We start from the raw sequence: 115,343 nt of genomic DNA, 5'->3' as shown, positions 1-115,343 counted from the left end.
CTGTGAGCAAAATGCCTTAGAGATCGATACGGCGCTGGTGGATAAATTTGTTACTCAAGTACGCAGTGAAATTGATGATCTGGTTGAAGGCCAGGGCAGCGAATCTGCATTTGATATTAAGCTTGAGATGCAACGAATTATGATGGACTACGTGGGGATTTTCCGTAACGGCCCCGAGCTTAATAAGGCCGTTGAAGCGCTGCAAGCACTGCTGCTTCGTTCTCGAAATATCGGTTTAACTTGTAAGAAGCGCCATGCAAACCCAGAGCTGGTGGAAGCGCTGAGAGTTAAGCGGATGCTTAAAGTTGCGCTTACAGTTGCGTGTGGCGCTGAGGCCCGTACAGAAAGCCGCGGCGCACATGCCCGAGAAGATTTCCCTCAGCGGAATGATAAAGATTGGCTTAACCGCACATTATCGAGCTGGCCGAGTCATGATGCCACGCTGCCAGCGCTTGATTACGAACAGCTTGATGTAATGACGATGGAGTTGCCTCCGGGGTATCGTGGTTATGGGATTAATAATGCCATTGCGCACCCAGACACGGAAAAACGTGAGCAGCAGATCATCGATATATTGAGTAAGTTGCCTGATGAAGCAGACAGGCATGCACGACAACATGCGTTAATGCCCTTTGAAGTCCCCCCTTCTCTGCAAGAGAAAAATGAGCGCCTACATGAAAAATCGCTGAGCAATCGCGCGCAGCTTGGAGATGAAACGAAATGAGCCAAGGCAGAACCTTAACCTTCAATATTTTCCGCTATGATCCGCAGGAACCGGGTGATAAGCCTAAAATGGTTAAATACCAGATTGAAGAAGCGCCTGGGATGACAGTGTTTATTGCACTTAATATGCTGAGAGAGAAACAAGATCCTTCACTGCAGTTCGATTTTGTTTGCCGAGCAGGGATCTGTGGCAGTTGTGCCATGGTGATTAATGGGTTTCCCACCCTCGCGTGTCGTACCTTAACCAGTAAATATCCTAAAGCTGAGATCACCTTAATGCCACTGCCTGGTTTTGAGTTGATTGGTGATCTGTCAGTCAATACGGGTAAGTTTATGCGGGAGCTCGCTGAGCGTTTAAAGTTATGGTTGCATCCAAAAGCTGATGAAGTCGATATTCATCGCATTGAAGCCCCTATGGCACCAGAAGAAGCGGCAAAGCTGTATGAGCTGGAACGTTGTGTTGAGTGCGGTGTGTGCGTCTCGGCCTGCGCCACCAAACAGATGCGCGATACGTTTGTTGGTGCGGTGGGCATGATGAAGATTGCTCGGTTTGAGCTAGATAGCCGTGATACCCGCAGTGTTGAAGACTTCTATCATGTGATTGGCAATCAAGATGGGGTATTTGGGTGTATGACCTTGCTTGGTTGCCAGGATAACTGCCCCAAAGATCTACCGCATATGCAGCAAATCGCTTATTTGAGACGTAAAATGGCGACCGCTTTGGTTTAGTCCACTTCTTTACTATCCAGTAAAAAGCCTGCTAAATGCAGGCTTTCTTTTTAGGTCGATAAAATTTAGCATGAACAAACCGTTACCACTCGAGCGCTTTATTGATGCAATTAGCTGACTTAATCTTGTTTGTTCGTGTTGCCGATTGTGGCAGTTTGACCGCAGCAGCGCAGGAGTTGGAGATATCGACGGCGGTAGCGAGTGCAGGCCTGAAACGTTTGGAGAAAGCGCTCGATACCGTGTTGTTTATTCGTAGTACTCGCAGTTTACGCTTAACTGAAGCGGGGGAGCGTTACCTTAGTTACTGCCGCTCGGCCCTAGAAGATCTTCGTTTAGGAGAGCAGGCGCTTGCCAGTATTAAAGATAAAATTTCAGGTACATTAAGTATCGCGTTACCTTCTGATGCCGGGCGCAACTTTATTTTGCCTTGGTTAGATCTATTGATGGATGAACATCCGCAGTTGCAGCTAAGGCTTCATCTAGCCGATAGCTTGACCGACTTTTATCATGACAAAATTGATGTGGCGCTGCGTTCAGGCAATCCTAAAGATTCTAATTTAGTCGCCTTTAAAATTTGCTCTGCCCAGCGTGTGTTGTGCGCCTCGCCTGACTATATAAACCGCTATGGCAAGGTCGCAACACTTACCGATCTAGAAAAACATAACTGTTTGTTTTTTATGTTAGATGATCGGAGACATGATCAGTGGTGTTTCTATCAAGATGGACTGGCGCACAAGGTACGGGTATCGGGAAATCGAACATGTAATGATGCTGAAGTTGCGCGCAAGTGGGCGATTGCAGGAAAGGGGGTGGTATATAAATCATCGTTAGATTTAGCCGATGATCTTGCGAGCGGTCGGCTGGTACCATTGCTTGAGCAGTATACTGGTGAAAGTGCGGATCTCTATCTTGTCTGCCCTGGTCGGCAGCATGTCACGCCGCTGGTGTTATTGTTGCGGGATCATCTGCGTTTACTGTGTCAGCAAAGAATGAATCACTTTTTCAATAAACAGTGAATGGTCACGCTATAAAAAATGCCGCTGAACTCAGTTGAGTTAGCGGCATTTTTCGTGAAGCTTTTTGATTAGCTCTTAGCGCGTTTCATTGCAGTAAAGAACTCATCATTGGTCTTGGTCATTGCCAGCTTATCGATAAGGAATTCCATACCGCTAACCTCATCCATTGGATTAAGGATTTTACGTAGGATCCACATCTTCTGTAGCTCATCAGGTGTGGTCAATTTCTCTTCACGACGAGTACCAGAGCGATTAAAGTCAATTGCTGGGAAAACACGTTTTTCAGCAGCTTTACGAGAAAGGTGTAACTCTTGGTTACCAGTACCTTTAAATTCTTCGTAAATAACTTCATCCATTTTGGAGCCAGTATCAACCAATGCTGTCGCAATAATGGTTAAGCTACCGCCATGTTCAATGTTACGTGCAGCACCGAAGAAGCGCTTTGGACGATGTAGTGCGTTAGCATCAACACCACCAGTAAGTACCTTACCTGATGATGGGATAACCGTATTGTACGCACGAGCAAGACGGGTGATTGAATCAAGTAAGATAACAACATCTTTCTTGTGTTCAACCAAACGCTTGGCTTTCTCAATAACCATTTCCGCTACTTGTACGTGACGGCTGGCTGGTTCATCGAAGGTCGAAGCAATAACTTCACCTTTTACCATGCGTTGCATTTCTGTGACTTCTTCAGGACGTTCGTCAATTAGCAGTACCATCAACACCACTTCAGGGTTGTTGTAGGTGATACTTTGCGCCATGTTTTGCAGTAATAGTGTCTTACCTGCTTTTGGCGGCGCAACAATCAAGCCACGTTGACCTTTACCTATAGGTGAACACAGATCAAGAATACGCGACGTGATATCTTCTGTTGAACCATTACCACGCTCCATACGCATACGCTCTTCAGCATGCAGAGGGGTAAGGTTTTCAAATAGGATCTTATTACGAGAGTTTTCAGGCTTATCGAAGTTAACTTCGGTTACTTTAAGTAGGGCGAAATAACGTTCCCCCTCTTTTGGTGGACGAATCTTACCGAAGATACTGTCACCCGTGCGCATATTAAAGCGACGGATTTGGCTCGGAGATACATAGATGTCGTCTGGACCCGCTAGATAAGAACCGTCAGAGCTACGTAGGAAACCAAAACCATCTTGAAGAATCTCTAAAACCCCACCACCGAAAATATCTTCGCCGCTTTTTGCGTGGGCTTTAAGGATTGAGAAAATAATGTCCTGCTTGCGAGCGCGGGCCATATTTTCGAGCTTCATGTCTTGGGCGAGTTGTACTAAATCTGAAATCGACGTGTTTTTTAATTCTGATAAATTCATCTTGGTGGGTCTTGTTTTTTACGTGACAATGCCATCTTTGATCTATGGTAGTGCTGATTTAAAGAATATTGATCGGATAGCAAGGAAGTGGGTTAGTTAGAATGAGTCTGGTTATTAAAGTAGCACTAACGAGGCAAGGCGTCTAGAAATTTAGCGACTCCCGACACAATTACTTGATGAAGCTGTGTCGAGAATCACTTTCTATGAGCAAAATGTCATAGGGATCGGAGCATTAGCTGTTTGCTTCGATAAACTCTTTAAGCTGAGTTTTTGATAACGCGCCGACTTTAGTGTCAGCAAGCTCACCATTTTTGAACATAAGCAGCGTAGGGATACCACGTACGCCGTACTTAGCTGGTGAAGCGTTGTTTTGATCAACATTTAGCTTAGCGATAGTAACCTTACCAGCGTATTCATCAGCTACGTCGTCTAGGATTGGGGCGATCATCTTACACGGACCACACCATTCAGCCCAAAAATCAACCAGTACAGGGATCTCTGAGTTGATTACGTCGTTTTCGAAGCTGTCGTCAGTTAAGGTAATAATTTTATCGCTCATGATGTTCTCCAGTTAGGGTGCCATTGCTGGTTTGTTAATGGCTTAACCTGTATATTGGGACTGAAATTTGCTTTTCAAGATATTTTAGCGGCTTTCAGAGGTCTTTTTTTATTAGCCGCTATTTCAAACGATTGAGTTTCTTATTGCAACCCTAACTGGTATGCTGGCGCTATGAGCGAAACACATTTATCAAATCAAAAGTTTGCCGACTTTTCTCTTCATCCAGAGATACAAAAGGCACTAATCGAAAGCGGCTTTGAATATTGCACGCCAATTCAAGCATTATCATTACCGATTTTACTTCAGCACAAAGATATTGCGGGTCAAGCGCAAACAGGTACAGGAAAAACCTTAGCGTTTTTAGTTGCGACCTTTAACCACTTACTTACTACCCCAATTCCTGAAGGTCGTGAAACCAATCAGCCACGCGCTATCGTGATGGCACCGACCCGTGAACTTGCTATTCAAATTGCCAAAGATGCCAACTTACTTGCCAAACACACAGGCTTAAAAGTTGGTATTGTCTATGGCGGCGAAAGCTATGAGGTGCAGCGCAAAGTACTCGACAAAGGTGTCGATATTTTGATTGGTACCACGGGCCGCATTATCGATTATGTGCGTCAAGGCATTATCAATGTTAGTGCGATTCAGGCTGTTGTGCTTGATGAAGCTGATCGTATGTTCGACTTGGGCTTTATCAAAGATATCCGCTTCCTGTTTAGACGTATGCCTGATGCTAAGTCACGTTTAAATATGCTGTTTTCTGCGACATTGTCAATGAAGGTACAGGAGCTGGCTTATGATCATATGAATGAGCCTGAAAAAGTCGAGATTGCACCAAGCGAAAAGACATCGAAAAATATTACAGAAGAGATCTTCTATCCTTCACAGGAAGAGAAGATGCGCTTGCTGCTGACCTTGATTGAAGAGGATTGGCCTGAAAAAGCGATCGTATTCTCAAATACCAAGCACAGCTGTGAAAACCTTTGGGCATGGCTTGAAGGTGACGGACATCGTGTCGGTTTGCTCACTGGTGATGTGCCGCAAAAGAAACGTATTCGTATTCTTGAGCAGTTTACCAGCGGTCAACTAGATATCTTGGTGGCAACTGATGTGGCGGCTCGAGGCCTACATATTTCTGATGTATCACACGTCTATAACTATGATCTTCCTGATGATTGTGAAGACTATGTACACCGCATTGGTCGTACTGGTCGTGCTGGTCAAAAAGGGGCTTCAATCAGTTTTGCCTGTGAAGAATACGCGCTTAACCTACCTGCAATTGAAGGCTACATTCAGCATTCGATTCCTGTGACCAATTACGATAGCGAAGCACTGTTGGAAGATATTCCGACACCTGTACGCATTCATCGTAAGCATACGCCTCGTCCAGGTGGTCGTTCAGGAAGTGGCAAGCCACAAGGTGGTCGTCCTGGTGCTCGTCCAAGACGTCATGATAGGACACGTAGACATAGCTAAATGATCAGCTCTCCCTCGTTGCCGCGTTATGCGGCCATTACCTTAGGTTCAAATAGTTTTAATATGCTGGTGGCGCAGACCGTCGCCGGCAAACCTAAAGTCGTGGCCAAATATAAGCGTAAAGTGCGCTTGGCCGAGGGAATTTGTGCTGATGGTATGTTGAATGAAACCGTGTTTGCTCGCGGACTCGATTGCCTCGAGATGTTTGCCAATATGCTCGATAAAGAGGGAGTCAGTCGCGACAATATCGCAGTTATTGCTACTGCAACGCTTCGAAGTGTGACTAATGCCGATGACTTTTGTGCAGCGGCGTTGCCGATACTCGGTCACCCGATTGAGATCATTACTGGACTGCGTGAGGCTGAGCTTATCTATCAGGGTATGGCTGCCACTACTCATGGTGAAGGGCGACGTCTAGTTATCGATATCGGTGGCGCCAGTACCGAGTTTATTATCGGTGATGGTACGCAATTATTGCTTAAAACCAGCTTGCCGATGGGCTGTGTGACCTTTAACCATCAATTCTTTAGTAGTTTTCCCTTTCAACAATTGGATTTCGATGCTGCTCAACGCCAAGTTGAATTAGCATTAGGAACCTATCGTGGCGAACTGATTAAGTATGGTTGGCACGGCGTGGTTGGCGCATCTGGCACGGTTCAATCTGTGGTGGAATTGCTTAACGCACGAGGCTTGTCTGAGACCATTACTCCTGCAGTACTTAAACAATTGCAACAAGAGGTGTTTGCTCAAAGTGATATCAGCATGAGGGATATCATTGGTTTGCATCCTGAGCGCGCCCCGACTTTTGCATCTGGTATCGCTATTCTACTCGCACTCTTTAACCTGCTTAACATCGAATCATTGCATCTATCTGGTGGTGCCTTACGTGAAGGTGTATTACAGCAGCTTGCAGACCGTATTGTAAGCTAGTCACGACTAGCGTTTAAGCTCAGCTCCCCTCTTTTAATCTACTGATCTATCAATCTCATCTGGGTTAATTACTCAGTTAATTGCTGCTGTGGATAGTGTTCCAATCTTCGCTTTTGCTTACGTCTTGTTCTAAAGCCTGTCAAAAACTCATCTAGTTAACACTTACCTATTGTATATTGAAGATTGTATAAAATATGTATCATGTGTTATGGTTTTGTTGCATCCGAAAATCTGTACTTACGATCAATCAAAAATAATTCTACGCGGATGCATTACAACAAATTAGGTAAGGGAGAGGTTTTTATGTCTGGAAGTAATGCCCGCGGGCGCTTTACGCCACGGAAAACATTGGCGGCTATTGCTGTCGGTTCGGTGCTGCTAATGTCTGCCCCTGCAGCAATGGCTGTGGATGGAAGTAGTATCGTCAAGGGGCAGGTTGCCTCTAGCACAGGAAGCAATATTGCGAATGCGACGATAACGCTTAAACATAAAACGAAAGGTCTAGTCTACACGGTTCAAACCAATGACAAGGGTGAGTACATTCTGCGTAATGTTCCCGTTGGCAAGTACGACATTACGATTAGTAAAGATGGGTTTATTCAGTCTGAGCAGAATGATGTTGAAGTGACAATCGGCCAATCGATTATTCTTGATGGCCAACTCGCCACGCAAGGCGAGGACAATATTGAGCGCATTGCTGTTACCGGCAGTATGATTCGTCGCGTGGACATGGCTTCATCTACATCTGGAGTGACCTTTACTCAAAGTGATTTACAGTCGATGCCAGTTAATACTGGTTTCGAAAGTATCGCATTACTTGCCCCTGGTACTTCTGCACCTGGTGGCTCAAATTTCAAAGGTGCTTCGAGTTTTGGTGGGGCTTCAGCGGCTGAAAATGGTTATTATTTTAACGGTATGAATGTAACGAGTATTCGTACTGGTCTTGGCTCTATACGCTTACCTTGGGAAGCTATTTCTCAAACACAAGTTCAGACTGGTGGGGTGAGCCCTGAGTTTGGTGGAGCGCTTGGTGGTATCGTTAACGCGGTTTCTAAATCTGGTGAGAATGAATTTAGTTTTGGTACTGAAGTTCGTTGGGATCCATCATCAACGCGTTCAAGCCATGATTCGCTCTTCAACAGCGAAGGCGTTATTCAAACCAATACCGCTCAAGATAGTTACGATTTTAAAGAACTTCAATTATGGGCTAGCGGTGCGATTGTAGAAGACAAGCTGTTTTTTTACGGTTTATTTGCCCCTCGCCGTGAAGATCAAGACTGGGCTGGCTCAACCGTAAAGACCAATAGAGAAAGAGAGGAAGACCGTTGGTTTGCCAAGGTCGATTGGTTTATTAATTCAGATCATTCATTTGGTTTGTCAGCGATGAACAACAAACGTACTTGGACCAACACTAACTATGCTTACGACTGGGAGACGAACATTGTCGGTGAGCAAGAAGGGGTTGCGGCGCCTGGCGAAGATGGCGGGCAAATGTATAGCTTGAACTATAACGGCTATTTTTCTGATGATTTCTCGGTCTCTGCGGTTGTTGGTAGAACATCTGAAAACGTTGAGAATGTGGTCGCGTCGACCAATCCAAGTGTTTATGACTACCGCAATGGTTCATATCTTAGTACTCATACCAACTCTTCGGTATCAGAAGAAGAATACATTCGCGACCAAGCCCGTATCGATTTTAACTGGGATTTAGAGTCTCATTCTATTCAGTTTGGTGTTGACTACACTAAGGTGACAGTAGATTTCAGCTCTGGTCAGAATGGTGTTGGCGATGCGGAAGGTTGGTGGTCAGTTAAAACTGCGGGCGTAGATGATCGTTCTGGAGCGCCAGTGGGTACTGACTTTATCGAGCGTCGTATTCGAACCCGTTACACCGATTCAGAAGTAACATCACTTGCTTTTTATGCGAATGACTCATGGCAGGTAACGGACCAGCTCGTGCTTAATTTAGGCCTACGTTATAGTGGTTTTGATAATACCGTATCCGATGGACGCGAATATGTGTCTATAGACAATCAAATTGCCCCACGTTTACAGGCTATTTATGACGTGTTTGGTGACGGTAGCGCTAAGGTGTTTGCGACTTACGGACGTTATTTCCAACCTGTCTCCGCCAACATGAACATTACTCAAGGCTCATCATCTATTGAATGGTTTGAGTATTCAGAGCTAGATCAAGTTGACGCCAATGGCCAGCCAATATTGGAAGCTGATGGTTCGCCAAGTCGCGGTGCAATGTTACGCGATAGATATTGGCGCCAACGTGGTATCACAGAGCCTGGACTAATTGCGTCAGCGAATTTAAAACCAATGTATTCAGATGAGTTTACAGTTGGTTACCAGCAAGAGTTGTTTGATACCATGAGTGGTGGTGTACGTTTTGTATATCGCGATTTAGGTCGTAGCGTAGAAGATACTGATGTGGGCCCTGTGTTAGCGAAGAAGTTACAAGAGTTAGGCATTGACGATAACGTGGGTCAAGGTTCTTATTATGTGCTGAATAACCCGGGTGAAGCGATTCAAATGTCTTATGACTTTGACGGTGATGGACAAGTTGACGATGTTACCTTGTCTGCCGAAGAGCTGATGTTGCCAAAGGCTGAGCGTAAGTACCTTGCTATGGAGTTCACATTAGATGGCAACGTGACTGATGATTTAACGATTAATAGTTCATACACTTGGTCACACAGCTACGGTAACACTGAGGGATTGGTTAAGACTGATAACAATCAGGCAGATCCAGGCTGGACAACTTCTTATGACTATGGTGATCTGATGGATCATTCTAATGGTGACCTCCCTAACGACCATCGTCATTCGATTAAGATCAGTGGTGCCTACAAGATTACTGATGATCTTATTTTCGGTCTAGTAGCCAGAACTACCTCGGGACGTCCGCAGAGTATGTTCTCTCAACACCCTGATAGCGTAGATAGCTGTGCACCAGGTAATCCATGGGAAGATTGTATCAGTCGTTATTACGATCAAGCCTCGCACTATGATGAGAACGGAAATCCCGCTCCTCGTGGTACCGCGGGTAATTTACCTTGGGTGACCAATGTAGATATGTCTTTGATGTATAAGACTGAGTTACTTGGTGGTGGGTTTAGTGTCAAAGGTACTGTTTACAATGTACTTAATTCTGATACTGCAACTAATATTAACGAAGAGCGCGCCAGATACGCTGATACCGCCAATGGTTTAGAGTTGAATCCCGATTACGGTATGACAACCGATCGTCAAACTGAGCGATATTTCTCGCTAGTTGCTCGCTACGAGTTTTAAACATTATGACATGAGATAAAGGGGCCTTTTGGCCCCTTTTTTATTTAGAATTTAAACGCTTAATGATTGATGTAAATGGCGCAATAGCAAAACCTAATGCTTGCGAGTATTCTTATTAAGTCTTTAAAGCCAAGGTGCAGTCTGGATTTTTATGTATACATACGGTTAGTGTTTTATATTGTACATAGCAGGCTTCATTGCTGGTCTAACGATTAAGAAGAGAAGAGCTAGCACCTTACTTATTGCGATACGCCATCCCTCTTTTTACGCCTAACTACCACCTTCTTTTACATTTACTCACTAAATTTACATTTTGACGTAAAACTTATCAAAATGACTTTTTATTCACCAGCCTTAGTCGCATGAAAGTATTTTCTATAATAATTAGCTGTTTAAATTATATTCATTTTAAAACCTCTTGATCACTGACTTATTAATCGTTTTTTGTGGTTTTACATTCTTCTATCCATCCTGAGTATATTGCATACAAAATACAATATGTGATACAAGTGTTGCCGCCTCGTAATGTCGCTGTAAATAATTGCCGCGCCACTGAAGCAATAAACCTATAAAAAAAGATTTGGGAGAACGGAAGCATGAAGTTTAATAAGATAGCTAAACTAGTGAGTTTGGCTTGTGGTGGTGTCGCTGCATTGTCTATGCCTGCGCATTCGGTTGAAGCTGATACAGACAAAAATGTTGAACGTATTGAAGTGACTGGCTCACGCCTAAAACGTGTCGATATGGAAGGTGCAAACCCTGTCACGACCATTACTGCAGACGATATGGCTACCGCTGGTTTTTCTACAGTAGGTGACGCACTACGCGCATCGACATTGAACTCGTTTGGCTCTTACGGCGGCACATCGAACAACAGCTGGTCGTCTCAAGCGACGATTCAGCTAAAAGGCGCCGATGCTAGCCACACTCTCACCTTACTTAACGGTAAGCGTATGGCTAAGTCACCTGTTTTAGGTGGTGGTGCCACCAACATTAATACCATCCCTACAGCGGCTGTTGAACGCATCGAGATTCTATCCGATGGGGCATCAGCGATTTACGGTACCGATGCGATAGCCGGTGTGATCAACATTATCTTAAAGAAAGACTTTGAAGGTGTTGAAGTTAAATTGCGTGCAGAGGAGCCAGATGCTGACGGTGGCGGAGATAATCATTCTGCTTCATTTACTGGTGGGTTGAGCTCTGATAAGGGCAACTTAATGTTCACGATTGAGCATTTTAAAAAGTCAGGCATATTGTTTGCTGATCGCCCCTATACAGCAGCGCATGTCAAAGATGGTGAAGATCCGAGTGATTTCAGAAGCTGGATTGGCTTAAGTCAAACTGGCCGTACTATCGATATGGGGCCCAATGGTGGTTGGGAGTACCAAACGCCATTTACCAATACAGGTTTAGACTGTAAAGATGTCTATGGTGACAATTTTACTGGCCCACTCAATGACAGTAACTATGCTGGTGAAACATCTTGTGCGTACGACTATACAAAGGCTGCTTACAATGATGTTGATCAGGAGCGCACCTCAACCCTTATTAACTACAGTTATGAATTAAGTGATGATATCCAGTTAACAGCTCGCGCTTACTGGGCATCAAACAAGACTACTGATGTGTCAGCGCCTATCCCTGGCTACATAGTGTTTCCACAAGCTATGCCTGCCTATACCACTGCAGAGGGGTTAGATTTGCGTGCCGTACCAGAAGGTGGTGCTATGTTGTACCGTTTCGACACGGCGGGTAATCGTGTGCGCGAAAGTACAGACAACATTTATGACTTTCTCGTCGGGCTTGACGGCACGACCGACAGTTTCGATTGGAACGCCTCTGTGTCATATAACAAATATGACGTATTCAAATGGGGAACGGGTTACCAGTTGATCGGTGCAACAACCGATCTCGTTGGCGCATGGAATGATGATACTAATGCGTTCGAGGGTTGGGACCCACGTGATCCTAATTCTGAAATGCCTGGTGGTGCAACGGCTAACTCTGATGCGCGGTTAACCAGCAGTGCTTTAGAGATTGATGGTGGTTTGAGCTTTGAACTATTTGAACTCGCTGGTGGCTCAACAGGTTTATATGTGGGCGCCTCTTACCGTGAAGAGGAGTTAGACTCTCAAGTTGATGCGCTAGATGAAGCTGGTCTGATTGCAGGCGGCAGTGGCGGTGCTGGTGGTAGTGGTGATCGTGATGTGAAAGCTGTGTTTATGGAAATGGCTTTCCCAATTCTTGACAACCTAGAGGTTAACCTTGCTGCACGTTACGATGATTACTCTGACTTTGGTGGTACTTTTAATCCGCAAGTCTCGGTACGATACAATGTGTTAGAGCCCTTGTTATTAAGAGCTTCGTGGGGAACAGGTTTTAGAGCACCGACTTTAGAAGATCTTAATCAGTCGACCAGTGTTGGCTATAACAATGTCACCAACTATCTTAAGTGCTATGAAGACGGTTTAGGTATTGATGGTTGTAGCATCGTTGATAACGTGCCTGTTTCTATTGAACGCAACGAGAACTTAGGCCCGGAAGAGTCTGAAAGCTATAACTTCGGCATGGTGTGGGATATTACTGACAACTTCAATATGACCATGGATTATTGGTCACTTGAAACAACGGGATTAATTGGGTCGTTGAATAACAGCGAGATAACCCGAACTCAAGCCGAGTTGTGGAAGGCTGCTGATGATGCCGGTCAACCGCGTCCAGATGTGAGTGCCATTTATCCTGGGACATCAATATCGCAAAATGGTGCAGGTAAGTTAACTGCGATGACCAATGTATTACAAAACATTGGTTTGAGTGAGCGCCAAGGTATCGATACTAAGTTTGCAGCAACGTTTGATTCAGAAGTGGGAGAGTTTAAGTTAGGTCTTGCTTGGTCTCATTACCTAAAATATACCGACTCTAGTCCAGAAGCTGGTGTGCAGACGATTTCACGTAACTGGAGCGGTACTCAAGATTATCCAGATGACCGTGTTAACTTCACTGCAAACTACTTGCTAGGTGATCATAGTGTGTACTATCAAGCAGATTATGTGGATCATCAGTCAACTACCGATACTAATGATGACGGTTCTCGCTACGAGATTGATTCAGTCATCTATCATACCCTAAGCTATTCTTATGCGACGCCATGGCGTAGCACTGTTTCTGCAGGTATCAACAACCTTACTGATGAAGATCCAAGGTTTGATGCGTACGGTGGATACAACGGAAGCATTTATGACATTATCGGTCGTTCATACTGGGTGTCATACACACAAACTTTCTAAGATTATTTAGCTGATTAGAAAACTAAAAAGGCCGCAGAAGCGGCCTTTTTTATGTGATAAATCTTGATACTGATTAGTTTAAGATTTTAGCTAAGTCGATTTCTAGTGAAGTTTCCGGACGCTCAATAATACGGCCAACCTCTTCACCTTTTTGCATCACGATAAATGTTGGGATACGGGTGAATTCATATTGTGCGGCAAGCCCTTCAGGGTCTTGTTTCTTACGATCCACACCGATATAGGTCACCTTGATATTAGGATTGTTGACCTCTTCCATAATGCGAATAAAGCGCGGGGTTTCACGGTGGCAATCAGGGCACCAGGTACCGATGATCACGACAATCTCAGTAGGCTCTTTAATCCCTTTTAATGGGGTGATGGCTGCTGTATCGACTTGATACTCTTTATAGCCATGAGTGAACTCTTCAAGTTCAGTTACCAACGTTTGTGACGCGACTTGACCTGTTAAAATCACTTCCTGTTTCTCCTCACTACAAGTGGCGATGAAGCCTTCTTGTTTTTCGTCAAAAGCACAACCGCTATTGGCAAGTGCCTGCGTGCTAAAAAAAAGCGCGGTGGTGGCAAGCAACGCTTTGATGTTGTTGGTCATGATAGTACCTCAGAGCAATAGAAAATGACTAGAGCAGTAATCTGCTTTATTACTCACTCCATTCAACCATCTTAAGTTAATGGATAATAGAGGGGCTTTGAAGAGCTGTTAACTGGATCACTACCTAGGCAAGTAATCCCTTGGATTGATCACAGATGTCTGCAAGTTTGCAGCGTATATGGCGATATAGCTTACAAATTAACAGCAAATTAATAACTTCGCGATAGTACTCAAGCGCTTGTCGATAAAAAAAAGCACCTGAAAAGGTGCTTATTACTAACCATTATTCGGTTGGCTACTTAAGCTTTAACTAACTTGTCTATATTGGCTGGTCGATAATATACCGATTTTAGTACTTTACCTTGGCGTACCACTTTACCTGCCATCTCAACATCTTTGGCGCATTTGGCAATAATGAAATCACCTTTTTGGCTACCCACAATCTCAACGCCTTGCTTAGCATAATGAGCGATGGTTTCTTCTAGTTCTTGTTCGTTGCGGCACACTTTGCTCATATTGCTCGAGTGAACCTCATCCCAGCAGCTAACAAAGTCGATATCACGGTTTTTTGCCACATGTAATAGCAGGTCGATAACATAGCTGATTTCTATGCGGTCGTTGACTCCTGTAGCGCCTAGGTGAACTAGGCGCCCCATCAATACATAAACAGAGTCCACAATGGCATCGGCTTGCTCAACACGGCTATCGGCTTCAGCCAATTCAGTAAGCTCTTCGATAGCGAGTGATGTGTGCAGCGTATCAGCTTTTTCATCCAGCGTAGTTTCGTCTTCAATTGGCAGGTCAAAGGTGGAGCGGAACTGGTGAATGTCACGATATAAATGGTCGTAAAGTGGCTGGTCGAGTGCGGTGAGTTTCATCTATTGTGGCCTTGGCAGCTAAAATAATAATAACCCGCAATTCTAATTTACTGGCCACGTAATTGAAAGGCGCAGCCCGTTAACACCGCTATTCTTCTAGCTTTGATGAATTATTTGATTTAATTTTTGTTTAGCGATTATTAAAAATTGCTGCATAAGTAGTTAGATTAAATCGGATTGAGTGCATTTTTAGTCCGATTGCAATGAGGAGGTCGTCCGCTTAGTCGCTATGGTTGTAGTCGATACCTAGACGGGGTTGTTAATTTTGTGTAAAGATGTCCGGCCGCAATGTGCCTGCGAGCGGGCGAGGAGTGATTGAACGAAGATTCAACAACTCGACCAGCATAGGAATAATAAAAATTATAAAAAGGATGATCACATGACCTCTCATCAGCAGCCACCAAATAGTGATGGCGCAGACACTAAACCGAGCTCGGCAGCGACCCACAAAACCCCAACGCTATTAGATGCGCTGATCCCCATCATAGCCTTAGTCTGTATGTTGACGACGTCGGTGTACCTGTTTTCATCTGACAGCTCCTACGGCGCAAACCAAATTGCGCTCATCATGGCCGCCTGTATTGCATTAATGGTTGGGGTTAAAAACGGCTACAGCTGGAAGGAGATGGAGGCGGGTATTGTTAAGAGTGTATCACTCTCAACTGGTGCCTTGTTGATTCTATTTTCTGTGGGCTCATTAATCGGCACCTGGATATTAGCAGGTACTGTGCCGACGATGATTTTTTACGGCATGAAAATTTTAAACCCAGACTACTTCTATGCTGCAAGCTGTCTGCTTTGTGCGGTCGTGGCCTTGAGTATTGGTAGTTCTTGGACTGTCGCCGGGACATTAGGTATTGCCTTAATTGGTGTCGCCGCCGCGATGGGGCTGAGCACAGAGATCACAGCTGGAGCCATCATTAGTGGGGCTTATTTTGGTGACAAAATGTCTCCTATGTCTGACACCACTAACTTAGCTCCCGCTGTTGCGGGCAGTGAACTATTTGCTCATATACGCCATATGGTATGGACCACTACGCCGAGCATTATTATCGCCCTCATTGGCTTTTTAATTCTCGGGTTTAGTACCGAGTCCGGTGAAGGTGTGAGTAATTTGGCCACTACAATGGCGTTGATTGAACAGACCTATAATCCTGGGTTGCACCTGTTGTTGCCGCTATTGGTCGTACTGGTACTTGCCTACAAAAAGCTGCCCGCTTTTCCTACGGTAATTTTAGGCACATTAGCGGGGGCTATTTGTGCAGTATTATTTCAATTTGATGGTGTCATTAAGTTCGTCAATGATGACAGTTTGCCAACGCTCGTTGCCCTAATTAAAGGGGTGTGGGTGGCGATGTTTGATGGTTACACTGCCAACACGGGTGACGAAGTGCTCGACAGCCTACTGAGCCGAGGCGGCATGAGCAGTATGGTCAATACTGTATGGTTAATTTTATGCGCCATGGCATTTGGTGGTGTGATGGAGAAAACCGGATTACTCAAACGTCTGCTGCAAGGTGTGCTAAAGCTCGTCACGTCAAGTGGCAGCCTTATCATGACCACCTTGGTCAGTTGTATTGGTGCAAACTTGATCACTGGCGATCAGTTTATCGCGATTTTGTTACCTGGCCGAATGCTCAAAGTTGAGTATGAGAAACATGGGTTAGCACCTGTTAACCTCAGTCGCGCGCTTGAAGATTCGGCAACCATTACTAGCCCATTGGTACCATGGAATACCTGTGGCGCATATATGGCCAGTACACTGGGGGTAGCGACCATTGCTTACCTACCTTATGCCTTCTTCAATTTAGTGTGCCCATTGATCAGCGCGGCGTATGCGCGTTTTGATTTTAAGATTGAGCGCTTAGCACCAGCCCCTACCGAGGAAGCGTTGGCGTAAAACTTAAGCGGAGTGAGATTAGCGCAACTGTTGTAACGTCAGTTGCGTTTCAATTTCGCCAATCAGTTGCATCAAGCTTGCTTGCTGTTTTAGGGGAGCAAATATTGGATGTTGCTCAATCAGGGTGCTGGCCAGCCAACCCTGATTAATCGCTTGGATCAGATATCGATAAGCTTGCTCCTCTTTCCCCATCTTGCTGTAAATTAACGCCAGCGTGTAGCTATCACTCGGTCTATCTGAGCCCTTTGACAGGCGTTGTTGATAGAGCTGAATCAGCTGGCGGCTGTTGCTTAACTGGCTCTTGTTTAATTGAGAGGGATTCAAGCTGTTGTCGCTCGCGAGGTACTGCAATAACAGCCCTTGCTCCTGCATGTTGCTATCATCGCTCGCGATTAACTGTGCGGCGATAGAGAGGGTTTGCGATCTCTTATCAAGGTATAACGCGCTTTGAGCTAAACGCTCTAGAAACATCAGTTGCTCTGGATATTGGTTATTAAGGGCCTGATAGTATTGCCACGCTTGGGTAAATTCCCCCTGATGCAGATACCAGTGGCCAAGAGCCTCTTTGGCGAGGAGTGAATCGGGCTGAAGTAATAGGGCTCTATCTAAGGTATTTCTGGCTTGTGAGTATTGACCTAATGCCGTTAAGGTTTGTGCTTTATGTACCATACTAACGCTGTTTTTTGGGTTGGCTTTTAATGCTTTATTGGCCCAATTTATCGACTGTTTTAGCTGGCCAAGCTCACGATAAATAAAGCTAAGGTTTGACATGGCCTCACTGTAATTGGGCGTCTTTTGCAGTGCTTTTAGATTGGCGTTTACTGCTTTTGTAAGCCAACCGCGGTTGTAATAGGCTAAACCTAATGACTTATACCCTTGGGCGAGGTTTGGCGCTAATGCGATCGACTTATATGCCGCGTCAATAGCCAGCTGTTGCCAGTGGCTCGGGGCATTAAATTGAAATACCCCTTGGCTATAGGCGTCTGACAGCCCGGCATAGGCGCGCGCCATATTGGGGTCGCGTTCAATCGCGGCCAAAAATAGATCGATGGCAAGGCGATTATCCTCTTGTCGATATCGGTGATAATACTCAAGTCCTTTCTGATAAAGCTCATTATCTAAACTATTAGCCATCACATCGACTAAAGAATCTTGATTTGGCTGAGAGAGGTGGTGATTAGATGACACCAAGATGGCTATGCAGCTAAAAAGCAGTAGGCAGGTAAATAAAACCAGCGAAGTAAGCTTCCAATAGGTGGGGTAGTTTTCTCCTTGTCTTAAAGGCAAATGGCCATCGGTTGCCAGATTAAGTGCTACTGATGGGTTACTGCTATGCAATGGTGTGACGTCTACTGAGGGCAGAATTCGATAGCCGCGGCCTCGTATCGCTTCGATATAAGTCGGGGCACTAGCATTATCGTTGAGCGATTTTCTCAATAACTTGATACGCTGTTTTAAGGTTTCGTCGCCCACTACATTATTGGGCCACACTTTTTCAATAAGACTTTGCTGACTGACAATCGCGGGTGCCGCCTCACACAAGGTGCATAGTAGTTGGTAACTCAAGTGGGGCAGCAGTACCTCTTCTCCTTGAGTATTGATCACAGTGCCGAGTTGGGTGTTTAGGGTTAAGTTGGCAAACTGATATTGGTAATTGATGCTGTCATCCCTAAGCATTGTCACTTATCGCTATTGTTGTAATACCCAAAGGTATCCGTTGTGTCCATAGGGTTTCACTTTACTGCTCTTTCACCGTTTCGCAACAGCTTTCACCAAGCTTCACCAACTATTCCGTCAGCCTTCACTCAGTGTGTCGTCGGCAGGGGTACCGTTAAATAGTTAACGCATTATTGAAAAAGTCCGTCCGGCTAAAGAGGTGGCGCGCTGCCGGACGGGAGCAATAAAAAGGGTAATGGTCATCGCTAGCCTTGGCTAATGAGGACGGGTTTGCAGGGTATTGCTTAAATTTGTTATTAAAGATGCTGTGGTGTCGCGTATTTTTGAGTGAGTCCTTCTAGGTAGGCTTGGATCGCTATGTCGCCCCAATCTAAGTAGCCGCGAAGAAAGCCGACCAAGTTGCCCTCGCCGTCAAATACGTATGTGGCAGGTACCACATCGGCAGGTAGCATCTTCTCCACCTGTTGTTGTGGGTCGATAAGCGTTGGATAATTTGGCTGTTGATGACGCGCTAAAAATGCGGCGACTTTGTCATACTCTGCATCGATAGACAGCGGCAGCACCACCAGGTTTTTGTCTTGGTTGTCACGACGTATCTTATCCATCATAGGGATCTCTTTAATACAGGGCGCGCACCAAGTGGCCCACAAGTTAATGAGTACTAACTTTCCTCTGTAGTCACTAAGTTTTACTGTATCGCCTTGGAGGTTTTGAAAGGGGACCTCGGTGACTTTGCGGGCGTAACTCATCTCTACAAACCTAGACATGATCATTGGCTTGGCCAGGCTATCGCCTGTGGCGTAGACCTTCTCATTTGGCATTGAGGCGAAGCTTTGCGCACTTAAAAGTAACAGTGATAGGCCAAAGAGCCTTGCAAAAGGTTTAATCATGATGTGTATCCAATGAAAGCGGTTGTTGGGTTTGCGTGTTGCTGCGCCGGAGCCATAAAGCCCACGCAGCAATCAACGCGACTAAGAATAAAGGAAACAAGAATAGCACCATTGTGCCGGGCGCTAAGTTGGGCATATAACGTATCTTTTCACCGTAACGTTGCACCATAAAGTCGATGATCTGTGCTTCGCTGCGTCCCTGTTCAAGCTGAAGAAATATCTCAGCTTTTAGTTCGTTAGCGATGGGGGCTTGGGAGTCGAGTAAATTTTGATTGGTCGACATAGGGCAGCGTAACGTTTTAGCTATCGATAAGCCTATGGTTTTAATCTCTGTCTGGGTGTAATGCATGACAGAGGACTCTGCCGCCCAAATTGACGTTGAAATCAGTGTGGCGCTAAGCAAGAGCAGCGCAAGGCGTAATGTTATTATCTTCATGATTGGCCTCCCGTTGCACTGATAAATGAGTACGGCTGCCAATACTTGCCTGAGTGAACAACTAACCTGCGTTGCCATAACACCATCAATCCCGCAAACATCATGAGTAGTGCGCCAATCCAGATCCAGCTCACCATAGGTTTGTCGCTAATGCGAACCAGATACTCCTGTTCACTGAGCTGGGTTCCCATAGAGATATAGATATCGCCAAATAGGCTGCGATGGATCCCAGCTGCAGAGATCTCCATGGCGTTAGTGTTGAAAGTTTGGCGTTGAGGGTAAATGTAGGTGATCAGTCTATCTCGACTGTCTTTAACCGCTATTTTTGCCTGCAGTGCGCTATAGCTTGGATATTCAACCGTTTCGGTTGCTTCATAAATAAAGGTATAACCCGCTAAGGTTTTGCCTTGGCCTGGTCCCATTCGCAGCAGCTCCTCCTGTTCTAAATAGGAGACAGTCGTGGCGCCGAAAATGGATAGGGCAACGCCCATGTGGGCGATAAACATACCAACAAAGCGAGTCTGATCATGATGCGCTGACTTAGCGCGACGTTTTTGCCGCTCAGTGACACTTTTTATTAGGCATAGCGGCAGCCAAATGATGCAGAAAACCCCACTAATAAGGTACAAGTCTAGCTGTTGATAAAGTCCGATAGTGGTGACAATAGCCACAGCCAATACTCCTAAGGCGTAAATGGCCAACTTTTTTATCGCCTTGTGGGAACTGGTGTGCCAGCTAAGCAGCGGAGCTGCACCCATTAGTAATACAATAAGTAACAGTAGCGGAATAAAGATACTATTGAAGTAAGGGGCACCAACAGAGATGGTTGCGCCAGTAAGCACCTCATAAAGTAAGGGATAGCAGGTACCGAGTAAAATAGATAACGCTGTGGCTAATAGTAAGAAATTGCCCAGCTGCAATACGACGGTTTTACCCCCTAGCGTCACCTTGGCGGAACTTATTAATCCGGGTGCTCGATAAGCAAATAGCGCCAAACCACAACCGACAAATACCATCAACAGGATTAAAATCGACGTGCCACGGGTTGGGTCAGCCGCAAAGGCATGCACTGACTGGACCACCCCTGAGCGCACCAAAAATGTTCCTAAAAGGCAGAGTGCAAAGCCCAGCAGACAGATAAATAGGCTGGATGCATGAAAAGCGTTGCGTTTCTCGCTCAAAATTAACGCATGCACCATAGCGGTTGCAACGAGCCAGGGAATAAATGAGGCGTTCTCAACAGGATCCCAAAACCACCACCCGCCCCAGCCTAATTCGTTATACGCCCACCATGAGCCGAAGGCATTACCACCTGTCAGTGCGATCCAAGCGATAATCGCCCAGGGTCTTAACTGCTTGCAGTGTTGTTGTATTTTGTCTCGACTATCGAGCAAAGCAGCCATTGCTCCAGCAAAACAGACGCTTAGACCAACATAGCCGATGAATAGCGCTGGAGGATGCAGAATCAAACCAATGTCCTGCAATATAGGATTGAGGTCGCGCCCTTCAATAGGGATTTCTGGTAGCAAACGCGCAAAAGGGTTAGAGGTAAACAGCAAAAACAGTAAAAACCCCAATATCAGCATGGCGAGTATGGCGCAGAGGTATTGATGAAAATTGTCACTCTTGCAGGTGTTTAATGTGATGCAGCTATTCCAAATAGCGATAGCGACAATCCAAAACAACATTGAGCCTTCATGGCCACCCCACACTGCGGCGATTTTGTAGAGTGTCGCTAGTTGGGTGTTGGAGTTGTTGGCCACGTATGCGACAGAGAAATCATTACCAACAAATAACACACCAAGAGTAATTATCGCCGCCAATAATGCAGTGGTATTAAGGTGAACAAATAACGAAGTGTAACTTTTTAAATAACTGCTATTTTTTCTAACGGCAATAAAAGGTGTTATTGCAAGTAATAGAGATATTACGCTGGCAATAATAAGTAGTATTAATCCAATCTCTGCAGCCATGGTTTCATTACCTAATATTATGTCTACTTTAACACTCGAATATTATGATGACCTTTTCAGTCAAGTTAGCACCTGAGTATCTGTCTTGTTACGTGACAGTAAGCTATTGGTCAGCGCTATTCTGTGAGCGACATCAGGTAAAAAATATCGATAGTTTTCTTTGTCAATTTTTAAAAAGTAAAACCATTCCATTAGCTTTTTTTAGATCTAAAAAATGCCAATTTAATTATTAAAACTTAAACCTGTAAGTTTGTAAGTTCATGTAATTATTGGCGCTTTTAATTTTTACCTTTGTTGAGATCTAATCCCTTTAGTGGTGTGCGCTAGGTCATGTTTTTGCTTGGTTTTATATGGAGAATACTGAACTTGCTCAGTTGTATCAGTCGTTCGGTTAACGATTAGGTTTACTAAATCCAATAGGTGGCTGCGTAATGGATGAGCAGTTATTCATTGGTCAATAAATATAAAACCAAAATAATATTTAGGAGTGAATGATGAGACGATGGAAACACAAGGTAGCTCTAAGCGTGCTATTTTGTTTCGGTGCCATTGCTAATGTTAACGCTGCTGGTGGTAAATATAACAGCGTACCAGAAATGGGCAAAACCGCTAAAGAAGCGATAGCCAACTACCAAGGAACAGAAAAAGTTAGTGGTGTAAAAACACTGCAAGATTATATTGTTCAAGAGGCTGAGTTATTCGATTTCTTATTCGAAAACCATCCAATGTTTAAGTATCAAGAAGCGGGAAACTTAGTGGGTGATTACCACATCAGTGACCGTGGTGAAGAGTATTTAGATACTGGCCATAGCCCCGAGTACAGTAAAAATGCTGGCGCTCCAAGAGCGGTTCAGTATCGTTTAGGTGCTAAATCTATTCTTGATTACCCCAATAATTTTGTTGGACCAGAAAAGTGTGCTGAGTGTCATGCGACGCAATATGAGAAGTGGAAACGCTCACGTCATGCAAAAACGATTCGCTTCCCTGGCGAACATCCAGAGGTCGATAACGACCTAGAAAAAACCATGTATAGCACTGAAGGTACCTCTATTTTACCAGATGGTATTACCCCTGATGCTATCTATGCAACGGTGGGGACACCCCGTACCAAGTATGGCTTTATCGATGCGTGGTTAGTGCGCGGCAGCTACCACATTGAAGGTGGTTTGCTCAAAGATGGCACTGGTAAAATGGTCGCAGGTGCAAACCAGTTCTCCCGTGGTTGGGCCGAATGGTTAACCCCTGAAGTATCGAAAAAAATTAATGCCGTTATTCCTGAGTTTCCACTGACGTTAGAAGACTTTGGCGCGTCTGGTTCTCACCAACGCGGAATGAGTTCTTATGGTGCTAAGTATCGTAAAGAGATGTTGTTCCAACCTGCCAGCTCTTACTGTGAAGTGTGCCATACATTCAAGTTTGATTTTAAGAACAAGCAAGAGTTTTTTGATGCGCTAGGTGATCCCAAGAAACTGCAAGAGCACACCATCAGCCGTGGTATCGCGTGTGAAGAGTGTCATGGCGCTGGTGGCCATTTAGATGGCGGTACAGGTGGCATGCAGTCAAATTGCGAACGTTGTCACCAACGTTTCCAATACGATCCTGTTATGGCTGAAACCGATGCAGCGAAAGAGAAACCTGAGCTTGCCTTTGGTGTGAAGATGAAGTCGTTATGCCCATCTTGTGGTACCGAGGGCTCGCAAATGTATGGCTCTGCGCACTATGAAAAAGGGATGCGTTGTACCACTTGTCATGATCCTCATGAGGTGACTGATGGTTCATGGATGACAGAGTTTACTAAGCCAAAGCTGAAGAAACAGTGTACTGACTGTCATGAAGCGCAAACCTTGATTGCGAGTAATACCGATACTCATAGCAACCAAACTTGCCAAAGCTGTCACATGCCTAACATGGGTAGCTGTGAAAACTTCAAGGCGATGCAGTTCCCTGATCAAGCCGGTTTCGACGCTGTGCGTAAGTCGCACATGTGGAAAATTGATGTTGATCCGACCCGTAAAACCCTTAACCCACCAGAAGGTGAGCCGCGTACACAAGGGCCTAAGGCGGGTAAAGGTTGGACGGTTGCTAAGAACGAAGAGGGTCGCACTTACCTTGATTTAATGTGGTCTTGTGCCCGTACCGCCATCTCGGATCACGATGTGGTTGACAATAAAGGTTGTCATAGCCAGTTCCAATCCGAGCTAGAAACCGGTCTTCACTACAAGGATCAGATGGAGATCTACGGTGAAGTGATGAAGTGGCAAAAGCCGATCAAACAGGTGTTTACTGAAGTTGAGCAAGCACTAGAGCGTATCGACCAGCTATTGGAAGTCACTAAGCTATCTACTGAAGACAAGACTCAAGTACTGATGCTTGCCGAGAAGGCACAGGAAACGGTGGATCTGATCAAGGCTGATGGTTCTTGGGGGGTTCATGGCTTCCGTTACAGCCAGAAACGTCTTGATGCCGCACTGACTTATGTCACGCAGGCGCAAAAAATCTTAGATGGTAGCGGCTATACAGCTAAAGCGAACTAAGTGGCGTAACCAATCTACCTCGGCACTTTTGTGTAACGAATAAAGGTGTCGGGGTATTCAGGAGAAATCCAATGAAACAACTTGCTGCAATAACCTTGGCTGGCATGTTGGGCATCACTAGCTTCACTTGCCAAGCTGGTGGCGGCTCTGAAATGGCACCTGCCCACCAGTATGAGCATACGCTACAAACCATCAGCCTAACCCAAGGCGAGGCGTTGTTAGCGCAGCCCGGAGTGCTTTTTTTTGATGTGAATACCCTAGAACTATGGGCGGAGGGCTTTATACCCGGTGCAATTTTTTTCAACGTCAGTAACTGGAAAGAGCTACTTCCCGAGGCCAAAGACACCGTCATGGTGTTCTATTGTGCTAATCGGCTTTGTAATGCCAGTGAAATTGCCGCCCATGAGGTGATGAAACTGGGATACACCAATGTCATGCAGATGCACGACGGTATCTATGGTTGGCGATTATCGGGCCGACCCACAGAAAAACCATAATAACAATATTGAGTGATTTATCTGTCATTTGAGCAATTAAATTTAGAGAGAAACTTTATGAAAATGTTCGCTAAAACAGCATTGTCGACAACAACTTTCGCGGTGTTATGTGGCCTATCTTTTGTGGTATCAGCCAGTGAAACACGTCAACAAGTGGATGATGCATCCTATGCCTTGGGCGCATCTGTGGGTCACTACATTTCTGGAAAAATTTACAGCCAGGTTGAGCTAGGCGCCGAGGTCAACGTGGATATTGTGGTTGAGGGCGTTATCGATGCACTAAAAGGCAAAGGCAAGATGTCTGACGAAGAGATTTTAACTCACCTGAATGCACGTGTAGAGCTGCTTAATGCAGCCAAAGATGCGCGAATTGAGGCGATCTCGGTTAAGAACCTAGCTGAAGGTGCTGCTTACTTGGCAAACAATAAAACCAATTCGGCGGTAACGGTAACCAGCACGGGATTGCAATATGAGGTGCTTGAGCTGGGAGAAGGGGTCAAGCCGCTTGAATCCAACGTGGTTACGGTTCATTACAAAGGTCAACTCGTCGACGGCACTGTGTTTGATGACTCTTATGAGCGAAATGAACCTAACCGTTTCGCCCTTATGTCGGTGATTGACGGTTGGAAAGAGGGGATCGCACTGATGCCTGAAGGGTCAAAGTTTCGCTTAACTATCCCTGCTGAACTGGCTTACGGCAAAGAGCAGGTTGGCATTATTCCGCCAAGTTCCACCCTTATTTTTGATGTAGAGCTGCTTAAAGTTGAAGAGCCTGGCGCTAATTCTCATGGTATGGGACTGAGCGGTATGGGGATGGGCGGCATGATGGGAATGGGTCACTAAGTTTGGTCACCAGCAGTAGAGTATTGTTATGAATAGTCTTGTCATTGCCATAGTCGTCATCCTATTGAGTTTCATCGCTCCTTTATGGTTACTTCATCTCCGTGCCGTAAACCCCAATGACACTAGTGTTGCAACACCATCACTGACCCCTGCTAAGTTGATGTGGTTAATACCAACGATGATAACGCTTACTCTGCTGCTGGTAACCCTTACTGTTTATGTTCAAATTGGTCGTTTCGCCGATTGGGATAAAGGTTATGTCGATGAAAACATCGACTACCTTATCGCCGCCGATATTAACAAAAATGCCAAGGCAGTCAGCGAAACACCCCATGACAAGATAGCGCTGCTTAAGCTTGCGCATGCCTACGCCGAAGGGGGCTTATATGCCCAATCGGTTGAAACCTTAGATAAATTATTGGCGATAGAGTCCGACGCTGAAGTGCTTGGCATGAAGGCTAATGCACTCTATTACCGTGATGGTCGAGACATGAGCTTAGAGGTGTCAATCATCCTATCTCAAGCCCTTGCGATCGACCCAAATGAAATTCAATCTCTGTTGTTAATGGCGACCCATGCTTATCTGAATAAGGAATTTCAGCAAGCAATCGCTTATTGGCAGCAGTTGTTGGATAGCAACAACCCAAACGTAAACCGAGCATCAATAAACCGTGCGATTTTAAAAGCTGAGCAGAGCCAAGCTAACCGTACCGTGACTGCATCTGAGTAAAAGAGTCACCAAAAATCGAAAAGCTTAAATAGGTCAGCCCTGTGCTGACAGATGGAGGATGCTGTGAGTGAAAATATAGAGAGACGGAGGTTCCTTAAATGTTTGGGAGCCGGCTCTTTGATACTAGCGCCCTTAGGGTGCACTTCGGTCAAAGAGGAGACCACCGATAGCAATAAACCGCGCTATGGGATGGTGTTTGATCAAAATAAATGTGTGGGTTGTGGTGAATGTAAAGAGGCCTGTAATAAGGCCAATAACCTACCCGAAGGTAAGTCTCGTATGCTACTTGAGCAGCAATCGGGTGGCGTTGAGGGGCAGGTTTGTCCGCATTGTGGCAAGAGCAGTTGTGATTGTCAGCGTAAGTATGTGCGTGTTTCTTGTCAGCAGTGTCAGAACGCACCATGTGTCACGGTTTGTCCAACGGGGGCGGCTCACCGCGACCCAGAGACAGGTATTGTGACCATGGATGCTAGCAAGTGCGCAGGGTGTAAATACTGCATAGCAGCTTGTCCTTATGATGCACGCTATATCAATAAGGAAACAGACGTTGCCGACAATTGCGACTTTTGCCTGCACAGTAAATTGGCAAAAGGCGAACTACCAGCCTGTGTCCAGCAGTGTCGTTATGATGCGCTGATCTTTGGTGATCTGAATGATCCCAATTCCTACGTGAGCCGTCTGCTGGCGGTTAAAGACGCCGTTCGCATAAAGGCTCATTTCGGCACCGAGCCAAGTTTACGCTACATTCCTGTAGTGAAGTTGGGGGTATAAGAGATGGATGGAACACTTGAATTCTCCATGGGCCTGTCGGATGGCATCGCATGGCCTTGGCCGATTGCCGTTTATCTATTTTTTGCTGGGATCTCTGGTGGCGCGTTGTCGGTGGCACTGTTTATCCGTTTTTACAAAAAACAGACGGTTAATACGCCATTTCTTAAAGCTTCGGCATTGGTCTCATTTATCACTATTGCACTAGGGATGTTGTGCTTGGTGCTGGATTTAACCAACCCGCTATTTTTCTGGCGAATATTGGTTTACTACAACCTTAACTCAGTGATGTCGGTTGGGGTAATAGCACTGTCGGCTTACATTCCTCTGGTGGCGTTAATTGCACTATTTGCATTGGAAGATGAGATTAAGCGAATACCTCTGTTACATCCACTGCTGCCGATTATCGACAAGCTGCGTGGTGTCCGTCGTCCAAGCGAGATGTTAGTGCTGGTATTGGCGCTGTCGGTGTGTGCCTATACCGGCTTTCTCATCTCTGCATTGATCCGCTTTCCGATCATCAATACATCGGTATTGCCAGCTTTGTTTGTGGCATCAGGATTGTCGGCGGGGGCTGCGGCAGCCAAGATGCTTGCAGTTGGCATGTTTAAGGAAGATCTACACAGCCAAGATATGAAGATCTTACATGGTGCAGAGTGGCCAATTATGCTCGCTGAGGCGCTATTCCTGTTCATGATCATTATGTCATTGATGACAGGTAATGCGGGGGCGCAAAGCGCCTTTGAAGCCTTTCATTCTGGCACTTGGTCTATGGTGTTTTGGCTGGGCGTTGTTGGTCTGGGTTTTGGTGGGCCACTGCTGCTCAACTTCGCTACGGGTAAACAATTTAGCCATTCGGCAAAGGCATTTTACTTGTCAGGTCTTTGTGCCGTGAGCGGCATGATGTGTTTGCGTATGTTTATCCTCTATGCAGGGCAAAACTTCGCGATTTAATCACTCTTATCCCCTCTCTTTAATATGTGATTGAGAGGGGATACTGCGACATTTGGAGCTTTAATGAGAACCTTAGTTTTAATACTTTCTGTTGTATTTTTGATGTCAGGCTGCGGTGCAGCAGAGCCTGAGGTGAATGAGATTCAAGCCGTTACCATTGGCGATCATGATCGCTGCCATATGTGTGGCATGATGGTCAAAAAATATCCCGGACCTAAGGGGGTTATTGCGCTCAACAGCAATAGCATTAGCCCAAGTTTTTGTTCAACTCGCGACATGTTTATGTTTGCGCTTCAGCCAGAAAACCAGCGTCAGGTGAAACACCTCTATGTTCATGACATGGGTAAGACAGATTGGGAACACCCTGAAGATGTGCACTTTATCGATGCCACCAAAGCTTGGTATGTCTATGGTACCAGCCGTAAAGCGGTAATGGGCAGTGCTGTGGCCCCCTTCTCAACCCGCAGTGACGCTGAGGCTTTTGCCAAGGAGTTTGGTGGGGCGGTACTCGACTATGATCAAATCACTTTGCCGCTGTTGTCTGGCGAGTAAAGTGCGATGAAGCCGATGTCATGGTCAAGCAGCTTACCTCTTTTGGTGGTGTTATTACTGCTTTGCTGGCCAGGCTTGCAGGCCTATGGCGACGACCAAACCTTAAGTCAGGATGTTAGTCGTGGCAGTCTCAATTCAATCGGCAACGACTTTCATGGCACTTACCATAGTGTGAGCAGTGCTAGTGAGTTGACTTTGCAGTTGGCTCAGGCAGAAGCTGGTAGCACCATTGAGCTACAAGCCGGGCTCTACTCTGGGCATTTTGTTATAGATAAACGGCTGCATTTAGCTGCGCAACCTGGCGCAGTGATCGATGCACAAGGGCAGGGTACAGCCGTTAAGATTATGGCTGCGGGTGTCGTGGTGAGTGGTTTAACTGTGCGTAATTGGGGCCCAGACCTGTATCAGAAAGACGCGGCGTTTCTCTTAAGTGAGGCCAGCGACAGCGTGCGCTTACTCAATAATCACTTAACGGGACCTGGTTTTGGTATCTATGCCTATCAGCTAAAAGATCTGCTGGTGCGGGATAATTATATCCGTGGCGATGCGCGGCTCAGTAAGCTTGATAGGGGGGATGGTATCCATCTATTGCGAGTCGATAAGCCGCTGATCAGCGATAACCAGATTCATCATGTGCGTGATGGGGTTTATTTAGAGTCGGGCAGCGGCAGCCAAGTCTACGGCAATACCTTTACCGAGCAGCAATATGGTATTCACTACATGTATACCCAAGACGATGAGGCGATGGATAATCGTGCTTCTCACCTTGACGGGGGGTACGCGCTGATGAATGCCGAGGCAATAAACTTAGGGTATAACCGAGTATCACAAGCGCGTGAGTTTGGAGTGCTGCTCAACATGACCAACAATGCACGAATTCATGGTAATCAAATTGAGTTGGTCAGTGCGCCCGATGCACCACTTGGCGATCTCTTTGCCCAAGGTAAGGGGCTTTTCATCTATGGGGCTCGCGATAATCAAATCTATGGCAACTACATTGCCGCTAATGACATAGGTATCGCGATGGCGTTGGGTGGTGAAGGTAATCAGGTTTATCAAAACCAATTTATCGATAACAGCACTCAAGTGCGTTATGTCGGTGAGCAGCAGGTAGAGTGGAGCCTGCATCAGCATGGTAATTTCTGGAGTGACTATCGCGGCTGGGATCTTAATGGTGATGCAGTCGGAGACAGTATTCACCTTCCTAATGACCGCTTAGACCGATTATTTTGGCTCTATCCCGAGGCGAGTTTCTTAATGGAAAGCCCGGTGGTGAAGTTACTTAAGTGGGTGGATAGTCGCTTACAACTCAATAATTTAACAGGGGTGATGGACAGTTATCCGTTGATGAATCGTCAATCATTTTTGGAGGCTTCACAATGAGCGAACTAGAGCTGGCGGTGCGACTAGCTGGGGTGAGCCATCATTTTGCCGAGCAGCGAGTGTTACATGATGTAGAGCTGGTATTAGCACGAGGCACAACACTCGCCTTGCTAGGCCATAATGGAGCGGGTAAGTCGACCCTGATGAAGATGATCTTGGGCTTGATCTCTCCAGCGCAAGGCCAGGTTGAGGTGCTTGGGCAAAGGTTACAGTGCGGTGAACGACCCACCTCAATTGGCTACTTGCCAGAAAATATTAATTTTTACGATAAGCTCACTGGTCATGAAGTGCTCAGTTATTTTGCGGCACTCAAAGGCGAGCGTTCAACACGAGTGAGCCAATTGATTGAGGAGTTCGGCCTAGGTTATGCGCAGCATAAGCCCGTAAAAAGTTACTCGAAAGGGATGAAGCAGCGATTGGGTTTTGCCCAAGCCATTATTGCCCAACCCAAACTGCTACTGCTCGACGAGCCGACCGTTGGTTTAGACCCGCAGGCATCGCAGTTTCTCTATAGCAAGGTAAATCAATTACGGGATCAAGGATGTGCGGTCATTATCTGCACCCACGAGCTGAATCTAGTGGAGCCCCATTTGGATGTTGCCATGATGCTAGGTCGTGGCAGGTGCTTAGCCTTTGGCTCACTCGCGCAGTTGCTAGCGCAGAGCGAGCTAGGTGTTCAGATAACATTTAACGCCATAGAGAGCGTGGTGTCCAAGCATGCTCCTTTAGCTGAGTTTTATCATCAAGGCGATTTACGCTGCTCTATCAGCCAGCGAGCATGGCTCATTCAATACCTTACTCGCGAATGTGGAATTTTTGACTTTGATATAAAAAATCCATGTTTGGCAGACATTTATAACGAAAAAATGACACAGATGCAGTCTTGTAATGAACAAGGCCTCAGTTTCACATCATCGATCTCATATTCATCCAATTGGAGTCTGAACAATGTTACCCCGTGAGCTTACAGTATGGCGTGGCCCTGTAATGATTATTGCCGCTAAAGAGATCAAAGACAGTTTACGTAATCGCTGGGTTACGGTTATCTTTGCCATTTTTATGTTATTAGCGCTCAGTGTCACCTTTGCAGGGAGCGCAGTATCAGGCACGTTATCGTTTCCTGCGCTAGCCAGTGTGATCACTAGCTTGTCGACAGTATCTGTATTCATTATTCCCCTTGCGGCAATTTTACTTAGCTATGATGCGTTTGTCGGGGAGGAGGAAGCGGGCACCATGCTACTGTTGCTGAGTTACCCATTGACTAAGCGACAGATTTTCATGGGTAAATTTGTTGCCCATAGTGCAATCATGGTCACTGCTATTACCATCAGTTTCGGTCTTAGCGCCGCTATTTTATTAGGCTTTGGTGATGGCTATCTTTGGGGGAAGACCTTGAGTGCGTTCGGACAATTTATTTTAAGCAGTAGCTTGCTTGCCGTCACTTTTATTCTTATCAGTTATCTGGTTAGCGTAAGGTCGAGTGAGAAGGCTAAAGCGGTGGGCAGCCTGTTGTCGATCTGGTTTAGTTTAGTGTTAATTTATGACCTGATTTTGCTGGCGCTGCTTGTTGCCGATCTGGGGAGCACGGCGCAAGTAATCGTTAATGCCATGATGTTGCTTAACCCTACCGATATTTACCGTGCCATTAACCTTTTTTCAACGGGCACACAGTTTGGCGGTGTGGCCTTGCTGACTAAATCGAGTTTGAGCAGTGGTCTGCTATATATGTTGTTATCGATTTGGGTCGTGTTGCTGGCATGGTTATCCCAACGTGCCTTTGCACGTAAAGCGATTTAGTCAGTCCATCCCGCAGGCAGATCTTTTGTGTAACAAATCTGCGCTATGCCTCACACTCTCTGACTTTTCTCTGTTTGATGAGGAGCAAATTGAGTAAGTTATCACAGTAAGTTGTGCAGGTAATAACTAAAATCTTCAATGATAATAACAAGATATTTCTAATGTATGCATATAGAAATGACAGAGGTGTAAGGTGGTTAAAGTTACTCCATATCTGGAGTTCGATGATGAAGCGCAACAGCTTTTCGACCGTACCTGTAGTGAGACGGTTCATTTAACCTTTTCAGAATCGGCGATTTTGGCACATTTGTTGACCATGCCAGACGCTATTTGCGATAAAGACTTGTTATTACAGGTTGGATGGCCAGACCGCGTGGTGGCTGCAACGTCGCTAACACAGTGCATCAGTACGCTGCGTAGAAAGCTCGAACCCTACCCTGAAATTCAATTGAAGACTATTGCCAGACGCGGTTACCAGCTGCATGTGTCGGCAAAATCCCATGTGACCATGCTGGCGGTTAATGATGCTGAATCAATAAAAGATGCATTGATTGATGTGTCATTGATGGTCAAAATCGGCGGCATTTTAGTGTTGCTTGGTATCATAGCAACGCTTTGGTATGGCAGTGACTATCATCAAGTGATGAAGCAGACGGGACATTGGCAAGCGGATAAGAGTATCGACCTAAATATTGGTGGCACGACGCGGCCGTTGACGCTTATCTATCCTCGTGATGAGCAAAGTTTACATCCTTCTATGTGGCAAAAGCATATTGCTCCTGAGACAAACAAGATCGTCGGCATGGATGCATTCAATGGCTTTGCGCTGACTGATGGCAACCACTATTCGGTTGCCACTTGTCCACCAGATGCTGCAGGCAATTGTGTTGGTGAGCACATTATTAATCTTACCGCCACGGACCTCGCCCCGGCAGGGCTAGACATGCAACAATTTATGGCGTTGAGTGAGTTGATGGAAAATAGAATTCGTTTTAATCGAATACTTATCCCTGCTACTGCGTCAGACAGTGCCGACTTAGTCGAGCATCATTATCATGGCGATATCTACTTCCCCGTGGCTAATGAATTGCTGGTACGGGCAGATATGAGTATCTCTATGGTGTATGAAAAACCGTTAAGCGGTAAGTTTTACTCTAGCGCCTGCATTACCGATCAAGACTGTATGACCACGCCAATCAAGTATCAGGTACGAGGTATATTTGAGCAATACCGGCAGCAGATTGGTGAACTTGACGTCGATGTATTCCATGTCAAAGTGCAACAAAAGGATTTGATAAAACCGGATGTTGTTAGCGACTCGGCGATGCATTTTTATCGAGAGATCCGTAAGCATAATATTCGTGATGAAGAGCTGTTTTATTACCGTATCTACACAGATAAGGAGACGGCTGTTTGGGTGGTGCCGTTACTTGGTAACCTGATCACTTGGACAAAGTATGAAAAAGTTGCGTTATAGCCGCAGACAGTAAAAAGCCCTAACCGCTGGAGGTTAGGGCTTTTATGAAGCTGGCATTGAGTTATTTTATGAAGGCGAAGGCATCACCATATAGATGTTGCTCTTCTACACCAATAGTGCGGAACACTTCTCGTGCAGCACCCACCATATCGAAACGGCCTGCAATGTATATGTCGTAGCCGTTAAGGCTCACGAAATCTTGCTTTATCTGAGTAAGTAGGTTGGCTTGTTTACCTTCCCAATCAGCGGTTGCTTCTTCGACAACCGGGACGAAATGGAGCCATGGATGAGCTTGATGCCATTGACGGGCAATAGATTCATAATACATCGCATCTTGATTACGGCAGCCCCAATATAGGGTTGTTTCTACTGTTTGCCCCAGGGCAATTTGCTGCTCAACAATACTCTTAATGTAAGAGAAACCGGTACCTCCGGCGATTAACAGACGAGGCCTGCGGCTATCGCTGCGCAGGTAGGCGTCACCACCGGGTGCTTCGATATCGATATACTCACTGTTTTGTAGCTTTTCGACCACTTGCATTGGGTAGCTCTCGCTAACCGCTGCGCCAATGTGCAACTCAATTTTTTCGGCATTAGGTGCTGAAGCAATTGAGAAAGGACGTTTATCTTTTTCACCCATTACGACGCAAAGATATTGACCTGCTTTATAGTCAAAGCCGGTCTCAGGGGCTAATGTTACCTGGTAAACGGCATCATTAAAGGCAGTAACATGTTCTACTTTACAGCGAATGGTGTTCATTAATTTTCCTTCTAGACCCCTCTTTGGGGGCTTGCTTTTACGCTTAATACTTGACTAATTATATCGGTTATTATGTCGCTTGGCGCTACTAAAAATTCAATATGTTAATTATGCTAAATATTTCAGTTGATTAGCGCCTAATTACAGTGTTGGTGCATCATCGATACCCAACTCATCCCATATTTTGTCGACCTTTTGTTTAACGGCCTCGTCCATCACGATAGGGGTGCCCCATTCGCGATCGGTTTCACCAGGCCACTTATTGGTAGCATCCATACCCATTTTGGAACCTAAGCCTGCTACTGGTGAGGCAAAATCAAGGTAATCGATAGGAGTGTTGTCTATCATCACAGTGTCGCGTTTAGGGTCCATACGGGTGGTAATTGCCCAAATGACATCATTCCAATCACGGCAATTAACATCTTCATCGACCACAACAATAAACTTGGTATACATAAACTGACGCAAGAACGACCAAGCACCCATCATGACCCGTTTAGCATGACCTGGGTATTGCTTACGAATGGAGATCACCGCCATGCGATAAGAGCAGCCTTCAGGCGGCAGATAAAAGTCGATGATTTCTGGGTATTGCTTACGTAATATCGGCACAAATACTTCATTGAGCGCCACACCTAGCATGGCTGGCTCATCGGGTGGACGGCCTGTATAGGTGCTGTGGTAGATGGCATCTTTGCGATGGGTAATATGGGTTACGGTAAACACAGGGAACTCATCGGTTTCATTGTAATAACCTGTATGGTCACCATAAGGGCCCTCTTCTGCCATCTCATTTGGATCGATATAACCTTCTAAGATAATTTCGCTGGTGGCAGGGACTTCAAGGTCGCAGCTAAGCGCCTTACAAACTTCGGTGCGCTCACCACGGAGTAACCCTGCAAAAGCGTACTCACTCATAGAGTCTGGTACGGGGGTCACAGCACCTAAAATCGTCACGGGGTCGCTGCCTAGGGCTACAACCACAGGGTAACGCTCACCTGGGTGTTTCTCTTTAAAATCTTTAAAGTCGAGTGCGCCACCGCGATGGTCAAGCCAGCGCATGATCAGCTTATCTTTGCCTAACAGCTGCTGACGATAGATACCTAAATTTTGTCGTTTTTGACGTGGCCCCTTGGTGATGGTGAGTCCCCAAGTGACCAGTGGCGCGACATCTCCAGGCCAGCAATGTTGAATTGGCAGTTGGGTTAAATCGACATCATCACCTGTTAACACCACCTCTTGGCAAGGCGCATTGCGTACCGTTTTAGGTGGCATGTTCAGTGCTTGCTTAAACATTGGGATTTTAGCAATCGCATCTTTAAAACCACGAGGAGGCTCTGGCTCTTTCAAAAAGGCCAATAGCTCGCCTACATCGCGCAGTGCCAGTGGGTCTTCTTTGCCTAGGGCCATGGCAACACGCTTAGGTGTGCCAAATAAGTTGGCCAGCACGGGCATGGTTTTGCCAACAGGATTTTCAAACAGTAATGCAGGGCCCTTGGCACGCAAGACACGGTCGGCGATCTCTGTCATCTCTAAATGTGGATCGACAGCATAGCTAATACGTTTAAGTTCACCATTGCTTTCAAGGTGATCAATGAAACTGCGTAAATCCTTAAAACTCATATGGAAATACTCGTGCTGAGAAAAATGTGATATGGCGCGCACTATACCATTTTTGAACGCTATTCCCAAATGACTTCAGTGGTCAGTTAGTGACAGTAGAGCCTTGCTTTGACCCTTAGTGGAATCGGCGTAAACTGGCAGGAATATTCACGGCGGGAATAGGTGATATGAATAAGATAAGACAAGCTAAAACGAGCGGGCTGTTTTTGCTACTGAGTATCGGTTTTGGATTATGCTCAGTATCTATTAATGCGTCGGAATTAGCGCGGCATCATGATCGCTTTCAGTGGACCAGTAATGTTTGGGTGCAACCAACATGGAGCTCGAGTTGGGGAGTCGGCTGGCACAATGGTTATGGTGATCCTTGGCGAGTCGGTATTGGGTTTAATACAGGTTATCCCTATTGGAATCATCATTACCGTCCTTACTGGAGAAACAGTTGGCGTTATCCTTATCGTTATGAGCGGCGTGAATATGTAGAAGAACCTAAGCCGCGCGTGATCGCGCCATCGCAGAGCATCACCACTAGCGTACAGGTTAGCCATGGGATTAAGCGTTTACCCGCCAATGCAAGAGTCAAGCAGAAGAACGGCCGTACTGTCTATGAGTGGCAAGGTATTGAGTACGTTTATGATTGGACAACTGAGCGTTACAAGGTAATAGAGTAAGCTCGCTTGGTTTAGTGCTTACTATTAGAATGAGTTGTTTTTGATGGTTGAATTAAAAAGTTGGAGAGTTTGATGAAGTACCAATGGATATTGTTTGATGCCGACGAAACCCTGTTTCATTTCGATGCATTTAAGGGATTGCGTCTTATGTTCTCGCGTTTTGGCGTGGATTTTACTCGTGAGGACTTTGATATTTATCAAACCGTTAATTTACCTCTTTGGGTTGACTATCAAGACGGAAAAATTAGTGCTGCGCATCTACAAGTCACACGTTTTCAGGCTTGGGCTGAAAAGCTGAAAGTCAGCGCGCAGCAATTGAATGATGCCTTTTTAACGGCGATGGCCGACATTTGTACTTTATTGCCTGGCGCTGAAGAGTTAGTTAATGCGCTACATGGCAAAGTCAACATGGGCATTATCACTAATGGATTCACCGCGCTACAAACCATACGTTTACAGCGCACCGGTTTATTACATGCTTTTTGTCCCGTAGTGATTTCAGAAGAAGTTGGTGTCGCGAAGCCAGATTTGGCTATTTTTGAACATGCACTCTCTCAGATGAATCATCCAGCCAGAGAACACGTGCTGATGGTGGGCGATAATCCTCATTCTGATATTCAAGGGGGACTCAATGCGGGTTTTGATACGTGTTGGCTAAATCATAACAACCAGCTGACGCCTGAAGGGATCATGCCTCACTATCAGGTGAGCTCTTTGGTGGAGCTACAGCAGTTACTATTTAAGCCATAAGTAGACTGGCTGTTCAGCAGCCCGTTACGACAATCTCGAAACTCGGTGCCTGATTGCTGCTCTGAGCCTGCGTATATTTCAGGTAGCAGTTGTCCCCGCTCGATTTTTTACTTGGATGCATAAAACGGATAAAGGGTTCCGCTTTATTGTTGTGGAAGTACCAGTCGGCAGGGTCATCGGCATTAAATATGGCATCGGCAAAAGTGGCCTGCAACAGCAGATCCCAAGCATTGGCTGAGTCTGCTGCAGGATATCCATAGGCGAGTTCGACCTGATCGCCATTGAGACTAATTTGAGTGCTAGGCTGGGTGGCTAAGTTTTCGATCATAGCCTTGGCGTGTACTTGTGGCAGCGTGCCGCTCATTTCACCTTTTAAGCCTTGCAAGGCGGCAATCCTAGCGTCCGACTGGATATTGATGAATTTAGGCAGTGCGACTGTCGCCAATATCGCCAAGATAATGATGGTGACGACCAACTCTATCAGTGTAAATCCGTTTTGTTTCATTGCATTCAATACCAAGTTGTTTGCGTTTATTTTACACCGCGAAACATGAATCGACAGCTGAATACGGATAAAAAGGTTGTTTTTAAGGCATTTGTCAGCAAAAAGCGCCTTAATGGATTATTTGTTGCTCAGTTAGTGAAATTTGGGCTTTACATTTAAAGTCCATTTCCTTACTATTCTCGGCGTTCGGAGAGATGGCAGAGTGGTCGAATGCACCGGTCTTGAAAACCGGCACGGGTTTATAGCCCGTCTAGGGTTCAAATCCCTATCTCTCCGCCACATTAAGAAAAAAGGCTTCCAGTAATGGAAGCCTTTTTTCGTTTAATTTAATGTCTTTTATAAAAGGCTTACCAAAGCAGCTTTAACAGGGATTTCGATTGTTTAAAGCCAGCTATCTCAGTGCCACAATAAGAAAGCCCATTATCGAAAGATAACGGGCTTTCTGCTATTTGTACTGTTTTAACTGAATCACTTGAACCTAGAGTTCTTTTTTCTCGTTTAGTTTGATGCCTCTTTAAAAAGGCTTATGAAAACGGTTTGAGCCCTGAGATTCTCGGTTTTTATAGTGATACCTTTCAGATAAGCGCAAGTTTCAAGCCTCAAACTTTCTCTCCGTTAGATAAACATCTAACTCAACGCAAAATAGATATCCGTGACTAATTCGTGTTCTGCAACTTCGGGGAAGAAGTTGTGGTATTCAAAGTAGAGTGGAAAGTCTCTCAGTTCTTCGCCACTGTCTGGTAGCCACTCGCGATAGAACTGATAGATTTTCGCATCCATTTGGTCGTGTGAACCATGATGACGGATCACTGCGCAGCGCCCACCCGGAATGATCTTGGTTATTACGCCAAAGTCATTGGCGGCAACATCCTGATTGACTGAGCCACAGATATCGAAGCGAAATGCGTCGGGCGTGACCGTATTTGGGTCGTTTAAGGGAATGCCTAAGGTTTGACTGCTGTCCAAAGGAGACTCGCCACTCTGTTTACGCCATGTGATGAATTGTTGAATCGATTGGTTGAGTGATGCAGGGCTGCCCTGATGCTCCAGCGCCGCCACCTTAATGTTGCTTGTTTGGCTGATATTAACTTGCACAGTTTCTCTCCTTGTGATGTTAACGTTGGCATATTGTGCGCTCCATGCTTCCCACTTAGGGGTTAACCTGAACTGAGACGGTGTTTGTTGGAACTGCGCTTTAAAAGCTCTCGAGAAGGATTCGCTGTTTTCGAATCCTGCACTGAGGGCGATGTCGGTGATTTTCAGTTGTGGATGAAACACCAAGCGATAGGAGGCGCGCTTAAGGCGTAACATAGTGATGTATTTGCCTACATTGATGCCGGTATAGACCTGAAATTGACGATGGAAATGATATTTAGAAAAGTGCGCGACGGCGCTGAGCTGTTCGACACTGAGGGGCTGCTCCAGATGTTTGGCAATATAGTCGCAAACCGCCTCGATACGAGTACTGTATAGGTGCTGAGCTTCTTTGTTCATATCCATCTCGTTTTCAAGTGAGAGGTTATTGTGCGTTGATGGGACAGTTTATACCTGACCGAAATTGCTCAATAGTGCTTTAAAAGCCTCTGTGTTTCCAAAAGGCGGAGATCTGGCTATCTTCGTCGTTCAAATGCACATTAAAGGTTTTCTCCGCGACAACTTTGCCTTTTAGTTCTAGCGTCATACGCCATTTGCCGACTTTATTGTATTCGGGTGCCCAGATGGTGTCACCGAGGTAAAACTTCCAGTCATTGGAGTCGACATATACCTCGCCATCAAATGGTGGGCGGACATCACCGTTATCATCAGGAATGCTGGGATGATAAATGCAATATCTTAGTTTTTGGTTCTTGGCTTTTTTGATGTTGGCGATAAAGCCAAATTCGACATCAATCTCGGCGGGAACATGCACCGTTGCTTTAGTGAGCTTAGGTAACGCTGCGCTCTCGGCATCCCATTGGGTAAATATACCTGCATGTATGATGGTGACATCGGCTTTTAACTTGGACACAAAAGCACTCTGTGGTGGTGAAAACCACTAGTTTAGCAATCTGTCGTGCGGCTTACTAGGGGGTTAAATAGCAAAGGGGTTGCTGTGGCAACCCCTGCTAATCATGTAAATCGTAGAGACTCTTTACCTTGTCGAAGGCACGGATCTATTGGTGATATTTCACCGCCATATCAATAAGTGGCTCACGACTGGCTTTTTCTGCACGCAGTCTGGCTAGATAGTTCTCCCAGCACTCGACCTGATTTACCGCGAGATCATGCAGCACTTTCCAAGAGTAAAGTCCGGTATCATGGCCATCGTCGAATACGATTTTTACCGCGTAGTTACCCACTGGTGTAATGGCGGTGATATTGACGTTTTTTTTGTGGGTGACCAATACAGGATTACCATGGCCATGTACTTCTGCAGAGGGAGAATAAACTCGTAGTAGCTCACAGCTAAGTGAGTAAGTTTTCTCATCGGCAAAGGTGACCTCTAACAGGCGTGATTTACGCTTGAGTTTGAGACCGGTAACAAGAGGGTCTTTTGCTTGAGCTGTCATTGGGTGGCCTTTTATGAAAATAGGGCCTTAGGCCCTATTGATATTACAAAATGAAGCGACTGAGATCTTCATCTTGGACTAAGTTATCCAGATGCGCATTCACATAGTCGGCATCAATCACTGTGCTACTACCTGATTTGTCTGATGCCTCGAAGGAAAGATCTTCCATTAGGCGCTCCATAACGGTATGGAGACGACGGGCACCAATGTTTTCAGTGCGCTCGTTCACTTGCCATGCAGCTTCAGCAATACGATCGATACCGGATTCACTAAACTCAACCTTAACGCCTTCAGTTCCCATTAGCGCCACATACTGCTCAGTCAGTGAAGCATGAGGTTCAGTTAAAATACGTTTGAAGTCATTTGCAGTTAACGCTTGTAATTCAACACGAATAGGCAATCGACCCTGAAGCTCTGGAATTAAATCAGATGGCTTGGACATTTGAAATGCGCCCGATGCAATAAACAGAATATGGTCAGTTTTAACCATGCCATGTTTAGTGGTCACGGTGCAGCCTTCTACGAGCGGCAGTAGATCACGCTGTACCCCTTCACGAGAAACGTCTGGACCAGATGACTCGCCGCGCTTACAGATCTTATCTATCTCATCGAGGAACACGATACCGTGTTGCTCTACCAGCTCAATAGCTTGCTCTTTAAGGTCATCTTGATTAACTAATTTGGCCGCTTCCTCTTCTATGAGCAGCTTATAGGCCTCTTTGATTGGCATCTTACGACGCTTGCTGGCTCCTGGCCCCATATTTTGGAACATGCTCTGCAATTGATTGGTCATCTCTTCCATGCCTGGTGGAGACATGATCTCAATGCCTACTTGTGGCGCAGAGATATCGATTTCAATCTCTTTGTCGTTCAGTTGACCTTCGCGCAGCTTTTTGCGGAATACCTGACGAGTGGCTGAATTGTCTTGATTTTCGCTATCCCAATCCTCTTTTGGCTTAGGCAGCAAAGCATCAAGAATACGCTCTTCGGCGGCTTCTTCGGCTCTAAATTTACACTTAGCCATCTGCTCTTCACGGGTAAGCTTAATGGCGGCATCGGTGAGATCGCGAATGATCTGCTCGACTTCTTTGCCCACATAACCCACCTCGGTGAATTTGGTGGCTTCAACCTTGATAAATGGGGCTTTAGCGAGTTTGGCTAGACGACGGGCAATTTCAGTTTTACCGACACCCGTTGGGCCGATCATCAAGATGTTTTTAGGGGTGACTTCTTGGCGCAGATCCGCTTCGAGCTGCATTCGGCGCCAGCGGTTACGCAGGGCGATAGCAACAGAACGTTTGGCGGCTTGTTGGCCAATGATGTGACTATCCAGTTCATGAACAATCTCTCTCGGCGTCATCTCAGACATAGTTTTCCCTTAATGCAGATGCATAGGTTATTGATTTCGAGCTTAACTCAAAATCAGTAATTGAGTTCTTCAATCGTTTTAAACTGGTTGGTGAACACGCAGATATCACCAGCAATAGTTAACGACTTTTCAGCGATCTCTTTGGCGCTTAGCTCGGTATTCTCTAATAGCGCCGTTGCAGAGGCTTGAGCGAAATTACCACCAGAGCCGATAGCAATCAGATCGTTCTCGGGTTGTACTACGTCACCATTACCCGTAATGATCAATGAGCATTCACTGTCGGCGACAGCCAGCAGCGCCTCAAGTTTACGTAGCACTTTATCTGAACGCCAATCTTTGGCCATCTCGACAGCGGCGCGCATTAAATGACCTTGGTGCATCTCTAATTTGGCTTCAAAGCGCTCGAAGAGCGTGAATGCGTCTGCGGTGCCGCCTGCAAAGCCTGCTAATACTTTGTTGTGATAAAGGCGTCGAACCTTTTTTGCGTTTCCTTTCATCACTGTATTACCCAGTGATACTTGGCCGTCACCGGCTATGACAACTTGATTGTTGCGACGTACTGAAACGATTGTGGTCACGATATTTCCTCTTCTCTAGCCGAAGGGTAGGAAACCCGTCGGTGGACAATGTTTAAGATATGGGGGATGGGGTTTGGAAATTCAAGGGATGAAAGCCGTCGTTGATTAACTATCCCTCTATTTTAAGACTTAGGTGAGTGTAAGTGGCCAGAATGTAGATGTTTACTGCATTGTTCTGCGTAAAAAGTACTACATAATCGCTAATACTTTAGTGGGGGGTGGTGTGAGTAAAACTAGTCTATTGGTGTCTTTTGTTTAATACCTTAGCTGGATGATGAAAAGGTGGCCAAGCAGCATACTTTTGCCTGTTAGCGCTAGCTAACGGTTTTTCTCGGAGATCGAGAATCAAGAAATAGGTCGCTGTGCATATTGTCAGCTAGCTGAAGTGCATGGTGAAGGTTGTTTGGGGACGTTGACTCATTGAGTTCATCGGGTTGCGCTCCAGTATCTAGTAATCGCAAGTTTCTAGCGCGGTGTTCAAAGCGCATATGAATATTGCTTAGGACAACATCATTGTTCGTCGATGGTGATTTGGTTGGCCAACGAAATGGCTAATCTAACTCTTATTTTGTAAAGGATATTACAGATGACAAAGCTACTTCCACTGGCCGCTGCTATCGCAATGGCATTCGGTACTGCTCACGCTGCAGAGAGTACTGCGACTACGTCTCAAAATGGTTCAGGTAATACAGCAACAACGATGCAAACGGGTACCAATCACAATGCGACAATCGTAACGTCTTTGGGTAATAGCAGCTCTGCTGCTGTCACCCAATCTGGTGATGCTCAGCTAGCGAATATTACTCAGGCTGGCGGCGTTGATAGCTCAAGCGCAATCATTAATCAGACAGTGCAATCAAACACTGCCAGTATTAATCAGGTACACATGTTTAATACCCAAGCCTTGGTTAACCAAAATGGTACTGGTAACAATGCAGGCGTTGATCAACAGCACGTAGATGACACCTCTGCAACCGTACAGCAAGATGGTGAAAGTAACGTCGCAGATGTTAGACAGTATGGCTTCGGTATCCACAACCCAGCTGGCTCAAGCATTACCCAAACAGGTAATGGTAATAATGCGACTTCAGATCAAGATACATCGACTGATGCGCTATCGACGATTACTCAAACGGGTAATGGTAATACAGCAAATGTTGATCAATTGAATGGTGCTGAGCGCTCAGAGGTTTTAGTGACGCAAACAACCAATAACTCAACGGCTGCAGCGACGCAAAACAATTCAGCTGACTCTAGAGTGACGATTACTCAGAATAGCAGTGTTGCTTCAGCGACAGTGACGCAGTCTAACGGTGGATTCAACACCGCTTCTGTGACGCAAACTGACTTCAGTGACACAGCGTCGGCAACAGTGACACAAAATGGCAATAACAATGACGTGACGACTTACCAAGAGCATGTGTTCAACACCACGTTAAATGTTTCTCAAAATGGTGATCAGAACACCGCATCTGTCAATCAAGAACATGTTAATAACAGCACAGCGTCAGTTGATGTGACGGGCAGTAGTAATACGTCAACGGTACGTCAATATGGCTTTGGCGCTCATGAGCCTGCATCTGCGACTGTGGTAACTGCAGGTAATTTAAACAATGTTAATATCAATCAAGATGACTCTTTCCAAGCGGTAGCAAGTGTTAATCAAGTGGGTGATAGTAACGTTGCTCTAGTGGCTCAATTAAATGAGTCAGACAACTCTGAGGTTTCTATTTCTCAAATTGATGCGAGTCAAAGCGGTAACGTGAATGTGGTACAGGATCAAGCAGAAGATTCGTTGGTGACCGTACAGCAGTCAGCGGTATCTGGTTCAGCGGTTGTTGTGACTCAAGGCCCAGGTTCTGCGTTGACCGCTAATGTAACACAGACAGGTTCTGTTGGTGGCAGTGCAACTGTAGACCAAGATGGCTCAACGCAAAATGCGACCGTTAACCAAGGTGGTCTAGATAATATTGCTAACGTCTATCAAACTGCATCATTAAATATGGCGAATGTTAGCCAGTTTGGTGAGTTTGGAACGGCTGATATTGACCAAACTGGTGCAGACAACGAAGGTTGGGTAAACCAGTCTGGTGGCGCTTATAACGACGCAGTATTGCTGCAAGATGGTTCTGAAAACTACGCTAGCATTACGCAATCAGGTGTAGGTTTTGATGGTTCGCAAAACCTAGCGACGATTAATCAGTATGGCACAACAGATTGGGCTTCAATTACCCAAACTGGCGGTGCAGGTAATACAGCGACTATTACTCAAAACTAATAGGGTTTAGAGTAGTAAAATGTAAAAAAAGCCAGCTTTTGCTGGCTTTTTTTATTATCTATTGGGCACTCAGGTTGTTGAGTGTAGACTGTCATTAACTGCCTTCCCAAAACCAAATTTGGCAACCATTTAAACCGCCACGTTGCAATATATGACGATGTTTCTCAGCCGCACGTTTGCGATCATAAGGGCCTAAAACAACCTTATACCAAATACCACTGCTCCCTTCGACTTTACGCACTTGCGCTTCGAGCCCTTGGAAAGCGATCATGGCTTTCATTTGGTCTGCTTGAGATTGCTTTCTAAAGGAGCCACACTGCATTTGATAAGGGCGAGTCGGCGCGGTATTTTCTGGAATATCCACCTCAACTTGCTTGTTTTCCAGCTCCTGCTGATAGGTCCACTCTTCCTTTGGTTTTGGCGGTAGCGCATTAGGATCTTTTTTCTGCACCTGCGGCTTAACGGGTTGAACAACCACAGGTTCTGGCGTTGTGTCCGTTGCGCTGTCGTTAATGCTCCAAAGAAAATAGCCGAAGCCACCCACTAAACTGACAGTAACTAAAGATAGCAGCAGTGGGAAACGCTTTGGCGCAGGCTGGGCAGACTTGCGTCTGCCCCCTTTAGCCTTGGTTCGTCCTTTGGACGCTGGCTTTCTATTTGCGTAATCGCGATTGCTCATCTTACCGCCTTACTTTACATGCGCTCTAAGGTTTCGATGCCAAGTAGATCTAAACCTTGCTTTAATGTTTTAGCAGTAAGTTGTGACAGCAGTAAGCGACTTTTCTTCTCTGCTTCTGAATCAGCAGCCAGTACCGGGCACGCTTCATAGAAGCTAGAGAATGCGCCAGCAAGCTCAAATAGGTAACCACATAGTGCATGTGGCTGACCTTTAGCGACCATACGGTTTAGCACTTCGCCAAATTGCGCCAGTTTGCTGCCGAGTTCTTTCTCTTTATCGTGCTCAAGCTTAATGCTTGCATCACTGAGATCGATATCTGCGGCACGTTTGAAAATACCCGCGACGCGAGTATAGGCGTAAAGTAGGTAGGGTGCTGTGTTGCCTTCAAAGCTCAGCATCTGCTCAAAGCTAAAGATATAATCGCTGGCACGGTTTTTAGATAGGTCAGCATATTTTACTGAACTAATGCCGACAACTTTAGCAATCTGTTCTAGCTCTTGCTGGTCCATATCTGGATTTTTACTACGCACTAACTCTAAGGCTCGAGTTTCCGCTTCGCTCAGCAGATCAACTAATTTAACTACGCCACCAGAACGAGTTTTGAATGGGCGACCATCTTCTCCGTTCATGGTGCCAAAGCCCATGTGTTCAAGGCTCATTTCTGGCTTGACGAACTTGGCCTTACGCGCCAGGTTAAACACTTGTTGAAAGTGCAGGCCTTGGCGTAAATCAACAAAGTAAAGCGCGCGATCGGCGTTAAGCACATTTGAACGGTAGCGCATAGCAGCCATATCGCTGGTCGCATACAGATAACCACCATCGGCCTTTTGGATGATCACTGGGAGTGGTTCACCCTCTTTGGTTTTAAATTCCTCTTGGAATACCACTTTGGCGCCATTGCTTTCAGCGAGTAAGCCTTGGGTGTCCAAATCGAGCACTACTTGCGCTAAGTCGTCGTTGTAGGCACTTTCACCGCGAACATCGGCGCGAGTTAGGCTGACACCTAAGCGGGCATAGACATCGTGGCAGTGACTCAATGAGATGTCGTTAAACTCTTGCCATAGTTTGTTGCAGTAGGCGTCGCCTGACTGAAGTTCAACCACGAGCTTACGGGCACGGGTGGCGAACTCTTCTGACTCATCGAAACGTACTTTTGCTGCGCGATAGAAGCTTTCTAAATCTGACAGCTCCATTTGAGCCTGTTCGCCATTTTTGGCGCGCAGCTCTTCCATGTAGGCCAATAGCATACCAAATTGGGTACCCCAATCGCCTACGTGGTTTTGACGGATCACCTTATGGCCTTGAAACTCCAGTGCACGTACCACACTGTCACCAATGATGGTTGAACGTAGGTGGCCTACATGCATCTCTTTGGCGAGGTTGGGGGACGAGTAATCAACGACCACGGTTTGTGGTGTCGGTAATACCACGCCTAAGTGCTCATCTTTGAGTGCAGCCATCAATTGATTAGCTAAGGCGCTTTCATCGATAAAGAAGTTGATGAAACCTGGGCCTGCGATCTCTACTTTTGAGACTTGGCTATCTTGAGGCAGGCTATCGATAATTAGCTGGGCTAATTCACGCGGATTTTTACGCGCCACTTTGGTTAACATCATGGCTAAGTTGGTGGCAAAATCACCGTGAGTTTTGTCTTTAGTTCGGTCTACCTGAATACGCGCTTCAAAATCGGCAGGAATGATCGCCTGCTGTTTTAGGGTATTGATGGCTTGTTCGAGCAAAGATTGAATATGTGATTTCATTGGCGTTTAATCGACAGTTACTTAAGATAAAAAGATTCAGGGATAACCGCGTATTTTAGCCGCTACTGGTGGCTAATTGCTATCCTCTAAGGCGAAATAACCCATCTATTTTGCATATTTTTAATTACAAAAGATCTTGTGGGTCACGATCTAGGCTCCAGCGACACTTTTTTGCCAAGGGGAGGGCTTCGATTTGTGGCAGCGCGACCTCGAACGAATGCTGCAGTTGACTACGTTCTTTTGTTTGAAACATTAGTTGACGACGGAATTTACCCGCTTTCTTATCCATCGGCGCAGGCATAGGGCCAATCACTTCGCAGTTATCATTCTGCGGCAAGATGGCGGCCACTTGATTAAGAAACTCATCGGCATCTTCTGGTCGATGTGCTTCGGCACGCAGCAGTAGCATGTGCCAAGCTGGTGGCAGCAGAGCTTGTTTACGCTCTTCGAGTTGACCGCGCGCAAACTCGCCGTAACCTTTGTGCATGAGCTCTCGTAGTATTGGATTGTCGCACTGATGAGTTTGCAGTAATACTGTTCCAGCTTTACGCGCGCGGCCTGCACGGCCTGAGACTTGTGTGTAGAGCTGCCCAAATCGCTCAGGTGCTCTAAAGTCGGCGCTAAATAGTGCACCATCGACATCAAGAAGGCCGACTAAGGTAACATCGGGAAAGTGATGTCCCTTTGCAAGCATCTGTGTGCCAACTAGGATTTTATATTCCCCTTTATGAATAGCGTTAAGGTGGCCTTCTAGCGCACCTTTTCGGCTGGTGGTATCTCTGTCGATACGCACTACTGGGTATTTAGGAAACTCCTTGGCTAACGCTTCGGCAAGTTGCTCGGTGCCGACACCTTGCCCCATCAGCATTGTACTGCCACATTGATGACATTGGCGCGGAATCGCATAGTGATTACCGCAATGGTGGCAGCGGATCTCGCCTAAGGACTGATGCACGGTAAAGAAGGCATCACAACGGTCACATTCATGGAGATGACCGCACTCATGGCACAACAACGCTGGTGAAAAGCCGCGACGATTGAGAAACAGTAATACTTGATTGCCTGCATCTAGATGAATACGCATTTCGTTAAGCAATGCGTGAGACAGGCCATTTTTTAGCGGTTGGTTACGTATGTCGACAATGCCTTGGCGGACTTTTTCTGCGGCGCCTGCACGCTGGCCTAAGCTTAAGTGGTGATAGCGTCCACTTAATGCATTTTGTAGGGTCTCCAGCGATGGCGTTGCACTGCCTAGCAGCACAGGGATCTTCTCTAAATGGCCACGCATAACGGCTAAGTCGCGGGCGTGATAACCGACACCTTCTTGCTGTTTGAAGCTGCTGTCATGTTCTTCGTCTAAGATTATCAGTCCTGGGTAGGGCATTGGTGTGAAGAGCGCCGAACGAGTACCGATAATAATCGCCGCTTCACCGCTTCGGGCCTGTCGCCAAGCGTTTAACCTTTGATTGTCGGTAAGGCCTGAATGGATCACCGCAACCTGTACATTAAATCTATGTTTAAACCTACTAATGGTTTGTGGTGTCAGGCCGATCTCAGGCACCAAAATAAGTGCCTGTAAGCCTTTTTTTAGCACACTCTCTAGCAGTGCTAGATACACCTCTGTTTTCCCTGAGCCTGTAATACCCTCTAGTAGTGTGCAGTGATACCCGCTTTGCTGATTAAGCGTGGCAACGGCGATAGCTTGTTCTGGGTTGAGTTGGTGAGGGTCTTCGCCAAGCGTCAATTCCTCTCGCCATGATAGGTCAAGCGCGTTGGCGCGAACCTCTTTAGCTATCCAACCTCGCTCAAGCAACGCTTTTAACGCAGCCTTACTCAGTTCAAGTGCATTGACTTCCTCTTGGGTTAAAGCGCGCTCAAGAAATAGAGTCATCACTTTTCTTTGTGCCGGAGCTCTTTTTAAGGTGTCTAAGTCAGCTGACTTTCCGTCGGGTGTTGCCAGAAAAAAGGTAGTGCTATTTGCGGTGACTTCGGCCCCTTTTCTCAGTGCAACGGGGAGGGCTTGCGAGAGCATCTGTCCAACACTGCAAAAATAGTAGCGGGCCGCCCAATGGGTCAATTTGTATAGTGAGTCAGGTAGTAGTGGTGCATCATCGAGAAATTCAATGACAGACTTTATCTGCTGAGGCGTGAGTGAGCAGGTGTTGCTTATGTCTGTGACTAAGCCAATTAGTTGCTGCCTGCCGAAGGGAACTTTTACCCTAATACCTTTATGTACGCGATGTTCATCTGCAGCGTTCACTTGATAACTGAAAGATTGACGCATAGGAACAGGCAGGGCAACTTCGACGAACACGGGCATAGTTTATCTAAAATCGGTTGAGAGATAATTGAAGTGTAACGACCCAATAAAGGCAGGGCTACAACTATCTGTTTCTTTGGTAAATGAGTCACCGTCTCGATGGGATTAATGTGACAAATATGTTGAATGGTTTTGGCTATTTGTGCTTAATAGAGGGATAGGTTTTGCATAAGACGACACCATGAAAACGACTCTATACATTTCGATACTTGCCGCATTATTGCTTTGTCCATTGGCCTGGGGAAAGGTCTCTCACGTCAGTATTAATCAGCAACAATTTAATTTAGGCGCCAGCCCTCGGCTCAAGGTCAATATTGTTACCGACACTAAGTTTGACAAATTACAGTTTGTGGTGGAACAGCGCGCTGGTAACGAGCGCTTGATGGTCAATCCAATCAATAGTTTTATGTTATTGCTATCGGGCGTAGAGGATGTCAGTGATCCTGATGCGCAATTAGTGATTAAAGAGTACCGAGTCAATCGTTGGTATGATGTCAAACGGTTAGCCCTGTTTAGTGGTAAAACTATTGCAGTCGCGCCTTCTGAACAGAACCTTAAGGCGCCCGTTCAGGTTCAATCGAATCCTGCCGCAACGGGAGGTGCAGAGTTAACGCCTAATCTGGCATCAGAGGCGATGGTGGATACTGGTTGCATGCTAGATTATTCCGGTAAGCAAACACTGTGGCGCCTCGGTTCCCATTATGGCGGGATTTGGCAACTCAATACCTATGGCGCTATTTTGGCTATTTTTGATGCTAATCCTAAGGCGTTTAGTGGTGGGGATATTAATCGACTAAGAGCTGACGCTAAGCTGGCTTGTCCATCAGAAGCACTTAAACAAGGTTATCGCGACGCAAAATTGGCTCGACAGATCTTTGAGTCAAAGTGATCGTCTTTATTATTACAAGATTTTGTTTTAATTGGTAAACAATGCCTTTGCCTGTTGTTGGTTACTTAATTAATAGTGTGGGTGCTTGTATCTATTGTTGCTATCCTGTAGTATCTCGCGCCTGAATATTCTATTAATTACATGTGGTACCTGACTTCGGGTTGGGAGTGCGACGTGGCCTTAAACTTGAGGTAATCCAAATGAAACCAGGCATTCATCCTGATTATGCTGAAATCACAGCAACTTGTACTTGTGGTAACGTTATTAAAGTAAACTCAACTGCAGGTAAGCCACTGCACTTGGACGTATGTGGTGCATGTCACCCATTCTACACTGGTACCCAGAAAGTTATGGATACCGGCGGACGTATCGACAAGTTCAACAAGCGTTTCGGTATGCTTGGCAAGAAGTAATTGTTACTTCTGCGTTGAACAAAAAAGGTGCCTATATGGCACCTTTTTTGTTATTTGCGTTTTACGTTTTCGATTGTGCTATAACTAGGGCAGTTGTTCGCCACTTGATCGAGGGATTTGATAAGCGATGAAGACAATTTTCGTGATGCTGACACTCCTGTTGTCGTTTACTGCTATCGCAGGTAATAGCGTTTGCGTGCCAACGCAGTATGATGAAACCGTTAAGCTGAAATATGTAAATGATGGCGACACTATTACGCTCAGTGATGATCGTCTTGTCCGTTTGATTGGTGTCGATTCACCTGAAATTGATCATCAGTACCCCGAATTATCTGAACCATTTGCCAACCAAGCTCGGCAATTCATGCAGCAGCACCTTACTCAAGGTCAAACTCTTCACCTCGCATTTGATCGGCGCAAGCTCGATCCTCACGGTAGGACGCTTGCTTATGTATACACTCAATCGGGTCAGCATCTACAAGAGTTGTTACTTAGCAATGGTTATGCAAAAGCAAGGGTCTATCAAAATGACTACTTTTGGCAGTGTTTGGCCAATATTGAACGTCAAGCTCGTGTTCAAAAAGTGGGGTTATGGGGACATCCAAGTTATCAAGCCAAGCGTGTTGATGAGTTAACCCGAGATGATCGTAATCGTTGGAGAGAGGTCAGAGGAGTCGTAACGGGTTTTGAAAGAAAAGGTCAGCATTTATGGTTAATTATTGATAATAAGTTTTATGTGGGCATACCTAGAGAGGAATCTGGTAAATTTAGCAACATTTTGACCCTAAACTTGCTTGAAAGCCCCGTAATTGTCCGTGGAGAGTTGTATTATTCCTACAAAAAGTGGCAGTTAATCAGTTACCATCCATCGCAGATAAGTCTACAAAATAAGCCTTAGACCATTTGGCTTCATAATAAACTGAAATTTTCTAATATCTTGTTTAAAAAGTGGCTTTATTCGAGTATCTTAGCGACTTAACAGCTCACAGTGTTAACAGTTGTAAAACTGTTGGCAGTGATAGAGATGTAAGACCTCACTCGAAATATCATTTGTCGCATTTTGCAGGATTATAAAAATGGCCGATTTCCGTCAACAAGCCCTAGATTACCATGAGTTCCCCGTCCCAGGTAAAACCGCTGTTAGCCTGACCAAGCCCGCTGCCACCAGTATGGATCTGGCGCTGGCCTATAGTCCTGGTGTTGCAGAGCCTGTGCGTGAGATAGCCGCCAATCCTGACGATGCTTATCGTTATACTGCCAAAGGCAATACGGTCGCAGTGATCTCAAATGGCACCGCTATTTTGGGACTAGGTAACTTAGGTCCGTTGGCTTCTAAGCCGGTGATGGAAGGCAAAGCCTTACTGTTTAAGCATTTTGCCAACATAGATGCGACAGATATTGAAGTTAAACATCGCACCACAGAAGAGTTTATTAATACCGTAGAAGCGATTGCGGATACCTTTGGTGGAATTAACCTTGAAGATATCAAGGCTCCAGAGTGTTTTGAAATCGAAAAGGCCCTCATTGAGCGTTGTAATGTCCCTGTATTTCATGATGATCAACATGGTACGGCTATCGTAACCGCTGCAGGGATGATCAACGCGTTAGAGATCCAAGGTAAGAGATTGGAAGATGCGGTCTTTGTATGTATGGGAGCGGGGGCAGCGGCTATCGCGTGTATGACCATGCTGGTTAAGTGTGGTGTTCAGCGTGAGAACGTTTACATGCTTGACCGTAAAGGGGTTATCCATACTCGTCGTGAAGATATTAATGAGTATAAAGCCCTGTTTGCTAACAATACCGATAAACGTACCTTGCAGGATGTGATCAAGGGCGCTGATGCATTTCTTGGACTTTCTGGCCCTGATGTTTTGGCTGCTGAAGATGTGGCGTTAATGGCCGATAAGCCGGTTATTTTTGCTTGTTCTAATCCTGACCCTGAAATAAAGCCAGAACTTGCCCATGACGTGCGTAAAGATCTGATTATGGGAACTGGCCGCAGTGATTACCCTAATCAAGTTAATAACGTGTTGTGCTTTCCATTCATCTTCCGCGGTGCTTTAGATGTCCGTGCGGCGCAGATTAATGATGAGATGAAGATTGCTGCCGTGCAGGCTATTGCGGCGTTGGCGAAAGAGCCAGTACCGGCTGAAGTGCTGGCTGCTTACCCTGATGTCTCTGAACTGAAATTTGGTCCAGATTATGTCATTCCAAAGCCGATGGATACTCGCCTATTATCAAACGTAGCTAAAGCAGTAGCGCAAGCTGCCATCGACTCAGGTGTGGCGGCAGTAGAAAGCTTGCCTGAAAACTATATGGCTTAATGCTGTACTCAGTGTTGATAAAGGGCCTACGGGCCCTTTTTTATTGTGTAAAAGGGGGTTTGTTTGTATGGTGATTCATAGTCACTATTTTCCCAACTAGGCTTTATCGAGTGAAAAAAGAGTGAGGCGTTGTCCTCGGGTGACAGAAGATCTTTTTTTAGAAAATAAAAATAATAATCCTGCAGGAAGCGGAAATGAAATTGACTCAAATTTTGACTAAAAAGCTAACAGGATTCTGGCTACTCTCTTTAGCCGCTGTGGCATTTATTTTTTTACTTACCGCTTTGGTGAGTTTTGTGCAGTTAACCTTTAAATTTCAGCAACAACAGGTTTCAGAACTAGGCCGAATGTTAGCGAAACACCAGGTTGAACATCAGTTACAGCATCTCGATATTTGGTTACCACAAATTTTAGCGGCTTATGATACCCAGACCTTCGTATTGATGCATAAAGACGAAGTCCTATTTAGGTATGATCATGAGGAGTTAAAGTCAGGGGTTGTTAGCTATGAGCGAATCATCGACACCAGCAACCCGTTAGCCTTTCAAATCACTTTGCCGCAACCTTTTCTGTTGAAAAACATCAGTTGGCATGGGTTGTTAGTCTTGTTATTCGGTGTCGCAGCTATCGCACTATTTGTACGTTGGGGCTATCGGTGGCTCGCGCAGCAACTGGAAGGGATAGAGGACTTGGCTAAGCGCAGTCATCTTATCTTATCTGGCGACTACGACCGCGCTCTTGCAGAAAGCGGGCATGGCCGGCCGCGTTTAATTAATCGCGCGTTAACGCAGATGTTGCTAGAGCTTGATGATGCTCAAAAACAGCGAGCCCGATTCGATCAATTTATTCGCTCTAATACCTTCCTTGACCCTGAAACGGGTATCGGCAACCGTTTGTTTCTTAAAAATCGTCTCGACGCGTTGAGTAACGTCGATGGAATGATGGCTCCTGGTGTGTTGTTTCTGCTTGAGATGGAAGATCTGGATCTGCTGCAACAGCAGCTTGATGAATTTGCGATTCAAGATATGTTGGCGCAAACCATCAGCGGCATTAGCCAAGTGTTGGACTCTCAAGCAAATAGTATTTTCTCCCGCCGCTCATATAATCAATTTGCGATTGTCGTGCCGCAAATCTCACTGGCAGATGCTGAAAAAATCGCTGCCAAGCTACTCAAAATCTGTTTGGCACAGCCGCTCACTGCAATTGAAAAAGCTGACGATTTTTTCCATATCGGCGTGGCCTATTTTAAGGTGGGTGAAAGCAAGGAACAGCTGTTAGAAGAGGCTGAAATGGCATTGAGAGCAGCGCAATTTCAGGGCTGCAGTGGCTGGTTCATGTACGATAAAGGATCTGTCGATGAGGAGTTTGCTAAGGGCTCTGTACGTTGGCGTAGCTTTTTAGAATATGCACTGGTAAATAAGCGTGTGGTGGCTTTCTCGCAAGCGGTTTTAGACAGTGATGGTATTGAGCATCATAATGAAGTTTCATGTCGTTTACGCGATAACAGTGGCAATTTAGTCCGCGCAACGCTGTTTTTACCCATGGCGATTAAGTGTGGTCTGACACCACAGATAGAGCGACAGGTGATTGAAATCGTGCTGTTCGATCTGCTGGTGTCTCCTGAGAATCGACAGCGGCAATACAGTATTAACTTGAGCTTAGATACATTAACGAGTCGAGCGTTTATCCGTTGGCTCAAAACGACCCTGTTGGAATATCGTCACTTGACGCCCCAACTCATTTTTGAAGTCAATGAAGATATTGTCGTTAATCACCTAGATCGTCTAAAGGTGCCACTGGATATGATCAGTAAAATGGGCGCCAAACTGTGTGTTGATAGAGTTGGCCAGCAGGTGGTCAGTATGCAATACATTCAGGCCTGTCACTTTGACATTATTAAGTTGCATCGTTCCATTGTAAGGCAGATCCACTTACGTCAAGAAAATCAATTGTTTGTTAGGAGCCTGATCGGAGGACTGTACCGCACTGAAGTACAGGTATTTGCCGAGGGCGTGGAGTCATTCGAAGAGTGGCAAACATTGAAAATCTTAGGTGTTAGCGCAGCTCAGGGCAGCTTATTTAGCGACCCCATAGAAGAGTTGTAGTTTGGGTTGCCTGATTGTTGTTTGTGTGTACGGCTTGTAGCTTGATAGTTGCTGTTCTATGTTTAATCGAGGCTATCTAATTGATGTTATATTTTATCTATAAAATTAGATGATTACTCGCTACAATAACGATAATAATTTGACGCTTTTGTGCATGCTTGAACGCAGCTAATAAACACTGATTAACGGATAACACTGGTCAGTGATACAAGTTCACCTCACTTTGGGTACCGCATTTATGGATATTCGGTAATGGAAAATAGTCTTTGGAACAAAATTGCTTTTTGGCAAAAGACACAAAGTAAAGTTGATTTGGGTGTCTACTTGTCTGCTGACGAGCTCACTGTATTTGAGCCGTCGGCGCAGCCATCTCATATGAAAATTGCTTTTGAGCAACATGATTGGCATAGCGCGTTTAGCCAATTATCTCGAGAACTCTCTGGTGCGAACCTTCAGATAGTGCTTAGCTCTGACTACTATCAACTGCTTGTTGTCGATAAGCCTGCCGTTGAAGAGGCCGAGATGACTCAAGCCTTGCAGTGGGCCATTAAAGATATGGTTTCTGTGCCTGTGACAGAGCTGCATTTAGATTATTTCGAAACGCCCCAGTCTACAGCCAATAAGCTGACCGTTGTTGTGGTTGAACGAACCTTGTTAAGCAATATGGTCACTGTCGCAGAGCAGTTGGACGTCACTATTGCTGGCATTAGCATTGAAGAGATGGCCATTAGCAACCTATCTAAAGATGCGCATCAAGCTAAGTTGGTGCTGTGCCATAAACCGGGTAGCGAGTTGATGCTGACGGTCATCAAGCAGGGACAGTTGTTTATGCAGCGGAGTGTACGTGGCTTCAGCCAAATTGATACCGTGGCTGCCGCTGAGCTGAGTTTTGGTGTGGCAGATAACTTGAGCCTAGAGCTACAACGTTCGATGGATTACTTTGAGAGCCAATTGCGTCAAGCACCTGTTACCTCCATTGAATTATTGATGGGAGGAGCAAGGGAGGAGTTAGCCAAGCTACTATCGACTAATTTTAATCAACAGGTCAATGTGGTTGAGTGTCAAAGTGTTGCAGATAAATTGAGTGAGCTAGCCTATCTTGAGTTCTCCCTTTCTGTGCAAGAGGAGGCTGCTTAGATGAGCTTAAAATTGCGCGTTAACCTTTACAATGCATCGCTATTGCCGCCTAAGCTACGTCTCTCTTTTTCTCGTTTATTACGTGTATCAGTCGCACTGTTATCGCTGCTATTACTGGCTAATATTTTTGCCTACTTTAGTGTGTCATCGCTAGAGCAAGAGAAGCGCGACCTAGTACAGATAAAGAACCAGTTATCGTCTGAGAAGCAGGTGTTGGAAGCTGAAATCGCAACCCGAACGCCATCACTGGCGTTAGTGAAACAGGTTGAGTTATTGGCCCAACAAATAGAGTTAAAACGACTACTACTTGGCGAGCTAGGGACATTAAAAGCGATCACGAGTAAAGGGTATTCCGCATTGCTGACCGATCTGGCAAGTGTGGCAGACAGCTCAATTTGGCTGAGTCGTATTCAAGTGATTGAAGAACGTATGCGATTCGAAGGCTATACCAGTGCGCCACAACATGTGCCGCGATGGGTGGAAAAATTACAACAAGTCGACACTTTGAAGGGCCAGGCGTTCAGTACCTTGACCATGAGTCGTGGTGAGGATAAGCCGTTGTCTTTTGTGTTGCGTAGCCAAGAGACTGAGGAGAAAAGCCAATGAAACAGGCATTGAATCAGTGGGCTGAAAAATTTGATGCACTGTCGCAACGTGAGCGAGTCATGGTGGCGGCTGCGGTAATTGTTGTCGTGGGAATGACACTCTATATGCCGCTTGAGTCTTTGTTGCTAAAACGAGACGCGCTGCAACGAGAGTCGAAAGCGCTTGTCGCAGAAAATAACATTTCTGAACAACAGATAGCGCTTTACCAACAGAAATTGGCACAAGACCCAGATGAAGAGTATCGCGCCCGTTTGACAATATTGACGCAGCAGATGGCTGATATTGATAGCCAGTTGACTGAGCAGATGGTTGACATGGTGCCCGCGGAGCGAATGCCGGCCATGTTAAGTGAGCTGTTAGTGAGGATTAAAGGCGTTAAGCTACAATCTTTTGACTCCATTGCTCCAACGCCGTTATTAGCGGTAGGCGAGGAGAATAAGCTCAACCTCTATAGTCATGGCATTAAATTAGTGTTGGAAGGTGACTACTTCTCCACCGTTAAGTTTATCGAAGCGGTTGAAGCCATGCCGAATAAGCTCTATTGGAAGCAATTGGACTACAGCGTAGATCAATATCCGAAGGCGAATATTGTACTTGAGCTATACACATTAAGTATTAATGAGGACTTCATCAGTGTTGCAGACCAAGGCTAAGTTACTGTTAGCGGTGCTATTGTTCACCGGAGTGGTACAAGCGCAATCGTTACGCGATCCTACCCGACCTGGCGTTGGGGCTGTGACGAGTGCATCAAACAACAGTGCAATGACTACTCAACTCATTTTAAACAGTGTTGTGATATCTGGTAACAGTGCAACGGCTGTTTTTAATAATAAAATGTTCACCATAGGTGACAGTGTGCAAGGCGTTAAGATAGTGCGCATTAATGCCAAAGGTGTTTGGCTTGCCGACGGCCGCCAATTCACCATGTACCAAGCGGTAACAGGGACTAAGGGACAATAAATGAAAGTAATAACCACAGTGACGCCTCTGCTTGCGCTTGTATTGGTGGCGTGTCAGACAACGGATAGACCACTGCCAGTTGAGTCTAAGTCGGCACTGGATTCTTCAATGATACAGCAAAATGAAAAACTGGCGACGCCGCCAGCTGCTGTCATGCCCGATTCGGTACAACGAGAACTGTCCGCTTCATCATTGCTAGCGGGTGTTTCACCAAGCATGCCTTCAGAGCGTCGTTTTGATGTGTCGGCAAGTGATGTTGATGCTAAAGTCTTTTTCCCAAGTTTAGTGCAAGGCACACCACTGAGCGTTGCCGTTCACCCCGATGTCTCTGGGACTGTTTCACTGTCACTCAAAGGGGTGACATTGAGTGAAGCATTACAAGTTGTTGAAGATATTTACGGTTATGAAGTGAGCCGTGAAGGACGTATTTTACGTGTTTTTCCTGCTGGCATGCGTACCGAAACGTTCCCGTTAAATTACCTTTACATGGAACGTCATGGTCTATCGTTGACGTCGGTAAACTCAGGGCGTATTTCAGACAGCAATAACTCAAATAACAACAGCAATAACAGCGATAACAACAGTAGTAACAACAATTCGTCCAATAACGATAGCAGCAATAACAGTAATGAGACCACCAATGGCACCTTTATTCGTTCTAAAACCAAAACTGATTTTTGGGGCGAGTTAAAAGAAACCTTGGTATCTATCGTCGGTGATACGGGCGGCGGACGCCAAGTTGTGGTGACGCCACAGGCTGGCTTGGTGACCATTCGAGCTTATCCTAATGAACTGAGACAAGTGCGTACCTTCCTGCAAACCGCGGAAAGTCATCTGCAACGCCAAGTGATTTTAGAAGCCAAAGTGCTCGAAGTGACGTTATCAGATGGATATCAGCAAGGGATACATTGGGAGAGTGTATTAGGGCATGTTGGCAGCACTAATATTGAGTTCGGTACTTCGAAACCAACGAGTGGTTCTGTTGGCGACCTGATCACAAATGCGATTGGCGGTGTAACATCGCTGCAAATTAAGGGGTCGGATTTCAACACCATGATCAGCTTGCTTGATACGCAAGGAGATGTTGATGTGTTATCGAGTCCACGAGTAACGGCATCGAACAACCAAAAAGCGGTGATTAAAGTTGGTCGTGATGAGTATTTTGTCACTGATGTCTCATCAACGACAGTCGCCGGTACCACGCCAGTGACATCACCTGAAGTCGAGCTCACGCCATTTTTCTCGGGTATTGCATTAGATGTAACGCCACAAATCGATTCAGAAGGGAATGTGTTACTACATATTCATCCTTCGGTTATTGATATTAAAGAGCAAACCAAATCGATAAAAATATCAGAAAGCACGCTAGAGTTGCCATTGGCGCAAAGCGAAATCCGTGAGTCGGATACCGTGATTAGAGCGAGCACAGGTGATGTTGTTGTGATTGGTGGTCTAATGAAGAGTGAAAATATTGAAGTGGTATCAAAAGTCCCCTTGCTTGGTGATATTCCATTTTTAGGTGAGGCTTTTACCAACCGAGCCAAATCACTGAAGAAAACCGAACTGGTGATTTTGCTCAAGCCAACGGTTGTGGGCGCAGATACCTGGAAAAGCGAGTTAAAGCGCTCGAAAGCCTTGTTAGACCGTTGGTATCCAGAGGCTGAGAAGGAGTAATCGCTCTTGTACCTGCAGCACTTTGGCTTGGGTGAAGCCCCATTTTCCTTAACACCTAATACCGGATTTTTTTTCGGTTTGGCTCCCCACGTTGAGGCGCTGCAGGTGCTGCAAACCGCGTTGCAAACTGGCGAAGGTTTCATCAAAGTTACTGGTGAGGTAGGCACGGGAAAGACGCTCATCTGCCGCAAGCTGCTTAATGAGATCCCTTCAAGGTTTCATTGTGCTTATCTGCCTAATCCCTATTTAACACCTGATGAATTGCGTTGGGCGGTGGCATTAGAGTTAGGACTTAAGTATTCAACTAATATCGATCAGCAACAACTAACGACTCTTATCCAGCAACAGTTGATTGCGTTGTCAGCCCATGGACATTCGATTGTGTTGGTATTAGATGAAGCACAAGCACTGCCTGATGAAAGCTTAGAGGCATTACGGTTATTTACTAATTTAGAAACCGAGAGTCGAAAACTACTGCAGGTGGTGTTGTTTGCCCAGCCAGAGCTCGACGAACGACTCGCATTAAAACAGTTCCGCCAACTGCGTCAACGCATCACTTTTAGTTATCAATTACGTCCGTTAACACGCGGTGAAACCTCGGCCTACCTTGCTCACCGCTTGCAAATAGCGGGTTATCAAGGGCCGGAACTGTTTTCACAAAATAACTGTATGCGACTTGCTAAGGCGTCGCGAGGGATCCCAAGATTGATCAATATTTTGGCGCATAAAGCATTGTTGTTGGCTTTTGGTGAAGGGGCGCAGTGTGTATCTCACCAGCATATTAAAGCAGCCATTAATGACACCGATGATGCAAAAGGTTCGGCCATGCTAACGCGTGGATGGTTTGCTGCACTTGGTGCTGCTGCGATTGTCGTTGTTTCGGTCTCGGTGTATTGGTTTTTAGGGGCTGCAGCATGAGTGTGATTAATACTATGCTAAAAGATCTCGATAAGCGTCAGCAGAGTCATGATTTAGATGAACTGCCTGTGCCTCCGTTACAGTATCAAGGTCGTCAACCCCACCGACTCCCTTGGGTGCTACTGATTATTTTCGCTAGCCTTCTCCTCATCGGTGGAGGTTTGGGGTGGTCGCAATTATCTCAGCTTCGCCATGACAACGCTTTATTAACCCAGCAGGTGGAAGACGCACATACTGATAAGGTTGCCGATACTCCTATCTCGGCTGAGACTGATAGTGGTTCAGTTGAGCCTGCAAGGGGAGAGGCCAAGCCTGCTCAGATGACGACGAAGTTGACTGCCGATAAAACGATTGAGCAAAACCGCTCACAGCAGCGTCAACAGTCAAATGTCCCATCTGCTAATACTCAAGATAAGCCCAAGAACCCAGCTACACCTGATGAAGTGCCTGTGCAGATTACTGCTGAAACAGTGACAGTAACGCAAAAGCCTCCAGTCACTGCGGTAAAGCAAGCGCCTAAAAAGGTCGACAGAACAACCCAAAGCACACCATTAAGCGGGAAAATGGCGGTGACCGAAGTTAGATTGACTCCGAAACAGCTTGCAGAAAAACGTTTTGCTTTAGGGATGGCGGCACAGAATGAGGGCCGTCAGAGCGAGGCTCTGGGGTATTTCTCCGAAGCATTAAGATTAAGTCCACAGATGCATAAAGCCCGGCAACATTTGGCCGCACTTTACTATGGGCAGGGGATGTTTATCGAGGCGCAATCGATACTCGAACAGGGCTTGAGCCTGTATCCATTGGAACTCGATTATGCCTTGCTATTGGCAAGGGTGCGTGAGGCTGGGGGCGATAAGGCCTCTGCATTGACAGCCTTAGCCCTGATCCCTGATAGCCATCTGTTGGCTAAAGATAAGTGGACGATGCAAAGCCAGCTTGCTCAGCAGTTGGGGCAATATGAGTTATCCGAGGCAAGCTATCGTCAGTTAGCGAGACTTGAGCCGAGTCAGGGCCGCTGGTGGATGGGGCTGGGCTACGCGCTCGACTCACAACAGAAATATGTGATGGCTAATCAGGCCTACAAGCAAGCTTTAAAGCAGAGTGGTTTATCTAACGAAGCGATTAGCTACGTGGAAAGTCGCTTAGCGCAGTTAGGAGAGTTCGAGTGAAACCAAAGTTAAAGATGCGTTTAGGCGACCTGCTCGTGCAAGAACAAATTATCAGCGAAGCGCAGTTGATGCAGGCACTGGCCGAGCAAAAAAACAGTGGTAAAAAGCTAGGGCGAACCTTGATTGATCTCTCATCAATCACAGAAGATCAACTGCTGAAATTCCTGTCGCAGCAGCTTAATATTCCTTTCTTGGATATCAGCCGTCGAGCGATAGCGCCTCAAGTGGTTAATTTGCTGCCAGAGGTTCAAGCGCGCCGCTATCGTGCTTTGGCGGTCGAAGATGACGGTGAAAGTGTCTTGGTAGCAATGAGCGATCCAGCCGACTTACAAGCGCTCGATAATATTGAAGTGATGTTAGCTCCGAAGCGATTAACGCTTGCTGTGGTTACTGAGACACAGCTGCTTGATGCCTTTGACAATCTGTATCGCCGTACGGGCGAGATTGCACAAATTGCGGGTAAGCTTGAAGAAGAGTATGCCGCTGACGACCAGTTTGACCTTGCCAGTTTAACCGACGCCGATAGCGATAACGAAACCACGGTTGTTAAGTTACTTCAGTCAATTTTTGAAGATGCGGTACAGATGCGAGCGTCGGATATTCATATTGAGCCGGGTGAAAAAGTGCTCCGTATCCGTCAGCGTATTGATGGCCAATTGCAGGAGAATATCTTACAAGAGGTTAATATTGCCGCCGCATTAGTGTTGCGTTTAAAGCTGATGGCCGGACTCGATATTTCTGAAAAGCGCCTGCCGCAAGATGGGCGTTTTCACATGGAAATAAAAGGCCATAAAATCGACGTACGTATGTCGACGATGCCTATCTATCATGGTGAGTCGGTGGTGATGCGTTTACTCGACCAATCGGCAGGGTTACTGACGTTAAATGAAACCGGTATGCCGCCCGAGATGTTGGCGAGAGTGCGTAAACAGATTAAGCGCCCTCACGGTATGTTGTTGGTAACAGGTCCAACGGGTAGCGGTAAAACCACCACACTCTATGGCGTGCTAAGTGAGCTTAATACCGCCGATAGAAAGATCATTACTGTTGAAGACCCAGTTGAATATCAATTACCACGGATTAACCAGGTGCAAGTCAATCACAAGATTGGCTTAGACTTCTCCAACGTACTACGTACGACTTTGCGTCAAGACCCCGATATTATCATGGTGGGTGAGATGCGTGACCAAGAAACGGTAGAGATTGGTCTGCGAGGCGCTTTAACGGGTCACTTTGTCCTGTCGACCTTGCATACTAATGATGCGGTAACCAGTGCACTGCGTCTATTAGATATGGGCGCGGCCAGTTATCTCGTTGCTAGTGCTCTTAGGGTGATAATTGCCCAGCGTCTAGTTCGTCGAGTGTGCCATAACTGTGCGCAAGCCTATGAGATGGGGCCACAAGATCAGGCTTGGCTAAAATCGGTAACTAAACAAGATTTTTCACAAGCCACATTTAAAATGGGTGCCGGATGCCAGAGCTGTAACGGCAGCGGTTATCGTGGTCGAATTGGTGTATTTGAGATTCTTGAGTTAGATGAATCCATGATTGAAGCAATGCGCACGGGTAACCCACAGGACTTTGCGGCCGCGGCTTATGCAAGCCCCAATTTTACGCCGTTAGCCGAGTCAGCGTTGACCTACTTGGCACAAGGGCTTACTACGCTCGAAGAGGTCGCTAAGTTAGTTGAAGATGCATCGGATGCGCAGATCCCCTTGATGCTCCATCAAGGGGTTGAGGAGTAACTATGCCGGTTTATCAGTACAGAGGGCGAGACGCACAGGGGAAATCTGTCACTGGACAGCTCGATGCTGCGACTGAAAGTGCTGCTGCTGATCAGCTTATGTCTCGTGCTGTGATCCCGTTGGAACTCAATGAAACTAGGCCCAAACATGATTTTGACTTAGGGACCTTGTTTAAGCCGAAAGTAGGTCTCGATGAGCTGCAAATTTTCACTCGGCAGATGTATTCACTGAGTCGTTCGGGGATCCCAATACTGCGTGCTATTGCAGGTCTGTCAGAAAGTACTCATTCTCGACGCATGAAAGATGCACTCAATGATATTTCTGAGCAGTTAACCTCGGGCCGCCCCTTATCCTCGGCAATGAATCATCATCCTGATGTATTTGATGCGCTATTTGTCTCAATGATCCACGTTGGCGAGAACACGGGTAAGCTGGAAGATGCCTTTATTCAGCTATCAGGATACATAGAACGCGAACAAGAAACTCGCCGACGCATTAAAGCGGCGATGCGTTACCCGATATTTGTATTGATTGCCGTGGCATTGGCTTTAGTCGTGCTTAATATCATGGTGATACCCAAATTTGCTGATATGTTTTCCCGTTTTGGCGCCGATCTCCCCTGGGCAACAAAGTTACTGATTGGTACCTCAAACTTTTTCGTCAACTACTGGTATCTGTTGCTGGCCGGTATCGCCGCGTTATTTGTGGGTATTCGTTATTGGCATAATAGTGAAAAAGGTGAGCGGCAATGGGATCAGTGGAAACTCAAAATACCCGCGGTTGGCAGTATCATTGAGCGCTCGACCTTATCACGCTATTGCCGCAGTTTTGCCATGATGCTCAGTGCGGGCGTGCCGATGACACAGGCGCTGAGTTTGGTCGCCGATGCAGTAGATAATGCCTATATGCATGACCGCATCGTTGGCATGCGACGTGGCATTGAATCCGGTGATTCAATGCTGCGAGTTCATAACGCAAGCCAACTGTTTACGCCGCTAGTATTACAGATGGTGGCAGTAGGTGAAGAGACTGGTCAGATAGATCAACTGCTTAATGATGCGGCGGATTTTTATGAAGGTGAGGTCGATTATGACTTAAAAAATCTCACAGCTAAGTTGGAGCCTATATTGATAGGTATTGTTGCGGTTATTGTATTGATCCTCGCGCTCGGTATCTATCTGCCGATGTGGGATATGCTCAATGTGGTCAAGGGTGGGCAGTAAAATGACACTCTGTAGTCACTTTTGCGTTGGCAGGCAGTGTTGATGGAGCGGCAACAGCAAGCAGACAGCGAACTCATGCATGTTTACGGCAAGATTATTGCTATAGTTTTAATGTTACTTATTTTGGCGATTTTAGGGTTTAAGTTTTTTGCTAGCGTAGAAAAAGTTTCCGCCAATGGGCTTAAAGTTGAGCATTCTCGGTTACTCAATGTGTTGGCTATGGTGCGTTCACAGTGGCTGACACAAGGTCGTCCGCCGCAACTGAGGTTGGATTGGTCTACGTCGTTACTCAGTGATAATGATCATCAGGGGGTCATCTCAATGAGCCAAGAGGGTTGGCCAATTGTTGTTGGCGCTGATATTGTGGGCTGTAAAGAACTTTGGTGGCAGTTGTTAGGTTCAAGAGTCGAAGCCGCACAAATTACCACAGAAATAAGCCGTGAGCGAAATGTTTGTAGCTACATTGCTAAAAATGGTGATCGATTAAGTTATCAGCTCACATCGGGCCGTGTAATTTTTTTGACGAAAGAGTAAATTTAGTAATATCAAAGGTTTCTAAAAATATCGAAACTGATAGAATTGTGGCAATTGTTGAAGGGAGTTAGGTATGCAAAGCAAGTATTTAAATGGGAAGCAACAGGGCTTCTCTCTGATTGAACTCGTGATTGTCATCGTAATTTTGGGGATTTTGGCGGCCACCGCGATTCCGCGATTTTTGAATGTGACTGATGATGCCGAGGATGCCAGCGTTGATGGTGTATCTGGTGGCTTAGCCACTGCCGTTAGCTTTGTGCGCTCTCAGTGGGAAGTTGATGGCCGTAACAACACGAGTGTTGTCCTCGATGGTACTACCATTTCTCTGGACACCCGATTTGGTTTTCCTACAGGCCTAACCGTAACCAGTGCTACAGGAATGACTAATGCCTCGTGCCAAGAGGTATTTCAGAATATTCTACAAAGCGCGCCGCGCAATGTACTGTTTAATCAAGATGCGCGCAACCAACGTTTTACTGCAAGAGTAATAGGTGGTGCAGGCGGCACGGCTACAGCGATCAATGGCGTAGTGATCAACAATTTAGATCTCTGTGTTTATCATCAGGTTGCCTCTTTAGCCTTGAATCCAACGAATGGTGTTCCAACACCAGCGCCCGATTTAAACACTGCTAATGCGAAAGGGATCACTTATAACCCAGGTACAGGCCAAGTATTGAGTTTTACTAATTAAATAGCATCGTTTCTCAACTAAGAAGCGTGATTAAATTTTCTATTAAGGATGTTAACGATGAATAAGCAGAAAGGTTTTACGCTTATTGAGCTAGTGGTTGTGATCATTATTTTAGGTATTTTGGCGGTCACCGCAGCACCTAAGTTTATTAATTTACAGTCAGATGCTAGAGCATCGACTGTGGATGGTGTCAAAGCGGCTTTGCAAGGCGCCAACTCACTCGTTTACTCAAAGGCTGCTATAGCGGGCAAAGAGAAAGATGCAGGTGCGTCGATTACCATTGCAACCGGTGTCAACGTGACCACTGATTACGGGTATTTGGACAGCGCAACAAGCACTGCAGTGGTGAAAACCAATCTTGAAAAAGCCATGGATATGACATTTCAAGCTCTCGCAGCAGCAGATACCGCGGTTTCAACAGATGATTGGGGAGTATTTTACTCAAGTGATACTAAATTTATCATAGTACCGAATGGTAAGAAGACAACGGATGCATGCCGTGTCGATTACACTACAGCATCACAGGATGCCACGAGTAAAGTGGTCACGCCTGCCAAAGTTACTGCAGTAACAACAGATTGTTAATAGGATAGGTTAAATGAATAAGCAAAAAGGTTTTACCCTGATTGAGTTAGTCGTTGTGATTATTATCTTAGGTATTCTGGCAGTCACCGCTGCACCTAAGTTTATTAACTTGCAGTCAGATGCGCGTGCTTCGACCCTTGAAGGAATGAAAGGTGCTTTACAAGGTGCAAACACGCTATTGTATTCAAAGGCAGCGATTCAAGGCAAAGAAAAAGCGGATGGTGGCACAACTGCCAACATCGATACTACTGGTAATGGCACTGCTGATACTATTGGCGTTTATGGCTATGTTAAAGCGGACGCAACTGAGATGGCTAAAGTTTTAGAGATTGATGCCACAGAATGGACTATTGCAGTACCAGCGTCAGGCGTCAGCTCTGCTGATATCATTATTCATCCGGCCGATATAACACCTTCAGCGACTAAAAAGTGTTTTGTTGAGTATACCGATGCTACAGCTACAACCTTGCCTGTGTATAAGGTCGAGAAAGATAATTGTTAAGTAGTTCTCTTTCTTGAAAAAGCCCGCTTTATGTGGGCTTTTTTATTGGGAATTTAGCTGAATGATAGAGGTTAAAAAATGCAATCATAGATAGTTGTCAGCGTGGACTAGAGTCACAATGAAAAACGATGATAGACTGCTTGTTAATAAGTTGGCGGGCATAATTAAGGTAATAAGGGGGCTTATTTGCAGTGGCACAATCTAACATTTGCAGAGTTGACCACAGCGCAGCTATATGAGCTACTGCGTGTCAGGGTTGATGTGTTTGTCGTGGAGCAAAATTGCCCCTATCCTGAGCTAGATGGCAAAGACACATTGGCAGGGACACGGCACCTGTTCGCCACAGATACCCAAGCTAACATCGTGGCCTATGCAAGGATATTGGCTCCCGGTGTGAGTTACTGTGAGTCGAGTATAGGCAGGGTGCTTGTGGCTGAAAGCGCGCGGGGTAGTGGCGTTGCCCAGCAGTTAGTGCAGCAAGCCGTGGAAACGGCTAAACATTACTGGCCTAGGGTGAACATTCAGATAGGCGCGCAAGCGCATCTTTTGAACTTTTATCAGCGCCAAGGATTTGAGCCAGTATCCGAGACCTACTTAGAAGATGGTATTCCTCATCGGGATATGCTTTTGAAACATAGTTAAAAAAGTTTATAAAAAAGAGCACATCGAGTGCTCTTTTATGTTTGGGAAAGTAGACTGTGCAATAATCTTAAACGTGCTAGATTATTGATCCCGTAAGCGGATCCTCGGATTATGGTTAACGTTACCATGGCTATCAATGCTTGATAGTTGGTTTTGCTGGGCAATAATCGCTAACGGACCCGAAGGCAAATGGCGAACAAACAACAGCCGATAGCCAAACCGGTGCAGGTTGTAGAGGGCCATTTTTTGCTCTGCGCTCATAGAGTTCCAATGCTCATCATGATGCAGGCTAGTCCCTCGCCTGTCTTGCAGTTGTTGTGCTACTTGCATGTTATTATCTTTGCGTATGTAGGCCTATGCAGCCAGTTTTCTATTATCACAAGCCAAATTGACTTATGAGAGCATTAACTTAATTAGTTAAGCTGCACTATTGTATCGGCAATTATCTGAACAATAATTGCACGAGATCAAATTCTATCGGCGAATCGTAAACGGCTATTAAAATTTATGAAAGCGCTCACATTTTTGACAAGTATTAGGAAACTTCACATTGATTAATTATATCGAACCTGTTTTCCGTCCTCCCTCAGAGTGGAAGTCTCTCATCCTTCAAGTGACCAATGGTTGCAGCTGGAACCGCTGCAGTTTTTGCGATATGTATACCGCGCCACAAAAGCAATTTCGTGCACAAAAATTGGACAATGTTGCCGCTGATATCCTCAAGGTTAAGCAAAGTGGCGTGCCAATTTATCGAGTATTTCTTGCCGACGGTGACGCCATGAGCTTGCCGTTTAAACGGCTTGAAGCTATCTGCTTGCTGATACGGGAGCACTTGCCTCAGGTGACGCGCATTAGCAGCTATTGCCTACCCCGTAACTTAACCAATAAGACACCCGAACAGCTGTCTCGACTACGTGAGTTGGGCCTATCTTTACTCTATGTTGGCTGTGAGAGTGGCGACGATGAAGTGCTAAGCTGCATAGATAAGGGCGAGACTTATGCTTCCTCTTTGGCTGCATTAGAGAAAATCCGTGCCGCAGGCATGAAATCGTCAGTCATGATACTTAATGGCTTAGGGGGCGAGCGCTTCGCTGAGCAACACGCCGTCAACTCGGCAAAGCTCATGAATGCAGCTCAGCCCGACTATCTGTCAACCTTAGTGGTGACACTGCCGCTAGGGACCGAGCGAATGGACACAGTGTTTGGCGGTAAATTCATATTGCCAAATCAACTTGGGCTGCTTAATGAGATGCAGATGTTACTTAGTCATCTTGAGCTGAATAAAACCATATTTCGCTCTGACCATGCTTCAAACTATTTAGTGTTAAAGGGGGTACTGGGCAAGGATAAACCCAGCTTGTTGGCTCAGGTTGAGCAAGCCATTGCAGGACTAGTTCCGTTGCGCCAAGAGTGGCAGCGAGGATTGTGAGCCAAGATCTGCTCTTGGCTCCTAGAAAGCCTCATTACGGCTACTTTTCGATATGAATCTCACGTACAGGGCAGGGGATGGTGATTCCGGCCTGCTGCAGCGCATTCATTAAATCGAGATTGATCTGATATTTGTTTTGATAAAAGGTTGGCGTAGGTACCCAATATCGCAAACCAATCTCTAGCCCAATACTGTTAAAGCCATTAATGCCCACCTGAGGAGGACGTTGCTGGTTGACCTGTTTGTTGCTGCTGAGTACTTGGTTGACGATGGCTAACACCTGATTGACATCACTGCTATAGCTAACATTGAAATGGGTACTAACCAATTTGTGCTCAAATGAGTTGTGGAGGATCTCGCCGACAATGTGTTTGTTCGGTATGCTTATTACCTCTCCCTCCTCGTTGGTGAGCAGCGTCAGGCCAAGATGAATGCTTTTAACAACACCGCTGACCCCTTTAATTTCTATGGTATTACCGACAACAAATGGGCGAGTGACAATAATGGTCACACCGGCGGCATAATTAGCTAGCATGCCTTGTAAAGCGAGGCCGGCACCTAGCGAGGCTGCACCAATGGCGGCAACCATAGGGGTAATACTGATACCAAGTTTTCCTAATGCGATGATCCCAACCATCACCACAATCAATATTCTGACAAGATTAGAGACGAAGTTGCTTAAGGTAATATCGATATCGTGTTTTTCAAATTGCTTGGCGACCAAGTTTGAAACCTTGTTGGCGACCCAAAGTCCCAATAGGAAAATGAGCGCTGCACCCACTAACTGAAAACTATATTTCACTAGAAATTCAGTGAGTAAGTTATAGACGTTCTGTAGTTGCGCTAGCTCCTGCTCTAAGCCATTTTCGTTCATCACACTGTCCCTACTTAGTCTGGGTGGTAACCACCGTTCGTTGGCGTTATGTTACTTAATTTTCAATACCTTGATAACAAGAATCTGCATGATTTTGTTTATGAGCATTATAGCGTGAGGTGGCTCAAGCTATTGTCATCCGTTTGCAGGTGGGCTTACTGACTTAAGTTATAGTTTACTTCCACTCATTTCGTTCAACAGGCTTATTAAGGAGCTTTATGAAAGCGCTAGTATTTGTATTGAGTTTATTGGTTTTTTCCAGCGCGCAGGCGACCACCATTACTGTGGGAGATAGTCTTCAAGTGGTTGATTTTAAAGATCAGCATGAGCAGTCGATAGGTGTGTCAGCAGATACCAAGGTGCTGTTGTTTAGTCGAGGGATGAAGGGGGGAGATATAATTAAAGAAGCACTGGAGACCCTACCTCAAACGGAACAGCCTGCACATTTGGTCTATATTGCAGACATCAGCGGTATGCCATCATTGATTGCAAAATTTGTCGCTGTACCCCAAATGAAAGATCTGCCTTTTAGCATTGGCCTCGACCGTGAAGGTGAGCAGACTCAGTTATGGCCTGGTGATAAAGAGACTGCAACGGTGATCAAACTAGAGCAGCTAAAGGTGATGTCTGTGACTCAAGCAGCAACAGCGAGCGAGTTAGTGGACGTTATCAAGTAATTTCTATTTGGTGGCTGAGCTCTATGGTTTAGTCACCATATCCGCACTAATTTGCTGATTTGTCATCTGATTAACTTTCAATATTTCGCCCTAAACTCATCAAGCATAAAAAGTTAACTTTTTAGCATAAAAACTCATTGCAAAATCGTTAGAAACGTTGTCTACTGCGCGTGATTTTTTATCACGCTTAACTTAGGAGACAAGGGCCCGATGAGCCAATTTCAAGCGATTGATGTAGCAGAATATTACGATTCAAATACCTTTGAACGTATCAAATCGTTTGCGCAAGATAGACCCACCCCGTTTGTCGTCATTGATACCCAGATCATTGCCAAGCAATATGATGAGATGGTTACCCAATTTCCCTACGCGAGTGTCTATTATGCGGTTAAAGCTAACCCCGCAGAGGAGGTGTTGTCCTTGTTACGTGATAAAGGGGCTAATTTCGATATAGCCTCTATCTATGAACTCGATATGGTCACTGATATCGGCGTGACGAGTGATAGAGTCAGTTACGGCAATACCATAAAAAAACGCATAGATGTGCGGGCATTTTATCAACGTGGCGTACGAATGTTCGCCTCGGATTCTGAAGCCGATATACGTATGCTGGCGGAAGAAGCGCCCGGTGCAAAAGTTTATGTCAGAATTTTAACTGAAGCGACCGATACTGCCGACTGGCCATTATCTCGTAAGTTTGGCTGCCACAACGAGATGGCATATGAGTTGTTAGTACTGGCTAAGTCGTTAGGTTTAAAACCGCATGGAATTTCATTTCATGTGGGTTCACAGCAGCGAGATATCAGTGCTTGGGATAGTGCCATAGGCAAGGTCAAGGGCATTTTTGAGCGTCTTAAAAACGAGCATAACATTCAGCTTAAGATGATCAATTTAGGTGGAGGCTTTCCGGCAAACTATATTGATAAGACCAATGCCCTCGCCACGTATGCGCAACAGATCAGCGGTTTTTTAACGGCACACTTTAATGATGAACTACCGGAAATTATTCTGGAGCCTGGACGCTCACTGTTATCCAATGCAGGAATTTTAGTGTCAGAGGTGGTGCTGATCAGCAAGAAGTCTTATACGGCTACTGAACGCTGGGTGTTCACCGATGTCGGTAAGTTCTCAGGCTTAATTGAAACCATGGACGAGGCGATTAAGTTTCCCATTTATACCGAGCGTAAAGGAGCGTTAGATAAGTGCGTAATAGCAGGGCCAACATGTGACAGCGCCGATATTATGTATGAGCATTATCGCTATGGTTTACCCGTTGACTTAGCTATTGGTGACCGTATGTATTGGTTGACAGCAGGAGCTTACACGACCACTTATTCAGCGGTATGTTTTAATGGTTTTCCTCCACTGAAAGACTATTACCTTTAGGGGCCATTAAGTAAGGGACTGCTGTGGAAATGAAAAGGCGTACTTAGGTACGCCTTTTTTGCTGCTACTTTAGATGGGTCTGAAGGATCTGGTGTAACTCCTCCTTGATGTGCAGTTTTTGCTGTTTAAGCACTTTCACTTCAGGCGTAAAATCACTGGCAGCGTGTTGTTCTAACTCCTTGATCTCGTCATCTAATTCATTATGTTTATTAAACATTTTCAAGAAATGAGCATCTTTAGTTTTGAGTTCGCTGATGAGGTCTCTATGTTCTGGAAACATGACGGCAATCCTTTTTTATAATGGTAAATATTGAGGGTATTCAGTGACCAAATTTTTGTTTTTTTGTTTGGTACAAATCCAGCCTAGCGCGATTTATGTGGTTGATTTGTGATCTATTTCACCTTGTGGCAGATTTTTGATACCTATCAATGTAGTGGTATTTACCTCCTTGTTATTTCTATGTTTTTTGTCGCAATTTTATCGCTGATAATTGTAGATTATTTGATCTTGATCACTCTGAGGGATAAATCATGCTGCATAGGTGGCAGACTAGGCACTAGTTGCTATATTTCTTGTTCATACAGATGAAATGATTTAGTAAATTCATTACAACAAAATATCTAACTAGTGGCGAGAAAAGTGTGATCAGGTTAACCTTAATGGCTTCCATACTAGGTTAAAGTTCAATTTATAAGAATTTTATTATCAAAATTGAAAGGGGTTTTCACAATGTCAGATGTATTTCATTTAGGCCTGACGAAAGAGATGTTAGATGGTGCAACTTTGGCGATCGTGCCAGGTGACCCAGAGCGAGTTAAACGTATTGCCGAATTAATGGACAATCCTACGTTTTTAGCGAGTCACCGTGAGTACACTAGCTACCTTGCTTACATTGATGGCAAGCCATTAGTGGTTTGTTCTACGGGGATCGGTGGCCCATCAACATCTATTGCAGTAGAAGAGTTAGCGCAACTAGGCGTTGATACTTTCTTGCGTGTTGGTACAACTGGTGCGATTCAGCCACAGGTGAACGTGGGTGATGTGATTGTAACGCAAGCATCAGTGCGTCTTGATGGTGCAAGTTTACATTTTGCGCCAATGGAGTTTCCTGCAGTCGCTAACTTTGAGTGCACAACCGCAATGGTTGAAGCGAGTCGCGAAGCAGGTTTAGAGCCTCACATTGGTATTACTGCATCATCAGATACCTTCTATCCAGGACAAGAACGTTACGATACCGTATCAGGTCGTGTGACTCGTCGTTATGCCGGTTCAATGAAAGAGTGGCAAGAGATGGGCGTACTTAACTATGAGATGGAATCTTCTACGCTATTTACCATGTGTGCGACACAAGGTTGGCGTGCTGCATGTGTTGCTGGTGTCATTGTTAACCGCACACAGCAAGAGATCCCTGACGAAGTGACCATGAAGAAAACTGAAACCAGTGCAGTATCGATTGTTGTCGCTGCTGCGAAGAAGATGATGGCATAACGCTCACTCAATGATACAAAAGCTTCCCTGCAAAGAGCTTTGGTATATAGAGAAAACAAAAAAAGGCGCTTTAAGCGCCTTTTTTCTAAGCGAAATTCAGACCTTAGAAATGATACTTAGCAATGACTGAGTAGGTATTTTGATTTATGCCGTCAACACCATACTTATTTTGCCAATAATCATATTCGACACCCACAAAGAGTTGGTTTTTCTTGTGATCACCGAAAATGCTTGCACCTAAATCGTATTTAAGTTGTGGGTTGAAGTGAAAGTTCTCCTCATATCCTTGGTTGTCAGCAGAGAACACCCAATCGAAAAAGCCATCAAAAACAATAGTAGAGTTGCCCACGGGGAAGTCCATTCTAAAGACGGGGGTTAGCTGCCAGCCATCACTGTTATTGCCGCTACTGATCGCATCGCGACGATAGGCATTAACGTTAAAGTAGCTGAAATAGGGAAGTGCAAAATCTACTCCTATACCGTAGAGAAAACTCGTTACAGGGCCTTCGCCCTCCTCAAGAGTAAACGCCAGTGATACGTCGGTTATCGCGCCCATTTCAAGCGACTTACCGGATATCTTCCCTAGGCTGAATCGTGGTGATATTTCACCATAGGTGGTGTTATCTTCGCTAACATTGGAACCGTTAAAGTTGATAAAATCTTGAAACGCAAACCAGTCACCATATTTCCACGCACCCGCAGTTTCAAGGGTAATCGTGGTTTGTCTGTGTGACGGAGCTAGGTCGTAATCTGTCCCGTGAAGCGCTGTGGCGCTAACATCCCACCATTGAATCATCTCTTCAGCCATCGCGGGCTGGGTGGCTAGTAGGGCCAATGCTAGCCATTTGCAGTTTTTCATCGTCTACCTCTATTTTATTGGCTTATTTTTAAAACAGTAATGGTACATGTGAGTACATTATTTAACTGTTAGTTATGCCAAGTGATTATTTATGATGAAGTATAATGGGTTTGTTGATTGTGCCCAAATTATAAACAGTGAGCTGGTTCAAAATGATGCCAATCGCTTTACATCGATATAGAATGCGTTATTGACATAATATGTCGCTTTGTCAAAAAAGAGCTGATATAGTCGTTTAATGGACACTCACATTTCAGGGGGAAATATGGAGTTTTCAAATCCTATCATTATCTGGGCTGGTATCGGGATTGTGCTGATGCTGGCAGAGATTATCTTACCTGGCGGTATAGTCGTTTTGCTTGGCGCGGCCTGTCTTGTGGTGGCCAGTGCCTTAGCTGTTGGATTAGTCGAAGGGGTTGTGCAAGCCTTAACGCTTTGGTTTATTGCATCTATGGTGCTGTTGCTGGCGTTTAGACAACTTACCCAAAAACTTGTTGGTGGAGACTCTCATGTCGACAATACCGACGAAGACTTCGACCTGTATAACAAGACAGCATTAGTGAAAACGGTAATTGGACCAGCGCAGCAACAAGGCCGCGTAGAGTTTCAGGGAACCGAATGGCCCGCGCTAGGCGATGGCAGTGAAATTCCTGTTGGTAGCCAAGTTCGAGTGATCTGCCGAGACAATATCGCCCTCGTGGTTGAACCTTTGACAGAATAAGCCTAAAGCGCTGTTCTCTTACATCAAGGAAGGAATCTATGTTTGTATTTACCTTAGTTGTACTATTTGTCTTTTTTATTCTCTATAAGTTACTGCTGATTGTGCCCATGCGTGAAGTTAATGTGATTGAGCGTTTGGGGAAATTCAGGGTTGTGTTGCAACCCGGCTTTCATTTTCTTATTCCATTTTTTGACCGTGTTGCCTATCGACATGATACGCGTGAACAGGTGCTAGATGTGCCACCGCAAAGCTGTATCTCTAAAGATAATACTCAGCTTGAAGTCGATGGTTTAGTCTATTTAAAGGTGATGGATGGCAAGCTAGCAAGTTATGGCATTGAGGATTATCGTCGTGCTGCGGTTAACCTTGCGCAAACCACAATGCGGTCAGAGATCGGTAAGTTAAGTTTGAGCCAAACCTTCTCTGAGCGCGATAGTCTCAATGAGTCGATTGTACGTGAAATTGATAAAGCGTCTGATCCGTGGGGCATAAAGGTGCTGCGTTACGAGATTAAAAATATAACGCCCTCTTATAAGGTTATCCATACGCTAGAAAAACAGATGGAAGCGGAGCGCAGTAAGCGTGCCGAGATCACCTTAGCGAATGCAGAAAAAGCGGCGATGATTAATCTGTCTGAAGGTGAACGTCAAGAAGCGATTAATATCTCTGAGGGACAAAAGCAGAAGCGTATTAATGAAGCCAAAGGTACTGCGCAGGAGATTGCTATTGTCGCCAAAGCAAAAGCTGAGGCAATGACTTTAGTGTCGCAGGCCTTAGCACTCGACGGCGGTAATGAAGCGATGAATATGCAGCTTAAGGAACAGTTTATCGTTCAGGTGGGCAAGATATTAAGTGAGGCTGAGATTTCAGTTGTACCAGCAGAGCTGGCTAAACTGGAAGGCTTCTTCGAAGGAATGGAACAGGTGACTCATAATGTGGGTCAGGTAAAAGGAGGTCGCTCATGATTGCAGGTATCAATACAGACATTATCGTCTTAGGCATTTGGGGGCTCATCTTTGCCATTTTCCTCATTAAACTGTTTCAATCTATAAGGTTGGTACCAACAAAATCGGCATGTGTGGTTGAGCGATTGGGTAAGTATCACGCGACATTAGATGCGGGTTTTCACGCCTTAGTTCCTTTTGTCGATAAAGTGGCTTATATCCATGACCTTAAAGAGGAGACTATCGACGTACCGCCTCAAGAGTGCTTCTCTAGTGATGAGGTGAATGTAGAGGTCGATGGTGTTATCTATATCTCAGTCATCGATCCGGTCAAGGCCAGTTATGGGGTAACTGATTATCGTTATGCGGCAATCCAATTGGCGCAAACGACGACTCGCTCTGTGATTGGTACCCTAGATTTAGATCGCACCTTTGAAGAGCGTGATGTGATTAGTGCTAAAGTGGTCGAAGTGCTTGATCAAGCTGGAGCTATGTGGGGCATTCGCGTTCACCGCTATGAAATCAAAAACATCACTCCGCCGGAAACGGTTAAGAATGCCATGGAGATGCAGGTCAACGCCGAACGCGAACGCCGTGCCCTGTTGGCAAAAAGTGAAGGTGATAAACAGAGTAAGATTAATCGCTCAGAAGGGATAAAGACAGAAACTATTAACCACTCAGAAGGTGAGATGCAGCGCCGAATTAATGAGGCTGAAGGTAAGGCGGAAGAGATCTTAACCATTGCTAAGGCCACGGCAGAGTCCATTGAGCGTATGGCCACAGTGATCGCTGCACCAGGTGGTAAAAATGTAGTGCGCATGCAACTGGGTGCACAATACCTAAAGCAATTTGATGGCTTAAGTGAAAACGCTAGTAAGATTGTGCTACCAGGCAATATGATGGATTTTGAACATTGGATGAACAGCATTGGCCTAGAAGAGAGCAAATAGCCTGCTGTCGATAATGCCAGACTATCTCACTAGGCAATGACACTGCTTAGTGAGATTTTTATATCCTTAATGCCAAATATATTGAGGGTAATGATTCTAACCTTGTTGATTTTGGGTGATGATAGTTCACTAAGCTATTGGCTGATTAAAAGGATTTATTATGATTAAGCGTATGTTAGTGATTGTTGCGGTGCTTCTGTTATCCGCTTGTGGTGCCATGATGAGTAATAACGGCGCGAATAAAACCGTCTCAAGTAGCTTAGTCGATTTTCTTTATCCAAATCCAGAAAGCCGAAGTGAGCACAAGCCTGAAGTGCCGACTTTGAGATTACCCGTCAATGTTGGCATCGCTTTCATTCCCTCAAATAGCTTATCTCGCGATGGCATTAGCCATAATTCGCAAATGGCATTGCTTGAAAAGGTAAAAGCTTCTTTCATCAAATACGATTACATCGACAGAATTGAATTGATCCCCAGTACTTATCTAAAGGGGGGTCAAGGATTTGATACCTTAGCCCAAGTCGCTCGGCTGCATGACGTCGACGTTATGGCTCTTATCTCTTATGACCAAGTATCACAGACGTTAGATAATAATGCGGCACTGTTATATTGGACGATTGTAGGCATGTATGTGATTCCCGGAAATGAAAACTCCGTACAGACTTTTGTTGATACCGCCGTCTTTGATGTGAAAAGCAAAAAAATGCTGTTCAGAGCCCCGGGTCTTAGTAAGCTAGAAGAGCGCTCTACGGCGATAGGGATCGATGCTACCCTTGATGAAAATGGCTACCTTGGCTTTGACCTTGCTGTTGATGACATGGTCACTAACCTTGATGATGAACTTGGCCGCTTTAAGGTGAGAGTGAAAGAGGAAAAAGTGGCAAAGATAGAACATAAAGAGGGTTACAGTGGGGGGGCGCTTGGTGGCTGGTTACTCACACTCTTGTTGGCGGCAGGTTTAGGTAAACGAAAGCTAAAGGAACCTCAACTAACTAGTCTAAGCTAATGCGACTTCGTATCAGGCAGGCTATCGGTTTCAGCCGTTAGGTTTATGTGTCCATGACTCTGCGATTCTATCGGCAGATAATCTGCTATCGGTATGATCTCAACCTTGGCTCCTGTTATACTGCTTGCCTGATTTTTTGGAGGCAAGAATGGACCTATCTTCTTTACTTGACGGCTTAAACGATAAGCAGCGCGAAGCCGTTAGCGCACCACAATCTAGCATGTTGGTGTTAGCGGGCGCGGGCAGTGGTAAAACCCGAGTGCTAACCCACAGAATTGCATGGTTGATGCAAGAGGAGCAGCAGAGTCCCTATTCTATTTTGGCGGTGACCTTTACCAATAAGGCCGCAGCCGAGATGCGTGAACGGGTCGAGAAAGTCAGTGGCAGTAATATGGGGCGGATGTGGATTGGTACTTTCCACGGTCTAGCTCATCGTTTGCTACGCACCCACTACCAAGACGCTAACTTGCCCCAAAGTTTCCAAATTCTCGATTCTGATGATCAGTTGCGTTTAATTAAGCGTATTTTGAAAAGCCTGAATCTTGATGAGAAACAGTATCCTCCGCGTCAAGCTCAGGGTTATATCAACGGTAAAAAAGATCAAGGGTTACGTCCAAAGCATATCGATACCACGGGTTTCCCCATCGAGCAAAATCTGCTGAAGATTTATCAAGTTTATCAAGAGTCTTGTGACCGTGCAGGCTTGGTGGATTTTGCTGAGATTCTGCTACGAGCCCATGAGTTATGGCTCAATAAGCCCCATATTTTAGAGCACTACCAAGACAGATTTAAAAACATCTTGGTCGACGAGTTTCAAGACACCAACGCAATTCAATATGCGTGGATCCGCGTGCTCGCAGGCAACAGTGCTAATGTGATGATCGTCGGTGATGATGATCAGTCTATCTATGGTTGGCGTGGTGCTCAGGTTGAAAACCTACACAAGTTTCTTGACGATTTCCCCCATGCACAGACTATTCGCCTAGAGCAAAACTACCGCTCCAGCGCAAACATACTTAATGCATCCAATGAGCTGATTGCCAACAACCCTGATCGTTTAGGTAAAAAGCTGTGGACGGAAGATAAGGCGGGCGAGCAGATCGGGCTCTATTGTGCATTTAACGAGATGGATGAAGCGCGCTTTATCGTCGGTCGGATTATGGATTGGCAAGATATGGGTGGCAATTTAAGTGATTGCGCCATTTTGTATCGCTCCAATGCCCAGTCGCGTGTGTTGGAAGAGGCATTACTGCACAAAGGTATGGCATATCGTATCTATGGCGGTCTGCGCTTCTTCGAGCGCCAAGAGATTAAAGATGCCATGGGGTATCTACGTCTTATCAGTAATAAAAATGATGATGCCGCTTTTGAACGGATCATCAACACACCAGCCCGTGGTATTGGTGGCCGTACCTTAGATATTCTTCGCTCTACCGCTCGCCAGCAAGAGCTTACCTTATGGCAAACCTGTTTACGTTTGCTGGATGAGAAAGTGCTCAGTGGTCGTGCTGCTAATGCGGTACGCGGTTTTATGGATCTGATTGTTACCTTGCAACAGGATACAGAAGAACATTCTCTGCACCGCATGACAGATCATGTGATTCAAACCTCTGGCCTAAAAACCATGTATGAAGCGGAAAAAGGTGAAAAGGCCCGAGCGCGAGTAGAGAACTTAGAGGAGTTAGTCACGGCTGCACGTACGTTTGTGATGCCTGAAGATCTCGAGGATATGGGCGAGTTGAATGCGTTTTTATCCCATGCCGCATTAGAGGCCGGTGAGGGGCAAGCCGATGCTTTTACCGATGCGGTGCAGCTCATGACATTGCATTCAGCCAAAGGGCTTGAGTTCCCAATGGTGTTTATGGCGGGTGTCGAAGAGGGGATTTTCCCGAGTCAAATGGCGATGGATGAGGGCGATAGGCTCGATGAAGAGCGCCGTCTCTGTTATGTGGGTATGACCCGCGCCATGAAGCAGCTGTATATCACCTATGCTGAGTCTCGACGCATCTATGGTCGTGAAAACTTTGCTCGGCCGTCGCGCTTTATTAAAGAGATCCCTAGTGAGTATGTACAAGAGATCCGCTTAAAGGCGCAAGTAACTGCCCCCACGAATCGCTTTAGTAATCGCATTAACAGTGCGATCAGCGATAGCCGAAATCGACCTGTGAGAGCAGTAGCCGGACATGAATCAGGTTTTAGTATTGGGCAAAGGGTTATGCATTTTAAGTTCGGTGAAGGTAAGGTGATCGATCTAGAAGGTAATGGTGAGCAGGCTGTCATTGAAGTGAACTTTGACGATGTCGGCCGTAAACGTCTGAAAATCGCTTTTGCTCGCCTAGAAAAGGTATAGTTCCCAATCGCATAAATGGTTTGAAAGTGGCAGTGTGTCAGTCATAATGCCATTGAATAATTTTATGCTGAGATGAAAAAAGGCCAGAGTAGTATTAGGAGAGCCTAACAAGATGAACTTAAAGGATAAGGCTGATGCATATTTGCGTCTAGCACGTATGGACAGGCCCATAGGGACCTTGTTGCTACTGTGGCCATGCCTGATGGCACTACTACTAGCTGCTGGTGGCATGCCTGATATTAAGGTACTTTTTATCTTTATCATTGGTGTGGTGGTCATGCGTGCTTGTGGGTGCATCATCAATGATTACGCCGACCGAGATCTTGACTCACACGTAGAGCGAACCAAATCTCGTCCGCTTGCAAGTGGTGAGGTATCGGTTAAAGAAGCGCTGATACTGTTTGCAGTGTTGGGGTTATTTGCTTTTGGATTAGTGCTGCTGCTTAACCCTTTGGTGGTTAAACTCTCAGTGGTAGGTATCATTCTAACCATCATCTACCCATTTACTAAACGCTTCACCAATATGCCGCAGATGTTCCTTGGGGTAGTGTGGAGCTGGTCGATCCCTATGGCCTATGCCGCACAAACGGGTGAAGTCCCCGCAGAAGCTTGGTGGTTGTTTGCCGCCAATTGGTGCTGGACAGTCGCCTACGACACCATGTATGCCATGGTCGATAGAGATGATGATCTCAAGGTTGGCATTAAATCTACAGCCATCTTATTTGGACGATTCGATAGGCAGATCATTGCCCTATTTCAGCTTGTGGCATTAGGGTGTTTTATTATGGCGGGCTTAAGTGCTGAGCGCGGACTACTCTATGGCTTAGGTATCATCACTTTCGTTGGTTTTAGCTTGTATCAACAAAAGTTGATCCATGGGCGCGAACGAGCTCCTTGCTTCAAGGCATTCTTAAATAACAACTGGGCTGGGCTTAGTCTGTTTGTGGCGCTAGGCGCCGATTATCTTATCTAGTACGGTTTCCCTTATTACGATCATCGTTTGTGTCTGGGTGGCGATGCTGGTGCCATCTTTATACTGATTGGTATTACCATCATCGCCTCTTTTTATAATGATGCATTCAAGTTGTGCTTGCATGTAGCCGATAACCTGTAGAAGAAGCGATTGGGGTGATTGGACATAGGAAGGCTTGCAATGAACATCGATGGTATTAATAAACAAAATATCGCGACGCGTAGCGGTCTAAGCGGTCTAAGTGAGCTAAAGGTCACCGCCAAACAAACTAATGGACTCGCGACTCCTGTGGTTACAACCCAAAGTCAGCAGCAAGAGGGAACTGAGTTAGCGGCTAGCGTGTCGATTTCAGCAGCTGGTCGCAAAGCACTGGCCAGTGAGTTGGGCAGTACACTGCATGACAAATCGGCTCTAGAAAAAGCTAAAGCACAGGCTGAAGCGGAAAAGACACCGAAAAAACCGATAGATGAACTGCTAGAAACATTAAAAGAGCAGGTTGAAAAACTCAAACAAGCGTTAAAGGCACTGGAAGGCGACAAGAGTGAAGCGGCTCAGAAAAAACGCGAGCAGATACAGACACAAATCACCGTCCTAATGGGGCAAATTAGTACCTTGACGATAGAGAAGCTCAAACAAGAGGAGCAGGCTGCAAGGGCTAACCGCTAGATGATCCTTGTTGTTTAACCGCTTATCATTCTTATTTCATTGAATTCCATCACCTATGCCCCAATGTTAATACTAAGTTAATCACACAGGGAGCCTTGTATGAGGCGAAGTGTCAAGTACCGAGTCCTATTTCTAGTTAGTGCCATATTGGCCTATACCATTGGCTTTCAGATATTACCTGAACAACTGAGCGGCGATCGCAGCTATCTGATTGTTACTGGTGTATCAGTGGTCTACTTTTTGTTGCTACCGCTCTTGTATTGGTATGCGATTATCAAGGTGGGTGAGCAAAAGCTGTGGAAGCTGCTTATTATTTTCAGTCTCAGTAGTTTAATGGCTCGGCTTGGCTTCCCCGCTGAGATAGCTAATTACTTTGAGTTTATCGCTTGGCTACGCTTTCCTATTATTGCCGTGCTACTGGCCATTGAGTTGTATTTGATTGTGAGTATTACTCGAGGGTTGTGGCAGGCAAGGAAGGCCAAAGGCGATCCGCGGCTGACGGTGATCAATCAATATGGCGTCGATCATGAGCAAACCTCGCCTGCAGCTGATAAGCCGCCACTCCAAGATGATAAGAAACTTACCTTGGGGTATATGTTAGCGACTGAACCAGCTAGCTGGTATTACGCTATCAGTTATTTTTCTCGGCATCATGCTAGCGCTATTGCGCATATCTCCTCATTTTCCGCGAGTCGCTGGCATCTACTTTTACTGCTTAGCGCCTTAATGACTGCTGCGACGGGAAGTTACCTCGCGTTAGTCAATTGGAGTGAGTTAACTGCTCTCTTTGTGGCAGGGTTTATCGCCTATGGTGTGGTGCTACTTTGTGCGAGTCATCGGATTGCCCGGCATTATAGTTGTTATCTCATAGATGAAAAATTGGTGCTAAATCGAGGTATTTGGGGGATGCTCGTCGTTAAGCTAACGAGTATAACTGTGGTCGATTTACTTGATGATAATGCGACACGCGATAAGCAAGCACTTAGCCTCGGGCGAGGGCAGAGCAATACACGATTGATGTTTAACGCGCCACAACTCTATCATGGATCAATGGGGCAGTTGACTGAGTGGGTGAGCCAGGTTGACGTGGTGCTGGATAATCCGGCCCAATTTAAGACAATCATCGAGGCTGCGCTAGCCGAAGAAGAGACTGGACTGCAACAGGCGAGCTAGTTATTAGCCGATGATTTACAACAAAAAAGCCAGTGACAATATCACTGGCTTCTCTTTTTACTCAACAAGCAGACTAGTTGTTGTCGTTCTCTTTTAGCCACTGAGCTGCGCGTTTAGCAAAGTAAGTTAAGATACCGTCGGCACCAGCACGCTTAAAGCAAAGTAGTGACTCCATCACAATGGCTTTCTCAGCCAACCAACCGTTTTCAATGGCAGCCATATGCATAGCGTATTCACCACTTACTTGATAAGCGAAGGTTGGCACGGCTAACTCACGTTTAACGCGAGTGACGATATCCAGATACGGCATACCTGGCTTAACCATGACCATATCCGCGCCTTCTTGGATGTCGAGAGCGACTTCATGTAAGGCTTCATCACTGTTTGCTGGATCCATTTGATAGCTATGCTTGTTGCCACCTTTTAGGTTACCCGCAGAGCCAACGGCGTCGCGGAACGGACCGTAGTAGTTTGATGAGTATTTAGCGGAGTAGGCCATGATTTGTGTGTTGACGTGGCCAGCTTCTTCCAATGCTTGACGGATAGCACCAATACGGCCATCCATCATATCTGATGGGGCAACAATATCAGCGCCGGCTTCAGCATGCGAAAGCGCTTGCTTCACTAAGATTTCGGTGGTGATGTCATTGAGAATGTAACCATCTTCATCGATGATGCCATCCTGTCCATGGGTAGTGAATGGGTCGAGTGCAACGTCAGTCATCACTCCTAGCTCAGGAAATGCTTCTTTTAGTGCACGTACTGCACGTTGCGCCAGCGCATCGGCATTGTAGGCTTCTTCCGCCATTAATGACTTTTTCTCTGCTGGTGTGACAGGAAATAGTGCAATTAGTGGGATGCCTAATTTGACTAACTCTTCAGCTTCTTTGAGCAATAGATCGATAGAGTAGCGCTCAACACCAGGCATTGAGGCAACTTGTTCGGTGCGATTATTCCCTTCGAGTACGAACATTGGGTAGATTAAGTCATTGACCGATAGCTGGTTTTCAGCCATTAAACGGCGACTAAAATCATGTTTACGCATGCGGCGCATTCTGCGCTGTGGAAAAGCACTGGTAATGATGTTCACATTCGACTCCTAATTTAGGGTTACTGGCTTTAGAAAAAAATGCCGAGTTGCATGACCTTTCGGCCATATAAAAGGCATGATTTGCAAGCGAATTTATCTATTCTTCGAGTTCAGACGTATAAACGCAGACGCGATTTCGTCCATCATTTTTAGCACGATAAAGTGCTTTATCTGCCCGCTCAACCAAGGAGTGAATGTGCTCGTCGTCATTGATGATGTCCGCACAGATCCCTACGCTAATGGTTAGCGGTATTGCATTTTTTTCCCAACTCAGAGGGAGTTGGAACACGGTTTCACGCATAAGTTCAGCTACTTGGTACGCGCCTTCTTCTGCGGTGTTAGGCAATATCATAGCAAACTCTTCACCGCCAAAACGTGACACTAGATCACTTGGACGTCTTAATTTTTCCTTTAAGGCTTGTGCAATGAGTCTTAGAGCCTGATCTCCTGCGAGGTGACCGAAGGTATCGTTAATACCTTTAAAGCGGTCGATATCGATCATTAAGATGGCTAACGGCGTTTGTTGGCGACGACTTAAACGACCTTCAGCGAGCAATCTTTTATCGAAAGCAGCGCGATTCTTCACACCGGTTAAGCTATCGACCGTGTTTTGTTCTGTCAGTTTTTGGTTGGCTTCATTGAGCTCTCTTAACGCTATTTCTAGTTCTAACGTGCGCTCTTGTACCATCTGTTCAAGTTTTTCATTGCTATCGGCTTCAATTTTTAGCGCCTCTTCACGGGTTTCGCGTATGCGCTGGGCTTGTTGTAAAGCTTCCTGCTGAATTTGGAGCTTAGCCTTGCGTTCATCGTTGTAGCGAATCGCTAAAACGGCCGCCATAAAGACGATCTCAAAACTCAGCCCAAGCATAATGGGTGTTTGATGCAGAATCGGTAGGTAAAGCACACCGAGATACATCATGGCGGTAACAAACGAGCCAATTAACATACCTGACCAGGCTAAAGTGTAGAGTTTAGCTAATTTGTGGCCGCGTATACTAAGAGTGATTGCAATCACCATCAGCATGGATGTGGTGATGAGTACGGCGATAATATTCAGCTTAAGCGCCACCGAGTAACTTAGGAATGGGGTGACTAATATTAAGAAAAAGGCGGTTGCTGCACAGTAGCGGCACAGTCTTAACATGGCTAAATTATGATATTTGAGTTGCAGTACTTTCTCGGAAAACATCAGCACAAATGTTAACGCAATTGGAATCAACAATGGGATCACAATTTGGTGGACAATAGGCCAGTCAGGCCATAAATACCTAAAAGATAAACCATGTAAGGTGGCAACCAATAGGCTGACAGAGAGCACATAGCCAGAATAGTAGCTGTAACTATAGGAGCGGGAGGTAATCGCGATAAAAAGGCTAAATAGACCAATAGCCATTAATGCCCCAAGCTGAAAGCCTTGGGTGAGCGATTGGCGTTCAGTGACTTCTACAATGTGATCTGGCGATAACAGTGATAATGGAATGTTTGCGCTACCTGAGGTTTCAATTCTGAGATAGAAGGTATGTACCTGCTCGGGTTGTAAGTCGAAACGATATAAAAAACTATTGTGGGGAATAGGGCGTTGAGAAAAGGGATAGCTATCGCCCATCTCTATGTGAACCTGAGTGTTATCTCGCTGAAGGTGATACAAACTGATTTTATCGATATGCGGATTAGCCAGAGATAAAAATCGCCGGATCTTGCTATCTGTGGCGTTGTACAGGCTGAATTTTATCCAAAAAGGTGCCACATTGAGGTGATCATTAAATTGTGGCGTTAAGTGTTGCCATTGGCTAGAACTGAGACTCGATACTTGAGCTAGCGTATCTATGTGTGGGTCTTGAACGTAATAGAGCCATGAGGACAAATCGATAGATTGGTCTTTATTTACGGCCAGCAAGGATTCAGCATAGCTATGGCTACTGCACAGGAGCAAGATCAATATGCAAAATGCGTTAAATCGCTTCATAAGCCCACGCTAACTTAAAAAACTCCGCACTGTTAGTGTAAGCCTGTTTAGCAAATTCGTTGGGGCATTGGCCTCTTAGGTTAGCCACATATTCACTAATATAGGGGAGGTGTTGTGGCTCATTCTTACTTGATTTAGGTTTGGGGCGCATACTTCGCGGCAGTAGATAGGGACTGTCGGTTTCTATCATGATGCGGTTGTCTGGGATAAGTGGTACTAATTCTGCGAGCTCAATTCCGCGCCGTTCATCACACACCCATCCAGTGATCCCTAAATGCAGGTCAAGGTCGATATAGCGCGCTAAACTGTTTCGGTTACCAGTAAAGCAATGCAGTAGAGCGCCGTTTAGCTCGCTACGGTACTCTTGTAAAATCGCCGCAAAATCCTCATGGGCGTCACGTTCATGCATTAACACTGGCAGTTGTAATTCAACTGCAATAGCCAGTTGCTCGGCAAACGCTTTACGCTGCATCGGGCGCGGTGAAAAGTCGCGATTATAATCTAAGCCGCATTCACCTACTGCCACCACATGAGGCTGTTGCGCCAGATGAATCAGTTGGTCAGCACTGCTGCTGTGCCACTCTTTGGCGTGATGAGGGTGAACCCCCGCGGTGCAAAACAGTAATTGTGGATGCTGATGACAGCAGTCAATGGCTTGTTGGCTTTCAGTCAAATCACTGCCAATAACAATGAGCGGTGATACCCCTTGGGCAACCGCTCGTTGAATCACATTATCGAGATCTTTTTCTAAGGTGCTGCCAACTAAGTTAACAGCGATGTCTATGTGACTTGGCATTAGTCGAGGCGTTTAACTCGAATTGTGCTGTTGCTGTCATCACGGCCCAATAGGAAAGAACCCAATGCACCGGTTTCGATATAAACGGTCTCGCCAGCCTTAATTTTGAAACGACGGCTGTCGTTTTGCTTCCAAACTTGACCATTTTCAAAACTAATCTTTAATGTCCCGCGAGGATCTTTACTGACAGACTTTACCGTTAAGTAAAGTTTATCAATCTCTTCTTTCTCTTCTTTATAGACTTTACCAAAGTTATCTTCTGCAGACTGAGGCGCTGCAGCAACGACAGGTGTGGCAACTTCGGCTGCAGTTGGCGCTTGTGATGAGACCGGGGCAGGTTTTGAGACTGGCGCTGCAACTTGAGTGACAGGACTCACTTGCTTTACGCTTTGTGCCAAATTGTCATAGCAAACAAGCCGGTCTAATTTATCTGATTTACCTGCGCAGGCTGCGAGCTGTTGCTCAATATTAGCGGAAGCTTGAAAAGTGCATAAAACGGTGGCGAGAGAGACCCAACCCATTGGGGAAAAACGTAAGCGCATAAAGAGTTCCTTTTATTATTTTGAGCGCCAAATGTGTGACCCGCTATGACGACTACCCTAATGAGGTAGCCATCAGTTTTGCGTTGTCAGCGTTACTGGCCAGGTTCATCCTGTTCTATCTGCTCGTCTTCTTCAGAGTCCTTTTTACTGTAGAAACGCGCAGCAATCAATCCCCCTTCAAATAATATCAGCATAGGAATCGCCAACATGGTTTGAGAGATGATGTCTGGAGGTGTAAGTAGCATGCCGATAACAAACGCGCCAACAACAATATAGGGGCGCTTTGTTTTGAGTTCTTCAGGAGTCGTTACACCTGCCCAGCACAGTAAAATCACCGCAATCGGGATCTCAAATGCTAAGCCAAAGGCAAAAAACAGTTTAAGCACAAAGCTTAAATAGCTACTAATATCCGTCGCAACCTCTACGCCTTCGGGGGCCACGCTGGTGAAGAAGCCAAATACCACTGGGAATACGATGTAATAAGTAAATGCTATTCCAAGGTAAAACAGTAGTGTACTGCTGGTAAGGAGTGGCAGCATTAAGCGCTTCTCATGCTTATACAAGCCCGGCGCAATAAAGGACCAGATTTGGTAAAGCACGTAAGGAATGGCAATGAAAAATGCTAACACTAAGGTCAGTTTGAACGGTGCAAAAAACGGAGCCGCCACATCCGTAGCAATCATGCTACTGGTTTCTGGCAGCGCATCCATCAGCGGCGTGGCCATATAATGGTAAATATCGTTTGCCCAATAAACTAAGCAAATAAAAACAAAAAGCACACTACCAATGGCTTTAAGCAACTTGTTTCGCAGTTCGAGCAAGTGGCTTATTAATGGCTGCTGTTGCGACATGGACTACCCGTCAGATTTTTCTGTAGAATTGCTGGCCTTGTCTGTTTTGGTCTCTGTTGGCGTCGAGTCGCTCTTGGTACTGTCTGTACCCGTAGCAATCTCTTCGACCTTATAGGGACGATTAACAGATTGGGCTGCTTCTTTTAGTTGGTCGATTGAATCCTGTAACTCAGGAGAAAGGTTTTTAAGTCCTTGGCTTTCAGCCTTTTTAAGGTCTGAATGCAGTTGCTCAATTTTAAGCTCCTGCTCAAGTTCATCTTTTACTGAGTTAGCCATGCGTTTCATGGCTCGGATCCAGCCTGTAATTGAACGTACTGCAACCGGGAGTCTTTCAGGGCCAAGAACGACTAGCCCTAAAACGCCGATCAACAGTAACTCCATAAAGCCGATACCGTCGAACATAAGGAATTACGCCTGTTCTTTATCCTTGGACTCAGTCTTTTTTACGTCAGTCTGAGCGGTTTTTTCTGCTGCATTGTCTTCAAGTGCTTTCTTCTCTTCTTCAGAAGACATGGCGTTCTTGAAGCCTTTTACTGCGCCACCTAAGTCACCGCCAAGTGAGCGTAACTTCTTTGTTCCGAAAAGCAAAACGACAATTAAAGCAATGATAAGAAGTTGCCAAATACTAATGCCACCCATGAAACTTTCCTCTCTATTTAACTCTTTAGTTAATATTGGTTCTATTATGAACCTTTGGTTATTTAGTGCTAGCTAAAATTTGCGATTCTTTGGCCTAGATCGCCATCCGAGCATCCACAGAATGCCCCCTATGCCGACAGACCCATAAGAGGCCCATAGTGTAGCGTTTTGTGCGAACAAAATAGTGCCACAGATCACTAAAACTGCTGATGTGATTAAAAGGTAGTTACTTTTATGGGCTTTTTGTTGCTGTTTTAGATAGCGGTCGAGCAACTGGTTTTGGCTATTGACGAAGTTTTTACCCATTTTTAGGTTGTCATAAACTAGTTCTGGCAATTCTGGTAGCTTATCCGCCCAGTAGGGAAACTGCTTCTTCATCTTTTTTGCCATCCCTATTGGCCCCATCTGCTCAGCCATCCAATCCTCTAAGAAAGGCTTAGCGGTTTTCCACAGATCGAGCTGAGGATAGAGCTGTCGACCTAGTCCTTCAATATAGAGTAAGGTTTTTTCAAGCAGCACCAGTTGTGGCTGCACCACCATATCGAAGCGTCTTGCCGTTCTAAACAACTCAAGCAGCACATGGCCAAAGGAGATCTCGTCTAACGGCTTATTAAACATGGGCTCGCAAACCACCTTTATGGCTTGCTCGAAAGCAGGAACGTCAGTATCGGCCGACACCCAACCGGACTCGATGTAAAGCTGGGCGATACGGTGATAATCTCGGTTGAAGAATGCGAGGAAGTTTTCTGCTAAGTAACGCTTATCTTGCTCTGTGAGCGTGCCCATAATGCCGCAGTCTAGGCCGATATAGAAGGGATCTTCAGGGTGTTCGGTACTGACAAATATGTTGCCAGGGTGCATGTCGGCATGGAAGAAATTGTCTCGGAATACTTGGGTGAAAAACAGTTCTACACCACGCTCCGCCAATAATTTTAGGTTAGTGCCTTGGGCTTCAAGCGCGGCTTTATCGGACACAGGAATACCATAAATACGTTCCATCACGATTAGACGAGTAAAACAAAACTCCTCATACATGAAGGGGATATAAAGTGCCCCAGAGTCAATAAAGTTATTGCGTAACTTGATGGCATTGAGTGCTTCAAGTTTTAAATTCAGTTCACCTTCTATGGTGGTGCGGTAATCTTCCACCACCTCGGCAGGGCGCAGACGGTTACCGTGACCAAGCAGAGTCTCTAAAAACTGTGCGCTCTGGCTCATCAGTTGCAGGTCGGCATGCACCTTTTCTTCTACGTTAGGGCGTAGGACCTTAAGTACCACATTTGCACCATTGGACTTGAGGGTGGCGGTATGGACTTGGGAAATTGAAGCTGATGCCAGTGGCGTGTCATCAAAGTTGTCGAAATAGGTTTCAATAGGGGCGCCCAGTTCCGCTTCAATCTGTTGGCGCGCGATCGCTGAGTCAAAAGGTGGCACACGGTCTTGTAGCATGGCTAGCTCTTCGGCCCACTCATCGCTGAGCAGATCGCGCCGAGTTGATAGCATCTGCCCAAACTTAATATAGACGGGACCTAACTCCTGCATCGCCAGCTTTAAACGTTCGCCGCCAACCTTATCTTTGTGTTGGTTGGTTAACCAAAAAAAACTCCAACGTAGCAGACGGAAATACCAAGGTTTGAGCTTTGATGGAATTAGCTCATCGAGTCCGTAATGGAGTGCGGTTTTGATTACTTGATATGCGCGCCGAATGCTTTTAACTGTCATTTGCTAAAGTTTGCCCTAGAGGTAAGTCGTTCAATCCGTTGGCTCAAGGCATCGGTATCTGCCGCAAGCTGCTCGATTCTATCACCAAAATGGATAAATTCGATTTTATGTGGTGCAAGGCGATATTCTTCGGTGGTTAACTGCCCAAGATGATCTCGGCTTTTAAATATCACTTGCAGCAGATCTTGCTTTAGCTGTTTAGCGCCTTGGCTTAAAATGTGAGTCGGAGCATCGCCAATATAGCGTGATAGCGGCTCGGCAAAATCGAACTCCATCTGCTGCATGAAATGGCTAAAGGTTTGCAGTAGATTAAGGTCGCCTTCGAGTTTTAGCTGATCTTGCTTAATTAACTCGGTGAGGTTGGCCCCTTCAGTCAGCTTGTATAGTGTGGTGAGATCGGCGGTGACCTGGGTGGTAACATCACCTTCATAGTGGCTAAAGACTTGAATCTCTTTAGCAAAGAGCAGATACAGTGGCCATCTGAGCTGCGTCAGTTGGATACACAAGACTTTACCATGCAGGCTATGGAGTTTGCTGTAAGTGTCTGGAGACTGGTTGGTTGCTTGTTTTAGTGCGGTTTCAAGCCCCGCACTGATCAGCAATGCAATTTCACGTTTCATGCTTTACCTAGTAGTGTGAGGCGAGACAGTTAAGGGCTAGAACTTGTAGCCCTTATGCAGCGCAACGATACCATCTGTCATGTTGGTATATTCGACCTGCTCAAAACCCGCATCAACCATCATGCCTTTCAAGGTTTCTTGGTCTGGGTGCATGCGTATTGACTCTGCTAAGTACTCATAGCTGCCAGCATCCTTTGTGATGATGTCGCCCATTTTTGGCAGAATTTTGAAGCTATAAAGATCATATATTTTGCGCATAATATCATGCTGCGGCTTTGAAAATTCAAGCACTAGCAACTTACCGCCAGGCTTGAGTACACGCAACATAGATCGGATAGCCGAATCTTTGTCGGTGACATTACGTAAACCAAAAGCGATAGTAATAATATCAAAGTGATTGTCTGGGAACGGCAGTGCTTCAGCATTGGCTTGCACGTAATTGACGTTGCCGACAACACCGCGGTTACGCAACTTTTCACGACCCACTTTAAGCATTGAGTCATTAATATCGGCAAGGGTTACTTGGCCTTTGCTACCCACAATATGCGAGAACTTAGCCGTTAAATCACCAGTACCGCCAGCGAGGTCGAGTACCTTCATGCCTGGACGAGCGCCTGCACTTTCAATGGTAAAACGTTTCCACATGCGGTGAATACCAAAGGACATGACATCATTCATAATGTCGTACTTGGCTGCGACAGAGTGAAAAACATCGGCGACTAGATCCGCTTTTTTCTCTGCTTCTACCGTCTTATAACCGAAATGGGTACTGTTTGGTGTGCCCTCAGACATTGCTGTGTTCCTGTACTTTGCTGCTGTTACTGGCGAGTGTAAGTGATTGACTCAATTTGCTGAATCATTCATCGGTCACTCTGTGATCGATGTAAATAATCTGTTTGGTCATTTTCTAAAAATGCGCCCTAGCGCAGAGTTTCGAGAAAATTGACGCAGCATTACATCACAATATTAGCAATAAGCCAAATTCCCTGAGCCCAATTAGCCCAAGGGATGCTGAGTAATACGTCCTTGGATATAGGAATAGATCAATTCACTGATACTTTGCCCTGTTTCACGTCGTCCAGCCTCGACGCCAGCAGTATGGCAGCTCGGTGCGCCCTCAGCTAAATGCAAGTAGCAGGCGTGGGTTTGACGAGCGACTTGATTGACATAATAGAGGGCATCAATCAGTGGGACTCCGGCGCTTGTCGAGGCGCTGCTAGGCATATTGATGATAGCGTCGAGATCCAGTTCAATGGCCACGGGGAGCCCGCTGGCATTAAGGTCGACGACAATATCGCTAACTGCTTGTTTTAGTTCCAGCTCTTGGCGTACCCAAATTGATTGAAACGTATGCCACTTTCCGCCAAAGGCCATTAATTGATCTAAGGTCTGTTGGCTGTTTTTCAGCTCGTGCATGCCGAGTACGTGGTAATAACCCAGCGCTCCACTTGCTGCTGCATAGCTAAAACCGTTACCACTGTGGCGACCTTCTCGCGGTCTAAAGTCTGAATGGGGATCAAGGTTCACCGCGGCAATCGGGCGCTTCAATGTCGTTTTAGCCGCCATCAACAGACCATAGGCATTATTGTGGCCGCCACCGATAACAATAGGTTCCAGTCCCGCGCTAATGATGTCACTGGCGATGGCGATAACCCGTTCGTCAAGTTGCTCTACATTGGCTCGTAATTGGGCCGCCGATGCTGTACCAGGTAGTTGTAGATCGTCAGTAATCACTTGCCCAAGAACGAGGCAGCAGTTGCCGTCGAGAAACTGGTTAGATTGAAAATTACAAAATTGCGCCATCGCTGCGTCAAAGGCATCGATTGCGCCACCTCGGCCAAGGTTAGCGCGGGGGCCGATATCTTCGCCTATGCCGATAATGGCAAATTTTACCCCTTTATCTTTGGCTTGGCTAAGCGCTTGCGTTAGTGGTGTTTGGCCATCGTAGCAATGTAAGGTTTGGCCAATTTTGGTCTCACCTTCTCGTTTGGCGACAAGGGCACTACAGATCTCGGCAGTAAAAGGGATAAGTGTTTGCATGGTGTCGGTTCTTTTAGTTGTTAGTGATGCAAGGTATCTGCTGACAATAGTAATTGATCAATTTAAATAAAGTGTGTTTTTTTTGTGTTCTGCCAAATTTAACAAGGCAGGGGGTATGAAGGCGACAATTTGTGAGATGTTTTCAATTTGTAGAGCTAAACCGATAACAATAGCCTCTATCTTATTCAATAAATACTCCGCTATTTTCAACGATTTTGATTACTAGCATCACATTGCGCTGTTATGAGCATGTGTAGTATTTTAGAGACGTTTAAGCAGCAGGATTTAGCTTTTTGCATAATCGAGAAGCATGATCAAACGCCATTTTGTATTGATTATCGTTAACAAGCTCTTAAGCTAAACAGAATCTTGCTATAGCCTGCATTCATTCATGCATAGAGGTGAGTGCATGAGCTAAAATCATGGATAAAAGGATGTCATCATGGCCCTGCATAAGTGTCATTTAGTTTTACTGATTCTTCAAATGAATTTTATACAATGCAATATCAGCCTATTATGAGTATTGGTCGTGTTATGTGGCGAATCACCCGCCAACTATGCATATTCTTCTCAATCTTGATTTCAAGCCTTGCTGTAGCATCTGATATTGCTACCACTGTTACTGGAGGCGTTGATAATCGTCTAGCTAACGGCGGCTATTTTGAGCTTGGCGCTAGCGTTTACGGCATCAATAAAGTTGATATTCGCCAAAGAGACCATCAGACTATTCAGCCATCGCTGTTGATTAGCGGCGTGTACCAGTACAAAGGGCTATTTGTTGAGATGATACATCAATCTCAAGATGGCATTAATCTGGGGTTTAATATTTGGAACTCAGATCATTGGTCGTTAGATATTCTAGCCGCCAATCTTAAAAGTACTTGGTCTCGCGTTGACGATGTCGATCCATCGACTCTCACTGAAGCCGGCCGCAACGCTTATCTCATGTCTGAAGAGTCTATTTATGTCGGCGCAGGGTTTCGAGCTACACGTTATTGGGATGACCACTACGTATTCCAATATCGCATCGTTAGTGATTATTTTGATGGTCAAGGGATTCAAAGTAGTGCCCGTCTGGGTAAATCTTGGCAAGTTCGTAATTGGAACTTTCATGCGTTAGGCAGTATTGAGTACTCATCATCGACATTGAACCGTTATCTGTTTGGTATCGATAGCGATGAAGCGACAGAACTGTTACCTGAATACCGACCAGATAGCTCATTTAGCTACGGCCTAGAGCTTGGAGTGGCATACCCGCTCAGCGAGAGCTTTGTATTTCGTGCTATGTATCGTATCAATGTGTTGTCAGATGAAATCACTGACAGCCCCTTCAATCAAGCTGATCACCTGTCGTTTTTTAACGCCTCTATCAGTTATGTATTTTAGGGGGCATATGAATAAATTCAGTCAGTGCCTTATGCTCACCTTGCTCTGTTGTCCTCTTGCAGCTTGGGGGCAAGAACCTTCAATTGTCTTTACTGCGGCACCAGAACGATGTGTCGCACTGCATAAAGGCCAAACTTGCTATCAAGATGTGCAGTTTCGCTGGAAAACACCTGAGGTTGGTCAATATTGTTTAGTCCTGGTTGAAAGGCAGCAACAGCTCACCTGCTGGCGGGGGGCATCCGTACAACAGTACCAATATAGCTTTGAAGGGGATAAAACCACTACGTTTAACCTGATCAGAAACGGCGATACAAACCCACTTGCTGAAGTTAAAGTGATTGTGACTTGGGTGTATAAAGCACCCAAGCAAAGTCAGTCCGGCTGGAGGTTATTTTAAGGATGTCAGTGGAAAAACACATATTAGTTGTCGAAGATGATACCTCGTTGGCAGAGTGGATTGGTGACTATCTACTTGATCACGGCTATGGGATCACAGTCGCTAGTCAAGGTGACTATGCTTTAGAGATGATCGCCGAAGAGCAACCCGATTTAGTGTTATTAGATGTGATGCTGCCGGTTAAAAATGGATTCGATGTGTGTAAGGACGCTAGAGCTTTTTATTCAGGCCCCATTCTTTTTATGACCGCTTGTGTTGAGGATGGCGATGAAATTCAGGGGTTAAATGTTGGGGCGGATGATTACCTTACTAAGCCAATTCGTCCACAAGTGTTGCTCGCACGCATAAAAGCGCTATTGCGCCGTACTAATGATGATAAAATCAAGCAGCAACTAGTATTTGACTCTCTGGTGCTCAATGCGGCGTCTAGATCGGTGACGATTGGCGAACAATCATTAGAATTAAACGCTAATGAGTTTGACGTGTTTTGGTTGCTGGCACTAAAAGTGGGTCAAGTTGTCAGTCGTATAGAGTTAGTCTCTCAACTGCGCGGCATTGAGTACGATGGCCTAGATCGTTCAGTCGATATCCGTGTATCTCGATTAAGAAAAAAGCTACATGAAGCCCAAAGTCAGCCATATAAAATCAAAACGATTCGTGGCAAAGGATACCTATTCTGCCGCGATGATATTGGCGCCGACTCATGAGAAAGTTAATTGCTTCACTGATACTAGCAGTGTTAGCCACTATCATCAGCTTGGGCTGGTCGATTAGCGAGTTTGCTGCGTTGCATAATCCACAGACTGAAGCCCCAAGTACAACTGACCATTTGGCAGCATTAAAACTGTTGGGCGTTTCCCTAGCACGTAGCTTGGATAATGATGCAACGAACAACGATATCTTTATAGACAACTGGAACCAGCATAATTCAGAACAGCTGTCGCTGGTTGCTGAAACCGAATTCATTTTGCCATCACCACTACAATTACAATTTGACTCCGAGGCTTCCTTATTGCTGGAGTCTGATGAAGGAATATCGCTGCATTATCTCCTTCCTAAGACTGGGAAAGTACTCAACATTAATACCAGTCTCACTACTCCTGCAGAGGCCAGTTTAAATCTTAACAAGCTGTATACCATGGTCTTTTATGGCGGCGTGGTTTTGATTATGTTGGTGTGGGTATCGCCTTTGATCCGTCAACTGTTGAACTTAAGTAAAACAACTAAGGCTTTTGGTATGGGAAAGCTGCAACAGAGAATAGTGGTCAACAAGACGTCTTATATCGGCTCAATAGAAACCGAATTTAATCGTATGGCAGATCGTATTCAACAGTTAGTTAATGACAATAAGTTGCTCTGTCGAGCCGTTTCTCACGACCTTAAAACCCCGATTGCCCGGTTGAGGTTTGGTATTGAAGCGCTAGAAGAAACGCACAATGAGAAGTTAAGAGTTAAGTATTTTCAGCGTCTTAATCGAGATATCGACACCATGGAAGAGTTGGTCATGACGCTATTAAGTTACGCGCGTCTTGACCAAGCTAATATACAACCAGATTTGCAGCTTATTGAGTTAAACGGCTGGTTGCAGCAAAAGCTAGCTAATCAAAGCGGGCCACATCAGCTTAATTTTTTACCGTCTTCAGACCCTTTGATGGTTAATACGGATCCTAAGTATCTATCAATGCAAGTTGCTAACCTGCTCAGCAATGCCGAGCGCTTTGGTCACTCAAAGGTGCAGGTAGTCGTCGAGGTTAAAGGTGATAGTGGATGGGTTCATTTTGATGATGATGGCCATGGCATCGCAGCAGAGGAAGCGGAACAAGTGATCAAGCCATTTGTGCGTGGTCAGCAGAGTCGAGGCAATGCGGGTCATGGTATGGGGCTTGCAATTGTAACTCGAATAGGCTGTTGGATGGGGTCAAAATTGTTAATTGGTCGAGCGCCTGAACTCGGTGGTGCGAGAATGTCATTGCAATTTAAGCGGCTTTTGCGCCACACAAGTTGAACCTTCACCGAGTGCGAAGCAAATATCTGCAGGCTAGTGGGTAATACTCCTCCTCAGCGATGTGACTTAGTGTTATACAGGGCAAGATAATGCGCCACTCAGTTATGAATGGCGCTGATAGGAAGATAGTTAATCCTCGATACTGATATGACCAATGATGTAATTGGTGTCATACACGCGAGCGCCTGTATTGGAAGTGTTACTCTTTAGGCCTGTGACTTCTACAATGGAAGAAGTTTCTTTATCAATAGTAGAACTGCCCCATAGTAGATCATTACTGCTGCTTGCCCCGACCCCAAATTGACCCACTGAGTCGCGATAGGTTTGCTCGTTAGTGAAGGTAAAATAGGGAAAGCCTGCCTTTTGGCACAGTTCAGCAGACTTAAGCATGACGTACTTTCTTGTCAAAGCCCGGTCGGTGTTGGTATTGCCAACAAAACTGATTTGCCAACTATCTGGGGCTATCTGTGCTGTTTCAAATCCTTTCCCAAATGACCAAAAGCTTTTTTCGGTGTCATAGGGGGTCGCGCAAGCTGTTAGTAAGATTGCTAACCCTACATTCACACATATATTTCTCAATGATTTCATTATTTTTCACCCAGATTGATTAGAAGCTGTAGCTCACGCCTAATGTGGTTACCCACTGGTTACTGCTATTGATAAGTGGTGAATCAGCAATATCTGGTGACAGGTGTGAATATGCGGTAGCTTGAGTGATATCGAGGTGCTCTGTTATGGGAACAACCAGCGAGTAGCCCACCTTATAGGCAAGCGAGCCGCTACCTTTATATTCAGGACGTTTAGCTGTCGCATCAGACTTAGATACACCAGCATAGTAATCAACATAGTCTTTGCTGAAATAGTGCACACCAGCGTAAGGTACGAGATCTGCAAACCCGAGGTGCATTGGGTGGTAGTAAGTTACGTCAGCCTGATAACCATCATATACGCCAGTGACGTCGTGTTGAAATTTGGTTGAAAAAGTGCCTTGGCCGACGCGAATATCGGCATTCACACCTAAATCACCACTTGTTTTACGATTTTTCATGCCAGTTAAAATATCGGCGTCACTAGCCTCCAAGCCTTGGTTTGCAACGACAAAGGCACTAAAGTTGAGCGTGCTATTGTTGTCACCCATAAATCGATAGTTGATACCAGCAAGATCTGCGTTAAAGTCTTCACCATGGTAGCCGCCGTTAAGGTAAACTGCCGTTTTATGGTCTTGACCTTTATAAAGTTCACTGCCAGTTGCTACACCAGCTCCTGCAAAATACTGGCCTTGATGGCTGTATATATTACCGTTACGAATATAGGTATTACCTTCAGCAACTGCATGGCTAGAGATTAAAATCGCTGTGATAGCAAAGCATAATTTTTTCATTTTCAGATCCTTTTTACATCTGTCGAGTGACGGTGACGCCACTATATTGGACTTGTAATTTAGGGTCTGTATCCAAATGTATCCTATGCGATTGACTGTAATCCTTCACCGTTATTAATCGCCTTTTCGTCGGATGTTGTATATAGCTATCCCAATGTCGTGATCAGATGTGAAAGAGCTATCTCATGTGCAAACACTTCTACGATACGTTGCACGCCATCTAGCCTAACTGAATCATGGAATGCCGAACAATGTCGTGATCACAGGGGAGAGGGAACGACGAATGTGTAAGACTCTTCGGGGGAGGGGAGTCACCAGTGATAATTTTTATTGGTTTCACTGAGCAGTATGAGCATTCTATTTGGGTTATTACGGGAGTTACTGTTTTTAGTGGGTTATATATCCGATCATTTAATGTTCATGGCGTTAGATCCAACATTTTTACTATTTACGAACGGTTTTAAAAATGGTTTATATTAAGAGATTATGGTGTTAATGGTGGCATTTTTACTTTTGACGCTGTGCGCAAGCATAGCCAACTAGAATGTTCCCCTGAACAGGGGCTAGTAGCCAAACGGAGGTGGCATGGAAAGTTTAGACAATGTGAAAGTTCTCACTCGCGGAGAATCAGCGGTTCTAGCTGGAGTTTGTTCAGGTATTGCCGAGTATTATCATTTGCGAAAAAACGGTATTAGGTTGGCATTTTTGTTAACCAGCTTGTTTTTTGCGATTCCAGTATTTGTCTATGTTGTTTTGTGGTTGGTTTTACCTGAATATCCGACGACAGAAGCGATGGCTCGCCACTTACGGCGCAAGAAGTTGCAAAGATAATATGGCCGCCAACAAGATACTTTGGCGCCGCCCTAAAAATATCATCTCTTGCCATTTAGGGACTCATCAATATTAATCTCTCTATTACCTATGGTTTCATTATCTCGCTACCGACCTAGAAACCTTTTAGATAGACAGGTTTTGTCCAAGTTTTTAGCTTTTGATTGTCCTACGGATAACAAATGTAGCTAAATCGAAGCTATAGAATAGCTCAGTGTAGATATGGCAGCGGACATTGATGGCATGGTCGAGAATGTTCTCGACATTTTTCGACATTCCCTACTTGCGTGTGGGTCAGATGTTTTCGTTAAGCGGCCAAGGATGACGTATCGTGCCCAAAGCATCGACACATTCCCCGCCAGACAGACGGCTGATAACTGTGAAGATACCAGCATGAATCGACTGCATCTTATGCCGATAGCCACAACGATAGCGATTATTACTGCGACTCAAGAGTAGGCGGAGCAATCGAAATGCCACAAAAAAAGACGACCTGAGTCGTCCTTTTGCTGTCATGCTCGGGCTAAATGCCCAAGTTTAAATCACTTAGCCCATTTCGGGTTCGAATTAATCGATATCCAGTGGCTCTGGCGACAAGATAATACCAGTATTGTCAGCGTAAACATGATCGGCTGGGAGGAAGGTGACTCCACCGAAGTTAACTGGGATCTCTAATTCACCAACACCATGTCCGTCGGCACCTACAGGAATTGATGCCATGGCTTGAATGCCGATATCGAGGTCTTCAAGTGAATCAACATCGCGCACTGAACCGTACACGATAATGCCTTCCCACTTGTTATCAACACCCAACTGAGCAATTGATGCGTCAATTAATGCACGACGTAATGAGCCGCCACCGTCGACAAGTAGGACTTTACCTTCACCATCTTGTTGCAGCGCTTCGATGATTAGACCGTTGTCTTCAAAGCATTTGATAGTGCTAATTGAACCACCAAATGAGCTACAACCACCGTAATTACTGAACATAGGTTCAACAACATCGACGACATCAATGTAAGTGTCACAAAGTTCTGAGGTGTTGTATTCCATAAGTCATACTCCTGTAGAAAGGCATTTTGCTAGGATAAATCAGCAAATTATTGATAGCAGCCAGTATATAAGGGATTCTTAAAAAGAAAAGCGTTATCAATCACGCAATTGCCGATAAAAGAGGCTATTACCTCGTTTGTTGTAATATTTCTCTCATTGCTGCTCTATTGGGCATAAAACATGATTCAGGTCATTAAATAACGTATTTTAATTACATGTTGATGGCAAATTTGTTAGCATATAGGCAGTCATTGATTAACTTAACTTTAACTTGCTTTAGGGGCACGGATCCCCCAGTTAGCTTATGGACGGCAGAGGGCCTCAAGAAGGTGCCTTATGGAAGCTTCAAACACGATTGAACTTATTGGATATTCTGCATCAATCATGGTTGCAATATCGTTAATGATGAAAGACATTGTTTGGCTAAGATGTCTGAATTTTACAGGTTGTACACTGTTTGTGATTTACGGGGTTTATATCTCGGCTTGGCCTGTTGCTGGCATGAATGCGTTCGTTGCTTGCATCAATATTTACCACTTGGTGAAAATATTCCGCGCTAAAGTGAAGGCGAATACACCAGCAGAGGCTTAATCTCTGTCATAAATATTTAGGCTAGGTGTCACTGAGGCGTCATAGCTATTTTTTAGGCTCCTGATCAATCACTGTTGATCCGGAGCCTTTTATGTTTGAGTCAATCGCTAAACTTGATCGCCAAATTTTTACTCTGATCAATGATTTTGGGTGCAAGTATCGACTCAGAGTTGCCGCTAGACTTGTTTCCAAGTCCGGCGATGGTCCCATATATCTCTACCTAAGTGTTTGCTTACTGTTAGTTCACCCCTCTGGTCAGTTACTGTTTAATAGTGCGTTGGCTGCTTTTATTGTTGAGTTGCCGCTTTACCTTATTTTAAAAAATACCATTCGCCGTACCCGCCCCTGTTACCAAGCTGTGCTGAATGCAGGTAGTAAGCCTGTTCACTTTGAACCCTCTGACAAATTTAGTTTGCCTTCGGGGCACACAGCTGCCGCGTTTGTCATGGCCAGTGCGCTAGCATCGGTTTATCCCTCGATAGCAGTGATGGTTTTTTTATGGGCTGGACTAATTGGACTCTCGCGGATCATCCTAGGAGTACATTATCCGTTGGATATCGCTGCGGGGGCAACTTTAGGGGTCATGAGTTTCAATCTTTGTATGCCATTTGTGGCGTAATAACGCATCTAAGGAGAGACAATGCGGATTCTTTACGGTGTTCAAGGGACGGGTAATGGTCATTTGAGCCGCGCGCGAGTGATGGCAAAAGCGCTAGCCAAACAAAGTATCAAGGTGGACTTTTTCTTCTCAGGAAGAGAAGCTCGTCACTATTTTGATATGCAGTGTTTTGGTGACTATCGTGCAGAAACGGGGTTAACGTTTGCTACCCACAATGGCGGCGTGAGCATGACGAAGACGGCTTGGCAGAACTCCCTCATCGCACTGGTTAAGGATGTGCGTAACATTGACCTAAGTGGCTATGATCTAGTGTTGAATGACTTTGAACCTGTATCCGCCTGGGCGGCGAAGCAGCAAGGCGTACCGTCGGTGGGGATCAGTCATCAAGCAGCGCTGCGTTATGCAGTACCTAAGGTGGGCGACAATTGGTTTAATCAGATTTTGCTCAACTATTTTGCCCCCGTTGACAATGCCCTTGGATGCCACTGGCATCATTTTGGTTTTCCAATATTACCCCCCTTTGTCGAGGTTTCGGCAGAGGTGAGTTATGCGTCCCACGAAATATTGGTTTACCTACCGTTTGAATCTCCAGAGGCGATAGTTGAGTTATTGCGCCCTTTTGACGGCTATCTATTTCAAGTGTTTCATGGCTCTGCACCATCTGCTAATGATCTAGCCCATGTGTGTTGGTCAGGCTTTAGTCGTGACGGATTCAAGCAAGTGCTAGGCCGTTGTGGCGGGGTGATTGCTAGCGCCGGGTTTGAGTTGGCAAGTGAGGCGCTGACTTTAGGTAAAAAACTGCTGGTTAAACCGTTGCGTGGTCAGTTTGAGCAGTTATCAAATGTTGTCGCATTGGAGCTTCTAGGCGCAGCCGATTGCATGATGACCTTAGACTCGCACATTGTTCGGCGCTGGTTAAAAGCGCCTAGGCCTTTACCGATCGCATATCCGCAGGTAGGGGATGCACTCGTGGCTTGGCTGCAGCAGGGGGAGTGGCAGTCAGGCGAGGCTTTGTGCCAAGCATTATGGCAGCAGGTTGAGCTACCAGAGACTTGGCGTAAAAAAAGCCCTTAACGCTTGTTGCTGCATCTTAGTTATTGAAATTAAATGTGCTATCAACTGCTATTTTAGTTATTGATTTTCCTGTTTTTATAATTCTGTTTTAAATTGACTTGTAACCGACTTGTTATACTATTTAGTGGCGATCACATTACAGTCATAAAGGAATAGCTGATGGGTGCAGGGAAAAAAGGAAAATACAGACGACTAACCATACGGTTTACCGTTGTGAGCATTTTTATTATTGCCACCCTGTTTACTGCCATTATTGCCATCGGCTTGCAGTTTTATTTTAGCCAGCGCCTAGCTACTGAGGCTGCACTTAAACTCTATGACCACAGTGCCAATAGCACTGGCTCCTATCTGACCCAAGTTGATAACCAAGCGATTAATACCACCAGTCTATTGGCGCATTACAGAGGCCTTTATGACAGTAACGGGTTGACGCCTGAGTCGCTCAACATGTTTGCCGAAGTCATGCACGCTACTCCTTTTATCTACGCTATCTACATCGGCTTAGATAATGGTGATCTGTTTGAATTGGTTAACCTAAATGCCCACCCCATTGTGCGTAAGCAACTGGGTGCATCTCATTTAGACCGTTGGGTAATTATTGAGATTACTGATGAAGCTGATACTAGGCAGCGTAAAAAGCACTATTATGATAGCCAATTTAACCTAAGGGCGACCCATAGCGAGCCAACAGAGTATAATGCCAGCTTACGTCCTTGGTATGCCAATGCTGTTGTTGATCAAGTTCATAAGACAGAGCCCTATCTGTTTCAAAATTTACAATCGCCTGGAGTGACCTACGCAACCCGAATCGTTCATGATGATGCGGTATTAGCCGTAGATATTGCCTTATCTAGCCTGTCTGACTATTTGAATGGACTGGGGAGAAACATTGCTGGAGATAAAACCAAAGAGGTATTTATCTTTGAAGCAAGTGGCGATCTCATTGCTTCTAATATTGAGCAATCCACTGAGGTGGTTATTCCGCCATCCAACCCCTTGCAACTTACCCAAGCCCAGCAGGTACTGGTTGCCAATACCTTGCCATTAGTTGCGTCGAATGAGACCGACTGGCCACCGATTGACTTTGCCATTGCTGGCATGCCGCAAGGGTATAGTATCGACTTGCTCAATATTGTGGCGCAGATGACAGGGTTAACCATCAATTATAATAACGGGTTTACCTGGGCTGAGTTTATCGACAAGTTCAAAGAGGGTGAAATCGATATTCTGCATTCGTTAATGAATAGTGAGGACAATGCCAGTTTAGGTGCGTTTAGTCAGCCCTATTTGAGCTTGCCTTTCTCTGTAGTGACACTGAGCGGCAATGCTCCGATCACCGCTATTACGCAACTTGAAAATAGGCGGGTTGCCATTCCTATGGGGTGGTCGATAGTGGCGATTATCGAGCAGTATTTTCCCGCTATTCAGGTGATAGAGTACCAATCGACCTTAGAGATTTTACAGGCGGTAGCGCGCGGGGAGGTGTTTGCTGCAATCGATAACAGTATTGTATTGCATTATACCGCCCAGCAGTATTTTCTCGACAATCTACAGTTTCATGAAACTATCGATTATTCCCCTGTTAGAGTGGATGCAGGCTTAAGTATCGTAATGCAGCCCAAGCATGCAGACTTGGTTGAGATAATCAATTTGGCACTTAACAATATTAGCTCTGAGCAGATAACCGCGTTGCGCCAAAAATGGTTTTCTGAGGGGCAAAAAGCGGCGCCTAAAACCGTTGAAGGCACTGTACCCTATAAAGAGTTAATCGATATTGCGGCCAACCCAAGCTTGCAAAAGCGCTTAGGTGTCTACTCGATTGATGGTGTAGACAGCTTTGTTTACGTTACCCCGTTAGGGCATGCTGCCGACGAAACTGAATATTTCGCCATTGTGGTACCCACCAATGTGTTGCTTGCTTCGACGCACGATAAAGTAAAGAAATCGATTCTGGTCACAGGTATCTGTCTCCTGTTGGTGTTGCCCTTGTCGTGGCTGTTTGCCTCACCGATTATTAAACCCATTAATTTATTAGCGTTTGAAAACAAAAAGATAAAGAATCGTCAATATGATGATGTGGTAAAGATTGAATCCTTTATTAAGGAGATTGATGATCTTGCCTACTCTTTGGTCGACATGTCCGATTCCATCAAAGTGCATGAACATAATCAAAAGGCACTGATGGAAGCCTTTATTAAACTGATTGCGCAAGCGATTGATGATAAATCCCCCTATACTGCAGGCCACTGTAATCGTGTGCCAGAACTTGGATTGATGTTAGCTAAGTCGGCCTCAGAGTCCGGATTACCTGCATTTAAAGCGTTTGGCTTTAAGAATGAAGATGAGCATCGCGAGTTTAGAATTGCAGCTTGGCTACATGATTGCGGCAAAATCACCACTCCGGAGCATATTGTCGATAAAGGCAGTAAATTGGAGGTTATCTATAATCGGATTCATGAGGTAAGAATGCGTTTTGAAGTGCTCTGGCGTGATGCACAGATTAGCTATTATACCCAATGTATCGCCAGCCCTGATAAGCAAGAGACCTTAAAGACTGAGCTGGATGCAACCTTTATTCAGCTGACTGAGGATTTTGAGTTTATTGCCAACGCAAACGTGGGTGGTGAGTTTATGGATCAAGACCATGTGGATAGGCTTCACCAACTGGCTAAAACGCCTTGGGTGAGACATTTTAATGACAAGCTAGGTCTCTCGCCAATCGAAGAGCTTAATTATCCTGAGGAAGAGCAAACACTTCCGGTGACCGAGACGCTATTGAGTAATAAACCTCAGCACATTATTAAACGTGATTTTCCGGTGCATTTTGATGAGAAGTTTGGTATCAAGATGGAGATCCCTGAGTATCTTTACAACCAAGGTGAATTACATAACCTTGCTATCGCTCGCGGCACCTTAACCGCCGAAGATAGATTTAAAATTAATGAGCATATCACCAGTACTATCAAGATGTTAGAGAACTTACCGTTTCCTCCTGAGCTTGCCCGTGTGCCGCGTTATGCTTCAACGCACCATGAAACGCTTAAAGGCACTGGCTATCCGCGTAAATTGACTGCAGAGCAGCTCTCAATCCCTGAGCGGATCTTGGTGCTGGCAGATATTTTTGAGGCGTTAACTGCAGCGGATAGACCCTATAAAAAGGCCAAACCGATCAGTGTTGCCATTGATATTTTGCATAAGATGGCGCTGGATCAACACGTAGACATAGAGGTGTTTAGGTTGTTTTTAAGCAGCGGAGTTTATCTTGAATACGCGAACAGATTCTTAGATCCAAGCCAAATAGATGCGATCGATATCCATAAGTATTTCGACGAAGCGTTGGATAAGCAGCAGAGTTGATGAAGAGGGTATGTTGTCATAGAGCTAGGGGCTTGCTGAGATGTCTATGTTAACCAGTGCTCTAAATAGTGGATAGATTGCTCACCCTGGAGAAAACCGTCATCGTGCAGTAGCTGCTGCAGCAAAGGAATATTGGTTTTTATGCCCGTTATTTGCAGTTCAGCTAAGGCGGCTTGCATACGGGCGATGGCCATTTCTCTATCTTCTCCCCAAGTGATCAGCTTGCCTATCATGGCATCGTAATAGGGGGGAACAGCATATCCTTGATAAAGATGAGAATCCCAACGAACCCCGAGTCCGCCAGGTGCTCGAAACTCGCTGATTGTGCCCGGACTGGGTACAAAGCTGTTTGGGTCTTCGGCATTGATGCGGCACTCAATCGCATGGCCATGAGTTGAGACTTGAGCGGTCGCCAAGGGGTTGCCCGCGGCAATCATTATCTGATACGCCACAATATCTAGCCCAGTAACCATTTCTGTGATGGTGTGTTCGACCTGAATGCGGGTGTTCATTTCCATAAAGAAAAACTGCCCATCCTGATAGAGAAACTCAAATGTTCCCGCGCCTTCATAGCCAATGGCTTTGCATGCTGCTTGGCATTGTTGGCTAAGATGATGACGCTGCTCAGCCTTGATACCAGGGGCAGGGGTTTCCTCAATCACTTTTTGTTGGCTACGCTGCATCGAGCAGTCTCGTTCGCCAAGGCAGAGGGTGTTGCCTTGGCTATCAGTCATCACTTGTACCTCTATATGGCGAGGATTTTCGAGGTATTTTTCTAAATAAACACCACCATTGCCAAATGCGGCGTTGGCTTCACTCTTGGTGAGTGCTATCGCGGCTATCAGTTGTTCGCTTTGGTGGACTATCCGCATCCCTTTGCCGCCACCGCCTGCGGTGGCTTTTATTATCACAGGGTAGCCAATCTGTTGTGCTTGGACTAAATTACTTTGATCATCATCATTTAATAGCCCTTGAGAACCTGGGACGGTTGGCACGCCAGCTAACTTCATGGCGTTGATTGCGCTCACCTTGTCACCCATTAAGCGGATAACATCGCTGCTGGGGCCGACAAATACAAAGCCGCTGGCAACGACTTGTTCGGCAAAGTCGGCGTTTTCAGATAAAAAACCATAGCCAGGATGAATGGCATCGGCATGGGTCAGAACGCCAGCTGCTAAAATCGCTTGGACATTAAGGTAGCTCTCACTGGCCTGCGCTGGGCCAATACAGATGCTTTCGTCGGCCATCGACACATGGAGTGAGTCTCTGTCGACGCTGGAGTGCACACTAACCGTCGCAATGCCAAGTTGGCGACACGCACGAATGACCCTAATAGCAATCTCGCCGCGGTTGGCAATAAGCACTTTGCTAATGGGTCGATTGCTTGTCATAACTGTGCTACTCAATGACCATCAGTGGTTGGTCAAACTCAACGGCGTCACCGCTGTGACATAAGATGGCTTTGATGGTGCCTGAGTGTTTGGCTTGAATTTGATTCATCATCTTCATCGCCTCAATGATGCACACAGTGTCACCGATTTCTACTCGTTGGCCGACTTTGACCAAAGGAGTCGATTCTGGTGATGGTGCCAGGTAAAAGGTGCCGACCATAGGTGAAATGAGCAGATCATCTTCGTCATAATCGGCCTGTTGAGTGGCCACCGCCGTCTCTGTTTGATTGGTCACAGGGGGAACAACAGAAGTTTTGTTACTGGTGTCGATATTGAGATTGCGGCAAATGCGAATCGACTCTTCCCCATCCTTAATCTCTAGCTCCGAGATATCAGAAGCCTGTACCAGTTCAATCAGCTTTTTAACTTTACGAATATCCATAATATGATAGGCCCTATGCTGATTTCATCGCGTTAATGCGTGAGATTGCCGAGGTTAGTGCATATTGATAACCCTGCTCCCCTAAGCCACAAATCACGCCAACCGCTTTGTCTGAGAAATAGGAGTGGTGTCTAAAGGCTTCTCGGGCATGCACATTGGATAAGTGGACTTCAATAAAAGGGATCGCAACCCCAAGCAGGGCATCTCTCAGTGCCACACTGGTATGGGTGAAGGCGGCTGGATTGATAATAATAAAATCGGCATCGGTTTCGTGAATGGCGTTAATCAGCTCATGTTCGGCATTAGATTGAATGTGTTCCAGCGCGACGTTTTCCGATTGAGCCGTTTGGGTTAAATTCGCCACAATTTGGGTCAAGGTATGGTGTCCATAATGGCCCGGCTCGCGGCGGCCTAATAGATTAAGGTTGGGGCCATTGACTAATAATATTTTTGCCTGATTGCTCATTCAACATACCTTTTCATTGTGAGGTGCCAATCGATAGCGCACCCTAAAATTTGATAGATAGCTGCAAGTTAGCATAAATTAGCGTCATTTTGTCGGCACAACTGAAATTTTAAAGTCATTAATGAGCAATTTGATGTGTGTTGTTAGTGGTGAGAGACGTATGGCTAGTAGCTAGATTTATCTTGCCTAAGGGCTTTGGTGGCGCCACGCTGTTTCTTGGCGTCAATACGACGTCTTTGGCTGCCTTTCGTTGGTTTGGTGGCTACCCGTTTTTTAGCAGTATGGCCGACACTGGCGACTAATAGGATAAATTGTTCTAGCGCAGTTTGGCGGTTAGCGTCTTGACTGCGACTCGCTTGGCATTTGATGATGATTTTACCGCTTTTGGTAATGCGGTGATCGGCTTTGGCAATTAAGCGCTCTTTATAGATATCGGGCAATGAAGATGCGTTAATGTCGAAGATCAGTTGTGCGGCAGTAGAGACCTTGTTGAGATGCTGGCCGCCGGCGCCACTGGAACGGATAAATTGCCATTCCAGTTCGTTGTCTTGTAAGGTTATGCGATTACTGATTTTTATCATCTTGCCTCTTTAATAGCGTTTATTTGATATAGACCTGTATCTTTGCGCAGATAAAATGATGCAAAATGTCTAGCTAACAATTGTATTGCTGCGGAGTCTGGTTATGTTATGCCAAATCGCTGATATCACCAATGGGGTGATCAGTTTATTTGCCAGTGGTCGTCTATCGACAAAAGATTACTGTCAGCAGATCGCGCCCATCATTGAAGAGTATCAAAATCAATCGGGTAAAACCTGTATCTATATTGAGGCCGATGTGCTGCTGGAGGGCTGGGAGAGCCAGTCGCTCTCTGGGGTCGGAGAGATTCAGTTACCCAGCTTCGACGCCTTGGTGCTGGTTGGCGGACCTGATTGGTTTGGTAATGCTGTCCGCCTGATGGGCCCCTTTATGCAAGGGGAGGTCGCATGGTATGCTTTGGAGGATAAGCCTCAGGCCATAGAGTGGATCACCGCAAAGCTGAGTTGTCCATTAACTCGATAGTTCTCGTTACCTACAGCAACTAGTGGGTAACTTATCCATACATTTAAGGGAAAAATATGTCATCGGTTACCTCATCAGTAGTAAAATTTAGTGCTATTGCATTGGCGCTAGCATTGGTTACCTCGCTATCTGGTTGTGCGCCAGAAGTCGGCAGTGAAAAATGGTGTAAGCAGATGGAAGATAAGCCAAAAGGTGATTGGAGTGCTAACGAAGCGGCTGATTACACTAAGCACTGCGTATTCAAATAACCCCGCTAGTCGCGATTATTTGTGACCCTGACAATACTTTGCACATATTTCAATGAGTAAGTGTTGCCAGGGTTGAACTAATCATTACACTGCCAGTCTGATTGCTAGCATCTTCTTTTTATTAAAGGTTACTTTGAGTCTACTCCTTCGTCAGTTTATCCAAAAGATCGCATTGATGATGATCGCCGTTGTGGCACTGCAGTTTGCAGGAGCCAACCTTGGCGCGCATCAGTTGCACTTGGGTAGTCATGAAAAGGAGAGTGAGAGTCATCCCCACCTGCAATTTACCGCTGAGGTGGTCAGTTTCGCTCAATGTGTTGATTGCCAGTGTGAATTTGACAAACCAGATGCTGAGCATGAAAAGCAGCACGCTCATCAAGTCAGTAAAACCGAAACCAAGACCTTCGACCTGTGTCTAGATTGTCAATGCCATGGTGGCCATGTGACCTTGGTGTCACTGGTAACCCTAATGCCTTCAATCCCTGTAGGTGATGAGCCCTCTAATCTAGGCCGTCATTACTACCCACCAGAGCAACAACCAAGTTATCGCCCCCCGATCGCTTAATCTAGTTTAAAAATATCATACCCATAGTAAACACTTTGAACCGACGCCAACGGGTGTCTGTTGCTGTGGGTCATTACTATTTTTATCAGCGCTACGCTACGACAACACAAGGCTATCTAACCAGATTAGATGTGATGTGTTAGTCGGGTGTGGAGCTGATGCTAGATATTAGGAAAAGCGATGAAAAGATCTATTATCGCCACACTGATGCTGGGCTATTTTTGTAGCGCTAGCGTTTATGCTCAATCGATTTCAATACCAAGCACCATAGATAATTCAATGGCCTATTCGTCGTTAGCGCAGCAAAGCGCTAACAGCGAAGCGTTTGCGCTATGGTTACAGCCATTGATCCGCCAATTTAACCAGCTTCCAGAAGTTAAAGCCCTGCAAGCTAAGGCAAGCCAGGCTCAGTTGCTGATCCAAGCCGCAGATAAAGCGATTTATAATCCCGAATTGGGGATCAACTACCAAAATGCCACGGAAGACACCTACAGCTTGGATATAAGTCAAACCATAGATTGGGGTGATAAGCGCGGCGTGGCAATGCGAAAGGCACAGCTCGAGGCTGAGGTGTTACTGTCGCAGACGACCTTGATGCGAAGTCAGATGTTGGCCGATGTTGTGATGGCATTGGTCGAGCAAGCGCAGCAAAATAAAATACTAGAGTTTCAACAACAACAGCTCGATGTGGCCAAACAACAATTTGAGATAGCTAAACAGCAGTTGGCATCGGGGGCGATTTCGCAAGCGGAGCTGCAACTCATTCAACTTGATCTTGCCAGTCGCGCCGCCGAATATGCATTAGTCGAGCAAGCTGCCATCAACGCCGATGCTAAAGTATTGATGTTATTTGGCACCACTACGCTGCCGTTTAATGATTTTATTGAAGTGCTAAATGTCGAGGTGGCGGCCGAGGTTTCGCCCGAGTTGCCAGCTTTAAAGAGCGCTTATCAGCAGGTGATGATGGCCAAATTGGCTGCAAAGCAGGTAAAAGCAGATACCTCAGCCAACCCCACCATTAGCCTGAGTGCGGAGCGTGAAGGCGAAGAGAATAAGTTGGGTGTTGGTTTATCTATCCCTATTCAGATCCGCAACAATTATAGTGAAACGTTGGCAATGGCCAGTAATGACATCGCCATTGCTGAGCAGCGCTACCTTGCTAGCGAACGCGTTATCACTGAGCAACAAAAACTGTTTTACCTAAGCCTACCCAGACTACAGCAACGTTACCAAGAGTGGCGTGAGTTGGTGCTAACTTCAGGTGCTGGCGTGGCTGATGCGTTGGGCCAGCAATGGCAAGCTGGCGATATCAGCACTAGTAACTATTTGCAAAGCAAGCGTCAACTGGCAAGCAGTTACCTAGCTGGCATGTCATTAGAGTCAGCGTTATATCAAAGCTGGCTCGATTGGATGGGGCAAAGTGGTCAGCTAGAAAACTACTTTCTGCAGCAATTAGCGCAACAGGCTAATGACCAAAGTGTCCGTGCCAATGTGACCAGTACCAATGGCAATAGTATCAATGCAGCTAGCATCAATCAGATTAGGTGAATAACACAATGAAAAATCAAACATCAAACCGTATATTTTTTACGCTCAATCCATTGGTGCGAGCCATGGGTTTTGGCTTACTGATTTCGATAACGGCAGCCATTGGCGTATCGGGAGTGACCTTAGCAGCAGAAGGCCATGAGCATGGACCTACTGAGGCAGCGCAGCCCCACGCCACAGGTGAAGTGGGGCATGAGCATGCCAATGAGACTGAGGAGCATCTTGAGGCACCAGATGCTCATGGTCATGAAAAGACGCAAGCCGAGCACAGTGATGGGTTAACCTTGAGCGCAGCCCAGCGTGATCTCGCTGGTATTGAGGTGGTTAAGTTGGCAGAGCAGAGCTTTAGTCTCGAGGCCGTGGCAACGGCGACGCTGGTGGTCGACAGAGATAGAACAGTCACCTTGGCTCCGCAGTTAGAGGTACGTGTCCTTAAGCGTCATGTGGTGCCGGGACAAGAGGTCGCTCAAGGGCAAGCCATATTGACTTTAGGCGGCGCGGCTGTCGCACAAGCGCAGGCAGATTACATCAATGCCGCTGCCGAGTGGAGTCGAGTTAAACGTATGAGTACCAGTGCAGTCAGTGCCAGTCGCCGTTTGCAGGCGCAAGTGGATGCAGAGTTAAAACGCGCCACACTAGAGGCGATGAAAATGACTCCAGCGCAGATTAACGCGCTTGCATCGACGCCTGAAACCATAGGTAGCTATCAACTGTTAGCGCCTATCGCGGGTCGAGTTCAGCAAGATGTAGCCATGCTAGGTCAGGTTTTTGCCGGCGGTACCGCCTTGATGCAACTCACCGATGAGTCACATCTTTGGGTTGAGGCGCAGGTGACACCGACTCAGGCCGAGAAGGTCAATGTGGGCAGCAAAGCCCTAGTGAGAGTGGGGCAGCACAGTATTGAAGCCAAAATCATTGGCCGCTCTCATGAGCTCAATAGCGTAACCCGCACCGAGCAGATCTTAGTGGCGTTTGAAAACCCAGGGCATGTATTGCATGCAGGGCAATTTGCTGAGATTTATCTCTCAGACAATGCCAAGGGCGGGGCAGTGTTACCCGATGCCGCGCTGACCCGTGGCGGCGATGGTGATTGGCAGGTATTTGTCGAAGATGCCGAAGGTTTCGAAGCGGTAGAGGTTGAAGTGGTTGAACGCCAGCGAGGTATGAATTTGGTCAGGGGCTTAGCGCCAAATGCCAAGGTAGTGATCTCTGGGGCGTTTTTCTTAGCCTCTGAGCAAGCTAAAGCGGGTTTCGACATTCATAATCACTAAGAGGTTGCTCCTATGCTACAGAAATTAATAGATGCTGCGATCCGCAACCGTCTCTTGGTGGTCTTGGCGCTACTGTGTGCCGTTGTCGCCAGCGTGGTTATGCTGCCAAAGCTTAATCTAGACGCCTTTCCTGATGTAACCAATGTGCAAGTAACGGTCAATACTGCCGCTGAAGGCTTAGCCGCCGAAGAGGTGGAGAAACTGATTAGTTATCCCGTCGAGTCGGCCATGTATGCACTGCCTGCTGTGACTGAAGTGCGCTCGCTGTCGCGTACCGGTTTGTCGATAGTTACTGTGGTGTTTGCCGAAGGCACCGATATCTACTTTGCGCGTCAGCAGGTGTTTGAACAGTTGCAAGCGGCCAGAGAGATGATCCCTGATGGCGTCGGGGTGCCAGAAATTGGCCCCAATACGTCAGGATTAGGACAGATCTATCAGTACATTTTACGTGCAAGCCCAGAGTCAGGTGTCGATGCATCAGAGCTAAGAAGTCTAAATGATTACTTGGTCAAGCTGATCATGATGCCCGTTGGCGGCGTGACTGATGTGCTCTCTTTTGGCGGTGAAGTGCGTCAGTACCAAGTGCAGATAGAGCCTAACAAGCTGCGCAGTTACGGACTGTCTATGGCGCAGGTGACAGATGCGTTAGAGAGTAATAACCGCAACGCGGGTGGTTGGTTTATGGACCAAGGCCAAGAGCAGTTGGTGGTGCGGGGTTATGGTTTATTGCCTGCAGGCGATGCCGGCCTTAAAGCGATTGGGCTAATTCCGCTAACCGAAGTGGCAGGTACACCCGTGCGCGTGAGCGATATTGCCAAAGTAAATTATGGCAGTGAGATCCGCGTAGGTGCTGTGACCATGACGCGTCGAGGTGAGGCGGGTAGGGTCGACAATTTGGGTGAAGTCGTTGCGGGGGTGGTGCTTAAACGTATGGGGGCCAACACGAAAGCCACCATTGATGATATTGCCCAGAGAACCACGCTGATTGAGCAAGCACTGCCAGAGGGAGTGTCGTTTGAGGTGTTTTACGATCAAGCCGACTTGGTCAATCAAGCGGTGAAAACGGTGCGAGATGCACTGTTAATGGCCTTTGTGTTTATTGTGGTGATCCTCGCGCTGTTTCTGGTCAATATCCGCGCCACCATGCTGGTGTTGCTATCAATTCCCGTGTCGATAGGTCTTGCCTTGATGGTGATGGCCTATTTCGGCATGTCGGCTAACTTAATGTCATTGGGCGGTTTGGCCGTGGCCATTGGGATGCTGGTCGATGGCTCGGTGGTGATGGTGGAGAATATCTTTAAGCATCTTACCCAGCCAGATAGACGTCATCTTGTTGAGGCTCAGGCTCGTTCTGCTGGCGAGCGCGATCCGCACCATGCTGACTTAGACGGCCTTGGCCAAGGTGGACGTGGTGGTATTGCGATGCGGGTGATGCTGGCGGCTAAAGAGGTATGCAGTCCTATCTTTTTTGCCACCGCCATTATCATTGTGGTCTTTGCGCCGCTGTTTGCCCTAGAAGGGGTTGAGGGCAAGCTGTTTCAGCCGATGGCCGTTAGTATCATCTTAGCTATGCTCTCGGCTCTGCTGGTGGCATTAATTGCCGTGCCTGCATTGGCCGTGTATGCATTTAAACGTGGTGTAACGCTTAGGCAAAGTGCCTTACTCAAACCTATCGAGTCGGGTTATCGCAAGCTGCTCGCCATCACTATGGCGCATCCAAAGGTTGTGGTGATAACGGCGCTGCTGATGTTTGCCATGAGCATGGTGTTATTGCCACGGCTGGGCACTGAGTTTGTGCCTGAGCTAGAGGAGGGCACCATTAATCTGCGCGTCACATTGGCACCCACTGCCAGCTTGGGTACCTCACTTGCTATTGCCCCTAAGTTGGAGCAGATGCTGCTGGAATTCCCTGAGGTGGAATATGCCTTGAGCCGCATAGGGGCACCAGAGCTAGGTGGCGACCCGGAACCTGTGAGCAACATTGAGATCTATATTGGCCTAAAACCCATTGAAGAGTGGCAATCGGCTAGCAATCGTTTTGAGCTGCAACGTCTGATGGAGCAAAAATTAAGTGTATTCCCCGGACTATTGCTGACCTTCTCACAGCCCATTGCTACGCGGGTGGATGAGCTGCTCTCTGGGGTGAAGGCCCAACTTGCTATTAAGATATTTGGCCCCGATCTGGAGGTGTTATCTGAAAAGGGGCAAGTGCTGACCGACCTTGTTAGTCAAGTCCCTGGTGCCGTCGATGTGTCGCTGGAACAAGTGTCGGGTGAAGCGCAATTAGTCGTGCGGCCTAAGCGTGAACTGCTGGCACGTTATGGTATCAGTGTCGATGAGGTGATGAGTCTCGTGAGTCAGGGCGTTGGTGGTGTCAGCGCCGGACAAGTGATCGATGGCAATGCCAGATACGATATCAATGTGCGTTTAGCACCTGAATATCGCAGTGCACCCGATGCGTTAGGGGATTTGCTGCTTAATGGCGTTAACGGTGCGACGGTACGTTTGGCAGAAGTGGCCGATGTGGTGATTGAGATGGCCCCGCCGAATATTCGTCGTGACGATGTACAGCGTCGTGTCGTGGTACAGGCCAACGTCGCAGGCCGGGATATGGGCTCGGTTGTTAATGATATCTATGCCATCGTACCGCAAGCAGAGCTTCCACCCGGTTATAC

110 protein-coding genes and 1 tRNA gene (2 of these 111 running past the window's edge) are annotated in these 115,343 nt (G+C 45.9%); 70 read left to right on the top strand and 41 right to left on the bottom strand.

Annotation, left to right across the window (positions count from 1 at the left end; translation table 11 throughout):
* From BEL05_RS14360 to BEL05_RS14350, 3 genes are all read left to right on the top strand, one after another.
* Positions 1-724, top strand: the 3' end of a protein-coding gene (locus BEL05_RS14360; protein ID WP_069671564.1) for a fumarate reductase flavoprotein subunit. The gene continues 1,283 nt to the left of window position 1, outside the view; the window shows 724 of its 2,007 coding nt (coding positions 1,284-2,007); the start codon falls outside the window, past its left edge; it ends in the stop codon at positions 722-724.
* Positions 721-1,452 (top strand): fumarate reductase iron-sulfur subunit, encoded by a 732-nt coding sequence (locus BEL05_RS14355; protein ID WP_028764495.1) that lies wholly within the window; start codon positions 721-723, stop codon positions 1,450-1,452. The genes BEL05_RS14360 and BEL05_RS14355 overlap by 4 nt, the downstream gene beginning before the upstream one ends.
* A 104-nt stretch (positions 1,453-1,556) precedes the next feature.
* Positions 1,557-2,468 carry a LysR family transcriptional regulator gene (locus BEL05_RS14350; RefSeq protein WP_069671563.1) on the top strand — a complete coding sequence of 304 codons (912 nt, stop codon included), beginning with the start codon at positions 1,557-1,559 and terminating at the stop codon, positions 2,466-2,468.
* Between the two features lie 68 nt (positions 2,469-2,536).
* On the opposite strand, the gene rho is transcribed toward BEL05_RS14350, so the two are convergent.
* Both rho and trxA read right to left on the bottom strand, forming a co-directional pair.
* Complete coding sequence (gene rho, locus BEL05_RS14345; RefSeq protein WP_069671562.1) at positions 2,537-3,802, bottom strand: transcription termination factor Rho; 1,266 nt, start codon at positions 3,800-3,802, stop codon at positions 2,537-2,539.
* A 232-nt stretch (positions 3,803-4,034) separates the two neighbouring features.
* The gene (gene trxA, locus BEL05_RS14340) at positions 4,035-4,361 is read right to left on the bottom strand and encodes a thioredoxin TrxA (protein WP_028764492.1); all 327 of its coding nucleotides are present in this window, start codon (positions 4,359-4,361) and stop codon (positions 4,035-4,037) included.
* Positions 4,362-4,532: 171 nt separating this feature from the next.
* Between trxA and rhlB the strand changes: the two genes are divergently transcribed.
* The 4 genes from rhlB (at position 4,533) to BEL05_RS14320 (ending at position 13,363) form a co-directional block, all read left to right on the top strand.
* The gene (rhlB, locus tag BEL05_RS14335) at positions 4,533-5,840 is read left to right on the top strand and encodes an ATP-dependent RNA helicase RhlB (RefSeq protein ID WP_028764491.1); all 1,308 of its coding nucleotides are present in this window, start codon (positions 4,533-4,535) and stop codon (positions 5,838-5,840) included.
* Entirely contained in the window at positions 5,841-6,770 is a 930-nt protein-coding gene (locus tag BEL05_RS14330; protein WP_069671561.1) for a Ppx/GppA phosphatase family protein, read from the top strand.
* A gap of 303 nt (positions 6,771-7,073) precedes the next feature.
* Positions 7,074-10,073: a TonB-dependent receptor gene (locus BEL05_RS14325; protein WP_069671560.1), complete on the top strand. Its 3,000-nt coding sequence runs from the start codon at positions 7,074-7,076 to the stop codon at positions 10,071-10,073.
* 596 nt (positions 10,074-10,669) lie between these two features.
* On the top strand, positions 10,670-13,363 hold the full coding sequence (locus BEL05_RS14320; protein WP_069671559.1) for a TonB-dependent receptor domain-containing protein: 2,694 nt from the start codon (positions 10,670-10,672) through the stop codon (positions 13,361-13,363).
* A 73-nt stretch (positions 13,364-13,436) separates the two neighbouring features.
* Here BEL05_RS14320 and BEL05_RS14315 read toward each other — a convergent pair whose 3' ends face one another.
* Together BEL05_RS14315 and BEL05_RS14310 are read right to left on the bottom strand one after the other, a co-directional pair.
* Entirely contained in the window at positions 13,437-13,973 is a 537-nt protein-coding gene (locus BEL05_RS14315; protein ID WP_028762489.1) for a thioredoxin family protein, read from the bottom strand.
* A 299-nt stretch (positions 13,974-14,272) separates the two neighbouring features.
* Positions 14,273-14,851 (bottom strand): nucleoside triphosphate pyrophosphohydrolase family protein, encoded by a 579-nt coding sequence (locus tag BEL05_RS14310; RefSeq protein WP_028762490.1) that lies wholly within the window; start codon positions 14,849-14,851, stop codon positions 14,273-14,275.
* 379 nt (positions 14,852-15,230) lie between these two features.
* Here BEL05_RS14310 and nhaC point away from each other — a divergent pair, with 379 nt between their 5' ends.
* Complete coding sequence (gene nhaC, locus BEL05_RS14305; protein WP_069671558.1) at positions 15,231-16,751, top strand: Na+/H+ antiporter NhaC; 1,521 nt, start codon at positions 15,231-15,233, stop codon at positions 16,749-16,751.
* A gap of 18 nt (positions 16,752-16,769) precedes the next feature.
* On the opposite strand, the gene BEL05_RS14300 is transcribed toward nhaC, so the two are convergent.
* The 4 genes from BEL05_RS14300 to BEL05_RS14285 form a co-directional block, all read right to left on the bottom strand.
* Positions 16,770-18,428, bottom strand: coding sequence for a winged helix-turn-helix domain-containing protein (locus tag BEL05_RS14300; protein WP_083250359.1), 1,659 nt, complete (start codon positions 18,426-18,428; stop codon positions 16,770-16,772).
* A gap of 296 nt (positions 18,429-18,724) precedes the next feature.
* Positions 18,725-19,318, bottom strand: coding sequence for a TlpA family protein disulfide reductase (locus BEL05_RS14295; RefSeq protein ID WP_028762493.1), 594 nt, complete (start codon positions 19,316-19,318; stop codon positions 18,725-18,727).
* Positions 19,311-19,754, bottom strand: coding sequence for a cytochrome c-type biogenesis protein (locus tag BEL05_RS14290; RefSeq protein WP_069671557.1), 444 nt, complete (start codon positions 19,752-19,754; stop codon positions 19,311-19,313). The genes BEL05_RS14295 and BEL05_RS14290 overlap by 8 nt, the downstream gene beginning before the upstream one ends.
* Positions 19,751-21,727, bottom strand: a complete 1,977-nt coding sequence (locus BEL05_RS14285) for a heme lyase CcmF/NrfE family subunit (protein WP_069671556.1) — start codon at positions 21,725-21,727, stop codon at positions 19,751-19,753. The genes BEL05_RS14290 and BEL05_RS14285 overlap by 4 nt, the downstream gene beginning before the upstream one ends.
* A gap of 494 nt (positions 21,728-22,221) precedes the next feature.
* Between BEL05_RS14285 and BEL05_RS14280 the strand changes: the two genes are divergently transcribed.
* The 11 genes from BEL05_RS14280 to BEL05_RS14230 all read left to right on the top strand — a co-directional run bounded on the left by BEL05_RS14280 (position 22,222) and on the right by BEL05_RS14230 (position 33,262).
* Positions 22,222-24,261 (top strand): cytochrome c3 family protein, encoded by a 2,040-nt coding sequence (locus tag BEL05_RS14280; RefSeq protein ID WP_028762496.1) that lies wholly within the window; start codon positions 22,222-22,224, stop codon positions 24,259-24,261.
* Between the two features lie 71 nt (positions 24,262-24,332).
* Positions 24,333-24,758 (top strand): rhodanese-like domain-containing protein, encoded by a 426-nt coding sequence (locus BEL05_RS14275; protein ID WP_069671555.1) that lies wholly within the window; start codon positions 24,333-24,335, stop codon positions 24,756-24,758.
* A gap of 57 nt (positions 24,759-24,815) precedes the next feature.
* A complete protein-coding gene (locus BEL05_RS14270) occupies positions 24,816-25,601 on the top strand; it encodes an FKBP-type peptidyl-prolyl cis-trans isomerase (protein WP_028762498.1) in 786 nt (261 codons plus the stop codon).
* Between the two features lie 28 nt (positions 25,602-25,629).
* Positions 25,630-26,331 carry a tetratricopeptide repeat protein gene (locus BEL05_RS14265; protein ID WP_028762499.1) on the top strand — a complete coding sequence of 234 codons (702 nt, stop codon included), beginning with the start codon at positions 25,630-25,632 and terminating at the stop codon, positions 26,329-26,331.
* A 63-nt stretch (positions 26,332-26,394) separates the two neighbouring features.
* The gene (locus BEL05_RS14260) at positions 26,395-27,102 is read left to right on the top strand and encodes a 4Fe-4S dicluster domain-containing protein (RefSeq protein WP_028762500.1); all 708 of its coding nucleotides are present in this window, start codon (positions 26,395-26,397) and stop codon (positions 27,100-27,102) included.
* Positions 27,103-27,105: 3 nt separating this feature from the next.
* Complete coding sequence (gene nrfD, locus BEL05_RS14255; protein ID WP_028762501.1) at positions 27,106-28,053, top strand: NrfD/PsrC family molybdoenzyme membrane anchor subunit; 948 nt, start codon at positions 27,106-27,108, stop codon at positions 28,051-28,053.
* 63 nt (positions 28,054-28,116) lie between these two features.
* Positions 28,117-28,605 (top strand): nitrous oxide reductase accessory protein NosL, encoded by a 489-nt coding sequence (locus BEL05_RS14250; protein WP_028762502.1) that lies wholly within the window; start codon positions 28,117-28,119, stop codon positions 28,603-28,605.
* A gap of 6 nt (positions 28,606-28,611) precedes the next feature.
* Positions 28,612-29,988: a nitrous oxide reductase family maturation protein NosD gene (gene nosD, locus BEL05_RS14245; RefSeq protein WP_083250357.1), complete on the top strand. Its 1,377-nt coding sequence runs from the start codon at positions 28,612-28,614 to the stop codon at positions 29,986-29,988.
* On the top strand, positions 29,985-30,950 hold the full coding sequence (locus tag BEL05_RS14240; RefSeq protein WP_069671554.1) for an ABC transporter ATP-binding protein: 966 nt from the start codon (positions 29,985-29,987) through the stop codon (positions 30,948-30,950). The genes nosD and BEL05_RS14240 overlap by 4 nt, the downstream gene beginning before the upstream one ends.
* Positions 30,937-31,785 carry an ABC transporter permease gene (locus BEL05_RS14235; protein ID WP_069671553.1) on the top strand — a complete coding sequence of 283 codons (849 nt, stop codon included), beginning with the start codon at positions 30,937-30,939 and terminating at the stop codon, positions 31,783-31,785. Before BEL05_RS14240 ends, BEL05_RS14235 begins: the two co-directional genes overlap by 14 nt.
* 193 nt (positions 31,786-31,978) lie before the next feature.
* The gene (locus BEL05_RS14230) at positions 31,979-33,262 is read left to right on the top strand and encodes a winged helix-turn-helix domain-containing protein (RefSeq protein ID WP_028762504.1); all 1,284 of its coding nucleotides are present in this window, start codon (positions 31,979-31,981) and stop codon (positions 33,260-33,262) included.
* 61 nt (positions 33,263-33,323) lie between these two features.
* Here the strand turns inward: BEL05_RS14230 and fre are convergent, their stop codons facing one another.
* Together fre and ubiD are read right to left on the bottom strand one after the other, a co-directional pair.
* Entirely contained in the window at positions 33,324-34,022 is a 699-nt protein-coding gene (gene fre, locus BEL05_RS14225) for an NAD(P)H-flavin reductase (RefSeq protein WP_028762505.1), read from the bottom strand.
* A 141-nt stretch (positions 34,023-34,163) separates the two neighbouring features.
* On the bottom strand, positions 34,164-35,645 hold the full coding sequence (gene ubiD, locus BEL05_RS14220; protein ID WP_069671552.1) for a 4-hydroxy-3-polyprenylbenzoate decarboxylase: 1,482 nt from the start codon (positions 35,643-35,645) through the stop codon (positions 34,164-34,166).
* Between the two features lie 167 nt (positions 35,646-35,812).
* Here ubiD and BEL05_RS14215 point away from each other — a divergent pair, with 167 nt between their 5' ends.
* Together BEL05_RS14215 and yjjG are read left to right on the top strand one after the other, a co-directional pair.
* Complete coding sequence (locus BEL05_RS14215) at positions 35,813-36,313, top strand: hypothetical protein (protein ID WP_037427918.1); 501 nt, start codon at positions 35,813-35,815, stop codon at positions 36,311-36,313.
* 72 nt (positions 36,314-36,385) lie between these two features.
* Positions 36,386-37,063, top strand: a complete 678-nt coding sequence (gene yjjG, locus BEL05_RS14210) for a pyrimidine 5'-nucleotidase (protein WP_069671551.1) — start codon at positions 36,386-36,388, stop codon at positions 37,061-37,063.
* A gap of 13 nt (positions 37,064-37,076) precedes the next feature.
* Here the strand turns inward: yjjG and BEL05_RS21305 are convergent, their stop codons facing one another.
* The gene (locus tag BEL05_RS21305) at positions 37,077-37,568 is read right to left on the bottom strand and encodes a type II secretion system protein (protein ID WP_069671550.1); all 492 of its coding nucleotides are present in this window, start codon (positions 37,566-37,568) and stop codon (positions 37,077-37,079) included.
* Positions 37,569-37,756: 188 nt separating this feature from the next.
* On the opposite strand from BEL05_RS21305, the gene BEL05_RS14200 reads away from it, so the two are divergent.
* Positions 37,757-37,847: transfer RNA gene (locus BEL05_RS14200), tRNA-Ser, on the top strand.
* Positions 37,848-38,195: 348 nt separating this feature from the next.
* On the opposite strand, the gene BEL05_RS14195 is transcribed toward BEL05_RS14200, so the two are convergent.
* The 5 genes from BEL05_RS14195 to hslV form a co-directional block, all read right to left on the bottom strand.
* Positions 38,196-39,062, bottom strand: coding sequence for an AraC family transcriptional regulator (locus tag BEL05_RS14195; RefSeq protein ID WP_069671589.1), 867 nt, complete (start codon positions 39,060-39,062; stop codon positions 38,196-38,198).
* A 79-nt stretch (positions 39,063-39,141) separates the two neighbouring features.
* Entirely contained in the window at positions 39,142-39,576 is a 435-nt protein-coding gene (locus BEL05_RS14190) for a DUF3859 domain-containing protein (RefSeq protein WP_069671549.1), read from the bottom strand.
* Between the two features lie 145 nt (positions 39,577-39,721).
* Positions 39,722-40,117 (bottom strand): gamma-butyrobetaine hydroxylase family protein, encoded by a 396-nt coding sequence (locus tag BEL05_RS14185; protein ID WP_069671548.1) that lies wholly within the window; start codon positions 40,115-40,117, stop codon positions 39,722-39,724.
* 43 nt (positions 40,118-40,160) lie between these two features.
* The gene (gene hslU / locus BEL05_RS14180; protein ID WP_069671547.1) at positions 40,161-41,486 is read right to left on the bottom strand and encodes an ATP-dependent protease ATPase subunit HslU; all 1,326 of its coding nucleotides are present in this window, start codon (positions 41,484-41,486) and stop codon (positions 40,161-40,163) included.
* 53 nt (positions 41,487-41,539) lie between these two features.
* Positions 41,540-42,064, bottom strand: a complete 525-nt coding sequence (hslV, locus tag BEL05_RS14175; RefSeq protein ID WP_028762514.1) for an ATP-dependent protease subunit HslV — start codon at positions 42,062-42,064, stop codon at positions 41,540-41,542.
* A gap of 586 nt (positions 42,065-42,650) precedes the next feature.
* On the opposite strand from hslV, the gene BEL05_RS14170 reads away from it, so the two are divergent.
* A complete protein-coding gene (locus BEL05_RS14170; RefSeq protein WP_069671546.1) occupies positions 42,651-44,342 on the top strand; it encodes a beta strand repeat-containing protein in 1,692 nt (563 codons plus the stop codon).
* A gap of 94 nt (positions 44,343-44,436) precedes the next feature.
* On the opposite strand, the gene BEL05_RS14165 is transcribed toward BEL05_RS14170, so the two are convergent.
* From BEL05_RS14165 to priA, 3 genes are all read right to left on the bottom strand, one after another.
* Entirely contained in the window at positions 44,437-45,021 is a 585-nt protein-coding gene (locus BEL05_RS14165) for an SPOR domain-containing protein (protein WP_069671545.1), read from the bottom strand.
* Positions 45,022-45,035: 14 nt separating this feature from the next.
* Positions 45,036-46,781, bottom strand: a complete 1,746-nt coding sequence (argS, locus tag BEL05_RS14160; RefSeq protein WP_028762517.1) for an arginine--tRNA ligase — start codon at positions 46,779-46,781, stop codon at positions 45,036-45,038.
* A gap of 124 nt (positions 46,782-46,905) precedes the next feature.
* Positions 46,906-49,101 carry a primosomal protein N' gene (gene priA, locus BEL05_RS14155; RefSeq protein ID WP_069671544.1) on the bottom strand — a complete coding sequence of 732 codons (2,196 nt, stop codon included), beginning with the start codon at positions 49,099-49,101 and terminating at the stop codon, positions 46,906-46,908.
* Positions 49,102-49,282: 181 nt separating this feature from the next.
* Between priA and BEL05_RS14150 the strand changes: the two genes are divergently transcribed.
* The 19 genes from BEL05_RS14150 to BEL05_RS14060 all read left to right on the top strand — a co-directional run bounded on the left by BEL05_RS14150 (position 49,283) and on the right by BEL05_RS14060 (position 67,218).
* Positions 49,283-49,990, top strand: a complete 708-nt coding sequence (locus BEL05_RS14150; protein ID WP_069671543.1) for a type IV pilus assembly protein FimV — start codon at positions 49,283-49,285, stop codon at positions 49,988-49,990.
* Between the two features lie 200 nt (positions 49,991-50,190).
* Positions 50,191-50,403, top strand: coding sequence for a 50S ribosomal protein L31 (gene rpmE / locus BEL05_RS14145; protein WP_028762520.1), 213 nt, complete (start codon positions 50,191-50,193; stop codon positions 50,401-50,403).
* Between the two features lie 127 nt (positions 50,404-50,530).
* Positions 50,531-51,301, top strand: a complete 771-nt coding sequence (locus BEL05_RS14140; RefSeq protein WP_069671542.1) for a thermonuclease family protein — start codon at positions 50,531-50,533, stop codon at positions 51,299-51,301.
* A 178-nt stretch (positions 51,302-51,479) separates the two neighbouring features.
* Positions 51,480-52,727 (top strand): malic enzyme-like NAD(P)-binding protein, encoded by a 1,248-nt coding sequence (locus tag BEL05_RS14135; protein ID WP_028762522.1) that lies wholly within the window; start codon positions 51,480-51,482, stop codon positions 52,725-52,727.
* A gap of 194 nt (positions 52,728-52,921) precedes the next feature.
* Positions 52,922-54,832 (top strand): RNase E specificity factor CsrD, encoded by a 1,911-nt coding sequence (gene csrD, locus BEL05_RS14130; RefSeq protein ID WP_069671541.1) that lies wholly within the window; start codon positions 52,922-52,924, stop codon positions 54,830-54,832.
* Between the two features lie 252 nt (positions 54,833-55,084).
* Entirely contained in the window at positions 55,085-55,969 is an 885-nt protein-coding gene (locus BEL05_RS14125) for an MSHA biogenesis protein MshI (RefSeq protein WP_069671540.1), read from the top strand.
* Positions 55,970-56,575 (top strand): PilN domain-containing protein, encoded by a 606-nt coding sequence (locus BEL05_RS14120; protein WP_069671539.1) that lies wholly within the window; start codon positions 55,970-55,972, stop codon positions 56,573-56,575.
* A complete protein-coding gene (locus BEL05_RS14115) occupies positions 56,572-57,228 on the top strand; it encodes a hypothetical protein (protein ID WP_028762526.1) in 657 nt (218 codons plus the stop codon). Before BEL05_RS14120 ends, BEL05_RS14115 begins: the two co-directional genes overlap by 4 nt.
* Complete coding sequence (locus BEL05_RS14110) at positions 57,209-57,535, top strand: hypothetical protein (protein WP_051412898.1); 327 nt, start codon at positions 57,209-57,211, stop codon at positions 57,533-57,535. Before BEL05_RS14115 ends, BEL05_RS14110 begins: the two co-directional genes overlap by 20 nt.
* Positions 57,536-59,209 (top strand): pilus (MSHA type) biogenesis protein MshL, encoded by a 1,674-nt coding sequence (mshL, locus tag BEL05_RS14105; RefSeq protein WP_069671538.1) that lies wholly within the window; start codon positions 57,536-57,538, stop codon positions 59,207-59,209. It abuts the gene before it with no gap.
* A gap of 6 nt (positions 59,210-59,215) precedes the next feature.
* Complete coding sequence (locus tag BEL05_RS14100; protein ID WP_069671537.1) at positions 59,216-60,127, top strand: ExeA family protein; 912 nt, start codon at positions 59,216-59,218, stop codon at positions 60,125-60,127.
* The gene (locus BEL05_RS14095) at positions 60,124-61,296 is read left to right on the top strand and encodes a tetratricopeptide repeat protein (RefSeq protein ID WP_069671536.1); all 1,173 of its coding nucleotides are present in this window, start codon (positions 60,124-60,126) and stop codon (positions 61,294-61,296) included. Before BEL05_RS14100 ends, BEL05_RS14095 begins: the two co-directional genes overlap by 4 nt.
* Positions 61,293-63,041, top strand: a complete 1,749-nt coding sequence (locus BEL05_RS14090; protein ID WP_028762531.1) for a GspE/PulE family protein — start codon at positions 61,293-61,295, stop codon at positions 63,039-63,041. The genes BEL05_RS14095 and BEL05_RS14090 overlap by 4 nt, the downstream gene beginning before the upstream one ends.
* A 2-nt stretch (positions 63,042-63,043) precedes the next feature.
* A complete protein-coding gene (locus BEL05_RS14085; protein WP_069671535.1) occupies positions 63,044-64,264 on the top strand; it encodes a type II secretion system F family protein in 1,221 nt (406 codons plus the stop codon).
* A gap of 42 nt (positions 64,265-64,306) precedes the next feature.
* Positions 64,307-64,798, top strand: coding sequence for a hypothetical protein (locus BEL05_RS14080; RefSeq protein WP_069671534.1), 492 nt, complete (start codon positions 64,307-64,309; stop codon positions 64,796-64,798).
* A gap of 73 nt (positions 64,799-64,871) precedes the next feature.
* Positions 64,872-65,489: a type II secretion system protein gene (locus tag BEL05_RS14075; protein WP_069671533.1), complete on the top strand. Its 618-nt coding sequence runs from the start codon at positions 64,872-64,874 to the stop codon at positions 65,487-65,489.
* 57 nt (positions 65,490-65,546) lie between these two features.
* Positions 65,547-66,074 (top strand): type II secretion system protein, encoded by a 528-nt coding sequence (locus BEL05_RS14070; RefSeq protein ID WP_069671532.1) that lies wholly within the window; start codon positions 65,547-65,549, stop codon positions 66,072-66,074.
* Between the two features lie 13 nt (positions 66,075-66,087).
* Entirely contained in the window at positions 66,088-66,576 is a 489-nt protein-coding gene (locus BEL05_RS14065) for a type II secretion system protein (protein WP_069671531.1), read from the top strand.
* A 186-nt stretch (positions 66,577-66,762) separates the two neighbouring features.
* Entirely contained in the window at positions 66,763-67,218 is a 456-nt protein-coding gene (locus BEL05_RS14060) for a GNAT family N-acetyltransferase (RefSeq protein WP_069671530.1), read from the top strand.
* Positions 67,219-67,299: 81 nt separating this feature from the next.
* On the opposite strand, the gene BEL05_RS14055 is transcribed toward BEL05_RS14060, so the two are convergent.
* Positions 67,300-67,548, bottom strand: a complete 249-nt coding sequence (locus BEL05_RS14055) for a hypothetical protein (protein ID WP_069671529.1) — start codon at positions 67,546-67,548, stop codon at positions 67,300-67,302.
* A 220-nt stretch (positions 67,549-67,768) separates the two neighbouring features.
* Here BEL05_RS14055 and BEL05_RS14050 point away from each other — a divergent pair, with 220 nt between their 5' ends.
* Positions 67,769-68,647 (top strand): radical SAM protein, encoded by an 879-nt coding sequence (locus BEL05_RS14050; protein ID WP_069671528.1) that lies wholly within the window; start codon positions 67,769-67,771, stop codon positions 68,645-68,647.
* A 40-nt stretch (positions 68,648-68,687) separates the two neighbouring features.
* Here BEL05_RS14050 and BEL05_RS14045 read toward each other — a convergent pair whose 3' ends face one another.
* Positions 68,688-69,521 carry a mechanosensitive ion channel family protein gene (locus tag BEL05_RS14045; RefSeq protein ID WP_069671527.1) on the bottom strand — a complete coding sequence of 278 codons (834 nt, stop codon included), beginning with the start codon at positions 69,519-69,521 and terminating at the stop codon, positions 68,688-68,690.
* A gap of 218 nt (positions 69,522-69,739) precedes the next feature.
* Between BEL05_RS14045 and BEL05_RS14040 the strand changes: the two genes are divergently transcribed.
* Positions 69,740-70,198, top strand: coding sequence for a hypothetical protein (locus BEL05_RS14040; protein ID WP_037427927.1), 459 nt, complete (start codon positions 69,740-69,742; stop codon positions 70,196-70,198).
* Between the two features lie 210 nt (positions 70,199-70,408).
* Positions 70,409-71,584: a type III PLP-dependent enzyme gene (locus tag BEL05_RS14035; protein WP_069671526.1), complete on the top strand. Its 1,176-nt coding sequence runs from the start codon at positions 70,409-70,411 to the stop codon at positions 71,582-71,584.
* Between the two features lie 64 nt (positions 71,585-71,648).
* On the opposite strand, the gene BEL05_RS14030 is transcribed toward BEL05_RS14035, so the two are convergent.
* Positions 71,649-71,864, bottom strand: a complete 216-nt coding sequence (locus tag BEL05_RS14030; protein WP_069671525.1) for an HP1242/YdcH family protein — start codon at positions 71,862-71,864, stop codon at positions 71,649-71,651.
* A 450-nt stretch (positions 71,865-72,314) separates the two neighbouring features.
* Between BEL05_RS14030 and udp the strand changes: the two genes are divergently transcribed.
* Positions 72,315-73,073, top strand: coding sequence for a uridine phosphorylase (gene udp, locus BEL05_RS14025; RefSeq protein WP_028762543.1), 759 nt, complete (start codon positions 72,315-72,317; stop codon positions 73,071-73,073).
* 103 nt (positions 73,074-73,176) lie between these two features.
* On the opposite strand, the gene BEL05_RS14020 is transcribed toward udp, so the two are convergent.
* Positions 73,177-73,932 (bottom strand): outer membrane protein OmpK, encoded by a 756-nt coding sequence (locus BEL05_RS14020; RefSeq protein ID WP_069671524.1) that lies wholly within the window; start codon positions 73,930-73,932, stop codon positions 73,177-73,179.
* 265 nt (positions 73,933-74,197) lie between these two features.
* On the opposite strand from BEL05_RS14020, the gene BEL05_RS14015 reads away from it, so the two are divergent.
* From BEL05_RS14015 to BEL05_RS13980, 8 genes are all read left to right on the top strand, one after another.
* Positions 74,198-74,653: an NfeD family protein gene (locus BEL05_RS14015; RefSeq protein WP_028762545.1), complete on the top strand. Its 456-nt coding sequence runs from the start codon at positions 74,198-74,200 to the stop codon at positions 74,651-74,653.
* A gap of 38 nt (positions 74,654-74,691) precedes the next feature.
* Positions 74,692-75,618, top strand: coding sequence for an SPFH domain-containing protein (locus BEL05_RS14010; RefSeq protein WP_028762546.1), 927 nt, complete (start codon positions 74,692-74,694; stop codon positions 75,616-75,618).
* The gene (locus BEL05_RS14005) at positions 75,615-76,547 is read left to right on the top strand and encodes an SPFH domain-containing protein (protein WP_069671523.1); all 933 of its coding nucleotides are present in this window, start codon (positions 75,615-75,617) and stop codon (positions 76,545-76,547) included. The genes BEL05_RS14010 and BEL05_RS14005 overlap by 4 nt, the downstream gene beginning before the upstream one ends.
* A 160-nt stretch (positions 76,548-76,707) precedes the next feature.
* Entirely contained in the window at positions 76,708-77,553 is an 846-nt protein-coding gene (gene rhlP, locus BEL05_RS14000; RefSeq protein WP_069671522.1) for a rhombotarget lipoprotein, read from the top strand.
* Between the two features lie 148 nt (positions 77,554-77,701).
* The gene (uvrD, locus tag BEL05_RS13995) at positions 77,702-79,903 is read left to right on the top strand and encodes a DNA helicase II (protein ID WP_069671521.1); all 2,202 of its coding nucleotides are present in this window, start codon (positions 77,702-77,704) and stop codon (positions 79,901-79,903) included.
* A 112-nt stretch (positions 79,904-80,015) separates the two neighbouring features.
* Positions 80,016-80,876, top strand: coding sequence for a 4-hydroxybenzoate octaprenyltransferase (gene ubiA / locus BEL05_RS13990; protein ID WP_028762549.1), 861 nt, complete (start codon positions 80,016-80,018; stop codon positions 80,874-80,876).
* A 180-nt stretch (positions 80,877-81,056) separates the two neighbouring features.
* The gene (locus BEL05_RS13985; RefSeq protein WP_069671520.1) at positions 81,057-81,542 is read left to right on the top strand and encodes a hypothetical protein; all 486 of its coding nucleotides are present in this window, start codon (positions 81,057-81,059) and stop codon (positions 81,540-81,542) included.
* 99 nt (positions 81,543-81,641) lie between these two features.
* Positions 81,642-82,715, top strand: a complete 1,074-nt coding sequence (locus tag BEL05_RS13980) for a hypothetical protein (protein ID WP_051412900.1) — start codon at positions 81,642-81,644, stop codon at positions 82,713-82,715.
* 73 nt (positions 82,716-82,788) lie between these two features.
* Here BEL05_RS13980 and hemB read toward each other — a convergent pair whose 3' ends face one another.
* The 11 genes from hemB to BEL05_RS13925 form a co-directional block, all read right to left on the bottom strand.
* Positions 82,789-83,805 (bottom strand): porphobilinogen synthase, encoded by a 1,017-nt coding sequence (gene hemB / locus BEL05_RS13975; RefSeq protein WP_069671519.1) that lies wholly within the window; start codon positions 83,803-83,805, stop codon positions 82,789-82,791.
* Between the two features lie 97 nt (positions 83,806-83,902).
* A complete protein-coding gene (locus BEL05_RS13970) occupies positions 83,903-85,771 on the bottom strand; it encodes a sensor domain-containing diguanylate cyclase (protein WP_069671518.1) in 1,869 nt (622 codons plus the stop codon).
* Positions 85,758-86,567, bottom strand: a complete 810-nt coding sequence (locus BEL05_RS13965; protein ID WP_069671517.1) for a TatD family hydrolase — start codon at positions 86,565-86,567, stop codon at positions 85,758-85,760. Before BEL05_RS13965 ends, BEL05_RS13970 begins: the two co-directional genes overlap by 14 nt.
* The gene (locus BEL05_RS13960; protein ID WP_069671516.1) at positions 86,567-87,109 is read right to left on the bottom strand and encodes a hypothetical protein; all 543 of its coding nucleotides are present in this window, start codon (positions 87,107-87,109) and stop codon (positions 86,567-86,569) included. Before BEL05_RS13960 ends, BEL05_RS13965 begins: the two co-directional genes overlap by 1 nt.
* A 92-nt stretch (positions 87,110-87,201) precedes the next feature.
* Complete coding sequence (gene tatC / locus BEL05_RS13955) at positions 87,202-87,960, bottom strand: twin-arginine translocase subunit TatC (protein ID WP_028762555.1); 759 nt, start codon at positions 87,958-87,960, stop codon at positions 87,202-87,204.
* Between the two features lie 3 nt (positions 87,961-87,963).
* Positions 87,964-88,362 (bottom strand): Sec-independent protein translocase protein TatB, encoded by a 399-nt coding sequence (gene tatB, locus BEL05_RS13950; RefSeq protein ID WP_069671515.1) that lies wholly within the window; start codon positions 88,360-88,362, stop codon positions 87,964-87,966.
* Positions 88,363-88,368: 6 nt separating this feature from the next.
* Complete coding sequence (gene tatA / locus BEL05_RS13945; RefSeq protein ID WP_028762557.1) at positions 88,369-88,599, bottom strand: Sec-independent protein translocase subunit TatA; 231 nt, start codon at positions 88,597-88,599, stop codon at positions 88,369-88,371.
* 72 nt (positions 88,600-88,671) lie between these two features.
* A complete protein-coding gene (gene ubiB, locus BEL05_RS13940; protein WP_069671514.1) occupies positions 88,672-90,321 on the bottom strand; it encodes a ubiquinone biosynthesis regulatory protein kinase UbiB in 1,650 nt (549 codons plus the stop codon).
* Entirely contained in the window at positions 90,318-90,941 is a 624-nt protein-coding gene (locus BEL05_RS13935) for a ubiquinone biosynthesis accessory factor UbiJ (protein WP_069671513.1), read from the bottom strand. Before BEL05_RS13935 ends, ubiB begins: the two co-directional genes overlap by 4 nt.
* A gap of 36 nt (positions 90,942-90,977) precedes the next feature.
* Positions 90,978-91,733, bottom strand: a complete 756-nt coding sequence (gene ubiE / locus BEL05_RS13930; RefSeq protein ID WP_028762560.1) for a bifunctional demethylmenaquinone methyltransferase/2-methoxy-6-polyprenyl-1,4-benzoquinol methylase UbiE — start codon at positions 91,731-91,733, stop codon at positions 90,978-90,980.
* Between the two features lie 204 nt (positions 91,734-91,937).
* Complete coding sequence (locus BEL05_RS13925; protein ID WP_069671512.1) at positions 91,938-92,981, bottom strand: formimidoylglutamase; 1,044 nt, start codon at positions 92,979-92,981, stop codon at positions 91,938-91,940.
* Positions 92,982-93,515: 534 nt separating this feature from the next.
* Between BEL05_RS13925 and BEL05_RS13920 the strand changes: the two genes are divergently transcribed.
* The 4 genes from BEL05_RS13920 to BEL05_RS13905 are packed head-to-tail and all read left to right on the top strand — an operon-like array spanning position 93,516 to position 96,769.
* Positions 93,516-94,367, top strand: coding sequence for a MipA/OmpV family protein (locus BEL05_RS13920; protein ID WP_245687001.1), 852 nt, complete (start codon positions 93,516-93,518; stop codon positions 94,365-94,367).
* Between the two features lie 7 nt (positions 94,368-94,374).
* Positions 94,375-94,764 carry a DUF3019 domain-containing protein gene (locus BEL05_RS13915; RefSeq protein WP_069671511.1) on the top strand — a complete coding sequence of 130 codons (390 nt, stop codon included), beginning with the start codon at positions 94,375-94,377 and terminating at the stop codon, positions 94,762-94,764.
* A gap of 2 nt (positions 94,765-94,766) precedes the next feature.
* Complete coding sequence (locus tag BEL05_RS13910) at positions 94,767-95,471, top strand: response regulator (RefSeq protein WP_069671510.1); 705 nt, start codon at positions 94,767-94,769, stop codon at positions 95,469-95,471.
* Positions 95,468-96,769, top strand: coding sequence for an ATP-binding protein (locus tag BEL05_RS13905; protein ID WP_069671509.1), 1,302 nt, complete (start codon positions 95,468-95,470; stop codon positions 96,767-96,769). Before BEL05_RS13910 ends, BEL05_RS13905 begins: the two co-directional genes overlap by 4 nt.
* Positions 96,770-96,898: 129 nt before the next feature.
* Here BEL05_RS13905 and BEL05_RS13900 read toward each other — a convergent pair whose 3' ends face one another.
* Together BEL05_RS13900 and ompV are read right to left on the bottom strand one after the other, a co-directional pair.
* Complete coding sequence (locus tag BEL05_RS13900) at positions 96,899-97,357, bottom strand: CC0125/CC1285 family lipoprotein (RefSeq protein WP_069671508.1); 459 nt, start codon at positions 97,355-97,357, stop codon at positions 96,899-96,901.
* Between the two features lie 19 nt (positions 97,358-97,376).
* Entirely contained in the window at positions 97,377-98,150 is a 774-nt protein-coding gene (ompV, locus tag BEL05_RS13895; protein WP_069671507.1) for an outer membrane protein OmpV, read from the bottom strand.
* A 585-nt stretch (positions 98,151-98,735) separates the two neighbouring features.
* Between ompV and BEL05_RS13890 the strand changes: the two genes are divergently transcribed.
* Both BEL05_RS13890 and BEL05_RS21065 read left to right on the top strand, forming a co-directional pair.
* Complete coding sequence (locus BEL05_RS13890) at positions 98,736-98,981, top strand: PspC domain-containing protein (RefSeq protein ID WP_028762562.1); 246 nt, start codon at positions 98,736-98,738, stop codon at positions 98,979-98,981.
* 321 nt (positions 98,982-99,302) lie between these two features.
* Complete coding sequence (locus BEL05_RS21065) at positions 99,303-99,440, top strand: hypothetical protein (protein ID WP_156029369.1); 138 nt, start codon at positions 99,303-99,305, stop codon at positions 99,438-99,440.
* 108 nt (positions 99,441-99,548) lie between these two features.
* Here the strand turns inward: BEL05_RS21065 and rraA are convergent, their stop codons facing one another.
* The gene (gene rraA / locus BEL05_RS13880) at positions 99,549-100,034 is read right to left on the bottom strand and encodes a ribonuclease E activity regulator RraA (protein WP_028762564.1); all 486 of its coding nucleotides are present in this window, start codon (positions 100,032-100,034) and stop codon (positions 99,549-99,551) included.
* A gap of 336 nt (positions 100,035-100,370) precedes the next feature.
* Between rraA and BEL05_RS13875 the strand changes: the two genes are divergently transcribed.
* From BEL05_RS13875 to BEL05_RS13860, 4 genes are all read left to right on the top strand, one after another.
* A complete protein-coding gene (locus BEL05_RS13875; protein WP_028762565.1) occupies positions 100,371-100,625 on the top strand; it encodes a YgjV family protein in 255 nt (84 codons plus the stop codon).
* Positions 100,626-100,716: 91 nt separating this feature from the next.
* Positions 100,717-101,244 (top strand): phosphatase PAP2 family protein, encoded by a 528-nt coding sequence (locus BEL05_RS13870; RefSeq protein ID WP_069671505.1) that lies wholly within the window; start codon positions 100,717-100,719, stop codon positions 101,242-101,244.
* Between the two features lie 21 nt (positions 101,245-101,265).
* Positions 101,266-102,318 (top strand): MJ1255/VC2487 family glycosyltransferase, encoded by a 1,053-nt coding sequence (locus BEL05_RS13865; protein WP_069671504.1) that lies wholly within the window; start codon positions 101,266-101,268, stop codon positions 102,316-102,318.
* A gap of 159 nt (positions 102,319-102,477) precedes the next feature.
* Positions 102,478-105,675: an HD domain-containing phosphohydrolase gene (locus BEL05_RS13860; protein WP_069671503.1), complete on the top strand. Its 3,198-nt coding sequence runs from the start codon at positions 102,478-102,480 to the stop codon at positions 105,673-105,675.
* Positions 105,676-105,719: 44 nt separating this feature from the next.
* Here the strand turns inward: BEL05_RS13860 and accC are convergent, their stop codons facing one another.
* The 4 genes from accC to arfB all read right to left on the bottom strand — a co-directional run bounded on the left by accC (position 105,720) and on the right by arfB (position 108,555).
* Positions 105,720-107,066 (bottom strand): acetyl-CoA carboxylase biotin carboxylase subunit, encoded by a 1,347-nt coding sequence (gene accC / locus BEL05_RS13855; RefSeq protein WP_069671502.1) that lies wholly within the window; start codon positions 107,064-107,066, stop codon positions 105,720-105,722.
* A gap of 7 nt (positions 107,067-107,073) precedes the next feature.
* Positions 107,074-107,508 carry an acetyl-CoA carboxylase biotin carboxyl carrier protein gene (gene accB / locus BEL05_RS13850; RefSeq protein WP_028762569.1) on the bottom strand — a complete coding sequence of 145 codons (435 nt, stop codon included), beginning with the start codon at positions 107,506-107,508 and terminating at the stop codon, positions 107,074-107,076.
* Positions 107,509-107,521: 13 nt separating this feature from the next.
* Positions 107,522-107,974: a type II 3-dehydroquinate dehydratase gene (aroQ, locus tag BEL05_RS13845; protein ID WP_028762570.1), complete on the bottom strand. Its 453-nt coding sequence runs from the start codon at positions 107,972-107,974 to the stop codon at positions 107,522-107,524.
* A gap of 164 nt (positions 107,975-108,138) precedes the next feature.
* Positions 108,139-108,555 (bottom strand): alternative ribosome rescue aminoacyl-tRNA hydrolase ArfB, encoded by a 417-nt coding sequence (gene arfB, locus BEL05_RS13840; RefSeq protein WP_028762571.1) that lies wholly within the window; start codon positions 108,553-108,555, stop codon positions 108,139-108,141.
* Between the two features lie 103 nt (positions 108,556-108,658).
* Between arfB and BEL05_RS13835 the strand changes: the two genes are divergently transcribed.
* The 6 genes from BEL05_RS13835 to BEL05_RS13810 form a co-directional block, all read left to right on the top strand.
* Positions 108,659-109,036: a SpoIIAA family protein gene (locus BEL05_RS13835; protein WP_028762572.1), complete on the top strand. Its 378-nt coding sequence runs from the start codon at positions 108,659-108,661 to the stop codon at positions 109,034-109,036.
* A 56-nt stretch (positions 109,037-109,092) separates the two neighbouring features.
* Positions 109,093-109,284 carry a DUF3012 domain-containing protein gene (locus tag BEL05_RS13830; RefSeq protein WP_069671501.1) on the top strand — a complete coding sequence of 64 codons (192 nt, stop codon included), beginning with the start codon at positions 109,093-109,095 and terminating at the stop codon, positions 109,282-109,284.
* A 178-nt stretch (positions 109,285-109,462) separates the two neighbouring features.
* Positions 109,463-109,849 (top strand): hypothetical protein, encoded by a 387-nt coding sequence (locus BEL05_RS13825; protein WP_069671587.1) that lies wholly within the window; start codon positions 109,463-109,465, stop codon positions 109,847-109,849.
* Between the two features lie 180 nt (positions 109,850-110,029).
* Entirely contained in the window at positions 110,030-111,397 is a 1,368-nt protein-coding gene (locus BEL05_RS13820; protein ID WP_069671500.1) for a TolC family protein, read from the top strand.
* Positions 111,398-111,405: 8 nt separating this feature from the next.
* Positions 111,406-112,668 (top strand): efflux RND transporter periplasmic adaptor subunit, encoded by a 1,263-nt coding sequence (locus BEL05_RS13815; RefSeq protein ID WP_069671499.1) that lies wholly within the window; start codon positions 111,406-111,408, stop codon positions 112,666-112,668.
* Positions 112,669-112,680: 12 nt separating this feature from the next.
* Positions 112,681-115,343 carry the 5' portion of an efflux RND transporter permease subunit gene (locus BEL05_RS13810; protein ID WP_069671498.1) on the top strand. Its footprint extends 568 nt past the window's final position, so the window shows 2,663 of its 3,231 coding nt (coding positions 1-2,663); the start codon lies at positions 112,681-112,683; the stop codon falls past the right edge of the window.

Source organism: Shewanella colwelliana (assembly GCF_001735525.1).
Classification (GTDB): Bacteria; Pseudomonadota; Gammaproteobacteria; order Enterobacterales; family Shewanellaceae; genus Shewanella; species Shewanella colwelliana.
Note: the sequence above shows the minus strand (reverse complement) of the source record. Positions and strands in the feature narration are given on the sequence as shown.

Coding starts and splice junctions, on each gene's coding strand:
- BEL05_RS14355 (WP_028764495.1), top strand. CDS start 721: ATGAGCCAAGGCAGAACCTTAACCTTCAATATTTTCCGCTATGATCCG.
- BEL05_RS14350 (WP_069671563.1), top strand. CDS start 1,557: ATGCAATTAGCTGACTTAATCTTGTTTGTTCGTGTTGCCGATTGTGGC.
- rho (WP_069671562.1), bottom strand. CDS start 3,802: ATGAATTTATCAGAATTAAAAAACACGTCGATTTCAGATTTAGTACAA.
- trxA (WP_028764492.1), bottom strand. CDS start 4,361: ATGAGCGATAAAATTATTACCTTAACTGACGACAGCTTCGAAAACGAC.
- rhlB (WP_028764491.1), top strand. CDS start 4,533: ATGAGCGAAACACATTTATCAAATCAAAAGTTTGCCGACTTTTCTCTT.
- BEL05_RS14330 (WP_069671561.1), top strand. CDS start 5,841: ATGATCAGCTCTCCCTCGTTGCCGCGTTATGCGGCCATTACCTTAGGT.
- BEL05_RS14325 (WP_069671560.1), top strand. CDS start 7,074: ATGTCTGGAAGTAATGCCCGCGGGCGCTTTACGCCACGGAAAACATTG.
- BEL05_RS14320 (WP_069671559.1), top strand. CDS start 10,670: ATGAAGTTTAATAAGATAGCTAAACTAGTGAGTTTGGCTTGTGGTGGT.
- BEL05_RS14315 (WP_028762489.1), bottom strand. CDS start 13,973: ATGACCAACAACATCAAAGCGTTGCTTGCCACCACCGCGCTTTTTTTT.
- BEL05_RS14310 (WP_028762490.1), bottom strand. CDS start 14,851: ATGAAACTCACCGCACTCGACCAGCCACTTTACGACCATTTATATCGT.
- nhaC (WP_069671558.1), top strand. CDS start 15,231: ATGACCTCTCATCAGCAGCCACCAAATAGTGATGGCGCAGACACTAAA.
- BEL05_RS14300 (WP_083250359.1), bottom strand. CDS start 18,428: ATGCTTAGGGATGACAGCATCAATTACCAATATCAGTTTGCCAACTTA.
- BEL05_RS14295 (WP_028762493.1), bottom strand. CDS start 19,318: ATGATTAAACCTTTTGCAAGGCTCTTTGGCCTATCACTGTTACTTTTA.
- BEL05_RS14290 (WP_069671557.1), bottom strand. CDS start 19,754: ATGAAGATAATAACATTACGCCTTGCGCTGCTCTTGCTTAGCGCCACA.
- BEL05_RS14285 (WP_069671556.1), bottom strand. CDS start 21,727: ATGGCTGCAGAGATTGGATTAATACTACTTATTATTGCCAGCGTAATA.
- BEL05_RS14280 (WP_028762496.1), top strand. CDS start 22,222: ATGAGACGATGGAAACACAAGGTAGCTCTAAGCGTGCTATTTTGTTTC.
- BEL05_RS14275 (WP_069671555.1), top strand. CDS start 24,333: ATGAAACAACTTGCTGCAATAACCTTGGCTGGCATGTTGGGCATCACT.
- BEL05_RS14270 (WP_028762498.1), top strand. CDS start 24,816: ATGAAAATGTTCGCTAAAACAGCATTGTCGACAACAACTTTCGCGGTG.
- BEL05_RS14265 (WP_028762499.1), top strand. CDS start 25,630: ATGAATAGTCTTGTCATTGCCATAGTCGTCATCCTATTGAGTTTCATC.
- nrfD (WP_028762501.1), top strand. CDS start 27,106: ATGGATGGAACACTTGAATTCTCCATGGGCCTGTCGGATGGCATCGCA.
- BEL05_RS14250 (WP_028762502.1), top strand. CDS start 28,117: ATGAGAACCTTAGTTTTAATACTTTCTGTTGTATTTTTGATGTCAGGC.
- nosD (WP_083250357.1), top strand. CDS start 28,612: ATGAAGCCGATGTCATGGTCAAGCAGCTTACCTCTTTTGGTGGTGTTA.
- BEL05_RS14240 (WP_069671554.1), top strand. CDS start 29,985: ATGAGCGAACTAGAGCTGGCGGTGCGACTAGCTGGGGTGAGCCATCAT.
- BEL05_RS14235 (WP_069671553.1), top strand. CDS start 30,937: ATGTTACCCCGTGAGCTTACAGTATGGCGTGGCCCTGTAATGATTATT.
- fre (WP_028762505.1), bottom strand. CDS start 34,022: ATGAACACCATTCGCTGTAAAGTAGAACATGTTACTGCCTTTAATGAT.
- ubiD (WP_069671552.1), bottom strand. CDS start 35,645: ATGAGTTTTAAGGATTTACGCAGTTTCATTGATCACCTTGAAAGCAAT.
- BEL05_RS14215 (WP_037427918.1), top strand. CDS start 35,813: ATGAATAAGATAAGACAAGCTAAAACGAGCGGGCTGTTTTTGCTACTG.
- yjjG (WP_069671551.1), top strand. CDS start 36,386: ATGAAGTACCAATGGATATTGTTTGATGCCGACGAAACCCTGTTTCAT.
- BEL05_RS21305 (WP_069671550.1), bottom strand. CDS start 37,568: ATGAAACAAAACGGATTTACACTGATAGAGTTGGTCGTCACCATCATT.
- BEL05_RS14195 (WP_069671589.1), bottom strand. CDS start 39,062: ATGAACAAAGAAGCTCAGCACCTATACAGTACTCGTATCGAGGCGGTT.
- BEL05_RS14185 (WP_069671548.1), bottom strand. CDS start 40,117: ATGACAGCTCAAGCAAAAGACCCTCTTGTTACCGGTCTCAAACTCAAG.
- hslU (WP_069671547.1), bottom strand. CDS start 41,486: ATGTCTGAGATGACGCCGAGAGAGATTGTTCATGAACTGGATAGTCAC.
- BEL05_RS14170 (WP_069671546.1), top strand. CDS start 42,651: ATGACAAAGCTACTTCCACTGGCCGCTGCTATCGCAATGGCATTCGGT.
- BEL05_RS14165 (WP_069671545.1), bottom strand. CDS start 45,021: ATGAGCAATCGCGATTACGCAAATAGAAAGCCAGCGTCCAAAGGACGA.
- argS (WP_028762517.1), bottom strand. CDS start 46,781: ATGAAATCACATATTCAATCTTTGCTCGAACAAGCCATCAATACCCTA.
- priA (WP_069671544.1), bottom strand. CDS start 49,101: ATGCCCGTGTTCGTCGAAGTTGCCCTGCCTGTTCCTATGCGTCAATCT.
- BEL05_RS14150 (WP_069671543.1), top strand. CDS start 49,283: ATGAAAACGACTCTATACATTTCGATACTTGCCGCATTATTGCTTTGT.
- rpmE (WP_028762520.1), top strand. CDS start 50,191: ATGAAACCAGGCATTCATCCTGATTATGCTGAAATCACAGCAACTTGT.
- BEL05_RS14140 (WP_069671542.1), top strand. CDS start 50,531: ATGAAGACAATTTTCGTGATGCTGACACTCCTGTTGTCGTTTACTGCT.
- BEL05_RS14135 (WP_028762522.1), top strand. CDS start 51,480: ATGGCCGATTTCCGTCAACAAGCCCTAGATTACCATGAGTTCCCCGTC.
- csrD (WP_069671541.1), top strand. CDS start 52,922: ATGAAATTGACTCAAATTTTGACTAAAAAGCTAACAGGATTCTGGCTA.
- BEL05_RS14125 (WP_069671540.1), top strand. CDS start 55,085: ATGGAAAATAGTCTTTGGAACAAAATTGCTTTTTGGCAAAAGACACAA.
- BEL05_RS14120 (WP_069671539.1), top strand. CDS start 55,970: ATGAGCTTAAAATTGCGCGTTAACCTTTACAATGCATCGCTATTGCCG.
- BEL05_RS14115 (WP_028762526.1), top strand. CDS start 56,572: ATGAAACAGGCATTGAATCAGTGGGCTGAAAAATTTGATGCACTGTCG.
- mshL (WP_069671538.1), top strand. CDS start 57,536: ATGAAAGTAATAACCACAGTGACGCCTCTGCTTGCGCTTGTATTGGTG.
- BEL05_RS14095 (WP_069671536.1), top strand. CDS start 60,124: ATGAGTGTGATTAATACTATGCTAAAAGATCTCGATAAGCGTCAGCAG.
- BEL05_RS14085 (WP_069671535.1), top strand. CDS start 63,044: ATGCCGGTTTATCAGTACAGAGGGCGAGACGCACAGGGGAAATCTGTC.
- BEL05_RS14080 (WP_069671534.1), top strand. CDS start 64,307: ATGGAGCGGCAACAGCAAGCAGACAGCGAACTCATGCATGTTTACGGC.
- BEL05_RS14075 (WP_069671533.1), top strand. CDS start 64,872: ATGCAAAGCAAGTATTTAAATGGGAAGCAACAGGGCTTCTCTCTGATT.
- BEL05_RS14070 (WP_069671532.1), top strand. CDS start 65,547: ATGAATAAGCAGAAAGGTTTTACGCTTATTGAGCTAGTGGTTGTGATC.
- BEL05_RS14065 (WP_069671531.1), top strand. CDS start 66,088: ATGAATAAGCAAAAAGGTTTTACCCTGATTGAGTTAGTCGTTGTGATT.
- BEL05_RS14055 (WP_069671529.1), bottom strand. CDS start 67,548: ATGCAAGTAGCACAACAACTGCAAGACAGGCGAGGGACTAGCCTGCAT.
- BEL05_RS14045 (WP_069671527.1), bottom strand. CDS start 69,521: ATGAACGAAAATGGCTTAGAGCAGGAGCTAGCGCAACTACAGAACGTC.
- BEL05_RS14040 (WP_037427927.1), top strand. CDS start 69,740: ATGAAAGCGCTAGTATTTGTATTGAGTTTATTGGTTTTTTCCAGCGCG.
- BEL05_RS14035 (WP_069671526.1), top strand. CDS start 70,409: ATGAGCCAATTTCAAGCGATTGATGTAGCAGAATATTACGATTCAAAT.
- BEL05_RS14030 (WP_069671525.1), bottom strand. CDS start 71,864: ATGTTTCCAGAACATAGAGACCTCATCAGCGAACTCAAAACTAAAGAT.
- udp (WP_028762543.1), top strand. CDS start 72,315: ATGTCAGATGTATTTCATTTAGGCCTGACGAAAGAGATGTTAGATGGT.
- BEL05_RS14020 (WP_069671524.1), bottom strand. CDS start 73,932: ATGAAAAACTGCAAATGGCTAGCATTGGCCCTACTAGCCACCCAGCCC.
- BEL05_RS14015 (WP_028762545.1), top strand. CDS start 74,198: ATGGAGTTTTCAAATCCTATCATTATCTGGGCTGGTATCGGGATTGTG.
- BEL05_RS14010 (WP_028762546.1), top strand. CDS start 74,692: ATGTTTGTATTTACCTTAGTTGTACTATTTGTCTTTTTTATTCTCTAT.
- BEL05_RS14005 (WP_069671523.1), top strand. CDS start 75,615: ATGATTGCAGGTATCAATACAGACATTATCGTCTTAGGCATTTGGGGG.
- rhlP (WP_069671522.1), top strand. CDS start 76,708: ATGATTAAGCGTATGTTAGTGATTGTTGCGGTGCTTCTGTTATCCGCT.
- uvrD (WP_069671521.1), top strand. CDS start 77,702: ATGGACCTATCTTCTTTACTTGACGGCTTAAACGATAAGCAGCGCGAA.
- ubiA (WP_028762549.1), top strand. CDS start 80,016: ATGAACTTAAAGGATAAGGCTGATGCATATTTGCGTCTAGCACGTATG.
- BEL05_RS13985 (WP_069671520.1), top strand. CDS start 81,057: ATGAACATCGATGGTATTAATAAACAAAATATCGCGACGCGTAGCGGT.
- BEL05_RS13980 (WP_051412900.1), top strand. CDS start 81,642: ATGAGGCGAAGTGTCAAGTACCGAGTCCTATTTCTAGTTAGTGCCATA.
- BEL05_RS13970 (WP_069671518.1), bottom strand. CDS start 85,771: ATGAAGCGATTTAACGCATTTTGCATATTGATCTTGCTCCTGTGCAGT.
- BEL05_RS13965 (WP_069671517.1), bottom strand. CDS start 86,567: ATGCCAAGTCACATAGACATCGCTGTTAACTTAGTTGGCAGCACCTTA.
- BEL05_RS13960 (WP_069671516.1), bottom strand. CDS start 87,109: ATGCGCTTACGTTTTTCCCCAATGGGTTGGGTCTCTCTCGCCACCGTT.
- tatC (WP_028762555.1), bottom strand. CDS start 87,960: ATGTCGCAACAGCAGCCATTAATAAGCCACTTGCTCGAACTGCGAAAC.
- tatB (WP_069671515.1), bottom strand. CDS start 88,362: ATGTTCGACGGTATCGGCTTTATGGAGTTACTGTTGATCGGCGTTTTA.
- tatA (WP_028762557.1), bottom strand. CDS start 88,599: ATGGGTGGCATTAGTATTTGGCAACTTCTTATCATTGCTTTAATTGTC.
- ubiB (WP_069671514.1), bottom strand. CDS start 90,321: ATGACAGTTAAAAGCATTCGGCGCGCATATCAAGTAATCAAAACCGCA.
- BEL05_RS13935 (WP_069671513.1), bottom strand. CDS start 90,941: ATGAAACGTGAAATTGCATTGCTGATCAGTGCGGGGCTTGAAACCGCA.
- ubiE (WP_028762560.1), bottom strand. CDS start 91,733: ATGTCTGAGGGCACACCAAACAGTACCCATTTCGGTTATAAGACGGTA.
- BEL05_RS13925 (WP_069671512.1), bottom strand. CDS start 92,981: ATGCAAACACTTATCCCTTTTACTGCCGAGATCTGTAGTGCCCTTGTC.
- BEL05_RS13920 (WP_245687001.1), top strand. CDS start 93,516: ATGTGGCGAATCACCCGCCAACTATGCATATTCTTCTCAATCTTGATT.
- BEL05_RS13915 (WP_069671511.1), top strand. CDS start 94,375: ATGAATAAATTCAGTCAGTGCCTTATGCTCACCTTGCTCTGTTGTCCT.
- BEL05_RS13910 (WP_069671510.1), top strand. CDS start 94,767: ATGTCAGTGGAAAAACACATATTAGTTGTCGAAGATGATACCTCGTTG.
- BEL05_RS13905 (WP_069671509.1), top strand. CDS start 95,468: ATGAGAAAGTTAATTGCTTCACTGATACTAGCAGTGTTAGCCACTATC.
- BEL05_RS13900 (WP_069671508.1), bottom strand. CDS start 97,357: ATGAAATCATTGAGAAATATATGTGTGAATGTAGGGTTAGCAATCTTA.
- ompV (WP_069671507.1), bottom strand. CDS start 98,150: ATGAAAAAATTATGCTTTGCTATCACAGCGATTTTAATCTCTAGCCAT.
- BEL05_RS13890 (WP_028762562.1), top strand. CDS start 98,736: ATGGAAAGTTTAGACAATGTGAAAGTTCTCACTCGCGGAGAATCAGCG.
- BEL05_RS21065 (WP_156029369.1), top strand. CDS start 99,303: ATGACGTATCGTGCCCAAAGCATCGACACATTCCCCGCCAGACAGACG.
- rraA (WP_028762564.1), bottom strand. CDS start 100,034: ATGGAATACAACACCTCAGAACTTTGTGACACTTACATTGATGTCGTC.
- BEL05_RS13875 (WP_028762565.1), top strand. CDS start 100,371: ATGGAAGCTTCAAACACGATTGAACTTATTGGATATTCTGCATCAATC.
- BEL05_RS13870 (WP_069671505.1), top strand. CDS start 100,717: ATGTTTGAGTCAATCGCTAAACTTGATCGCCAAATTTTTACTCTGATC.
- BEL05_RS13865 (WP_069671504.1), top strand. CDS start 101,266: ATGCGGATTCTTTACGGTGTTCAAGGGACGGGTAATGGTCATTTGAGC.
- BEL05_RS13860 (WP_069671503.1), top strand. CDS start 102,478: ATGGGTGCAGGGAAAAAAGGAAAATACAGACGACTAACCATACGGTTT.
- accC (WP_069671502.1), bottom strand. CDS start 107,066: ATGACAAGCAATCGACCCATTAGCAAAGTGCTTATTGCCAACCGCGGC.
- accB (WP_028762569.1), bottom strand. CDS start 107,508: ATGGATATTCGTAAAGTTAAAAAGCTGATTGAACTGGTACAGGCTTCT.
- aroQ (WP_028762570.1), bottom strand. CDS start 107,974: ATGAGCAATCAGGCAAAAATATTATTAGTCAATGGCCCCAACCTTAAT.
- arfB (WP_028762571.1), bottom strand. CDS start 108,555: ATGATAAAAATCAGTAATCGCATAACCTTACAAGACAACGAACTGGAA.
- BEL05_RS13835 (WP_028762572.1), top strand. CDS start 108,659: ATGTTATGCCAAATCGCTGATATCACCAATGGGGTGATCAGTTTATTT.
- BEL05_RS13830 (WP_069671501.1), top strand. CDS start 109,093: ATGTCATCGGTTACCTCATCAGTAGTAAAATTTAGTGCTATTGCATTG.
- BEL05_RS13825 (WP_069671587.1), top strand. CDS start 109,463: ATGATCGCCGTTGTGGCACTGCAGTTTGCAGGAGCCAACCTTGGCGCG.
- BEL05_RS13820 (WP_069671500.1), top strand. CDS start 110,030: ATGAAAAGATCTATTATCGCCACACTGATGCTGGGCTATTTTTGTAGC.
- BEL05_RS13815 (WP_069671499.1), top strand. CDS start 111,406: ATGAAAAATCAAACATCAAACCGTATATTTTTTACGCTCAATCCATTG.